This is a genomic window from Pseudidiomarina xizangensis (genome assembly GCF_052541995.1).
This window is the reverse complement of sequence record NZ_JBOBQA010000002.1, coordinates 1-115,343: the sequence shown is the minus strand read 5'-3', so window position 1 is coordinate 115,343 and position 115,343 is coordinate 1. Positions and strand designations below refer to the sequence as shown.

At 48.8% G+C, this 115,343-nt stretch carries 92 protein-coding genes, 1 tRNA gene, 1 other RNA gene and 1 pseudogene (1 of these 95 running past the window's edge); 67 read left to right on the top strand and 28 right to left on the bottom strand.

The genetic code is table 11. The features are described 5' to 3' along the window. The 8 genes in view from secF to ACQ5ES_RS07910 are tightly spaced (at most 50 nt apart) and all read left to right on the top strand, a layout consistent with a single transcriptional unit that may run on beyond the window. On the top strand, positions 1–635 hold the 3' portion of the coding sequence (gene secF, locus ACQ5ES_RS07945) for a protein translocase subunit SecF (RefSeq protein ID WP_445015612.1). The gene continues 313 nt to the left of window position 1, outside the view; 635 of the gene's 948 nt are visible here — the last part of the coding sequence; its start codon lies off the left edge, out of view; the stop codon is at positions 633–635. 36 nt (positions 636–671) lie between these two features. Continuing rightward, entirely contained in the window at positions 672–1,454 is a 783-nt protein-coding gene (yaaA, locus tag ACQ5ES_RS07940) for a peroxide stress protein YaaA (RefSeq protein WP_445015610.1), read from the top strand. Between the two features lie 18 nt (positions 1,455–1,472). Then, positions 1,473–2,342 carry a DUF3014 domain-containing protein gene (locus ACQ5ES_RS07935; RefSeq protein ID WP_445015608.1) on the top strand — a complete coding sequence of 290 codons (870 nt, stop codon included), beginning with the start codon at positions 1,473–1,475 and terminating at the stop codon, positions 2,340–2,342. Then, the gene (locus ACQ5ES_RS07930; RefSeq protein ID WP_445015606.1) at positions 2,335–2,940 is read left to right on the top strand and encodes a lysophospholipid acyltransferase family protein; all 606 of its coding nucleotides are present in this window, start codon (positions 2,335–2,337) and stop codon (positions 2,938–2,940) included. Before ACQ5ES_RS07935 ends, ACQ5ES_RS07930 begins: the two co-directional genes overlap by 8 nt. Before the next feature lie 50 nt (positions 2,941–2,990). Beyond that, positions 2,991–3,455 carry a 6,7-dimethyl-8-ribityllumazine synthase gene (ribH, locus tag ACQ5ES_RS07925; protein WP_445015604.1) on the top strand — a complete coding sequence of 155 codons (465 nt, stop codon included), beginning with the start codon at positions 2,991–2,993 and terminating at the stop codon, positions 3,453–3,455. Between the two features lie 11 nt (positions 3,456–3,466). Next, the gene (nusB, locus tag ACQ5ES_RS07920) at positions 3,467–3,886 is read left to right on the top strand and encodes a transcription antitermination factor NusB (protein ID WP_445015602.1); all 420 of its coding nucleotides are present in this window, start codon (positions 3,467–3,469) and stop codon (positions 3,884–3,886) included. Between the two features lie 10 nt (positions 3,887–3,896). Next, complete coding sequence (thiL, locus tag ACQ5ES_RS07915) at positions 3,897–4,871, top strand: thiamine-phosphate kinase (protein WP_445015600.1); 975 nt, start codon at positions 3,897–3,899, stop codon at positions 4,869–4,871. Continuing rightward, complete coding sequence (locus ACQ5ES_RS07910) at positions 4,855–5,370, top strand: phosphatidylglycerophosphatase A family protein (RefSeq protein WP_445015598.1); 516 nt, start codon at positions 4,855–4,857, stop codon at positions 5,368–5,370. The genes thiL and ACQ5ES_RS07910 overlap by 17 nt, the downstream gene beginning before the upstream one ends. On the opposite strand, the gene dxs is transcribed toward ACQ5ES_RS07910, so the two are convergent. Genes dxs through xseB form a run of 3 tightly spaced genes read right to left on the bottom strand, consistent with a single transcriptional unit; the run spans position 5,332 to position 8,349 of the window. Further along, positions 5,332–7,218, bottom strand: a complete 1,887-nt coding sequence (gene dxs, locus ACQ5ES_RS07905; protein ID WP_445015596.1) for a 1-deoxy-D-xylulose-5-phosphate synthase — start codon at positions 7,216–7,218, stop codon at positions 5,332–5,334. The genes ACQ5ES_RS07910 and dxs overlap by 39 nt on opposite strands. A gap of 4 nt (positions 7,219–7,222) precedes the next feature. Next, positions 7,223–8,110 (bottom strand): (2E,6E)-farnesyl diphosphate synthase, encoded by an 888-nt coding sequence (ispA, locus tag ACQ5ES_RS07900; protein WP_445015594.1) that lies wholly within the window; start codon positions 8,108–8,110, stop codon positions 7,223–7,225. After that, positions 8,107–8,349 carry an exodeoxyribonuclease VII small subunit gene (gene xseB, locus ACQ5ES_RS07895; RefSeq protein ID WP_445015592.1) on the bottom strand — a complete coding sequence of 81 codons (243 nt, stop codon included), beginning with the start codon at positions 8,347–8,349 and terminating at the stop codon, positions 8,107–8,109. Before xseB ends, ispA begins: the two co-directional genes overlap by 4 nt. A 104-nt stretch (positions 8,350–8,453) precedes the next feature. On the opposite strand from xseB, the gene thiI reads away from it, so the two are divergent. Both thiI and ACQ5ES_RS07885 read left to right on the top strand, forming a co-directional pair. After that, entirely contained in the window at positions 8,454–9,953 is a 1,500-nt protein-coding gene (gene thiI, locus ACQ5ES_RS07890; RefSeq protein ID WP_445015590.1) for a tRNA uracil 4-sulfurtransferase ThiI, read from the top strand. A 24-nt stretch (positions 9,954–9,977) separates the two neighbouring features. Beyond that, the gene (locus ACQ5ES_RS07885; protein WP_445015588.1) at positions 9,978–10,352 is read left to right on the top strand and encodes a VanZ family protein; all 375 of its coding nucleotides are present in this window, start codon (positions 9,978–9,980) and stop codon (positions 10,350–10,352) included. A gap of 46 nt (positions 10,353–10,398) precedes the next feature. On the opposite strand, the pseudogene srmB reads toward ACQ5ES_RS07885, so the two are convergent. Beyond that, positions 10,399–11,550, bottom strand: a pseudogene (gene srmB / locus ACQ5ES_RS07880) (ATP-dependent RNA helicase SrmB); the annotation flags it as partial. Between the two features lie 92 nt (positions 11,551–11,642). On the opposite strand from srmB, the gene ACQ5ES_RS07875 reads away from it, so the two are divergent. Further along, positions 11,643–11,822 (top strand): methyltransferase, encoded by a 180-nt coding sequence (locus ACQ5ES_RS07875; protein WP_445015586.1) that lies wholly within the window; start codon positions 11,643–11,645, stop codon positions 11,820–11,822. A 58-nt stretch (positions 11,823–11,880) separates the two neighbouring features. Here the strand turns inward: ACQ5ES_RS07875 and ACQ5ES_RS07870 are convergent, their stop codons facing one another. From ACQ5ES_RS07870 to ACQ5ES_RS07860, 3 genes are read right to left on the bottom strand one after another with little or no spacing between them, the layout of a single operon-like run. Further along, complete coding sequence (locus tag ACQ5ES_RS07870) at positions 11,881–13,557, bottom strand: DUF8614 domain-containing protein (protein WP_445015584.1); 1,677 nt, start codon at positions 13,555–13,557, stop codon at positions 11,881–11,883. Positions 13,558–13,597: 40 nt separating this feature from the next. After that, a complete protein-coding gene (gene rdgC / locus ACQ5ES_RS07865; RefSeq protein WP_445015582.1) occupies positions 13,598–14,506 on the bottom strand; it encodes a recombination-associated protein RdgC in 909 nt (302 codons plus the stop codon). Positions 14,507–14,540: 34 nt separating this feature from the next. Further along, on the bottom strand, positions 14,541–16,367 hold the full coding sequence (locus ACQ5ES_RS07860) for a sensor histidine kinase (protein WP_445015580.1): 1,827 nt from the start codon (positions 16,365–16,367) through the stop codon (positions 14,541–14,543). Positions 16,368–16,461: 94 nt separating this feature from the next. Between ACQ5ES_RS07860 and ACQ5ES_RS07855 the strand changes: the two genes are divergently transcribed. The 11 genes from ACQ5ES_RS07855 (at position 16,462) to ACQ5ES_RS07805 (ending at position 29,251) form a co-directional block, all read left to right on the top strand. Next, positions 16,462–17,931 carry a beta-helix domain-containing protein gene (locus ACQ5ES_RS07855; protein ID WP_445015578.1) on the top strand — a complete coding sequence of 490 codons (1,470 nt, stop codon included), beginning with the start codon at positions 16,462–16,464 and terminating at the stop codon, positions 17,929–17,931. Positions 17,932–18,001: 70 nt separating this feature from the next. Next, the gene (locus tag ACQ5ES_RS07850) at positions 18,002–20,638 is read left to right on the top strand and encodes a TonB-dependent receptor domain-containing protein (RefSeq protein ID WP_445015576.1); all 2,637 of its coding nucleotides are present in this window, start codon (positions 18,002–18,004) and stop codon (positions 20,636–20,638) included. Between the two features lie 166 nt (positions 20,639–20,804). Further along, the gene (locus ACQ5ES_RS07845) at positions 20,805–22,079 is read left to right on the top strand and encodes a mechanosensitive ion channel family protein (protein WP_445015574.1); all 1,275 of its coding nucleotides are present in this window, start codon (positions 20,805–20,807) and stop codon (positions 22,077–22,079) included. Positions 22,080–22,167: 88 nt separating this feature from the next. After that, positions 22,168–22,941, top strand: a complete 774-nt coding sequence (locus ACQ5ES_RS07840) for a DUF3450 domain-containing protein (RefSeq protein WP_445015572.1) — start codon at positions 22,168–22,170, stop codon at positions 22,939–22,941. Between the two features lie 3 nt (positions 22,942–22,944). Continuing rightward, positions 22,945–24,300 carry a MotA/TolQ/ExbB proton channel family protein gene (locus tag ACQ5ES_RS07835; protein WP_445015570.1) on the top strand — a complete coding sequence of 452 codons (1,356 nt, stop codon included), beginning with the start codon at positions 22,945–22,947 and terminating at the stop codon, positions 24,298–24,300. Between the two features lie 2 nt (positions 24,301–24,302). Continuing rightward, positions 24,303–24,833, top strand: coding sequence for a MotA/TolQ/ExbB proton channel family protein (locus tag ACQ5ES_RS07830; RefSeq protein WP_445015568.1), 531 nt, complete (start codon positions 24,303–24,305; stop codon positions 24,831–24,833). An 11-nt stretch (positions 24,834–24,844) separates the two neighbouring features. Further along, a complete protein-coding gene (locus ACQ5ES_RS07825) occupies positions 24,845–25,252 on the top strand; it encodes an ExbD/TolR family protein (RefSeq protein WP_445015566.1) in 408 nt (135 codons plus the stop codon). Positions 25,253–25,257: 5 nt separating this feature from the next. Further along, complete coding sequence (locus tag ACQ5ES_RS07820; protein ID WP_445015564.1) at positions 25,258–25,863, top strand: energy transducer TonB; 606 nt, start codon at positions 25,258–25,260, stop codon at positions 25,861–25,863. Between the two features lie 10 nt (positions 25,864–25,873). Next, positions 25,874–27,136, top strand: a complete 1,263-nt coding sequence (locus tag ACQ5ES_RS07815; RefSeq protein WP_445015562.1) for a tetratricopeptide repeat protein — start codon at positions 25,874–25,876, stop codon at positions 27,134–27,136. A 150-nt stretch (positions 27,137–27,286) separates the two neighbouring features. Further along, complete coding sequence (locus tag ACQ5ES_RS07810; protein ID WP_445015560.1) at positions 27,287–28,234, top strand: porin; 948 nt, start codon at positions 27,287–27,289, stop codon at positions 28,232–28,234. Between the two features lie 84 nt (positions 28,235–28,318). After that, positions 28,319–29,251, top strand: a complete 933-nt coding sequence (locus ACQ5ES_RS07805) for an AEC family transporter (RefSeq protein ID WP_445015558.1) — start codon at positions 28,319–28,321, stop codon at positions 29,249–29,251. On the opposite strand, the gene xseA is transcribed toward ACQ5ES_RS07805, so the two are convergent. Next, positions 29,220–30,560 carry an exodeoxyribonuclease VII large subunit gene (gene xseA / locus ACQ5ES_RS07800; protein ID WP_445015556.1) on the bottom strand — a complete coding sequence of 447 codons (1,341 nt, stop codon included), beginning with the start codon at positions 30,558–30,560 and terminating at the stop codon, positions 29,220–29,222. The two genes, ACQ5ES_RS07805 and xseA, sit on opposite strands and share 32 nt — an antisense overlap. A gap of 97 nt (positions 30,561–30,657) precedes the next feature. Between xseA and guaB the strand changes: the two genes are divergently transcribed. The 5 genes from guaB (at position 30,658) to purL (ending at position 40,756) form a co-directional block, all read left to right on the top strand. Next, positions 30,658–32,127, top strand: coding sequence for an IMP dehydrogenase (guaB, locus tag ACQ5ES_RS07795; RefSeq protein ID WP_445015554.1), 1,470 nt, complete (start codon positions 30,658–30,660; stop codon positions 32,125–32,127). A gap of 6 nt (positions 32,128–32,133) precedes the next feature. Beyond that, positions 32,134–33,708, top strand: a complete 1,575-nt coding sequence (gene guaA / locus ACQ5ES_RS07790; protein ID WP_445015552.1) for a glutamine-hydrolyzing GMP synthase — start codon at positions 32,134–32,136, stop codon at positions 33,706–33,708. A gap of 97 nt (positions 33,709–33,805) precedes the next feature. Next, positions 33,806–35,101: an NAD(P)/FAD-dependent oxidoreductase gene (locus tag ACQ5ES_RS07785; protein WP_445015550.1), complete on the top strand. Its 1,296-nt coding sequence runs from the start codon at positions 33,806–33,808 to the stop codon at positions 35,099–35,101. A gap of 128 nt (positions 35,102–35,229) precedes the next feature. Next, on the top strand, positions 35,230–36,639 hold the full coding sequence (gene mltF, locus ACQ5ES_RS07780; RefSeq protein ID WP_445015548.1) for a membrane-bound lytic murein transglycosylase MltF: 1,410 nt from the start codon (positions 35,230–35,232) through the stop codon (positions 36,637–36,639). Between the two features lie 220 nt (positions 36,640–36,859). Continuing rightward, a complete protein-coding gene (gene purL, locus ACQ5ES_RS07775; protein WP_445015546.1) occupies positions 36,860–40,756 on the top strand; it encodes a phosphoribosylformylglycinamidine synthase in 3,897 nt (1,298 codons plus the stop codon). Between the two features lie 89 nt (positions 40,757–40,845). Here the strand turns inward: purL and ACQ5ES_RS07770 are convergent, their stop codons facing one another. From ACQ5ES_RS07770 to ACQ5ES_RS07760, 3 genes are all read right to left on the bottom strand, one after another. Then, positions 40,846–44,028, bottom strand: coding sequence for a TonB-dependent receptor (locus ACQ5ES_RS07770; protein ID WP_445015544.1), 3,183 nt, complete (start codon positions 44,026–44,028; stop codon positions 40,846–40,848). Positions 44,029–44,159: 131 nt separating this feature from the next. Beyond that, positions 44,160–44,621 carry a tRNA adenosine(34) deaminase TadA gene (gene tadA, locus ACQ5ES_RS07765; protein WP_445015542.1) on the bottom strand — a complete coding sequence of 154 codons (462 nt, stop codon included), beginning with the start codon at positions 44,619–44,621 and terminating at the stop codon, positions 44,160–44,162. Positions 44,622–44,730: 109 nt separating this feature from the next. Beyond that, entirely contained in the window at positions 44,731–47,982 is a 3,252-nt protein-coding gene (locus tag ACQ5ES_RS07760) for a TonB-dependent receptor (RefSeq protein WP_445015540.1), read from the bottom strand. Between the two features lie 276 nt (positions 47,983–48,258). Here ACQ5ES_RS07760 and ACQ5ES_RS07755 point away from each other — a divergent pair, with 276 nt between their 5' ends. The 10 genes from ACQ5ES_RS07755 to ACQ5ES_RS07710 all read left to right on the top strand — a co-directional run bounded on the left by ACQ5ES_RS07755 (position 48,259) and on the right by ACQ5ES_RS07710 (position 59,977). Next, a complete protein-coding gene (locus tag ACQ5ES_RS07755; protein ID WP_445015538.1) occupies positions 48,259–49,395 on the top strand; it encodes an endonuclease/exonuclease/phosphatase family protein in 1,137 nt (378 codons plus the stop codon). Positions 49,396–49,481: 86 nt separating this feature from the next. Beyond that, on the top strand, positions 49,482–50,168 hold the full coding sequence (gene phoB, locus ACQ5ES_RS07750; RefSeq protein WP_445015536.1) for a phosphate regulon transcriptional regulator PhoB: 687 nt from the start codon (positions 49,482–49,484) through the stop codon (positions 50,166–50,168). A 19-nt stretch (positions 50,169–50,187) separates the two neighbouring features. Then, the gene (gene phoR, locus ACQ5ES_RS07745) at positions 50,188–51,498 is read left to right on the top strand and encodes a phosphate regulon sensor histidine kinase PhoR (protein WP_445015534.1); all 1,311 of its coding nucleotides are present in this window, start codon (positions 50,188–50,190) and stop codon (positions 51,496–51,498) included. Positions 51,499–51,622: 124 nt separating this feature from the next. After that, on the top strand, positions 51,623–52,594 hold the full coding sequence (locus ACQ5ES_RS07740; RefSeq protein ID WP_445015532.1) for a PstS family phosphate ABC transporter substrate-binding protein: 972 nt from the start codon (positions 51,623–51,625) through the stop codon (positions 52,592–52,594). A gap of 214 nt (positions 52,595–52,808) precedes the next feature. Then, complete coding sequence (locus ACQ5ES_RS07735) at positions 52,809–55,055, top strand: ABC transporter permease subunit (protein WP_445015530.1); 2,247 nt, start codon at positions 52,809–52,811, stop codon at positions 55,053–55,055. A gap of 14 nt (positions 55,056–55,069) precedes the next feature. Continuing rightward, the gene (pstA, locus tag ACQ5ES_RS07730; protein ID WP_445015528.1) at positions 55,070–56,725 is read left to right on the top strand and encodes a phosphate ABC transporter permease PstA; all 1,656 of its coding nucleotides are present in this window, start codon (positions 55,070–55,072) and stop codon (positions 56,723–56,725) included. Between the two features lie 29 nt (positions 56,726–56,754). Further along, the gene (pstB, locus tag ACQ5ES_RS07725; RefSeq protein ID WP_445015526.1) at positions 56,755–57,573 is read left to right on the top strand and encodes a phosphate ABC transporter ATP-binding protein PstB; all 819 of its coding nucleotides are present in this window, start codon (positions 56,755–56,757) and stop codon (positions 57,571–57,573) included. Positions 57,574–57,585: 12 nt separating this feature from the next. Continuing rightward, positions 57,586–58,314 carry a phosphate signaling complex protein PhoU gene (gene phoU / locus ACQ5ES_RS07720; protein ID WP_445015524.1) on the top strand — a complete coding sequence of 243 codons (729 nt, stop codon included), beginning with the start codon at positions 57,586–57,588 and terminating at the stop codon, positions 58,312–58,314. Positions 58,315–58,593: 279 nt separating this feature from the next. Next, on the top strand, positions 58,594–59,235 hold the full coding sequence (locus ACQ5ES_RS07715; protein ID WP_445015522.1) for a SatD family protein: 642 nt from the start codon (positions 58,594–58,596) through the stop codon (positions 59,233–59,235). Next, the gene (locus ACQ5ES_RS07710) at positions 59,228–59,977 is read left to right on the top strand and encodes a DUF3307 domain-containing protein (protein ID WP_445015520.1); all 750 of its coding nucleotides are present in this window, start codon (positions 59,228–59,230) and stop codon (positions 59,975–59,977) included. Before ACQ5ES_RS07715 ends, ACQ5ES_RS07710 begins: the two co-directional genes overlap by 8 nt. A 24-nt stretch (positions 59,978–60,001) precedes the next feature. On the opposite strand, the gene serA is transcribed toward ACQ5ES_RS07710, so the two are convergent. Genes serA through ACQ5ES_RS07695 form a run of 3 tightly spaced genes read right to left on the bottom strand, consistent with a single transcriptional unit; the run spans position 60,002 to position 62,556 of the window. Further along, positions 60,002–61,243 carry a phosphoglycerate dehydrogenase gene (gene serA / locus ACQ5ES_RS07705; protein WP_445015518.1) on the bottom strand — a complete coding sequence of 414 codons (1,242 nt, stop codon included), beginning with the start codon at positions 61,241–61,243 and terminating at the stop codon, positions 60,002–60,004. A 5-nt stretch (positions 61,244–61,248) separates the two neighbouring features. Further along, the gene (gene rpiA, locus ACQ5ES_RS07700; RefSeq protein WP_445015516.1) at positions 61,249–61,923 is read right to left on the bottom strand and encodes a ribose-5-phosphate isomerase RpiA; all 675 of its coding nucleotides are present in this window, start codon (positions 61,921–61,923) and stop codon (positions 61,249–61,251) included. A 45-nt stretch (positions 61,924–61,968) separates the two neighbouring features. Next, positions 61,969–62,556, bottom strand: coding sequence for a 5-formyltetrahydrofolate cyclo-ligase (locus ACQ5ES_RS07695; protein ID WP_445015514.1), 588 nt, complete (start codon positions 62,554–62,556; stop codon positions 61,969–61,971). A 75-nt stretch (positions 62,557–62,631) separates the two neighbouring features. Here ACQ5ES_RS07695 and ACQ5ES_RS07690 point away from each other — a divergent pair, with 75 nt between their 5' ends. Then, complete coding sequence (locus ACQ5ES_RS07690) at positions 62,632–64,188, top strand: amidohydrolase family protein (RefSeq protein WP_445015512.1); 1,557 nt, start codon at positions 62,632–62,634, stop codon at positions 64,186–64,188. Between the two features lie 21 nt (positions 64,189–64,209). Here ACQ5ES_RS07690 and ssrS read toward each other — a convergent pair. Together ssrS and ACQ5ES_RS07680 are read right to left on the bottom strand one after the other, a co-directional pair. Continuing rightward, positions 64,210–64,392: non-coding RNA, 6S RNA (gene ssrS, locus ACQ5ES_RS07685), on the bottom strand. Positions 64,393–64,412: 20 nt separating this feature from the next. Continuing rightward, complete coding sequence (locus ACQ5ES_RS07680; RefSeq protein ID WP_445015510.1) at positions 64,413–64,721, bottom strand: cell division protein ZapA; 309 nt, start codon at positions 64,719–64,721, stop codon at positions 64,413–64,415. Between the two features lie 131 nt (positions 64,722–64,852). On the opposite strand from ACQ5ES_RS07680, the gene ACQ5ES_RS07675 reads away from it, so the two are divergent. Genes ACQ5ES_RS07675 through ACQ5ES_RS07660 form a run of 4 tightly spaced genes read left to right on the top strand, consistent with a single transcriptional unit; the run spans position 64,853 to position 69,122 of the window. Next, positions 64,853–65,455, top strand: a complete 603-nt coding sequence (locus tag ACQ5ES_RS07675; RefSeq protein ID WP_445015508.1) for a UPF0149 family protein — start codon at positions 64,853–64,855, stop codon at positions 65,453–65,455. 12 nt (positions 65,456–65,467) lie between these two features. Then, positions 65,468–66,784: a Xaa-Pro aminopeptidase gene (gene pepP / locus ACQ5ES_RS07670; RefSeq protein ID WP_445015818.1), complete on the top strand. Its 1,317-nt coding sequence runs from the start codon at positions 65,468–65,470 to the stop codon at positions 66,782–66,784. After that, positions 66,766–67,986 carry a 2-octaprenyl-6-methoxyphenyl hydroxylase gene (ubiH, locus tag ACQ5ES_RS07665; RefSeq protein WP_445015506.1) on the top strand — a complete coding sequence of 407 codons (1,221 nt, stop codon included), beginning with the start codon at positions 66,766–66,768 and terminating at the stop codon, positions 67,984–67,986. Before pepP ends, ubiH begins: the two co-directional genes overlap by 19 nt. Further along, complete coding sequence (locus tag ACQ5ES_RS07660; RefSeq protein ID WP_445015504.1) at positions 67,983–69,122, top strand: FAD-dependent oxidoreductase; 1,140 nt, start codon at positions 67,983–67,985, stop codon at positions 69,120–69,122. The genes ubiH and ACQ5ES_RS07660 overlap by 4 nt, the downstream gene beginning before the upstream one ends. On the opposite strand, the gene ACQ5ES_RS07655 is transcribed toward ACQ5ES_RS07660, so the two are convergent. Beyond that, entirely contained in the window at positions 69,103–69,972 is an 870-nt protein-coding gene (locus tag ACQ5ES_RS07655; protein ID WP_445015502.1) for a LysR family transcriptional regulator, read from the bottom strand. The genes ACQ5ES_RS07660 and ACQ5ES_RS07655 overlap by 20 nt on opposite strands. A 147-nt stretch (positions 69,973–70,119) precedes the next feature. On the opposite strand from ACQ5ES_RS07655, the gene gcvT reads away from it, so the two are divergent. The 8 genes from gcvT (at position 70,120) to ACQ5ES_RS07615 (ending at position 83,958) form a co-directional block, all read left to right on the top strand. Next, entirely contained in the window at positions 70,120–71,199 is a 1,080-nt protein-coding gene (gene gcvT / locus ACQ5ES_RS07650; RefSeq protein ID WP_445015500.1) for a glycine cleavage system aminomethyltransferase GcvT, read from the top strand. A gap of 37 nt (positions 71,200–71,236) precedes the next feature. Further along, positions 71,237–71,626, top strand: coding sequence for a glycine cleavage system protein GcvH (gene gcvH / locus ACQ5ES_RS07645; protein WP_445015498.1), 390 nt, complete (start codon positions 71,237–71,239; stop codon positions 71,624–71,626). A 93-nt stretch (positions 71,627–71,719) separates the two neighbouring features. After that, entirely contained in the window at positions 71,720–74,605 is a 2,886-nt protein-coding gene (gcvP, locus tag ACQ5ES_RS07640) for an aminomethyl-transferring glycine dehydrogenase (protein WP_445015496.1), read from the top strand. Positions 74,606–74,729: 124 nt separating this feature from the next. Next, positions 74,730–76,919, top strand: coding sequence for a bifunctional diguanylate cyclase/phosphodiesterase (locus tag ACQ5ES_RS07635; RefSeq protein ID WP_445015494.1), 2,190 nt, complete (start codon positions 74,730–74,732; stop codon positions 76,917–76,919). Further along, a complete protein-coding gene (locus tag ACQ5ES_RS07630) occupies positions 76,904–78,100 on the top strand; it encodes an NRAMP family divalent metal transporter (RefSeq protein ID WP_445015492.1) in 1,197 nt (398 codons plus the stop codon). Before ACQ5ES_RS07635 ends, ACQ5ES_RS07630 begins: the two co-directional genes overlap by 16 nt. A gap of 109 nt (positions 78,101–78,209) precedes the next feature. Beyond that, positions 78,210–79,751, top strand: a complete 1,542-nt coding sequence (locus ACQ5ES_RS07625; protein WP_445015490.1) for a S10 family peptidase — start codon at positions 78,210–78,212, stop codon at positions 79,749–79,751. 21 nt (positions 79,752–79,772) lie between these two features. Beyond that, the gene (locus tag ACQ5ES_RS07620; RefSeq protein WP_445015489.1) at positions 79,773–82,946 is read left to right on the top strand and encodes an amidohydrolase family protein; all 3,174 of its coding nucleotides are present in this window, start codon (positions 79,773–79,775) and stop codon (positions 82,944–82,946) included. A gap of 76 nt (positions 82,947–83,022) precedes the next feature. Then, a complete protein-coding gene (locus tag ACQ5ES_RS07615) occupies positions 83,023–83,958 on the top strand; it encodes a LysR family transcriptional regulator (RefSeq protein ID WP_445015487.1) in 936 nt (311 codons plus the stop codon). On the opposite strand, the gene nhaD is transcribed toward ACQ5ES_RS07615, so the two are convergent. From nhaD to ACQ5ES_RS07595, 4 genes are all read right to left on the bottom strand, one after another. After that, positions 83,955–85,391, bottom strand: a complete 1,437-nt coding sequence (nhaD, locus tag ACQ5ES_RS07610) for a sodium:proton antiporter NhaD (protein WP_445015485.1) — start codon at positions 85,389–85,391, stop codon at positions 83,955–83,957. The two genes, ACQ5ES_RS07615 and nhaD, sit on opposite strands and share 4 nt — an antisense overlap. A 142-nt stretch (positions 85,392–85,533) precedes the next feature. Next, positions 85,534–86,346, bottom strand: a complete 813-nt coding sequence (locus ACQ5ES_RS07605; protein ID WP_445015483.1) for an SDR family oxidoreductase — start codon at positions 86,344–86,346, stop codon at positions 85,534–85,536. Between the two features lie 22 nt (positions 86,347–86,368). Then, positions 86,369–88,507: a sensor domain-containing diguanylate cyclase gene (locus ACQ5ES_RS07600; RefSeq protein WP_445015481.1), complete on the bottom strand. Its 2,139-nt coding sequence runs from the start codon at positions 88,505–88,507 to the stop codon at positions 86,369–86,371. 102 nt (positions 88,508–88,609) lie between these two features. Next, the gene (locus tag ACQ5ES_RS07595; protein ID WP_445015479.1) at positions 88,610–89,005 is read right to left on the bottom strand and encodes a hypothetical protein; all 396 of its coding nucleotides are present in this window, start codon (positions 89,003–89,005) and stop codon (positions 88,610–88,612) included. Between the two features lie 236 nt (positions 89,006–89,241). Between ACQ5ES_RS07595 and ACQ5ES_RS07590 the strand changes: the two genes are divergently transcribed. The 8 genes from ACQ5ES_RS07590 (at position 89,242) to ACQ5ES_RS07555 (ending at position 98,094) form a co-directional block, all read left to right on the top strand. Further along, positions 89,242–90,000 carry a hypothetical protein gene (locus ACQ5ES_RS07590; RefSeq protein ID WP_445015477.1) on the top strand — a complete coding sequence of 253 codons (759 nt, stop codon included), beginning with the start codon at positions 89,242–89,244 and terminating at the stop codon, positions 89,998–90,000. Positions 90,001–90,222: 222 nt separating this feature from the next. Continuing rightward, the gene (locus ACQ5ES_RS07585) at positions 90,223–90,606 is read left to right on the top strand and encodes a BlaI/MecI/CopY family transcriptional regulator (RefSeq protein ID WP_445015475.1); all 384 of its coding nucleotides are present in this window, start codon (positions 90,223–90,225) and stop codon (positions 90,604–90,606) included. Next, a complete protein-coding gene (locus tag ACQ5ES_RS07580) occupies positions 90,599–91,537 on the top strand; it encodes a M56 family metallopeptidase (protein WP_445015473.1) in 939 nt (312 codons plus the stop codon). Before ACQ5ES_RS07585 ends, ACQ5ES_RS07580 begins: the two co-directional genes overlap by 8 nt. Positions 91,538–91,539: 2 nt before the next feature. Beyond that, positions 91,540–92,784: a TolC family protein gene (locus ACQ5ES_RS07575; protein WP_445015471.1), complete on the top strand. Its 1,245-nt coding sequence runs from the start codon at positions 91,540–91,542 to the stop codon at positions 92,782–92,784. Beyond that, positions 92,781–93,074, top strand: a complete 294-nt coding sequence (locus ACQ5ES_RS07570) for a hypothetical protein (protein WP_445015469.1) — start codon at positions 92,781–92,783, stop codon at positions 93,072–93,074. Before ACQ5ES_RS07575 ends, ACQ5ES_RS07570 begins: the two co-directional genes overlap by 4 nt. 21 nt (positions 93,075–93,095) lie before the next feature. Then, positions 93,096–94,616 carry an efflux RND transporter periplasmic adaptor subunit gene (locus ACQ5ES_RS07565; RefSeq protein ID WP_445015467.1) on the top strand — a complete coding sequence of 507 codons (1,521 nt, stop codon included), beginning with the start codon at positions 93,096–93,098 and terminating at the stop codon, positions 94,614–94,616. 8 nt (positions 94,617–94,624) lie between these two features. Next, complete coding sequence (locus tag ACQ5ES_RS07560) at positions 94,625–97,705, top strand: efflux RND transporter permease subunit (protein ID WP_445015465.1); 3,081 nt, start codon at positions 94,625–94,627, stop codon at positions 97,703–97,705. Positions 97,706–97,929: 224 nt separating this feature from the next. Further along, positions 97,930–98,094 carry a hypothetical protein gene (locus tag ACQ5ES_RS07555; protein ID WP_445015463.1) on the top strand — a complete coding sequence of 55 codons (165 nt, stop codon included), beginning with the start codon at positions 97,930–97,932 and terminating at the stop codon, positions 98,092–98,094. 17 nt (positions 98,095–98,111) lie between these two features. Here the strand turns inward: ACQ5ES_RS07555 and ACQ5ES_RS07550 are convergent. The 4 genes from ACQ5ES_RS07550 to ACQ5ES_RS07535 all read right to left on the bottom strand — a co-directional run bounded on the left by ACQ5ES_RS07550 (position 98,112) and on the right by ACQ5ES_RS07535 (position 102,261). Next, positions 98,112–98,187, bottom strand: a tRNA-Phe gene (locus tag ACQ5ES_RS07550). A gap of 94 nt (positions 98,188–98,281) precedes the next feature. Continuing rightward, on the bottom strand, positions 98,282–100,201 hold the full coding sequence (speA, locus tag ACQ5ES_RS07545; protein WP_445015461.1) for a biosynthetic arginine decarboxylase: 1,920 nt from the start codon (positions 100,199–100,201) through the stop codon (positions 98,282–98,284). Continuing rightward, entirely contained in the window at positions 100,201–101,136 is a 936-nt protein-coding gene (gene speB / locus ACQ5ES_RS07540) for an agmatinase (protein ID WP_445015459.1), read from the bottom strand. The genes speA and speB overlap by 1 nt, the downstream gene beginning before the upstream one ends. Before the next feature lie 90 nt (positions 101,137–101,226). Further along, positions 101,227–102,261, bottom strand: a complete 1,035-nt coding sequence (locus ACQ5ES_RS07535; RefSeq protein WP_445015457.1) for an ATP-dependent 6-phosphofructokinase — start codon at positions 102,259–102,261, stop codon at positions 101,227–101,229. A gap of 84 nt (positions 102,262–102,345) precedes the next feature. Between ACQ5ES_RS07535 and ACQ5ES_RS07530 the strand changes: the two genes are divergently transcribed. Beyond that, entirely contained in the window at positions 102,346–103,401 is a 1,056-nt protein-coding gene (locus ACQ5ES_RS07530) for an Ldh family oxidoreductase (protein ID WP_445015455.1), read from the top strand. On the opposite strand, the gene pdxH is transcribed toward ACQ5ES_RS07530, so the two are convergent. Together pdxH and ACQ5ES_RS07520 are read right to left on the bottom strand one after the other, a co-directional pair. Then, a complete protein-coding gene (gene pdxH / locus ACQ5ES_RS07525; protein ID WP_445015453.1) occupies positions 103,398–104,039 on the bottom strand; it encodes a pyridoxamine 5'-phosphate oxidase in 642 nt (213 codons plus the stop codon). The genes ACQ5ES_RS07530 and pdxH overlap by 4 nt on opposite strands. Before the next feature lie 2 nt (positions 104,040–104,041). Further along, a complete protein-coding gene (locus ACQ5ES_RS07520; RefSeq protein WP_445015451.1) occupies positions 104,042–105,715 on the bottom strand; it encodes an amidohydrolase in 1,674 nt (557 codons plus the stop codon). A gap of 121 nt (positions 105,716–105,836) precedes the next feature. On the opposite strand from ACQ5ES_RS07520, the gene ACQ5ES_RS07515 reads away from it, so the two are divergent. The 4 genes from ACQ5ES_RS07515 (at position 105,837) to glnB (ending at position 109,133) form a co-directional block, all read left to right on the top strand. Beyond that, positions 105,837–106,532 carry a LuxR C-terminal-related transcriptional regulator gene (locus ACQ5ES_RS07515; RefSeq protein ID WP_445015449.1) on the top strand — a complete coding sequence of 232 codons (696 nt, stop codon included), beginning with the start codon at positions 105,837–105,839 and terminating at the stop codon, positions 106,530–106,532. A 1-nt stretch (position 106,533) separates the two neighbouring features. Continuing rightward, the gene (locus ACQ5ES_RS07510; RefSeq protein ID WP_445015447.1) at positions 106,534–107,052 is read left to right on the top strand and encodes a DUF1285 domain-containing protein; all 519 of its coding nucleotides are present in this window, start codon (positions 106,534–106,536) and stop codon (positions 107,050–107,052) included. Between the two features lie 73 nt (positions 107,053–107,125). Continuing rightward, positions 107,126–108,808, top strand: coding sequence for an NAD+ synthase (locus ACQ5ES_RS07505; RefSeq protein WP_445015445.1), 1,683 nt, complete (start codon positions 107,126–107,128; stop codon positions 108,806–108,808). Next, complete coding sequence (gene glnB / locus ACQ5ES_RS07500; RefSeq protein ID WP_445015443.1) at positions 108,795–109,133, top strand: nitrogen regulatory protein P-II; 339 nt, start codon at positions 108,795–108,797, stop codon at positions 109,131–109,133. The genes ACQ5ES_RS07505 and glnB overlap by 14 nt, the downstream gene beginning before the upstream one ends. A gap of 22 nt (positions 109,134–109,155) precedes the next feature. On the opposite strand, the gene ACQ5ES_RS07495 is transcribed toward glnB, so the two are convergent. Continuing rightward, positions 109,156–109,911, bottom strand: coding sequence for an outer membrane protein assembly factor BamD (locus ACQ5ES_RS07495; protein ID WP_445015441.1), 756 nt, complete (start codon positions 109,909–109,911; stop codon positions 109,156–109,158). 130 nt (positions 109,912–110,041) lie between these two features. Between ACQ5ES_RS07495 and rluD the strand changes: the two genes are divergently transcribed. The 4 genes from rluD to pssA all read left to right on the top strand — a co-directional run bounded on the left by rluD (position 110,042) and on the right by pssA (position 115,316). Continuing rightward, entirely contained in the window at positions 110,042–111,010 is a 969-nt protein-coding gene (gene rluD, locus ACQ5ES_RS07490) for a 23S rRNA pseudouridine(1911/1915/1917) synthase RluD (protein ID WP_445015439.1), read from the top strand. Next, a complete protein-coding gene (gene pgeF / locus ACQ5ES_RS07485; protein WP_445015437.1) occupies positions 110,991–111,725 on the top strand; it encodes a peptidoglycan editing factor PgeF in 735 nt (244 codons plus the stop codon). The genes rluD and pgeF overlap by 20 nt, the downstream gene beginning before the upstream one ends. An 80-nt stretch (positions 111,726–111,805) precedes the next feature. Beyond that, positions 111,806–114,379, top strand: a complete 2,574-nt coding sequence (gene clpB, locus ACQ5ES_RS07480; RefSeq protein WP_445015435.1) for an ATP-dependent chaperone ClpB — start codon at positions 111,806–111,808, stop codon at positions 114,377–114,379. A gap of 103 nt (positions 114,380–114,482) precedes the next feature. Beyond that, on the top strand, positions 114,483–115,316 hold the full coding sequence (gene pssA / locus ACQ5ES_RS07475; RefSeq protein ID WP_445015433.1) for a CDP-diacylglycerol--serine O-phosphatidyltransferase: 834 nt from the start codon (positions 114,483–114,485) through the stop codon (positions 115,314–115,316). The last annotated feature ends 27 nt before the right edge of the window (positions 115,317–115,343 follow it).

Below are 115,343 nucleotides of genomic sequence, written 5' to 3'. Positions count from 1 at the left end.
ACAACATTCTGAGTTTGCTGCGATCTGCTACGGACGAAGAAGTCACGATGCGGCGGATTGAGTTTGTCGGTCCCAACGTAGGTGATCAACTGACTCAACAAGGTGGTTTAGCAATGCTTACCGCCCTCATCTGTATTTTGATTTACGTCGCTTTTCGCTTCGAGTGGCGTCTTGCCTTAGGTGCCGTTGGTGCTTTGGCGCACGATGTAATTTTAACCTTAGGCTTATTCTCTGTCCTTGGATTAGAGTTTGACCTGACGGTTCTGGCGGCGTTACTGGCGGTCATTGGTTACTCGATAAACGATACCGTGGTGGTCAGCGATCGAATTCGGGAGAATTTCCGTAAATTCCGCAAAGGCACTTCCGAGGAAATTATCAACGGTGCGTTAACCAATACTATGAGTCGTACGGTAATTACCTCATTGACTACCGTATTGGTTTTGTTTGCGCTATTTTTCCTTGGTGGCGCGTTGATCCATGGTTTCGCTACGGCATTATTGTTTGGTGTATTTATCGGTACCTATTCATCGATTTATATTGCCAGCTCACTTGCGTTAGCCTTAGGTGTAAGTCGTGAAGACTTGATGCCGCCGGAAGTTGAAAAAGAAGGTGAAGATCTTGACCCGATGCCGTAACCGGTTATCCATGGTCATTAGGCAACAGGAGAACGGATGATGTTAGTTGTGCTATCGCCAGCGAAAAACCTGGATTACGAAAGCCCGTTACCGACCGACGAGCACAGCCAACCGCGGTTGCTTGATTATGCTCAGGAGCTGGTCGACCGGTGTCAGTCATTGGCACCGCAGGAGTTAGGTTCGTTGATGAAAATCAGCGATAAACTGGCAGGCTTGAATGCGGCGCGGTTCGCTGACTGGCATCAACCGTTTAATCCCGATAATGCGCGCCCTGCGGTGTTCGCATTTGACGGTGATGTTTACAGTGGTTTGCAGGCGGAAAAAATGTCTGCTGAAACAATTGCCTTCGCACAGGAACATTTACGTATCTTATCGGGTCTATATGGTGTGTTACGGCCACTTGACCTGATGCAACCCTATCGTTTAGAAATGGGGACTAAGCTAGATACTGCGCGCGGTAAGAACCTGTACGAGTTTTGGGGTAATGTAATTACCGATATGCTCAATGAAGATTTGCGTGCCAGTGACAGTGATATTTTAGTGAATCTCGCATCGAATGAGTACTTTTCGAGTGTCGAGCCGAAAAATTTGAATGCGGAAATTGTTACACCTGTGTTCAAGGATGAAAAGAACGGCGAATACAAGGTCATTAGCTTTTGGGCAAAGAAAGCCCGAGGTGCAATGGCACGCTTTATTATGAAGCAAGCGGTAAGCGACGTGGCTGAATTAAAACAGTTTAACGCCAATGGCTATCGTTTTAACGCCGAGCAATCAACTGCGACAGAGTTGGTATTTCAGCGTGCTGAGCGAGACCAGTAACCCAATTTAGGAGCTGATATGATTGATCGCGATCCCAATGACCAACCTCAAACGGGAGGCAAGGGCAAACTCATTGCCGCCTTAGTTATCGTAATTGTGCTTGCTGTGGTGGTAATTTGGTACCTGATGCAGGACCAAAAACCGCGTCAGTCATCGGTTCCATTGCCTGTTGTAGTGGAAGCACCGGTAACCACGACCGAAGAATCGGATGAAACCTTGGTGCCTGAGCCTGCGGAAACTGTGGAATTAGGTGAACAAACGGCCGCCGAGCGAGAGGCGGAACAACCCGTAATAACCGAACCTGAGCCAGAACTACCTAAGTTAACTGAAAGTACGGGTGAGATTCTTGCTAGCCTGGAAGCGCAAGAGCAGGTAGTTGAACCTATTCAAAGCGAACAATTAATACGTGATGCCGTCGTTTTTGTCGACAATATCCGCAATGGTGTTGTGGTTCGTGACGCAGCACTTATCGCTGGTCCTAAAGGTCGCTTTCGGGTACTTGAGCAGGATGACAAAATTTATATCGATCCGCGTTCTTACGACCGTTACAACAGTATGGTCGACTGGTTTGTTAGCCTCGATGTCGAAGTTATGGAAAGCCTGCTTGAGCGCTATCAACCATTGGTAGAAGAAGCGTTGGCAGAAATCGGCTACGCAGAAACTGCACCTGAGACCGTGTTACTTGATGCTATTAATTTGCTAATGGCGACACCTTCAGTTGGTACTGTTATTGAACTTAATGATAACAGTGTGATGTACCGTTATGCCGACCCTGCTCTTGAAGCACTTCCTGATGCTCAGAAGCAAATGCTGCGCTTGGGGCCGGATAACATGCGACGCGTTAAGTTGAAACTCGATGCGTTGCGTACCGCGTTGCAAAATGACTAATGTTAATGCGTTAATCCCTGAGCATCTACGCGCACCTATACCGACCCGCGGCAATCGATTTAGCCGTTGGGTTGGGCGTGCAGGACTGCGTATACTCGGTGGATGGCGCATCGAAGGTGAACTACCCGCGACGCGGCAAGCTATTATTCCTGTCGCTCCGCATACCTCGAACTGGGATTTCTTTGTTGGCTTATGTGTAATGCTGGCACTTGGTCTTAAGCTGTCATTTCTTGGCAAACACACAATTTTTCGTTTCCCCATTAATCGTTTGCTGCGTTGGTTAGGTGGTATACCTATCGATCGCCGAGCCGCTCAAGGTGTGGTCGGGCAAATGGTTAATGAATTTAAGCAACGCCACGAATTGGTATTAGCACTAGCGCCAGAAGGCACACGAAGGAAAGTCAGTGAATGGAGAAAAGGCTTTGTACATATTGCCAGGGCAACACAAGTTCCGGTGGTTCCAGTTGCGTTTGATTTTGCGCGTAAGGTTGTTGATATTTGTCCGCCACTGATGATTAGCGGCGATATCGATAGTGAACTTGTGCGGGTAAAGCAGGCGGTTGCGCACGCAGTAGGTAAAAATCCACAACATGCCTGATAGCAAAATTTGTGCTATTATCGCGCCGATTTCTTTATAAGGATGCAATCATGAACGTAATTGAAGCCGGCATCGCTGCACCAGGCAAAAAATTTGCTTTGGTGGTTTCAAGATTTAACCACTTTGTGGTCGACAGTCTTCTTGATGGGGCAGTGACGACATTGAAACATTACGGCCAGGTCGCCGCAGAAGATATTACTGTGGTAAAAGCACCTGGTGCTTATGAATTACCTTTGGTCGCGCGCCGTTTGGCCGCCACCGGCAACTATGATGCTATTATCGCCATAGGCGCAGTGATTCGTGGTGGTACACCACATTTTGATTTTGTTGCTGGCGAGTGCAATAGCGGTTTAAGCCGCGTTATGCATGAGTTTAATGTACCTGTTGCAAATGGTGTGATCACCACAGATACCATTGAACAAGCTATCGAGCGCAGCGGCACTAAAGCCGGAAATAAAGGTTCGGAAGCAGCTTTAAGTGCGCTTGAAATGGTTAATGTGCTCGAGCAGCTCTAAGAGGAACTACTATGAAACCAGCTGCACGTCGTAAAGCGCGCAAGCTTGCGGTACAAGCCATTTATTCTTGGCAATTAAGTGACAACAGCATGAGCGATATTGAAGCTCAGTTTCTCACTGATAATGACACCAGTAAAATCGATGTTGATTACTTTTTAGCTTTGGTACGTGGTGTTGCGGGTCAAGTCAAATCTCTGGATGATGCATTATTCCCGTTTTTGGACCGGCCATTAGCGGAACTCGATCATGTCGAGCGCGCAGTGCTACGCCTGGCCGTATTCGAACTTCGTGAGCGGCTTGATGTTCCCTACAAAGTCGCGATCAATGAAGCTATCGAATTGGCGAAATCCTTCGGTGCTGACGAGAGCCATCGCTTCGTCAATGGGGTTCTCGATAAAGCTATCGACAGCTTACGTCCTACTCGCAAATAACGATTAACTGATGGCCTTTGGCGAGTTTGATCTCATCGACACCTATTTCACCCATCGTTGGCCTAAGCGCGACGATGTGGTGGTTGGGGTGGGTGATGATGCCGCTATTCTCGCTGTTCCAAGCGATTCCGAATTGGTCATTGCTACAGATACTATGGTTGCGGGCGTGCACTTTGATCACCAAACACCAGCCCGAGCGGTGGGGCACAAAGTGGCGGCGGTTAACCTCAGTGATCTGGCTGCAATGGGGGCTGAACCGGCATGGCTGTCGCTAGCGTTAACCTTACCAGAGCTCGATCACGACTGGCTAACGGGATTCAGTCATGGTCTGCGAGAAATTTGCGCCTATTATGATTGTCAGTTGATTGGCGGTGACACCACCAAGGGACCACTGACTGTGACGGTTACTGCTCATGGATTCGTACCGATTGGTGCCGCGCTGCTGCGTGATGGTGCTAAACCAGGTGATTGGGTTTATGTCAGTGGCAATCTGGGTGATGCAGGTTTGGCATTAGCCGCACAACAAAACCGTGCAGAGATTTCTGCCAGGCATTATCGGCGGGTACTCGAACGACTTCACTTCCCCTCTCCTCGGGTCGCTTTAGGGCAAAGCTTGCGCGAGATTGCCTCTAGTGCGATCGACATTTCTGATGGCTTGTTGGCTGATTTACAGCACATACTGAAGGCCTCTAATGTTGGCGCCCGCATTGACGTTGATGAGCTGCCGTTGAGCATGGCGTTGATCGAGTCGGTTGACGCTGACGGAGCGATCTCCTACGCACTGTGCAGCGGTGATGATTATGAGCTTTGCTTTACCGTACCTGAAAGCCGCCGAGGCGTGTTTGATACAGTCATGGCACGCCATCCGGCTAAACCGACCTGCATCGGCAGAATTACCAACAAAGCTAGCGATTTAAGGCTAGAGCGCAATGAAGAGCTTTGGCAAGGCTTGGTAGAGCGAGACGGTTATGACCACTTCAGTTAGCTCTCAAAAGGCTATACCAAAAGTCAGCGTTAAACGACTGGCACACCCGGTGCATTTTTTTTCGTTAGGCTTTGGTAGTGGTCTTGCACCTAAAGCGCCTGGAACTTTCGGCACACTCGCTGCCGTTCCAATTGTATGGCTGCTACAAGATCTGAACCCTTGGTTCTATTTAGCTACGGCGGTGGTGGTAAGCTTAGTGGGTATCGCGATGTGTCGAGTAACTGCTTCCGCACTGGGCGTACACGATCACCCAGCTATTGTGTTAGATGAAATTGCTGGTTATTTGCTGGCAATGAGTTTTTTACCGGTGACCTGGCTTAATTTGCTTCTCGCGTTTTTGTTGTTCCGGTTTTTTGACATCGTCAAGCCGGGACCTATCGGCTGGTGCGATAGACGTCTGCAGGGTGGCTTAGGTATTATGGCTGACGATATCCTTGCCGGCATCGTCAGCGCGCTGCTTCTACATCTGGGCTATGCGTTGACGAATACGCTGCTCTAAACTCTCGGCGTCTAATCCAAGTTCAACTCGAATTTCTTCCTGACCGCCGTGTTTAATAAATTGATCAGGTAAACCTAACTGTAAGATTGCTGTCGTCAGCCCCGCAGCCTGTAAAAACTCACCGACTGCACTCCCGGCTCCGCCGGCAACAACGTTGTCTTCGACGGTAACCAGCAAATCATGACTATCGGCAAGTTCGCGAACTAATTGCTCGTCAATTGGCTTCACAAATCGCATGTCTGCAATGGTCGCATCGATGTTTTCAGCACAAGGTAAGACGTCGCTTAGCACCGTACCGAAACTCAAGACAGCTACTTTTTTGTCGCTCGCTTTGGTGGCTTGGCGAATGAGGCGGCCCTTACCAATGGTTAGCTCCTGCAGGCTGTCATCAATGCCACAGCCAGTGCCATTGCCTCGAGGGTAACGCACGGCTGCCGGCTGCATCAGCCTATGCCCAGTGTAAAGCATATTACGACACTCGTTTTCATCACTTGGTGCCATCACCACCAAGTTCGGAATACAGCGTAAGTAGCTGAGGTCGAATGCGCCCTGATGGGTCGGTCCATCAGCGCCAACGATACCGGCGCGATCAATTGCAAACAATACCGGCAAGTTTTGTAGCGCGACGTCGTGGATCAACTGATCGTAGCCGCGCTGCAAAAAGGTCGAATAAATGGCAATCACCGGGTGATAACCGCCGATGGCAAGGCCTGCGCCAAAGGTGACAGCATGTTGTTCAGCAATAGCGACATCGAAATACTGATCTGGGAAGCGTTGCGAAAACTCGACCATACCCGAGCCCTCGCGCATCGCCGGCGTTACCGCCATTAATTTTGGATCCTTAGCAGCCATTTCGCACAGCCAGTCACCAAAAATTTTTGAGTAAGATGGTGTAGAAGCTTTCTTGCTTGGCAAGGATGTGGTCGCAGGGTCAAACTTAGGCACGCCGTGATAACCAATAGGGTCTTTTTCTGCGGGCTCGTAACCTTTACCTTTGCGCGTAACAATGTGCAGAAATTGGGGGCCTTTCAGATGACGCATATTTCGTAAGGTCGAAACCAAAAGGTTAACGTCGTGGCCATCGATCGGGCCGATGTAATTAAAACCAAGCTCTTCAAAGATGGTGCCAGGAGCGACCATGCCTTTCATGTGTTCTTCCGCACGACTTGCAAGGTGTTGAATGCCAGGCATGCCTTGTAGTAGCTTTTTGCTACTCTCCCGCAATGAGGTATAGAACCTGCCTGAAAGTACCCGCGCCAAATGATTGTTCAGGGCGCCGACGTTCTCTGAAATCGACATATCGTTGTCGTTTAAAATGACCAACATATCTGGCTTGATGTCGCCGGCGTGATTGAGCGCCTCAAATGCCATACCAGCGGTCATCGCACCGTCACCAATAATCGAGACCACTTTCTTTTCCGTACGCTCACGTTGTGCTGCAATGGCCATACCTAAAGCTGCGCTTATTGAAGTACTGGAATGGCCGACGCTAAGGGTGTCGTACTCACTCTCTGGACGCCATGGGAACGGGTGCAAGCCATCTTTCTGCCGAATGGTATGCAGTTGCTTTTTGCGACCGGTTAAAATCTTATGTGGATAGGCCTGATGGCCAACATCCCAAACCAATTGGTCGTAAGGTGTCGCATAGACGTAGTGCAAGGCTACCGTAAGTTCGACGGTGCCAAGTCCGGACGCAAGATGACCACTGCTGCGACTGACCGAGCTGAGTAAAAACTCGCGCACTTCAGCACATAGCTGTGGTAGTTGGCGTTCATGCAAGGTACGTAAATCCGCCGGATTATCGATACCGTCGAGTAACGGATAAGCGTCGTGAGACGAAGATGTCATGCGATTAATGATCCCGATTTAACAACTGTTCTGCAAAATTTTCTAGTAACTGTGTATTGTAGGGGATTCCGTGGAGGGCTTGAAGCGCTTTCTGGTGTAATTGCGCAAGCTTTACCCGTGCAGCATCCAGACCGAGTAATTGCACATAGGTGCTTTTATTAGTGGCTTGATCTTTACCGTTTGTTTTTCCCAAAGTTTCTGTCGATCCGATCACATCTAAGATGTCATCTTGTACTTGAAACGCCAAGCCTAGCCACGTCGCAAACTGGGTAAAATCAGCATAATATTGTTGTGCCTCGTCGCTACCGGCAAGCACCCCAAGTTGCACTGCTGCGGTGATCAATGCGCCTGTTTTCAACAGGTGAACTTGTTCCAATTCTGGCTCGCTTAACTGCGCATCGGTGGCCGCTAGATCGAGTGCTTGTCCACCGCACATGCCTCTACTACCGCTAGCATGAGCTAATACGCGCAGCATGGCGACGTGGCGCTCAGCTGGTAATTCAGGGGTGTTGCTACTCAGCAATTCAAACGCCAGTGTTTGCAGCGCATCGCCGGCAAGTATCGCCGTCGCTTCGTCAAACGCGCGGTGACATGTGGGTTGACCGCGTCGCAGGTCATCGTTATCCATCGCTGGCAGGTCATCATGTACCAACGAGTAGGCGTGAATACATTCGACGGCCGCGGCGGCATTATCCAGCGCTGACTCTGGTGCATTACAAATGGACCCTACGGTGTAGGTCAGAAAGGGCCGGACCCGTTTGCCACCCAATACCAACGCATGATGCATTGCGGCGTGTAAGTTGCTGGCCGGAGATACACGGGCATCGAGCTGTTGCTCAAGAATGGCATTAATATGCTCTCTTCGCTCGTGTAGCAGGCTGTGCAGTGTCACGAATCGGCCTCGTCGCTCGCATCAGCTGCAAATTCTGTTAGCTCTTCACCATTTTGTTGTTGTAACAGCTGACTTACTTTTTGTTCAGCTTGTTGTAATTTTTGCTGGCTTAAACGTGACAAACGGACGGCTTGTTCAAATTGCTCAAGAGCCTGTTCAAGTGGCAATTCGCCCTGCTCGAGCTTTACCACGATTTGTTCTAATTCCTGAATGGCTTGTTCTAGCGATAAATCACTCATAGCGGCACCTGTTGATATGCGTGGCGCACAAGTTACCCTGATTCCGATGTACCGTCAAATCAGGTATACTAGCGCGTTTTTAAAGTCAAAGAAGTCGTTCATCCATGAAATTTGTTATTCGCTTACATGCCGAGATCACCATAAAGAGCAAAGGTGTTCGAAAACGTTACGGCAAGGTGCTGGTTAGCAACCTAAAAAACATTCTTAAACGCGTCAAAGTTGATGACGCGGCGCCGATAAAAGTGCTCTGGCTTTGGGATCGCATTGAAGTCAATGTCGCAAGTCAAAATCCGTCAGTGGCCGAACAAATCAGTGATGAACTTCAACGCGTTCCTGGCATTGCCTGGTTCAGCCGGTCGCATGAACTACAACTTAACTCCACCAGCGAAGCTGATTTTACTCCGATTTTGCAGCAAGTGCTAAAAACTTGGTCGGCGCATCTTACCGGTCGAAGCTTCGCGGTAAGGGTCAAACGCAAGGGGCAACATGGTTTTCAGTCAATGGATCTCGAACGCTATATCGGCGGCGGTGTCTTGCAAAATGTCCCGGGCACGCGCGTTGAGCTAAGCCGTCCGGATATTGAATTGCGAATTGATATTGATAACGAAACTGTGCGCGTATTTGGCGACAAGCAACAAGGTCTAGGTGGTTTTCCACTGCCGACCCAAGAAACTGTGGTGAGCTTACTGTCTGGTGGCTTTGATTCGAGCGTCGCAAGCTTTCAATTGTTACGCCGGGGTGCGCGCACGCATTTCTGCTTTTTCAATCTTGGCGGCGACCGCCATGAAACCGGTGTACGCCAAACTGCTCATTATCTCTGGCAAACCTACGCCAGTTCGCATCCGCTTAAGTTTATCAGTATCGATTTTGCTCCAGTGGTCGAAGAAATCCTTACGCATGTTGATAATGGTCTGATGGGGGTGGTATTAAAAAGACAGATGTTGCGTACGGCACAAATTGTCGCAAGACGAATTAATGCTAAAGCGCTAGTCACTGGTGAAGCACTTGGGCAGGTATCTAGTCAAACGCTGAGTAACTTAGGTGTTATTGATGAGGCGATTGAGACGCTGGTATTACGACCTCTGATCACCATGGATAAACAAGAAATTATTAATATTGCGGAACGCATTGGTACCGCCGATATTGCTCGAAGCATGCCGGAATATTGTGGCGTTATCTCAATCAAACCAACAGTAAAAGCGCAACGCGATGCAGTGCTTGAAGCAGAAGCTAAACTTGATTCTGACTTACTCCAGCAGGTCGTTCGCGCCGCCAAGGTTGAGGAAGTAAGGCATATTGGTGAAGCCACTGATGCGCAAGTTCAGTCGGTAAGCACAGTGGACGCAGCAAAAGAGGGTGAAGTCATCATCGACATCCGCAGTTTAGACGAGCAAGAAGCTAAACCTTTAAAGCAACTTCCGGATGGTCAGAGGGTGCAAAGCATCCCATTTTTTAAGTTGGCAACAGCCTTTGCTGAATTAGATTCAGAGCAACATTATCTACTTTATTGTGAAAAAGGTGTAATGAGTAAGCTTCAGGCTCTTTACTTACAAGAGCAAGGCTATAACAATGTAGGCGTTTATCAACCTCATCGCGAGGGTTGATGTGGTAACGAACAAGGATCCTCAATGAGTTCGAAAAATTGGGCACGTGTCATCTTTATTGGTTTGCTGATAGTGGTGACCGCAGCGTTTTTGACGCAAATATCAAGTGGAGAACTACCGCGTTTTGAACATCTGGATAAAGTTGTTCATTTTGCCGCGTTCTTTGTCCTCGCCTGGGCTTTCTACCATGCCTTTCCAATTCCTATTTGGGCGGCGTTGTTAGTGCTTACTGGCTATGGTTTGCTGATTGAGTACATTCAGGAAATGTTGCCGTACCGAGATTCAAGTTGGGGTGATTTACTGGCTGACGGTCTTGGCGCCGTGGCCTTTTACTTAATCGCATGGTGGCGCTTCATGCGCCACCGTAAACAACGGGCTAAGACTTCTTCTTCGACTTAGCGTCGGTTTTCTTGCGCTTTTTCTTCTTGGTGCGCTTGCGTGGGTCAGGAAATTTGTATTGCGGTTTCAGTTCCGCATACACGCGACGTTCTATTTTACTGTCCTGATAGCGTTCGATGCGGCCTAATAGATCGGCGTCGTGCGCTTCCACCAGGTTCACCGCAACGCCACTTTTGCCGGCTCGTGCGGTGCGGCCAATACGATGTAAATAGATGTCGGCCTGACGTGGTAAATCATAATTAACCACCAGTTCAACGTCTTCAATATCAAGACCACGTGCGGCGACATCTGTGGCAATAAGCGTGGCGTCGGCAAAAGTCTCCATACGCGCAATAATCTTCTGTCGTTCATCTTGTGGCATATCACCACGTAAGGTTAAGTTTTTAACTTCAGCGCTCCACAGCTTAGCGGATAATTCTTCTACTTTTTCACGGGTACGCACGAAAATCACGCGTCGTCCGGGATAATCTTGCAGCAGTCTTAACAGCAGCTGAAGCTTGTGCTCAGCGGTGTCAGCTTGGTACCAGCGTTGTAATATTTTTCCTTTCTCACGTTTGGGCGGCTGTACCACGACATGTTCTGGTGATTTCTGAATTGCCGCGGAGAAACGCAATACGCCCGGACTTTCTAAGGTCGCCGAGAACAGCAGCGACTGGGTTAAATTCAGCGCTGATTCGGCAATCATTTTTACTGACTCAGTGAATCCCATGTCTAACATGCGATCCGCTTCATCGATAATTAACCATTCAATTTGCTCAAGCTCGCATCGCCCGGCATTGAGTAAGTCAATTAGCCGCCCGGGGGTGGCTACCAGAATATCGTGGGGAGCTTCAAGAAGTTGATGCTGGCTGCCGTAATTGATACCACCGGTAATGAGCACTGAGCGTAAACCTGTGGACTCTTCAAAGGCATCGGCTTGTTCCGCAATCTGCTGCGCCAACTCACGTGTTGGTGCTAAAATAAGCACCCGCGCGCCACCAGCTTGCTGGCGCGGGAAATCAATCAAGTGTTGTAGTGCGGGCAGCAAAAATGCCAAGGTTTTACCCGTACCCGTAGGTGAGTTGACGAGTAAATCCTGCCCCGCTAACGCAAGGGGGATGACAGCTTGTTGCACTTTTGCCGGCTTATTCAGCTCGGCACCAAGCAGTACGTCAATCAGTTCATCATCGAGTTCGAGTTGATCCCAGTCAGGGGTCATGATGTGTTCCTTAGTTCCAAACGATTTGCTTCGTCGGGGTCAGCATGGGCTTTCAATGTCAGCAATTTTATATTAAAGACGATCGATGTGCGATGAAAGTAAGCACATATCGTCTGATTTTTGGTAGTTATGTTGCGTTCCAAGGTGCACAACGGGCGTTAGATTTAGGTACCGACTCGGGGGTGTTGGCAGTAATGCTGGCGCAACGTGAACCGCAGTTGCAGGTAGAAGTGATTGATTTTGATATCGAGGCAGTGCATCAAGCTGCTTAAAACGCAGCGAGCTTACCGGCGAGTTTTACCTCGCCAGTAGGTCGAGACTGACTGATAATCAAAGAGCCAAAACGTCTTTGCCTTGCTTAAAGGTGATATCGACTGGAATATTGGCCGCTGACAAACGATCAAGATCGGCTTGCAGGGTAGTACCAACATTTCCCAGCTCATCAAACAATTGGCCAACTCCCAGATAGTCACCGTCACCCTGTAAGGTTAGGATCTTTTCCGACAGGCTGGTCATGGCGGCACGCATTGCCGCCATATCGACGGCATACAGGCCTTGCTCATTGCGCGTGAAGGCGCCGGCATCAGCAAAGTAGTTAAAGCGAATCATGTTGGCTTTACCGTGGGCGCTTGACGCCCCGAAACGTACCGAACGAAAGATTCCCGCCAAAAATGTAGTGTAGTAGTCTTCCAATTGACCTTCGGTGATCACACCTTTTTCGAGCAGTTGGGTCACCATATAGAGTCCAAGAATGTCAGCTTTACCTTCTTCTAAGGCTGATGCATGTTCTTTTAAAGCCCCGCGCACGGTAGCACTGCCATCAATGGTATTTTTTATACCCAAGCCATGTGCGACTTCATGGAACATGGTATTGGCAAAGAAGGCATCGAAGGTAATGAACCCGCGTTGCTCGGGCACAATAAGCTCATTGGCAATAGGCAGTAAAATTTCATCAAATTTGGCGCGCATTGCATTTTTAAGTTGTAAGCGGCGAGTGCCTTTTTCCAATTGCACCTGTTCATCGTTAGGCAAGTTGATGGCAATGGTCTTACTGCCCGCGTTGGAATGGCCAGCGTAGTAAACCACTTCATAGGCGTTTAGTTGCGCGCCAGAACCTGGCATTTGCGCTTTGTATTCCGCGGCAACCGGTAAACCACGTTGCAGTTCAGGTAAGTACTCTGCATATTTCTCGAGCCGCTCACTCCAGGCTAAATCTTTAATGAGCACGTACGACTCAAACCCAGCGCGATAACCGTAAAGCTGGTCTTCGTAGGTTTCGATGGGGCCCATAACGATATCAATGGCGTTGTCTGTCATTTCCATCCAGGCAAAGTCAGATGCCTGATAGTTGTTACTTTCAAAAGCGTCGGCGCGCAGATTTAGGTAATTTGCGAAACTATCGCTTTGCGCAAGTTGTGCAGCTGCGCGGAGTAATGCCGCAGCGTTGCTAAGTTGTTCAGCATAGGCTTCGTTATAGGGGATAGCATAAAGCTCACCGGCATCATTGCGGCGAACTAACGTATAGAGATCGATCTTACCGGGAAACTCCGCTTGCTCGAATTCTTGCTTAGTCATATCTGCCGGATAAAAGTTTGCACCGGCCGGTTTTGGGCCAACTCCGGTCAGAAATGGCGTGTTGTTGTTGAGCCGATCCCAAGGACCATAATTAATCTCGACAAACTTCCGCACCTTCGGGTCACTAATAGCGTCCAGTAATTGGGTTTTATCGCCGGGGTATGCTTGTCGCCAAAACAGTTTGTCCATAATTTTCGAGGCGTCGATCAGCAAACCGATCATTTTGCGCTGCTCGTTACTAAGCTGGCTGAGATCAGCTGCTAAGTTCACGGGTTGATAGATATCGAGCCGTTGCTCGGCACCCTCGACGAGAGTATGAGCATGTGGTGTTGCAACTTCGCCGTTGGTTGTAGAATTTGTTTGTTGTGGTCCGCAGCCACTCAGAGTGAGTGCTGCCAGCGCGCTTAGCGCGAATGTTTTAGAGAGTTTCATAATGCACCTGTATATGTGGTTCTGACTGAGCTAAACGTTACTAATCTACGCCTATCTGATCACTAAATAAACTAACAAGTTGTGGAAACAATGCGTTGATCTCGCCACCTAACAAGGCAAAGTCAGCGTCAATTTTCTGTTCCGGGGTTGCGTCGACTAATTTATCTTGGTCGTCTAACAGTACGTCGGTTGCTTTGAAGCGTTTAATCGCCATGTCTTGTTCCAGTACCATGGTGATGCGCTCTTGCCATTCAACTGCGAGCTTAGTGACCTGCTTGCCATGGTCCAGATGTGCTGTTATTTGCGGACTGGTCAGTTCGTGATTCTTGCAGCGAATAATACCACCGTCCTCATCGCTGTCACGCAGCTCAGCTTCGTCGCCAAACTCAAATTCGCCGGGCAGGTGACCCTGTTTCAACCACTGGGTAAAATAAAGTTCAGTAGGCTGTTCACTAAACCAGGGTTTTACCGGCAATGATCCAAGGCTGCTACGCATCAAGCCTAAAAAGTCTTCGGCCTGGTTACTGGCGGAAGCATCGACCACGACGATACGATGTTGCATATCGAGCATGCCCCAAGTGAGTTTGAAGCGGGTAAAAGCCTGTGGTAATAGTTGATGAACAAGATCTTCTTTTAATGATTGTTTCTCTTTACCGACCACACGGCGTCCCTGATCGGCTTCAAGCGCTTCGATTTGCTCCTCTAATTGTGCATTAACCACACTTGACGGCAGCACTTTTTCCTCTTTGCGCGCACAGAACAAATAGTGTTGCCCAATTTTATGGAACAACTCCTCACTGCGTGGACCAAACGGAGAGGACCAGCCGAAACTCGCCAACTCACTACGGCCACATGGCTTAAATTGATGCTCCGTAAGCGCTGGCGCTAAATCTTCGGGGAGTTGAAAATCATCAGCTAAGGTATAAATACGCAAATTGCGAAACCACATAACTTCATTCCTTGGTGTTGGCTGTTAAATCTGATTAGCTATCGATAAATTGAATTGGTAATTCAATGTGATAGGAGAGGCCTTCGCCGGGTGCAGATTGCACGGCGATGCTGCCAGTTAAGGTCTGCTCGACCAGATCACGGACGATATGAGTACCAAGCCCACTGCCGCCGCGCTCTCTCCGAGTTGTGAAAAACGGGTCGAACAGGTGTTGCTGTTGGGCTTCGGTCAGCCCTCTTCCGTTATCTTTGTAGTTAATATGCAATACGTCGCCGTGGCGCCGTACAACAAGATGTATTTCACCCTGCTGAATGTCGGTAAACGCATGAATCAACGAGTTTAATACGAGATTAGTAATAATCTGTGCCAGTGCTCCGGCGTTACAGCGGGCGCTAATGTCGTCAGGGCAATCGAGGTGAATTTTATGCTCGGTATTTTTGAAACGTGGGCGTAGTGCTTGTAACACACTTTGGAAATACTGTTTTATATTGATTTCCCGAATCGCGGCCGAGGTTTGGTCAACCGCAACTTGTTTGAAACCATCGAGTAGCTCTGAGGCACGTCCAAGGTTGCTCTCAAGTAAGTTTACCCCTTCGAGACTTGCGCTGAGCAGCTCGCGTAATTGCGCCTCGGTCAATTCTTTGTTTTCTAATGCTTGGTGCATCAAGTCCAGTTTCTCGTGCAACAAACTGGTTGCGGTAATACCTATACCCAGCGGCGTATTGACGTCATGGGTAATACCGGCAACTAAGCGACCTAGCGACGCCAGCTTTTCAGCTTCAATAAGTTGATCTTGCACGCGTTCAAATGCGGTTGCCGACGATTGCAACTGAGTATTGGCCTCGCGTAAATCATCCTCAATCATTTTGCGTTGACGAATTTCGCGTTGGAGTTTTTCTTGGCGCCGTTCCAGCTCGTCTTTGCGTCGTTCGAGATCGGTCAGGACCTGGCTGAGACTCGATGTTTTACGCGCAACTTCCTGTGCTAAAACCGCGTTTTGTTCATCCAGCTGGCGGTTAGCGAGCAGGAGTTGCTGCTGCGTGCGTTTAAGGTCGTCCTGGTAATCCTCGAGATTGTCGAGCAACTGATTATACGCCTGCTCAACCATAGTGAATTCCGCATGCCGATTGTTCTTCATATTAATGCGCGAATGCTCCAGATCATCGAGTCGGAAGTTGCGAATTTGCTGGGTCAACATATTCATCGGTCGGTTCAACATACGATTGAACGCGAGGGTAAATAAGACAATCAAGAAGGTACTCTTAATGATGGCGTTTCCAAAAATAAAATAGAGACTGAATTTTATTCGTTCCAACGCGATGTCGCGGGTAGAAAACAAGGTCACATCACCAACCCGATTCGAATCACCGGCAAATTCAAAAATAATGGATGAGTAGTAGCCAAACAAACCATTACGTTCGGCAATGACAAAATCTTCTATATCTGGGGTTAAATTGAGCGCATTGATGTTCTCTGTCAGCCCGAGTTTAACAATGGTGTCGCTAGATTCATCACGGATCACGATACCGGCAATGGCCGGAATATTGATGAGTCCTTCGGCGATGGCTTCAATTTGTCGATTGTTGTACTCCCACAGCGAACGAGCGAGGGAGTTACTGAAGGTACTTTGTTGGTTTTGTAATTCCTGCACCAGTTGACTTTTGGTGTCGAAATATTCACCCATCACCTGCACACAAGTCACTATCAGTGTAAGTACGAAATACACCGAGAGTACATTGGTTAACAAGGATTTAGAAATACTGGTGGTGCTCGACATTGACTCACTCGCTGTAATAGATGAGCTCAGTTTATCCAAACTACGATGAAGCGCAACCGTAAGACGGAGTAAAGGCGCTGTCATGAAGTGTTCACAATGGCGTCACTTAGCTGTCACAAAGAATCCCTAAAGTGCCATCACGAAAATAAATTTAGCCTTCAATCCAATGGAGAATCTCATGAATCGCACTAAAGCTTTCGCTCTTTCCGCCATTACCGCTTCTTTTATGCTTGCTGGTTGTGGTGGTGATATCAATTTGACCCCAACTTCAATAGATAACTCAACCACTACCAATGGCGGTGGTACTACCGACACCAATAACTGCGCTTCCTATGAAGACGCTGGTGCAACCGTTCGTGGCGAGAAAATTGGCGCGGATTGTGTTTATCCACGTAGCTTCTCGACGCCAGAAAGCCCAATTGTAACTGATATTCGTTTGGTCGAATTACCGGGCGGTGCGCACATTTTCCCTAATGGCCTTTACATCGGTGAGAATGTGCAAGAAACCGCAAGTGCCAACCGCGAAGGTCCTATTTTGACCATCGATGCCGGGGTCACCTTGGCGTTCGAAGATGGCGATTCATTTGTACGCATCTCACGTGGTGCAGACATCATTGCGGAAGGTAATCGTAACGCACCTATTACCTTTACCTCAGTACAAGAAGTAGAAAATGGTGTTAGCAATCCTAACGCGCGCGGTTTATGGGGCGGCGTGGTGATTAATGGCTTTGGTATTTCAAATAAGTGTGATCAGAACGACCTGGCAAACTGCGTATTGCAGGGTGAAGGTGGTGCAGGTTTTTATGGTGGTGATGATAATGCGGATAACTCAGGTATCCTGCGTTACGTGCTGGTCAAATACGCCGGTTATGAAGTTTCTCTTGATAATGAGTTGAACGGTATTACATTCTACGGTGTCGGTTCAGGTACCACCCTTGAGTATATTCAAGTGCACAACAACCTTGACGATGGTATCGAATTCTTCGGCGGTGCGGCGAACGTTAAATACGCAGTATTAACCGGTAACGATGACGATTCGCTTGACTGGGCTGATGGCTGGCAGGGTAACATCCAGTACATTATTACTAAGCATGCTGATGACCGCGCTAACCGAGCTATCGAAGGTGATGGTAATAGCAGTAACAATGCCGCAACGCCGTACTCTAACCCTATCATTGCCAACTTTACTTCTATCGGCTCTTTGACCGCTACCGATGGTTCTGACGAATCTGAAGGCGTGTTGCTTCGTCAAGGTACCCGTGGTGCGTTGTACAACTTCCTGATTACTGATGCGCGCGGCGAATGTTTAGAACTTGACAACGCGGCAACCGTCGCCAACGCAGATGCAGGCACTTTAACCATCGCCAACTCAGCAATTGCTTGTCACGAAAACTTCGCTGACGTACCTACACAAACCTGGTACGAAAACGAAGCTACCAACGTGACCTTAAGTGAGATGGCAACAGTGCTGACCTCTGGTTATGTAACAGCTGCTGATATGACTGATGCATCAGGCGCGCCAGTAACCGTAACTCCAAAAACTGACCTGAGCAGCATCGACCCGTTCTTTGACGATGTTGATTTCATCGGTGCGGTAAGCGAAGACAATGATTGGACAAACGGCTGGACCGTAGGCCTGCGCGACTAATTAAGGAATTGGAGCACAAGGATGTGCAGCTTTTCCCGCTAATTATCAAGTCACGCATACGGAGTTTCCTATGAAAAAGCAGGCTGTATTGACGCAAAGTAAACTGGGCCTCGCGATCGCTCTCGCGTTGTCTGGCTCGATTGCTTACGCGCAGGAATCTGATGCGCAAGCGACGAGCGATAACACCATCGAAGAAGTTGTCACTACCGGAACACGTTTGCAAGGCTCCGCCGCCGCAGTTGTGGAAGAGCGTAAAGCGCAGGCGTTCGTTGCCGACATTCTTGGTGCTGAGCAAATTTCCAGAACCGGCGATAGCGATGCTGCGGCAGCGCTACGGCGTGTTACTGGTTTGACTCTGGTCGATGGTAAATTCATTTATGTTCGGGGTCTTGGTGAACGTTATTCAAGCACTCAGCTCAACGGGGCTTCGGTACCTTCGCCGGACCCGACTCGTAATGTTATTCCGCTGGATATGTTCCCCGCTAGCATTATTGAAAGTATGTCGGTGCAGAAGTCTTATTCACCGGATATGCCAGCCAACTTTGGTGGTGGTAACGTCGATATTCGCACAGTTTCAATTCCCACCGACGAAGTTTTCGATATTTCAGTGGGTACCGGATGGAACACCAATCTATCTGATGATGGTTTGAGCTACAGCGGTGGCGATGACGACTGGATGGGTAAAGATGATGGTACGCGAGCCTTATCAGCTGAGATGCTTTCGGCTTTAGCGCGTTATCAAGAAACCATCAACACCGCGAACATTGCCTCGAGTGACGGTATTTCTACCAGTGAAGCTGCGGCAATCAATCGCCAGCTTGCCACCTCGTTGAATACCCAAAATGAAGTTAATAACAAGTCTTTAAGTCCTGATATTAAAGGTGCCGCGACTTACGGTAATGCTTATGACTTGGGTAGCGATATGACCTTCGGTTTTCTTGCTGGTTTAGATTATGACAATAGCTGGTCAAATCGTGAAGAAACAGAGAAAGTCCTGGGCATAGAAGCTGGTGAAACAACTGTAAACCAAGAGAGTCAAAGTCGCGTTACCACGCAAACTGTTGAACTCAGTGGCATGCTAAATTTCGGTCTTAAGCTGGGTGACTACCATCGTGTGGAAACTTCGACCATATTTTTGCGTAACACTGCAGATCGCGTGGAGCAGGGTGTGGTTGAGACGCCGAACACTATTGATGAAGAGAGTTTAAGTTATCGCGACACCGATATTCGTTATGAGCAACGCGAGTTGTTAACGAATCAGATCCGTGGGTCACATTATTTTCCACAATTTTGGGGATTTGCGTTGGATTGGCAATATGCTGACTCGCGTGCAAGTCGTGACGCACCCGGTGAAGTATTCTATCGTCAAATTAACGATCAGGATTTAGGTGAAGGTATCGGCAATCTGGCTTTTCAGCAAACGCGTACAGCAACAACCTTGCAGTACCAAAAGCTGGAAGATGATGCACAGGATTGGCGTGTCGACGGAGAACTTCCACTGTATCTCGCAGATATGGAAATTTTGTTGAAAGGTGGTGGGCAGCTTTCGAAAAAAGCCCGTTCGTCTTATTCACGTCGATTTGCATTGAGTACTGAACGTGTCGCAAACGAAGAATTAAGCAACGTCGGTTACAACGACTTATTCAGCGACACCAACCTAGCCGATGAGGATTTTGGTTTTGCGCTGTTTGGTGCACCAACAGCAACTGATCCAAACTACTTGGCGGCACAACAGATCGAAGCGGGTTATGGTTTGGCAGACATCACCGTGAACGAGAACTGGCGTGTCAGTGGCGGTTTGCGTTGGGAGCAGTACACGCAAGTTGCCGCGCAGCTTGATCTTAGTAACATGACGATTATCGGAGACGCAGCCGAAGCCGGTCGCATTGAAGATGATGTTTATGGTTCCATCGCAATGACCTATCAGTTGAATGACGAAATGCAGTTGCGCTTCGGTTACGGTAGTACTGTAGTGCGCCCTGACTTACGCGAACTAACGGAAGTTATTTTCGTTGATCCGCTAACCAACTTTAAGGTTCGCGGCAACAGCGACTTGATGACCACAGACATCGACAACTTTGACGTGCGTTGGGAGTGGTACTTACCTGCGGGTGAGAACTACTCAGTGGCAATGTTCTATAAGGATTTAGCTAATCCTATCGAGGCTGTCGAAGCCAAAGGTACGGATTCGGACCGCGTTATCACGTTCTTAAACGGTCAATCGGGTGAAGTTTACGGCTTGGAGTTTGAATTCCTTAAAGACCTGACATCACTTACTAATGGCTTGTTCGTTTCCGGGAACTTAACCTTATCGGATTCAGAGATCAGCATTGCTAATACTGGTAACGTTGAGCTTACCAATAACACCAGACGAATGACTGGCCACTCAAAATACGTGACTAACTTACAGTTGGGTTACGATTCTTTGAATGGTGAGCATAGTGCTTCGTTAATTTATAACGTGGCGGGTGAACGTATAGCCTTTGCTGGAGTTCGAGTGGGGGAAACGGGTATTGATGATGCCTTCGAACAACCTTTCCATAGTCTCGATTTGGTGTACACCTACTACCCGGACTTTAACTCAAATGTGAAGTTAAAGGTTCAGAATATGCTGGGTGACGACGTTGAAATCGAACAAAATGGTCGATTGATTCAAACGCGCAGTGTTGGGACTGGAATTAGTCTTGAATACAGCTACTCTTTTTAACAAAGCTGTTGCTGAGTATAAAACGGGAGCTTCGGCTCCCGTTTTTTGTTATACAATAGGAAAAACAAAAGCGTTGTTGGTTATTCGCGGTTAGCTGTTCGTTTAACAGCAACAGCGAATAGCTAACATCAAAGATCGAACAACGGATAACGAGAAACGACCTTTTATGCAAGATGTGCAAGAAAAACTAGAACAAGCCCAGAGCTGGCTGGTCGAACGACCCGACATGAATTCATTAGTTAAGTTAACGTTGCTACTAGTTGGTGCCTGGATTGCGAATTTTGTGGTCAAAAAAATTCTGCTGCGCGGCTTACTGCGGATCCTAAGTTACACCCCCGCAGGAAAAGACCGACGCGCAATTGAAAGTAATATTGTCGCGCGTCTCGCTAATGTGATTCCTGCGCTGGTGATTTCCTTCGGTATTACTTCGGTGCCGAACCTTTCTGACGAACTGACCATTATTGTTACCAATGTCTGTTACGCCTTCATCGTGATCACCATCGCGCGGGCGATTAGCGGTACTCTAACTATCGTTAATACACTTTATGAACGCCACCCTGAGGCGTACGAGCGGCCGATTAAAGGCTATATCCAAGTCGCCAAAATTGTGATCTACGTCGTTGCGAGCATCTTGATGGTCGCAGTGCTGATCGATAAATCCCCAGTCATACTGCTCTCTGGCTTAGGTGCCATGGCTGCAGTTTTAATGTTGGTATTCCAGGATACTTTGTTGAGTTTGGTGGCGAGTGTACAGATCACTTCGAATGATATTATTCGGGTCGGTGACTGGGTGGAAATGCCTAACCTTAATGCCGATGGCGATGTTATCGATATTGCCCTACACCAGGTGAAAGTACAGAACTGGGATAAGACCATTACTTTTATCCCTACCCGACGTTTTATCTCTGATTCTTTTAAAAACTGGCGCGGTATGCAAGAGGCCGGTGGGCGGCGGATCAAACGTAGCCTGCTACTCGATCAGCAGAGTATTCATTTCCTAACCGATGACGAATTGAAAGCGCTAAAACGTTTTCGCTTATTGAAAAACTACCTGCAAACCAAACAGCAGGAGATTGATGATTGGAATCAGCAGTTGAAAGATGAAGGCAAAGAACCCGTCAACACCCGCCGTGTTACCAACATTGGTACCTTTCGCGCGTACATTTTGCAGTATCTGCAAAACCATTCAAAAGTGCATCAGGAAATGACCATGATGGCACGACAACTTAATCCTACGTCAGACGGCTTGCCGATCGAGGTTTATTGTTTTACCAATACCATTGCGTGGACCGAGTATGAGGGGATTCAATCGGATATTTTTGATCATCTGTTATCTATTTTGCCGGAATTTGGTTTACGTGTATTCCAGCATCCAAGCGGCCTCGATATGCGCGAAATGACACGAAACTTACACGAAAGTGGCACAAAAAATTCATCATGACACAAAACTGACATAAACCAGTCACCAAGCTGTCACACAACTGACGTATCTTGCACATCATCATTCACAACGTGTGCAAGGTGTTTCCATGAAACAATGTTTCGCTCGCACGCTCGTACTCGCCGGTCTTTTGGCGAGTACCAGTGCAGTTGCCCAACAACAAGCGCTTGAGCCGGTGGTTGATGCCGCCAATGAAATCAATCAAGTCGCTCGTTCGTCACAACTTACCGTCGATAAAATAGCCGATACTACGCAAGAACGGCTACAGCAGTTCAAGCAAATTAGCCGCCAAATCGAAGGTTTGGAAGTTTATGTGCAGCAACTGCAACGCCAAATCGACTTCCAGCAGCAAGAAAAATCGGAATTAAACGCGTCCATTGACGAAGTCAGTGTGGTCGAGCGCCAAATCACTCCGCTTATGTTGCGTATGATTGATAGCCTTGACACTTTCGTGAATCTCGACGTTCCCTTCCTACCCAATGAGCGTGAAAATCGCATCATGAGTCTTAACGACCTGATGGACCGCGCGGATGTCGACGTTTCTGAGAAATTCCGTCGGGTTATGGAAGCCTACCAAATCGAAGCGGATTACGGTCGTTCTATCGAAGCCTACAACGGCGAGATGCAAGTGGCGGGACAGCTGCAAGACGTCGAATTTTTGCGCGTGGGACGCACGGTGTTGATTTATAAAACGCGTGATGGTGAAACCATGGGTGTTTGGAATCAAGCGGAACGTGAATGGCAAGCTTTAGATTCTGGTTATCGCAGTAGCGTTCAGGAAGCACTACGCATTGCCCGCAAGCAGCTCGCCCCCGACTTATTGATGTTGCCGGTATTCACTAACTCTACGGCAGGAGAGTAACCCATGTTGAAATTTAAACATTGCATCGCCGCGTTGGCACTCGTGTTTGCGGCACCGGCGATGAGCCAAGAACCCGTCAACCTCGACCAACTTTTGCAACAACTGAAACAAGGCAAATTTGCCCAATCGCAAGCTAACGAAGAACGTGAAGCGCGTTTTCGAGCTGAGGCCGAGCAACAACAGCAAATCTTGCGTGAAGCCATCGCTAAACGTGATCAACTTGAACAAGCCAGTGCTCGTCTTGAGGGTCAGTTTGAAGGCAATGAGCGCGATTTAGCCGCGTTGGAAGATGCACTGACCCAACGCATGGGGTCACTAAAAGAACTCTTCGGGGTGCTGCAGCAGGTTGCGAGCGACACCGCTAGCAACCTACGGAATTCCTATGTATCCGTAGAGTTTCCTGGACGCAGTGATGCGCTGAGTGATTTGGCACAGAAAATGGGCTCCAGTTCCAAGCTCGCAACTATTGACGAAATTGAATCGGTGTGGTTTGCGCTACAGCAGGAAATGACCGAGTCAGGCAAGGTAAGTGAGTTCTCGACTGAAATCACATTGGCCAACGGTGAGAAAGCAACGAAGCCTGTGATTCGGGTGGGTACCTTCAATATGGTCGCTGATGGTAAGTACTTAGAGCTGATTCCAGGCACAGATGCCGTTGCCGAACTGGTCCGTCAGCCCGGCAGTCGCTACCTGAATACCGCTGAAACGCTGGCGCAAAGTAACGAAAACCCAGTACGTTTTGGTCTTGATCCAACCGGCGGTTCGATTCTGGGTTTGTTAGTGCAAGCGCCTGGTTTAAAAGAGCGTATCGACCAAGGTTCAACGGTAGGTTATATCATTCTTGCTTTGGGCGTCATCGGTCTACTCATCGCCTTGGAGCGTTTCGTTAGCTTGACCTTAATGGGCGGTAAAGTAAAACGTCAATTGAAGAACGACAAAGCACAGCAGGATAATCCTTTGGGTCGCGTCATGGCGGTGAAAGATAAGTATCCACAGGCGGATACCGAAACCTTGGAATTAAAGCTTAGTGAAGCGATCTTGCGCGAGGTTCCGAGTATTACCCGCAACCTGACTTTCATTAAAATCATCTCAGTGGTTGCACCTTTGTTAGGTCTACTCGGTACTGTTACCGGTATGATCAATACGTTCCAGGCAATCACTTTGTTTGGCACCGGTGATCCGAAACTGATGGCCGGCGGCATTTCGCAGGCATTGGTAACTACGGTGCTGGGCCTGGTGGTTGCGATTCCAATGACGCTTTTATTCGCCACCCTGAATACGCGTAGCAAAAATCTCGTTCACGTATTGCAAGAGCAGGCGTCGGGCATCATTGCGGAGCGCTCTGAGCGGGGGCACTAATCATGGTGTTCTTTATCGACTTTTACAGTGCGATTCAGGACTTTGTGGAGACTGGTGGTCAGGTGCTCCTGATTATCGGCATCCTGATTTTCATCATGTGGTTGATGATTCTGGAACGCATTTTTTACTACACCCGTAAGCATCAGCAAGAGAAGCGTCGGGTGTTACAGAAGTGGAAGGCTCGGGACGACAAATCATCATGGAATGCCGAGCAAATTCGGCAGGCCATGATTTCACGAGTTTCCATTGCTTTGGGCGGTCAACTGCCGATATTGCAGGCACTGGTTGCGCTGTGTCCATTGCTGGGTTTGATGGGCACAGTGACTGGCATGATTGAAGTCTTCGATGTGATGGCGGTGGCTGGCACGGGTAATGCGCGTTCAATGGCCGCTGGGGTATCAAAAGCAACTATTCCAACCATGGCCGGCATGGTCGGCGCGTTATCTGGAGTATTTGCGACAACCTGGCTGCAACGCACAGCAAAGCGCGAGCGACTCAAGCTTGAAGACCGCATGCTAATGGAACACCACTAGAGGGCATTAAGATGAAACAACATTTTGCTAATTTGATTGACGAAGAAGAAACGCAAATTGATATGACGCCCATGCTTGATGTGGTGTTCATTATGCTTATCTTTTTCATTGTTACGGCCAGCTTCGTGAAAGAGGCCGGGATTGATGTCAACCGCCCAGAAGCCGCAACCGCAGTGCAAAAAGATCGGGCCAATATCTTAGTGGCTATCAGTGATACCGGTGAGATCTGGATCAATAAACGACAAGTCGATGTGCGGGCAGTACAGGCCAACATTGAGCGTTTGTATGCAGAGAATCCGCAAGGCTCACTGGTGATTCAGGCAGATAAAAAATCTACCACTGAGACCCTGATAAAAGTTATGGACGCCGCGCGAGCCGCAGGTGTCTTTGATGTCTCGATCGCCGCGCAGGAAGAGTAAAGCCCATGCGTTTCTTAGCAGCACTTGCCGTTGCCGCCGTAGTGACATTGGGTTTGTTTTACCTGATGCAGTCGTTGATCGCTGGCGGTCAAGGCGCAATGACCGAACCACCTAAGGGCAGTGTGTTGGACTTTGTCCGCGTGAAACCTGAAGAAGTGGTACAAGAAAAAGACCGTAAGCCCGAACGTCCGCCAGAACCAGAAGCGCCACCGCCGGACATGCCAACCCCGCAGATGGATAGCAGTGAACTAGCACCGGAAGGCAGTAGTTATGATTTTTCTGCTACGGCACAAGCGGATACAGGCCTTGGTGGTGGCATGAATTTAGATGCCAGTGACGGTGAATACCTGCCCATAGTGAAGGTGCAGGCCGCTTATCCTCGTCGCGCTCTGCAACGAGGGATCGAAGGCTATGTAGTGGTGGAGTTTACGGTAACCCGGCAAGGCACCGTGCGCGACCCGCGGGTAGTTGAAGCACAGCCAGAACAGATTTTCGATCAGGCCGCTATGGACGCCGTCCTGAAGTTTAAATACAAACCTCGCGTAGTTAATGGTGAAGCTGTCGAAGTAGAAGGCGTGCAAAACCGAATTACGTTCGAGATTGATGGCTAGGAGAATGGCAATGCGTAAACTAATGGTACTTATTGGATGGGTTTTGATCAGCCAGTTTGTGCATGACGCGGTAATCGCTCAAGAAAGTAAGCGGGTACCGGCATTGCGTGAACAGGTTTATAGCCAGTTGGCGCGGGCGCAAGAACTTGCCGATGCCGGCGATGTCGATGCCGGACTGAGGGCATTGAAAAACATCGAGGCCAAGTCGGGAAGTATGAACAGTTACGAACGCGCGATGTTATGGAATTTTTACGGTTACATGCATTACGGCAAAGATCGAGTGGCGGAAGCTGTGCGTTATTTTGACAAAGTCGTACAAGAAGACCCGATCCCTGATGCATTAAAGCAAAATACGCTATTTAGTTTGGCGCAGCTAGCATTAGGTCAAGGTGATTACGCGCAAACACTCGACTACCTGACACGTTGGGAAATAGTGGTGGGTGATGAGCAGGCAACTAAAGCGGATGTTCTACGCGCTCAGGCTCTTTATCAAAAAGGTGATTATCAACAAGCATTAGCACCGATTAAACGGGCAATACAAGCGGCTCAAGCTAATGGTGAGTCAGGCGACGAGAACTGGTACGTACTGCAGCGAGCGATCCATTATGAACTGGAGCAGACCGAAGCGGTGGCGGCTGTGCTTGAGCAAATGATCAAGCATTTCAATAAACCTGACTACTGGATCCAGTTGGCCGGGGTTTATGGCCAACTCGGTAAAGATGAGCAACAGTTAGCAATGCTGGAAGCTGCTTACCAGCAAGGTTTCCTGACCAAAGGCCAGGATTTACAGATGCTGGTACAAAGTTATTTCTTTGGCGGCGTGCCGTATAAAGCGGGTCAGATTATGGAACAAGCGATTCAGCAAGGTAAATTGACCGCTGATTTACGCAACTTAAAACTACTCGCACAAAGTTGGATTGCCGCAAGAGAAACAGATAAAGCTGTCGCGGCTCTGCAACAAGCCGCTGACTTGAGTAACGATGGCGAATTAGACGCACAGCGGGCGCAAGTTTTGTTAAATTCGGAACGCTACAATGAAGCCATCAGTGCAGCCCAGACCGCGCTTGCCAAAGGTAACCTGGAAAAACCAGGCACCATGCACTTAGTCATTGGTATGGCTGAACTTGAGCAAGAGAATTATAATCCTGCGTTACAGGCCTTTGCGAAAGCCAAAGCTTTCGAAGAAGCGCGTAAGGCAGCGTTGCAGTGGGAACGTTTTGCCACCTCAGAAAAAGAGCAGGCAGAGCGGATGAAACAACTGCAATCGTCATAAAAGCGACATCAGATAGAAATAAAAAGTTTATCTAATCGACAAAAAACTGTCATACAGTCATGAAACTGTCATAAAGTTGCAATATGCTATGCGCGCTTGAGTGGTAAATCGACCGCTCGATCCCAAATTCAGCTAGTGCAGGTGACCTTTATGACTTTTAAACATGTGGCTATAATGATGCTTCCGATGGCAGTACTCAGTGCTCCAGTAGTGGCTCAAAACAATAGTGAAGACCCTAAGATAAGCTTTGATTTTTATGGTAAAGCGAATGTTTCGTTGCAAAGCAACGATAACGGCGCTGGCAGTGATACTGAGTTAGAAAGCAATGCGTCACGCATTGGCGTGAAGGGTGGCAGTAAGATCAGCGACGACCTCGAAGTGATCTATCAGCTTGAATGGCAGGTCGACCTTGCGGACTTAGGTGGCGATGATAATTTGAAATCGCGTAACCAATTCGTCGGGTTGCGGGGCAACTTTGGTGAACTTACCGTGGGCCGTCGTGACACGGTATTAAAAACCATTCAAGGCGATATTGACCAGTTCAACGACTACGCTGCCGACGTAAAAGGTTTGTTTGAAGGTGAGAATCGCACCAGCAACACTATCTCTTACTACTCGCCAAGCTTTCATCATTTTCGCGTTGCCGGTAGTTGGGTGTTAAGCGAAGGTGATACTCAGGATGACGGCTATTCATTGGCTTTAACATACGGCGACGAAGGGCTGGACGATACCGGATACTATTTTGGTGCAGCAATGGACCGCGATGTTGACGGCTATGATGTCGAACGGCTGGTCGGCTATACCAAAGTGCAAGACACTATGTTTGGTCTCATGTGGCAACAACAAGAGCGCGTCGATGGTACCGCTGAAGCTGATGGTTTTGTTGCCAGCATTGAACAACCTTGGGGCGACTTTAGTTTCAAGGCGCAATACCAAATCATGGACTTTATCGACGGTGAAGACGATGCATTTTCATTTGGTGTTGATTACAAGCTGGCAAAGGGTACTAAATTATACACTTGGTATACCGGTCGTGACCGTGAAACCATTGAAGCTGAACAGCGTTATATCGCCGTGGGTATTGAGCACAAGTTTTAAGCGGTGCTACTGGACTAAAGTGTGAGTTTTATCCGCAGGCAAAGCTAGGTAAACTATCGCCATCATTTAATTAGTAGAAACTTGATGGCGAACTTTCTCTTTATTGCTGGCTACGTCGTAATTGGCTTATTGCTTCGACGTAGTCGGCAGTTTCCCCAAAATACCGGCCAAATTCTCAACGCTTACGTTATCTATGTGGCGTTACCAGCGGTGGTATTGCAGAAAATCCCGTTGCTGACGTTTGGTAAAGAACTGCTTTACCCGGCCTTAATGCCATGGTTGCTATTGGTTTTAACGGTGCCCCTGGTGCTCGCACTGGCACGCTGGCGTGATTGGTCGCGGGCGACCACCGGCGCGATGTTAATAGTCATTCCGCTGGGCAATACTTCGTTCGTTGGTTTTCCGATGATTGAAGCATTTTTTGGGCCTGAAGGCATTCCTTATGCATTGCTTTATGACCAGCTCGGGTCGTTCTTTATCCTGTCAATTTACGCCACCATCATCGCCGCGATCTACAGTCAGACCGAGGGTGAGCCAGCGCAGCGGCCATCTATCGGCACCATAGTTTGGAAGATTTTGCGGTTTCCCCCTTTCGTGGCACTCATCGCTGCCTTTGTGTTGCGAGACTTCAGTTATCCGCAAGTGCTTAAACAGTTCATTGATTCGCTGGCCATTACCTTGGTGCCGGTGATCATGGTCGCCGTCGGTTTTCAGTTGCGCTTTCGGCTGCCCCAGGAAGACCGCGGGCCACTCGGCTGGGCTCTGGGTATTAAGCTGGGCTTAACGCCGCTGGTGGCATTGTTGATTCTGATGGGCTTCGGGCTGGATCAACTGGCGGTGCAGGTGACTATTATGGAAGCCGCGATGCCTGCCATGATCTCTGCTGGCGCCCTGGCAATTATGGCCGGGCTGGCACCGACGTTGTCGGCCGCTGTGGTCGGCTATGGCGTGCTGCTTTGTTTTGTCACCTTGCCTTTTTGGTATTTTATTCTGCAGCGTCTGCAGACGTTTTTTTAGCGCGAAACTCGCCTTCCGCCACTTTCACGGTAAAACTCTCATCTACAGCTAATTGAGCAGGATGACGAATCAGTTCACCCTGCTCATTGCGCACCACGGCGTAGCCCCGAGCTATGGTTTGCAACGGGCTAACGATCTGCAGATTTTGTAAGGTCGCAGCATGCTTTTGTTGCCATACTTTCAGCGTTTGCCGCATGGCCTGACTGTTACGGGTTTTAAGTTGCTCCAGTTGCTGGCGTAAGGTTGTCATTTGCCGCTGTGGGTGCAGTGCCTGCAAACGTTGCGCGGTGCCCGAGAGGCGCTGTTGGGTTTGCCGCTGAGTGCGCTGCAGTGCAGCTGCGGCACGCGCATAAAGTTCGTCTACCCGCTGGCTATTTTGTTGCAAGCGCCGTTGCGGGTGTTGTTGCTGCAAGCGGTTCTGCCAATGCTGTAAAGTTTGCTGTAAAAAGCTTCGCTGACGTTGCCAATGCTGGCGCAACCGATGATCTAATTGTAATAGCCGTTGTAACACTTCGCGCTGATCACGACTCACCAGCTCTGCCGCTGCGGATGGTGTAGGTGCTCGCACATCAGCAACATAATCAGCAATGGTGAAATCAACTTCGTGACCGACCGCACTAATTAACGGCAGCGGACAACTGTGTAGTGCATGAGCAAGTCGCTCATCGTTAAAGCACCACAGGTCTTCGAGGGAGCCGCCACCGCGGGAAATAATGAGCACATCTACCTCGTTGCGGGCACAGGCCCGTTGTAAGGCAAACAATAAGTCATTGGCAGCACTCTGACCTTGTACTGCACTTGGGTAGATGATGACTTCAACACTGGGATCACGGCGCTTCAATACTGCCAATATGTCGCGTATGGCTGCGCCCGTTGGCGATGTTATAACGCCAACCCGGCGAATTTCGGCAGGCAATGACTGCTTATGCTCTGCGGCAAATAATCCCTCGGCCTGCAATTTGCGCTTCAGTTGCTCGTAGCGCTGCTGTAACAAACCAGCGCCGGCGTCTTCCATGTGCTCAATAATCAACTGGTAGTCGCCACGTGGTTCGTAGACGGTAAGTTTGGCGCGCACCAGCACCTGCATGCCGTGTTGCGGACGCACTTTAGCGCGTTGATTGGCATTGCGGAACATCGCCGCCTTAATTTGCGCACCCTCATCTTTAAGGGTGAAATACCAATGCCCAGAACCTGGCGCAGCAAAGTTTGAAATTTCACCAATCAACCAAATTGAGCCAAAACCACGCTCAAGTACTTGACGCACTTCGGCATTTAATTGGGTAACGGTGAATATTGCTGCTTCGGTCATGTTATAAACCCATCGGAAGTGAAAAAATCAGTTTACTGAAAAGCCCTTTAGGAGTAAAATCTGCCCGCAACATAAACTAAGCTAGTGGGATGTTGCCATGCTACGAATCGCTCAAGAAGCTCTTACCTTCGACGATGTTTTACTCGTCCCCGGTCACTCGACTGTTTTACCTCATACTGCTGACCTGCGCACGCGGCTGACGCGTGGTATCGAACTTAATATTCCAATGGTCTCAGCCGCCATGGACACAGTTACTGAAGCAGCATTGGCGATCGCGCTTGCACAAGAGGGTGGACTTGGCTTTATGCACAAGAACATGACCATCGCTGAACAAGCCGCGCATGTGCGTAAAGTTAAGAAGTACGAAAGCGGTATGGTTTCTGATCCAGTCACGGTAACGCCGGACACCACCCTTGGTGAAATTCGTGCACTGAATGTTGAACACGGCTTCCACGGTTTCCCGGTCGTCGAAGATAGTGGCGAACTGGTGGGTATTATTACCGGTCGTGACGCCCGCGCCGAGAGTGATAACAGTAAACTTGTCGCTAGCATAATGACGCCCAAAGACCAACTCATCACGGTAAAAGAGAGCGCCGAAAGCGCTGAGATTTTGGACCTGATGCACAAGCACCGGATTGAGAAAATTTTGGTGGTTGATGACGCATTTCATTTGCGTGGCATGATTACCCTAAAAGATTTCACCAAAGCAGAAAACAAACCCAACGCCTGTAAAGACGAGCTTGGCCGTCTACGGGTAGGTGCCGCTGTGGGGGTTGGCCCAGGCACAGAAGAGCGCATTGCTGCGTTGGTTGAGGCTGGTATTGACGTGCTTTTGATTGATACCTCGCATGGTCATTCGCAGGGGGTTATCGACCGCGTTGCTTACGTCCGTAAAGAGTACCCGAACCTACAACTTATCGCTGGTAACGTAGCTACCGGTGCCGGTGCGAAAGCGCTTGCCGATGCAGGTGTCGATGCTGTTAAGGTTGGAATCGGTCCTGGTTCAATCTGTACTACGCGCATCGTAACAGGTTGTGGTGTGCCACAAATCACCGCAATTAGTGACGCTGTGGATGCCCTTAAAGGTACCGGAATTCCGGTTATTGCCGATGGCGGTATTCGCTTCTCAGGTGATATCGCTAAAGCTATCGCTGCTGGCGCCGACTGTGTGATGGTTGGCAGTATGCTGGCAGGTACTGAAGAATCGCCAGGTGAGGTTGAACTGTATCAAGGTCGCTACTACAAATCCTATCGCGGTATGGGTAGCCTTGGTGCTATGGATCAGCGCAACGGCTCATCGGATCGTTACTTCCAGGCCTCGAATGAAGCTGAAAAACTGGTACCAGAAGGTATTGAAGGGCGGGTGGCTTACAAAGGCCCAATGGCGACCATTATTCATCAACAGATGGGCGGCTTGCGCTCAGCAATGGGGTTGACCGGTTCAGCAAATATTAAAGAAATGCGTACTAAACCGCAATTTGTCCGCGTGACTTCTGCGGGAATGGGCGAGTCACATGTGCACGATGTGCAGATCACTAAAGAAGCTCCTAACTACCGAATGGGTTAAGACAACATGCAAGATATTCATGCACATCGAATTTTGATTTTAGATTTTGGTTCACAGTACACCCAGCTGATTGCGCGACGGATTCGTGAAATTGGCGTTTACTGTGAATTATGGGCGTGGGATGTTGACGCAGAAGACATCAAAAATTTCAATCCTAATGGCATTATCTTGTCGGGTGGCCCGGAGTCGGTGACTGAAGTGGATTCGCCTCGCGCACCAGATTACGTGTTTGAAGCTGGAGTTCCGGTTTTAGGAATCTGCTACGGTATGCAGACTATGGCGGCGCAACTTGGTGGTAAAGTTCAAGGCTCACTTGAACGTGAGTTCGGTTATGCGCTGGTTGAGCGCATCGCACCTTGTCCATTGTTTCACCATATTGAAGATAGCGTGCACGACAACGGCAATCCGATGTTAGATGTATGGATGAGTCATGGTGATAAAGTTATCGAGTTGCCAGAGGGCTTTGACATCGTCGCGCAAACACCGACCTGTGCGATTGCTTCGATGGCCGACGATAAACGCGATTTCTATGGTCTACAGTTCCACCCTGAAGTAACGCATACACGCCAGGGCATGCGTATGCTGGAACATTTTGTGGTAGAGATTTGTGAATGTGAGACCAATTGGACCGCCGCACACATTATCAATGATGCTGTCGCTCGTATTCGCGAGCAGGTTGGCACCGGCAAGGTGGTATTAGGTTTATCTGGTGGTGTGGACAGCTCAGTGACAGCGATGTTATTGCACCGCGCCATTGGCGATCAGTTGACTTGCGTGTTCGTTGATAACGGCTTGTTACGCTGGAAAGAAGCTGAGCAAGTCATGGAAATGTTCGGTGACCATTATGGTTTGAATATTATCCATGTTGATGCAGAAGATCGCTTTTTAGATGCTTTGGCGGGCGAGCATGATCCTGAAGCCAAGCGTAAAATTATTGGCGGTGTGTTCATTGAAATCTTTGACGAACAAGCGACCAACATAAAAGATGTGTCCTACCTGGCTCAGGGCACCATTTATCCAGATGTGATTGAGTCAGCTGGCTCAAAAACTGGCAAAGCGCACGTTATCAAATCGCACCACAATGTCGGCGGGTTACCAGCTGACATGAAACTTAGTTTGGTTGAGCCACTGCGTGAACTTTTCAAAGATGAGGTTCGCAAGATCGGTTTAGAACTTGGCTTGCCATACGACATGCTGTATCGCCATCCGTTCCCAGGACCTGGCTTAGGTGTTCGGGTATTAGCCGAAGTTAAGAAAGAGTACTGCGAACTGTTACGCCGCGCTGACCATATCTTTATCACCGAATTGCGCAAAGCTGGTTTGTACCATGAAGTGAGCCAGGCATTTGCAGTGTTTCTGCCGGTTCGTTCCGTAGGTGTGATGGGCGATGCTCGTAAATACGACTGGGTTATCGCGATACGAGCAGTCGAAACAATTGATTTTATGACCGCTCGTTGGGCGCATTTACCGTATCAGTTACTTGAAACTGTTTCGAATCGTATCATTAACGAAATTGATGGTATCTCTCGTGTTGTTTACGATATCTCAGGCAAGCCCCCAGCGACCATTGAGTGGGAGTAGGGTAGTCCCGTTCTGCTTAACTGCGGATTAGTTATCGGAAGCCACTGGCGTTACTATCGTCAGTGGCTTTTTTATATCTTCAATGGGTGAGACTCACATGCAAGAGCAGATTGTTATTGTTGGTGGTGGTGCTGGCGGGCTTGAGTTAGCGACCATGCTTGGCCGCAAGCTAGGACGCAGTAAGCAAGCTAAAGTTACGTTAATTGATCGTAACAGTACCCATTTGTGGAAGCCGCTGTTGCATGAGGTCGCCTCGGGTGCGCTCGACTCACGTTTGGCGGAGCTGGATTATAGAGGGCAAAGCGCGCGTGCAGGGTTTCAATTTATGATCGGCACATTAGAGTCGGTAAATAACCATCAGAAAACCATCCAACTGGCCGCAATCCGAGATGCACAGGGTAGGGAGGTTCTAGCAGCACGAAGTCTGTCGTATGATCGCTTAATTCTTGCAATCGGAGGAGTCACCGCCGATTTTGGCACGCCGGGGGTTAAAGAACATAGTTATTTTCTCGACTCATTACGCCAGGCGGATGAATTCCATGAGCATTTACTAAATGAATTTTTGCGCGTCGATCAGTCCATCGAAGACGGCAACGAAACGACATTGTCATTAGCTATAGTTGGTGGTGGAGCGACCGGGGTTGAATTAGCTGCTGAGCTCATACATTCTGTTTCATTGCTGTCGATTTACGGCTTGTCTTACCTTGATCAAAAACACTTTAAAGTTTGCTTAGTCGAAGCGGGTGAACGATTATTGCCCGCTTTACCTGAGCGTTTGTCGACATCGGTTGAGAAAAAACTTAAGTCATTGGGCGTAGAAGTCATTTTGGATAACCCAGTGACTCAGGTGCAAGAAAACACCCTAGTGCTATCTGAAGGCAAACCTGTCCAGGCCAATTTAATTGTGTGGGCGGCTGGGGTTAGGGCGCCAGATGTGACCAAAGGGTGGGGATTAAAGATTCGTAAGAATAATCAGATTGAGGTCAATGACTACCTGCAATCGGTATCCGATACCAGTATCTACGCGATAGGGGACTGCGCCGCGTGCCGCATCGACGATGAACGGTGGGTCCCGCCGCGGGCGCAGTCGGCGCACCAAATGGCGGAATGCTTGTACCGAAACATTGTGCGCGGCTACCGGCAACAGCCAGCAAAGCCTTTTGTCTATAAAGATCGAGGGTCGTTAGTTTCGTTGAGCCGTTTTTCTGCGGTTGGTAATCTTATGCAAAGTAAAAGTTTGTCGATGTCTGTTGAAGGCACGATGGCACGTTGGGCATACGCGAGCTTATATCGGATGCATCAACGCGCTTTGCATGGTTGGTGGAAGATGTTCTTACTATTGATGGTCGATAGACTCAATCATGTGGTAAAGCCGCGACTGAAATTACACTGACGATATACTTCATTCGGCGCTTAAGGCACAATGCGAAACATAAATGGATAACCATAATCGCTGATTTATCGCCATGCGTTCTGCCGGAACTATTGACATTATGACTGCACGTTGGGCACATTGATGTTATGAATTATTGGAAATGGTTGCTGACCCTGCTAGCACTAGTGCTGCTTGTTGGCTGCGCGCCGCAGCCGCAGCCTGACCAGCTTGCTGAAATCCAGCAGCGTGGTGTGTTGCGTGTGGGCACGCTGTTGGGGCCGACGACGTATTACCATGAATTTGAAAGTGAAGGTGGGCTTGAGTATGCGCTTGCCGCTACTTTCGCTGAACAGCTCGATGTTGAGTTGGAAATTGTCTCACGTTACAACGTCAACGACTTATTTGGTCTCATCGATAATGGCAAGGTTGATTTGGTCGCTGCCGGACTCGACCGTACTCCAAGACGCGACCGTAGTTATCGCTTTGGTCCTCCTTATCAGGAAGTTGCTCAACGCTTGGTGTACCGCCAAGGTTCGCGCGACCGACCGCGTGATTGGAGTCAGGTCGATGGTGAGGTCGTGGTGGTCGCTGGCAGTAGTCATCACGATTGGCTGCGTCGAAACGGTCAAAGCTTTCCTGAACTGCGCTGGCGCGCAACTAATGAGCATGATGCGACTGAACTTTTACGCTCAGTTATTGATGGCGAAATAGCCTTTACTATCGCCGATAGCAATATTCTCGATATGCAGCGGCGTTATTTTCCAAATATTAGTGTCGCCTTTACCGTTCGCGATAACCTCGATGTAAGCTGGATGTTGGCTCCTGGACGCGATGCTTCGCTATATGCTGAAGTGATTCGTTTCTTTGGTGAACTGCGCCAATCAGGTGAGCTGGATCGCCTGGTAGATCAGCATTTTGGTCATGTGTCCCAGTTCAACTATGTCGACACCAGTCTGTTTATTGACGCGGTGCAAACCACTTTACCCAAGTACCGGGATTTCTTTGTTGAGCATTCAGGACGGCTGGACTGGCGGCTATTGGCAGCCATCTCGTATCAAGAGAGTCTGTGGAATCCGCGGGCGGTTTCTGCCACCGGCGTGCGTGGTTTGATGATGTTGACGTTACCTACGGCAGCAGCCATGGGAGTTAGCAGCCGTCTTAACCCAGAAGAAAGTATTCGCGGTGGCGCGCGTTATTTTGAACGTATGCTGGATACAATTCCGGCGCGCATCCCTGAGCCGGACCGGACCTGGTTCGCGCTTGCCGCCTACAATATTGGTTATGGCCACCTTGAGGACGCTCGTGTACTTACCGAGCGGCAGGGAGGTGATCCAGATCGTTGGATAGATGTGCGGAAACGACTACCCTTATTGAGACAGAAAAAATATTACCGGCAAACGCGCTTTGGTTTTGCGCGTGGTGATGAACCCGTGCGATATGTAGGAAACATTCGTCGCTATTACGACACTTTGGTTTGGTTGGATGAACGTGGACGCATTCCAGCTCAACCATTAGAAATTTCACTGCCAGTTGGGAGTGGAGACGAGGCAAACTAATGCGCAGCAAGAAACGTCTGGTACCTCATGCGCGACGTCGAGCATGGTTACGCAAGCAGAGTCATCTTAAGAACGAGCGACGTCAAAAGTGGTTTCGTTTATGTGAGAAAGAAGACTGACCGAACGCTGAACGCGGTAGTTTAGCGAGCAAAAAAAGACTATACTACGCGGCTTCAAAAGTCGGTGAAAGCCATCCACTGCCAACCCTGGAGAATGATCTGTGGAGATAGTACGCGGCGCCCCAGCCCTATCTGAGTTTCGAACGGAAAAATTAGTGCAACGGTTACGTCAAGCGGATGTTGCCGTGCAGGACGTGTATGCCGAATACATGCATTTCGTTGATGTTACCGCTCCATTATCAGATGACGAACAACAGATCTTAAAGAAGCTACTGACCTATGGTCCAGCGCTGGCTCAGCATCTTCCTGAAGGCTCGTTACTTGCGGTGGTCCCGCGTGAAGGGACGATTTCACCTTGGTCTTCTAAGGCCACCGATATTGTTCACAACTGCGGGTTAACTAAAGTCCGGCGCGTTGAGCGCGGTATTGTTTACTACCTTGACGGCGATCTCGACCAAGAGCAATTGAACCGTGCCAGTGCCGTGCTGCATGATCGCATGACAGAAATGGTATTGCATGATGTACAGCACGCCGATTGCTTGTTCGCAGCAGCGAAGCCTGAGCCGTTAACGTCAGTCGATATTTTCGCAGGTGGGCGCGAAGCACTGCAACGCGCAAATAGTGAGATGGGACTGGCGCTTGCCGACGACGAAATTGATTATTTATTTAATAGTTTTAATGGTTTAGGTCGTAACCCCAACGATATCGAATTGTATATGTTTGCCCAGGCAAATTCTGAGCATTGCCGGCATAAAATTTTTAATGCGGACTGGACGATTGATGGTAAAGAACAGCTGAAATCACTGTTCAAAATGATCAAGAACACCTATGAAGTTACGCCAGATCACGTTTTGTCCGCTTACAAAGACAATGCTGCAGTAATGGCGGGCTCTGAAGCGGGTCGTTTTTATCCTTATCCTGCTGGCTCGCAAGCCGAGGGTGAGTATAGTTACTTCCACGAGCCAGTGCACATTTTGATGAAAGTTGAAACTCACAACCACCCAACTGCAATTTCGCCGTTTCCGGGCGCTGCTACTGGCTCTGGTGGCGAAATTCGTGACGAAGGAGCCACAGGCCGTGGCGCTAAACCCAAAGCGGGCTTGGTGGGCTTTAGTGTCTCCAACTTACGGATCCCAGACTTTGAACAGCCGTGGGAAGAAGATTTTGGCAAACCTGACCGTATCGTCACCGCGCTGGAGATCATGCTTGAAGGACCACTCGGTGGTGCTGCATTTAACAATGAATTTGGTCGTCCTGCGCTAACCGGCTATTTCCGTACCTATGAAGAGCGTGTGGAAAGTCATAATGGCAGGGAAGTACGTGGTTATCACAAGCCTATTATGATTGCCGGCGGTATGGGTAACATCCGCGAAAATCATGTCGAGAAGGGTGAAATTACGGTAGGCGCTAAGCTCGTTGTCTTGGGTGGGCCAGCAATGAATATCGGGCTTGGTGGCGGAGCTGCGTCATCAATGGCCTCAGGCAGCTCCAGTGAAGATCTGGATTTTGCCTCGGTACAACGGGATAACCCTGAAATGGAACGCCGTTGCCAGGAAGTTATTGATCGTTGCTGGCAACTGGGCGAGAAAAATCCTATCGCGTTTATTCACGATGTTGGTGCTGGAGGTCTTTCCAATGCTATGCCAGAACTCGTCAGCGATGGGGGCCGTGGCGGCAAGTTCGAGTTACGTAAAGTGCCAAACGATGAACCAGGCATGTCACCTTTGGCGATTTGGTGTAATGAGTCACAAGAGCGTTATGTGATGGCTATTGATGCCGAGCGTATGGACGTATTTGAAGACATTTGTCGCCGTGAACGGGCGCCGTTTGCGGTGATTGGCGAAGCGACGGAAGAGGAACACCTTACCTTAACCGATAGCCACTTTAAAAATACCCCAATTGATTTACCGCTTAACGTGTTGCTCGGTAAAGCTCCAAAGATGCACCGCGATGTGCAAAGTCAGCAAGTTTCGGGACAAGCGTTGCAAACCGAAGCAATCGATTTAGCGGAGGCGGCAGAGCGCCTGTTGCGGCTACCGACGATTGCCGAGAAGACCTTCTTAATCACTATTGGTGATCGCAGTGTGACTGGACTTGTTGCCCGCGACCAGATGGTGGGGCCATGGCAAATCCCGGTTGCCGATGTTGCGGTGACAGCTGCGAGCTACGATAGCTATGCCGGTGAAGCCATGGCGATGGGTGAACGCACACCTTTAGCATTGTTGAACTATGGCGCCTCGGCACGAATTGCGGTGGGTGAAGCACTGACAAACATAGCCGCGGCTGATATTGGTGATTTGAAACACATAAAACTGTCTGCGAACTGGATGGCCGCCGCCGGCCACCCAGGTGAAGACGCCGGATTGTACGAAGCCGTAAAAGCGGTGGGTGAAGAGCTTTGTCCGGCGCTTGGTATCACCATTCCGGTGGGTAAAGATTCGATGTCGATGAAGACCCAATGGCAAGATGCTGGTGAAACCAAAGCAGTCACTTCGCCTTTGAGCCTGGTCATTACCGCTTTTGGTCGGGTTCGCGATGTGCGTCGCACGGTGACTCCGCAACTGCGCACGGATAAAGGTGACAGCAAATTAATTTTACTCGATTTAGGTTTGGGTCGGGCGCGCCTTGGTGGCTCTGCTCTTGCGCAGGTGTATCGGCAATTGGGTGATGTTACCCCAGATGTCGATAGCCCAGAGATATTGAAAGGCTTTTTCAACGTGACCCAGCAGTTGGTTCGCGAGAAAAAGTTGCTGGCTTATCATGATCGCTCCGACGGTGGCCTGTTTGTTACGGTCGCTGAAATGGCTTTCGCTGGACATTGCTCAGCAACCATCGCTCTTGATGAAGTGCATGCTGATGATTTAGTTGCGCTTTACAGTGAAGAACTAGGCGCGGTGCTGCAGGTACGCAACGACGATGTTGATAAAGTTGTTGCTGCTTACACTGAAGCGGGTCTCGGGGATGCTGTGAAAGTGATTGGTGAGGTGACTGGTGGTGACCAACTTAGCTTCAACCGTAATGGTATCGAAGTGGTAAGCGGAGCACGCAGTCATTACCGTAAGGTTTGGGCAGAAACGACACATAAAATGCAGCGTTTGCGTGATAATCCTGCGTGCGCCGATGAAGAGTTTGCAGCGAAACAAGCCGCCGATGACAAGGGCTTGTTTGCTGATCTTTCATTTGACACAAGTGAAGATGTTGCGGCGCCGTATATTAATACTGGCCGCGATCCAGTGGTGGCGATTTTGCGTGAACAGGGCGTCAATTCTCATGTTGAGATGGCGGCAGCATTTGATCGCGCTGGATTTGCCGCAATAGACGTTCACATGAGTGATATTTTGTCAGGTCGCATTAGTCTGGATAGATTTAATGGCTTGGTGGCCTGTGGCGGTTTCTCGTACGGCGACGTGCTTGGTGCCGGCGAAGGGTGGGCGAAGTCGGTATTATTCAATAACCGTGCCCGCGACGAATTTGCAGCTTTTTTCGAAAAACAAAAAACCTTTGCACTCGGAATTTGCAATGGCTGTCAGATGCTGTCGAATTTGCGCGAGTTGATTCCAGGCGCAGAGGCATGGCCACACTTTGTGACCAACCGCTCAGAGCGCTTTGAAGCTCGGGTCAGCATGGTCGAAGTGCAGGATAGTCCATCACTGTTTTTCAAGGGTATGCAGGGCTCGAAAATGCCGATCGCGGTCTCGCACGGCGAAGGTCGGGCCGAGTTTAAAGGGAATAATCTCGCAAGGGTGACCGAGCAAGGTCTGGTGGCAATGCGTTACATCACCAATAAAGGCTCAATTGCGACAGATTACCCCGCCAATCCGAATGGCTCGCCCGAGGGAATTACGGGTTTAACTACCCCAGATGGGCGTGTGTCGATAATGATGCCGCATCCAGAGCGAGTGTTCCGTACGGTTGCGAACAGCTGGCATCCTGATGAGTGGGGCGAAGATAGCCCGTGGATGCGGATGTTCCGAAATGCGCGTGTTTATCTTGGCTAAGTGAACTTACTAATTAACGGGAAAAAAACCCTCGCCTAGGCGAGGGTTTTTTTATACTGCTAACAACAGTTGTTAGCGCTAGCTACGACTTAGAAGTCGTAGCTGACACCAATGCGTATGCTCCACAATGATGGGTCACCAACGCGTGACTGTACATTGTCCGGCGAACGGAATGAATTGTACTGATAAGCACCATCACTCGAGCCATCTTCGATGTACTCAACGTTACCGATGTTCACCATGCGTGGGAAGCTACGTTCATAGAGCACGCCCCAGTCATCGTTAATCAGGTTAGTTAAGTTATCGATAACAAAGAATGCACTGGCTTTGTGTCCAGCAACGAAGCCTGGGAATTCTTGCTCAAAGCGGAAGTCCACTTTTTGCCACCAGTCGCTGTTAAACTCGTTACGTGGTGAAATGCCGCCAGCGTACTCTGACAAGCCGGTTTCGTCCAAGTAAGCAAAGAAGGCAGCTGAATCAAAGTCTGGACCCGCAACAAAGTTCGGGTCGTCCGCACCTGTAGGGATGTAGAACAACTGACGTCCGCCAGTAATATCGCCCGAAGGACCTGACATCACGAAACTGTACGGACGACCTTTGTTCGCTTGGCCGAACAGACTGAAGGTAGATTCATAACCATCGAAGAACTCGGTGCGATACTGTGCATTAAACGTGAAACGATGAGGGATCTCATAGTTCGACGTCGCCACCCCAGGATCCTGGAAGTCAGAAACCGCGACGCTAGTGTAGTTCGAGTAAGCGACTGAACTGGTCATCGGGTTTACGTCTTCAGACTTGGTGTAAGCGTACGCCAAGGTCCAGTTTAAGCCCCACTCGTGCTGCTTGGTCAGCGCCAATGAAACACTGGTGCTTTTACCTGCATCACCGTCAACGTTGGTCAGCATAAATGCGTCAACTGGACCGCCTTGAAAGGTGCGTGGAATGCTTGGGTAGATAGGTCGACCATCAGGACCCGTTGCTACTGGGCCGAAGCCTCCAGCCGGAGTACGACGTAAATCACTGATAATGGCCGCATCATTTTTCTTCGAATGCAGTATGTCAGCAATAACCACGTAGCCACTATCAAAGGTGTAAGTTGCACCTAAGGCATACTTCCACTCGTTTGGTAATTCAAACTCTGGGTCCAATACGTTAATTGGACCACCACCATTGGCAGCGGCGACTTCGTCGACCATGTCTTGTGGGATATCATAAAGCGGACGACCTGAACCATTGTGTGGAATGTCAAACAAGGATTCACCAGCGCGGTTGCGCCAGTAGACTTCGTACAACTTGGTACCATTATTGGAGTAGTTGTTCGACAACCAAACGTTCGGATTACCACCAGAGTACAAGCCGATACCACCACGAACTTCCAGGTTATCGTCAACCACCCAGTTCATACCTAAACGCGGCTGCAGTAAACCTTCGCCGTCGACAGTTGCATCGTTACCGAAGCCGTAAGTGTCAGCGAAGTCTTGATTGAAGGCTGGTGCATCGCTAGTGGTATACCAGTCGTAACGCAAACCAAAAGTTAAGGTCAGGTCGTAGTCGATGAAGTAATACTCATCTTGTGCGTAAGCGGTGTTAATTGTGTAGGCAAACTCACCCGCACCGTCAATCGGGTTGTTGGTGCCGGCAGCGTTCTCATAGGTGATTGCGTAAGGTACGCCATTTTCGAAGTCGTCGATCGACCGAAAGATGAACTCGCCTTCAGTTTCCTGCACGAACAAGTTGTAGACATCGTACTTCTCGTTTTCGATACCAAATGACAAGGTATGGTCGTCAAGTAAATAGGTACCAGCGAGTTTAAAGAATGTCGTGTTGTACTTAAGTTTGTTGGAGTGACGTGAATCATCCGCACCAAGATAAACCGTAGGTACGTCGTTGTTGCCTGATGGGCCTACTTCTAACTGAATCTCGCCTACTTCAGTGCCGCCTAAAGGCAGAACTCGGGCGTCGAGTTCAGAGTAACCGACACGGACTTCGGTTGAGAAGTTATAGGTCCAGTCAGAATAGAGCTGCGCGACATAAGAAGTAAACTCGGAGCCGCGTTGGTAGTAGTGATTGGAAAACTCAAGTTCAGTTGCATCGCCATCAGACTGTGCAATTGAGTAGCCGTCGTTGTAGTTGTACGTAAATGCGGCGCGATGTGAGTTGTTGATGTACCAATCTAGCTTAACGAGAAGCTTCTCGTCTTCAACCGGTAAACTGGCTGGGAAGCCACCAGGCTCAAAACCGTATACATCACGAGCAATCGCGGCGATACGCTCAACATCAGCCTGGCTCACGCCTTCGATGATTGTTGCTGCATTAGTACCTTCTGGACCGCGGTCAAAGGTGTCCGCACCTTCAAGTTTTTCGTAAGCTGCAAACCAGAACAGTTTGTCTTCAACAATGGCGCCACCAGCGTTAATACCGTAGCGCTTTTCAGTGAAGTCGCCGATGTTGATAGCGTCGCCTTCAAGGCTGTCGCCTTGCATTGAGTCGTTGGTGTAATCAAAGAAAACACTGCCGAACAACTCGTTCTCACCTGATTTGGTTACTGCGTTAATGTTACAGGCAGTGAAACCGCCGTATTGTACATCAAACGGCGCCAACTCAACTGCAACCTGTTCAATGGCGTCGTACGAGAACGGCATGCGTTCAGTTGGGTAACCGCTGGAATTCAAACCGAAGTTATCATTGGTGCGTACACCGTCAACGGTCAAGCTATTGAAACGTGGGTTAGCCCCAGCACATTGAATACCGCGTGAGAAGCTTTCATCAATGTACACTCGCGGGTCGATGCGTAGCACGTCCTTGATGTCACGGTTGATGCTCGGAGCATCTTGCAAATCGCGTAGACCGAAGGTCGCGCCTGGACTATTTGACCCCGATGTCATGTTTAACACACGACCACTGACTTCAATGCGCTCGACCGCCTGCTGCTCAACGTAAATATTGAGGTTTTCGGTCTCACCAAGGGTCAGGAAAATATCTTCAAGGCGTTCAACATTGCCTTGATTGTCAGTAACAACAAGTGTGTAAGGACCGCCGACCGGCAAACCGCGTGCAGAAAACAAGCCGTTCGCATTGGAGGTTAAGGTACTTGATGTACCAGTACGCTTATCAGTGAGGACAATTGACGCGTTGCTGATGGCTTCGCCAGTTTGTTCGCTGACGATGACACCACGTACGCTCGACGAGGTTTCTTGCGCGGTTGCTGTCGCTGATAAGCCAATAGCTAAGGCTATCGCAGCAGCAATGCGGCTAGGTTTATTTTTCAGCATGGTGTTGCATTCCTGGGTTGTGAGTGGAACATTTGGTCATTATTATGTCGCTCAGCTTAGTCAGCTTGTGTGACAGTTTGATGAAATAGTAGTCAAAAAATAACCAATTCACATCATTTTTTACAACCCAATTACTTTCCTAAATTTTTCCGACGCTTACGGAAAAAATCTTGCAAGATCTCTGCTGATTCGTGCTTAAGAACACCACCAATAACCTCGACTTTGTGGTTCATTGAGGGGTGGTTGAGTACTTCGATTGCGGTTCCGGCGGCGCCGGTTCTGGGATCGTGTGCACCATAAACTAAGGTCTTGATCCGAGCATGGGTGATGAGTCCCGCGCACATGGCGCAGGGTTCAAGGGAAACATAAAGGGTGGCGTCGACCAAACGATAATTGTCGAGTTGTCGCCCCGCTGCGCGAATGGCTTGAGATTCGGCGTGGGCTGAGGGGTCGCTGAGACGAATAACTTCATTAAAACCTTCGCCAATGATTTGGTCGTTGTGAACCACTACGGCACCGACAGGCACTTCTCCGAATTGCTCAGCTTGTTGTGCCAGCTCTAACGCACGGCGCATGTAGTGTTCGTGTTCCATTGGCAGTCTCGTTGGAAAGCAATGGTGCGCATTCTAAAAAAAAGCCCCCGCAAATGCGAGGGCTTTTTGTACATTGCTGTACTTTCTATACAGCTAACCTAACGTCAGACTAGAAACGGTAGCGGATACCGATTTTAGCTTGCCAGGTAGAACGTTCTGGCAGATAACGTGTAGGGGCTTGCGTAACGACATCGAACGCACGGCTATTGTAAGGAACACCGTAGACGTATTGACCGTCATCATTGATATGAGCACTTACCAGCTCACGCACGTTATCGCCGTATGGCAACACGTGTTTCTGACCAGCATCTTTATCAAAGATCGCAATGAGGTTGCGAACGTTGATGTAAAGTTCGCCTTTATGCCCTTCAGCAAAACCTGGTAACTCTTGAGTGAATTTGAAGTCCAGGTTAGTTGTCCATGGAGCACGTTCGGTATTACGTGGTAAGTAGCCGCCTTCGTAACCATTTAAACCGGCGCGTTGCAGATAGTCCATGAATTGCTCATAGCTAAAGTTGTTTTCATAAGATACCGCAGGATCGTTTGGTCCAGTCGGGATGTACGGCAGATACACTGACGAACGACCCAGAGTACCAAACGGCTGGTTACCAAAGCTCACGTCGCCGTAGCTGTCATACACATAACCCCATGGACGACCAGAGTAACGTTCCCAGAACAGACCGAAGGTTGAAGTGTAACCACTGACGAATTCTGTTTTGTACGTTAGGTCCGCCATCAAGCGGTGCTCAACTTGATAAGAAGCCGTACCCGGACGGACGTTCTGACGGTCAATGGCAACTGGGTAGCGATAATTTGAGATAGCAGTACTCGAGCTACCAGCAACAGCTTCTTCGATGTCTTGATTGGTGTAGCTCGCACGCAAACTGAAACCGTTGTCCCATGCTTTACCTAATGTAGTAGTGAAGATTTGGCTCTTACCACCGTCACCATTAGTCAACAATAAGTCGTAACGTTGTACGTTACCGTGATCGCCAACGCTCATTGGTTCATGGTCGTCGAGTGGATCGTCAACTACGTAGATAATACGACCGCCATCGATAGTGCGACGCACGTTTCCTTGTTGATCAAGCAAAGGTACACGAGTTAAGTCTTTCCACTGCACATCGTCTTTACGACGCGTGTAGATGTATTCGACGCTAGCGAACCAATCATCGCCTAATGCTGGAATGCTGAAGCTGTTGAAATCAACACCTAAGCTACCACGCCAATCCGACGGCAAGTCAAAGTCAGGGTCGGTGGCATTTACGTAACCATCAGCAATCAAGCCGTCTTTAACAGCTTGAGGTACTTGGGTCGGGTCAACGTCGTCGAAGAACACAGACCATGGCACGTCAGACAAGAACCGATCAAACTGTGAGAAGGTGGTACCGTTGTTGGTGTAAGAGTTCGATATCCAAACATTTGGACGGCCACCGGCGTAACGACCGAAGCCACCACGCACACGAACGTCGTCGGTGACTTGGTATTTAAAACCAACCCGCGGTAAGAACAAATCTTTGCCGTCGAGGTTCTCAGTGTTGGCAAAACCATAACGCGCGGCAAAGTTTTCGTTATAGATGGGTTTGTCTTCAGCGTGCATACGCTCATAGCGCAAACCAAACATTAACTCTAAGTCCCAAGTCGGCTGCCAGGTATCCTGGATATACAGCGCTTGCGTGCCTTGCGTAAAGTTTGCTGCGGCATCATTGATGTCGCCGGTTAAGCTGCCTGCATAATAAAACGAACCGGCTTCGCGGTTTTCAAAGTCTTCGATACTGTCGAATTCCCATGAACCCAACGCGTTTTGCACGAACAGGTTGTAAATATCAGTTTCAGAGAATGCATAACCGAAGCCGATAGCATGCTCACCGAACAGGTATTCACCGTTAGCTTGGAATTCCAAAGTGGAGTTCTCGCCTTCATTGGCATGACGTGAGTAGTCAGGACCAAATTCAATCGCGTTACGACCACCAACTTCCACGGTTACCATCCCCATGGTACGGCCAGCCAGTGGATCCTGGATAGCGGTAACGTCTTTGTACGACAATTTAATGTCACTGGAGAAGTTTGAGTTCCAGTTTGAATAGACCTGCATCGCATAAGCGTCAAGGATCTGTTCGTTGTTGTACCAGCTTGAGGACAGTGTCAAGGTACCGTCGCCGCCGTATTGGTTACGGATGGAGTTACCATCGGTACGCTGATAGGTGAAGGCTGCACGATGTTCGTTACTGATGTTCCAGTCAAGTTTGACCAACAACTTGTTGTCTTCTTCTTCAGCAGGGATGTCCCAGCCGCCAAGTTGTGCATCGGTTAAGCCGTAAACGTCACGAGCGATGGCTAATACTTGGTTAAGTTCTTCAGTGGTGATGTTGGCAATATTCGCTGCATCTGAACCGATAGGGCCACGGTAAGGTGCGCTGGTCTCGTCTTGAGTTTCGTAGTTTACGTAGAAGAACAGCTTGTCTTTAATGATTGGGCCGCCAAGACTAATACCAAAAGTTTTTTCTTCGTAGTCAACGTTTGGTGGCAGCGCATCTTCATCATATTTAGATGCTTCGGCATCACCAGCAAGGCTATCGCTGGTGTATTGATAGAAAACCGAGCCGCTAAGTTGGTTGGTACCAGATTTGGTTACCGCATTAACTTTTGCACCTGTGAAATTGGTATCTTTTGCATTAAAAGGCACAACATCTACAGTGATCTGTTCAATGGCGTCGATTGAAATTGGTGAACCTTGGGTCGGATAACCGTTTCTATTCAGACCAAAGTCATCGTTTTGCGCGATACCGTCAACAGTGATTGAGTTGTAACGCGGGTTGTTACCGGCAACCACAAGCTGATCACCGTCGCCCAACTGAGTGGCCAGCGGGTTCAAACGAACAATTTCTTTCAAGTCACGGCTATAAGTTGGCAGTGACTGAATTTGTTCTTCACCGAACGAGCTACTAGAGCCATTATTCAGCTGCGCATAGTTAATGGCTTGGCCAGTTACGCTGATGCGTTCAACATCATTCGCTTCAAGCTGGGCATTTAAACGAAACGTGTCACCAAGTTTCAAGAATACTTCTGAATACTGTGCATCTTGGTAAATGTCTGAGTCTAAGGTGATGCGGTAAGGACCGCCAACACGAAGACCACTCGCAATAAAGGTACCAGAGTCATCGGTGGTGACTTCAGTAGTAGAACCTGAAGGCATGTGCTCAATAACAACTTTAGTACTGGCAGCGCCATTACCTTGTGGACCTAGGATTTCACCTCGTAATGATGCCGAGGTGTCTTGTGCTACTGCAGCTGCTGAGGCCAAGCCTAAGGCAACTGCGATCGCACTTGCGGTGCGGGAAAATCGCAGAGATGTAGTCATCTTTCTAAATTTCCTGGGTTGTGGTTTAAAGAAGTATTTGAAAGGCAATACTGCTTGATGGTGTGCCTTATAATTAATTCTACGCTTTTATAACACTTTTATGTGTCAAAATTGTGACAGCATTTTAATCAAAACAGATTAGAATTGCACCGCTTTTTTGGAACTAATAAGCTAAGATTTTGTCGTAGCGCACTCGCCAAAAGGATCATGATATTGATGAAGCCAGTCATACTCATAGTTGTAGCCCTATTTGTAAGTTTCTTAACTGGATGTGATATGCCGCAAAAAAAACCACAAGCACCTGCCAGCCTCCGTATTGCGACGTTTAATGTCAGCATGGATGCGTCGAATTATAGTGTTGCAGAACAATGGCATGAGGCTGGCGCGCACGCATTGCCGAGAGCATTGCATGAAGAGCATCCGCAAGTTAAAGCGATTGCTGAGATTATTCAGCACATACGTCCTGATATTTTAATTTTAAATGAATTTGACTACCTGCCGAACGCTGATGTGCTAACTAAATTTCAACAGAACTATTTAGAGGTTAGCCAGAACGGCGAGGCTCCGATTGAATATCCTTACAGCTACATAGCGCCGGTAAACACTGGCCGCGCAAGTCCATTTGATCTGAATCGCGATGGTAAAAAGTCCGGCGTCGGTGATGATGCCTGGGGTTATGGCAACTACCTTGGGCAATACGGTATGGCGGTAGTCTCGCGTTATCCGTTAAACATAACAGCGAGTCGAACTTTTCAATATTTTCGCTGGAGCGATTTGCCGGGGGCGTTGCAACCACTGGTACCGAATTCATACGAGCCCTGGTACAGCCCGGCAGCTTGGGCGGAGATGCCGCTGAGCTCCAAGTCACACTGGGATATCATCGCTGAGGTAAATGGTTATGATTTACATTTATTGGTGAGTCATCCGACGCCACCTGTGTTTGATGGTGAGGAGAATCGCAACGGCCGTCGCAATTTCGACGAGATTCGCTTCTGGAAGGAATACATTGGCCGTGCTTCGACCGATTTTATCTACGATGATCAAGGCCGTCGCGGCGGTCTCGGTGATGACAAGCGATTTGTTATCGTCGGTGACCTCAATGCCTCGAAAGAAAGTGCAGACAACATCCCCGGTGCAATCGAACAGTTGCTTGAACATCCGTTGGTGCAGGGTGAGTTTGTACCAACGAGTGACGGCGGAGCAGCACATACGCCAGATAATTCGTTAGCTGCAGAGCACACGGCAAGCTGGCGTAAGCGGGCCGATTACGTATTGCCATCGACCTACGGGATTAAGATTATTGATGGTGGCGTATTCTGGCCCACGGCAAGCGAAAGCAAAGCGGAGTTGGTAAGTGAACGACAGCGCTCATCTGATCATCGATTGGTGTGGCTTGACATACAATTGCAGTAATTTTCACAAAAATGTCGTAGATTCATAAAAGTGTCACAGAGAACAGTAATAATCGACGCAGCTTGAATACGACTAGGTGAAACAAGATGTCCAGAAAAATACTGATCGTTGAAGATGAAGCACCCATCCGTGAAATGTTGAGCTTTGTCATGGAACAGCACGGCTATCAAGCGGTAGAAGCAGGCGACTATCAGCTTGCTTTAGAAAAAATTGTCGAACCCTTTCCAGACATGATCCTGCTTGATTGGATGTTACCAGGCGGTTCTGGCATTCAATTGGCGAAAAAACTGAAAAGTGATGATTTCACTCGCGGTATCCCAATCATCATGCTTACTGCCCGCGGTGAAGAAGAAGATAAAATTCGAGGTTTAGAGGTCGGCGCTGACGATTACATTACCAAGCCTTTCTCGCCCAAAGAACTGATGGCGCGAATGCGTGCCGTGTTTCGCCGCGTGGCGCCCACTGCATTGGACGAGCCATTAGAGATTGAAGGTTTAAAACTTGATCCAATTTCCCATCGGATCAGTGCCTACAATGACCGCTTAGAAATGGGGCCGACTGAATTTAAATTACTGCATTTCTTTATGACACACCCAGAACGCGTGTATAGTCGGGAACAATTATTAGATCACGTGTGGGGAACCAACGTTTATGTCGAAGACCGCACTGTTGATGTGCATATTCGCCGTTTACGCAAAGCTATCGAAATGCATGGCCATGACCGTTTGGTGCAGACCGTGCGCGGCGTTGGTTATCGCTTCTCTAGTCGCTAGACGAAGAGGTTAGCGGAGCATGGATAAAAAGTACTCGGTTATCTTTATCCTGCGCGGTTTTCTGTGGTACATCGTACCGTTGGCCGGATTGGGGTGGGTGGTCGGCTACTTATGGCAAACCTTGACCTTTGGGTTGTTAAGCCTGCTTGTCTGGCATTACTACTTTCAATACAAACTGGTCGATTGGCTCTGGAATCGCCGGGCACTACTTCCACCAAGTGTTCCCGGTAGCTGGAGTTATATTTACGATGGTATCTATCGAACTCAACGCCGTAGTCAGCAGCGCCGTCGCGCTCTAGCACGGATTTTAAGGCGTTTCCGCGAGGCTTCTGAAGCTATTCCTGATGCAGCCATCGTGTTTCGCCGCGACGGTGGCCTGATTTGGTGTAATAAGCTGGGGCAGTTTTACTTCGGCTTGAAATGGCCTGGCGACACGGGTATCCGGCTTTCCAGCTTGATCCGTCACCCAGAGTTTATTAGCTATCTACAAAAAGGTGACTTCAGCGATGAAGTTTATCTACCATCGCCAGTGCGCGAAGATATCGAACTAGAAATTCGCATCATGCCGTACAGCGACGATCAATTTCTACTGATGGCGCGAGACGTAACGCAGTTGCGGCAGCTTGAAAAAATGCGCAAAGACTTCGTTGCAAACGTGTCTCATGAATTGAAGACACCATTGACGGTGATTCAAGGTTATCTGGAAATGTTCGATGACGACCCGGCAGCAATGCCACCAGCTCTGTTACAAAAAGCCGCAAAAGAGATGACAGGGCAAAGCACCAGAATGCGTAACCTGGTTGATCAACTTTTGTCGTTATCACGAATTGATTCTGCACGTGGAGACATATTTGAACGGGTGGTCAATGTTCCGGATGTATTAAAGCGCTTGCAATACGAAGCCGAGCAACTGAACGCGAATAAACAGCATGAGCTGGTTTTTGAAGTTGCAGAGCAGTCAATGTATGGTCATGAAGATGAGCTTCGTAGCGTGTTTTCAAATCTCGTCACTAACGCCATTCATTATACCCAGCCAGCAGGTAAAATAATTGTGCGCTGGCGTCCTGTAGGTGAACAAATGGAGTTTAGCGTTAGCGACAATGGTCCAGGCATACCAGCTGAACACATGCCCCGGGTAACAGAACGCTTTTATCGGATCGATAAAGATAGGAACAGTAGTAAAGGCGGTTCAGGTTTGGGGCTTGCGATTGTTAAACAAGCAGTCGAACATCACCATTGTAAGTTAACTATCGACTCAGTGGTGGGTCGTGGTTCGACCTTCAGTGTTCGAATTCCTCAAGAGTTGGTCGTTGCTAAACACGCTTCATGACAGAAATTTGGCAGAAATATGACACTAATTTGGGGATTGTCATTAAAATGTCACATTGACAGCTTAAACTCCCCAGTGTCATTTGAACAAAAGCTGCACCGCAGCATTGACGATTGGAGTCATTATGAAAGTTAAATCAGTTCTTCTTGCTTTAGGCTTAGCTGGCGTTGTTGCAACTTCTGCACACGCTCAAAAACCGACAGACAACCTTCCTGAATACCAAAAAGTAAGTGGCCTCTCCGGCAACTTATCGTCAGTGGGATCAGATACTTTGGCCAACATGATGACCTTCTGGGCCGAAGAATTTAAGCGTCTTTATCCAAATGTTAATATGCAAATACAAGCTGCTGGTTCATCAACCGCGCCGCCAGCATTAACTGAAGGCACTTCAAACTTTGGCCCAATGAGCCGTGGTATGAAGTCAAAAGAAATCGAGTCTTTCGAAAAGCGTCATGGCTACAAGCCAACGCCAGTGCGTGTTGCTATTGATGCTTTGGCAGTGTTTGTACACAAAGATAATCCGATCAAGGGCATGACTATCGCTGAAGTTGATGCGGTATTTAGCTCAACCCGCTTGTGTGGTGCTACTAGTCAGGTACAGCGTTGGGGTGACCTTGGTCTTGAAGGTAGCTGGGCAGGACGCGACTTACAGCTTTATGGTCGTAACTCGGTATCTGGTACTTATGGCTACTTTAAAGAAATCGCTTTATGTGACGGCGATTTCCGCGCTAATGTGAACGAGCAGCCTGGTTCTGCCTCAGTGGTACAGTCGGTATCAACGTCATTAAATGCCATTGGCTACTCTGGTATCGGCTACATGACTTCTGGTGTAAAAACCGTGCCATTAGCAGTAGTTGAAGGCGAAGAATACGTAGATGCAACAACTGAAAACGCATTAGCTGGTAAGTACCCACTAGCGCGCTTCCTCTACGTTTACGTGAATAAGCATCCGAATAAGCCGTTAGATCCTGCGACAGCAGAATTCTTGAAAATGGTTTTATCAAAGACTGGTCAAGAAATCGTCGATAAAGACGGTTATATTCCGCTACCCAAAGTTGTGGTAGAGCAAGAACTCGAAAAGCTCGACTTAAAGTAAGTGCAAAACCTGAAGAACCCGGCCCTCGCCGGGTTTTTCGCTATTCGCTATTGGTTTAAAACAACAAGTCTTTCATCGAACAGGGAACAGCGAAAAACGCTCTTGTTTTTTGTAAAATGTCACTTTTATGACGGTACTGTAACAATACTGTCATAGTTCTCAGCTATACTTCCGAAAATTCGAATTTAAACTTGCGAAACCACTCGAGGTAATAATGGCGGCAACAAAACCCGCATTGGGAGCCAGCAATTATCGACTCTTTAAAGACCGAGCTGCACGCTGGGGCGTTAGCCTAGGCGGCGTCATGGTATTGGTCGCGTTATTGCTGATTTTCTTTTATCTATTGTATGTAATAGAACCTATTTTCCGTGGTGTTGAAATCAACCATGAGCGCAGTTTTGAAAGCCCTGCTGGTGTTGAAATCGTTGCCATGGGCGTTGAAGAGCAGTCGGAAATTGGCTACCAGTTTAGCGCTGACGGTGAGTTGGTGTTTTTTGCATTACAGGCCAAACAGGGTACGGATTGGCAGCCCGGAAAGGTCTTATTACGCAAACAGATTACGGCATCAAACCCCACTGCATTTGCGCAAACACAACCGCAGAATAATCGATATGCGTTTGCGGTTGAGGGCGGGGCTGTGCGTTTGGTACAGCCTAAGTTTACGAGTGACTTCCGTAACGGTGAACTCTTTATAAAACCGAAAGTCGGTGAAGTTAACGAAGGAGAGTTGATTCAGGTTGACCCTGAAGGTGTAAATTTAACTAAACTCGCTTATGAATATGACGGTGAATCGATGCTGTTTGCCGCGCAGACTGCTGATGGCCGGGTGATCGTGAACTCAATGAACGCCAAAAAAAGCTTTCTGTCGGGTGTGGTTGAGCTGGAATCAAAGTTTTCCGAATTACCGATAACAGGTGAAATTAGTCAACTTTTAGTTACGCCGGATATGCGCCAAGTACTTGTTCGTCAGAACAATCGTTTCTGGGTGTACGATGTTTCACGTACTGGCGTGATAAAAGAGCGTCAGTTGATTAACATCGATAGCCGCCGGTTTGGTGAAGTGACCAGCATGCAACTATTGGCCGGTGCCAGCTCGGTATTATTCGGCCACGCCAATGGCAAAGTGAGCCAATGGTTCGAAGTTTCTGGTGACGATGGTCGACGTTATCAATTTATTCGTGATTTTCAGGCCGCGGAAACCGCCATTACAGATATTATTGTCGAGTATTACCGACGCACCTTTTATACCATCTCTGAAGCTGGACAGCTCGGCGTATTCCATACTACCTCTGAAGCCGAGTTGTATCGTGGGCAAGCGAACGATGTGGCTGCCGAACAGCTGGTCATAGACCCGCGCGCGAATACCTTGATGTTACTCGGTGAAAGCGCGCAGTTACATGTATTCGAACTCGTGAACGAGCACCCAGAGGTCACCTGGAGTGGCTTATGGCAGGAGGTCTGGTACGAAGGCTACCCTGAGCCCGATTATGTCTGGCAGTCAACCTCTGGGTCTGATGACTTCGAGCCTAAATTTAGCTTGGTACCGATCTCTTTCGGTACTATAAAAGCAGCAGCTTACGCCATGCTGTTCGCGGTACCTATTGGCTTGGCCGCAGCAGTCTATACCGCTTACTTTATGTCAGCTCCTGTGCGTAAAGTGGTGAAACCGACGGTAGAAATAATGGAAGCCCTACCAACGGTTATTCTGGGTTTCTTAGCCGGACTATGGTTAGCTCCCATCGTGGAAAACTATCTGCCGGGTATCATTGCAGTTATTCTGTTGGTTCCCTTGGCGATAATTATCTTTGCATTTTTGACGACGCAATTGCCGCAGCGCTTACGCAATTTTTTTACCGATGGCCGCGCTGCTCTAATCCTACTTCCGTTGGTGCTATTGGTAGGATGGTTTTCATTTGAGATGTCGCCGGTAATAGAAAACTGGCTGTTTGAGGGCAATGTTCGTCGTTACCTGACCAACGAGCTAGGTATTACTTTTGATCAACGAAACTCTTTGGTGGTGGGTATCGCCATGGGCTTCGCGGTGATACCTACGATATTCTCGATTGCCGAAGATGCCGTATTCAGTGTGCCTAAGCACCTTTCCAATGGGTCCTTGGCGTTAGGTGCTACCACCTGGCAAACCTTAACCAAAGTTGTCCTGTTAACTGCGAGTCCCGGTATTTTCTCTGCCGTAATGATGGGGCTTGGGCGTGCTGTAGGTGAAACCATGATTGTATTGATGGCCACCGGGAACACGCCGATTATGGATTGGAATATTTTTGAGGGGATGCGCACCTTATCGGCGAATATTGCCGTTGAAATGCCCGAGTCAGAAGTAGGTAGTTCACACTACCGGATTCTGTTCCTGGCGGCGTTTGTGCTTTTTGTTTTCACTTTCGCGTTTAACACCGTGGCGGAGCTTGTGCGCCAACGGTTACGCGATAAATACAGCTCGATGTAAGCGAGAGGATTTCCATGAAGCAATGGTTTAACTCAGGAAAACCGTGGATTTGGCTAACAGCAGGTTCCGTTAGCATCAGTTTAATCGCTGTTCTCGGGCTGTTGATATTGATTGGCTGGCGCGGCCTGTCATTTTTCTGGCCTGCGCAAATTCACGAAATGGATGTGCGCGCCAATGACGGTTCTATTTCGACCATTATTGGTGAAGTCTACGAGACAGAAACGATTCCAATTGAGCGGTTACAGGAATCAGGGGTGGCCCTCGAAAATTTCAATGAGCCAACACTCGATCGCTGGTTACTTAAGATTGGTAACCGTGAATATGTACCTTTGGACTTTTCCTGGGTGCTGAAACCGCAGATTGTTCGTGATGAAACACCACCTGGTCTGGCAGTATTTGAACGTACTAAAGACGGTAATTTTTACGGTTATGTCGTTGATGTTTTAGAGGATGGCGTTTCCGTAGCCAACGAAGAAAATATTCGGGAAGTACTCCAGCAGCGTATCGATCGCGCAGTGGAGCTGAACGGCCAGGCCAGTGATCTGCAAGACAGCGAGATTGGTGCAATAAATTATCAACTTAATCAGTTGCGTCTGGAACGTCGTAGCCTGGAGTTGGCCGGCAACCTAACTGCCGCTGAAGAGGCTCGTATTGCTGCTGAAGAAGAGCAGCTGAGAGCAGACTACGAAGTGTTGGAAGAGCAGCTCTTCGCATTGCGTGGAAAGGCACAACGTGATCAAGTGCAGGTGCGCGATATGCGCGGTGAAACAGTAACCCTGCCGATGTATCGGATGTTAGCTGTGCATTTCCCCAATGATATGGGATTTTTTGGCAAGCTCGGCCACTTTTTCGTGCAAATCGGCAAGTTCGTGAGTCAGGATCCGCGTGAAGCGAACACCGAAGGTGGCGTGTTCCCGGCAATTTTCGGTACCGTATTCATGGTCTTGTTGATGTCGATTATTGTCACCCCATTTGGTGTTATTGCGGCGATTTACCTGCACGAATATGCCGGCAAAAATGCTATTACACGATTGATTCGTATCGCGGTTATCAATCTGGCAGGGGTGCCGTCGATTGTTTATGGTGTCTTTGGTCTTGGTTTCTTTGTTTACATGGTCGGTGGGTCGTTAGACCAAATCTTCTATCCAGCAGCACTGCCAAGTCCAACGTTTGGTACACCGGGTGTGATGTGGGCGGCGATTACCCTCGCGATTCTGACGCTGCCTGTGGTTATTGTCTCAACCGAGGAAGGCTTGTCCCGCATTCCAAGTACGCTTCGTGAAGGCAGTTTGGCGTTAGGCGCAACCAAAGCGGAAACCTTATGGCGAATCATTATTCCGATGGCGTCACCGGCAATCATGACCGGCTTGATTCTGGCGGTTGCACGTGCGGCAGGTGAAGTGGCACCCTTGATGTTGGTGGGTGTTGTTAAGTCGGCACCGATGTTACCAGTTGATGGGAACTTCCCGTACTTCCATTTGGACCGCAAATTTATGCACTTGGGTTTCCACATTTATGATGTCGGCTTCCAAAGTCCAAATGTCGAAGCAGCGCGGCCGTTGGTCTACGCAACCTCATTTTTACTGGTGACCATCATTGTCGGTCTCAACCTGACTGCAATTGGCGTACGTAACCATTTACGTGAAAAATATCGCTCACTTGAGCATTAATTAACGAAGCAGAAGCGAAAGGTCTTACTATGATTTCGGTAACTCCGACAGATAATCAGGCAGAACGTCTCGATTTGGAAAATTTATCAGCGGAACAAACCGCTATGGAAATTCGCAATTTAAATCTGCACTACGGCGATGCTCAAGCGCTGTATGATATTTCCATGGCGATTCCCAAAAATCGGGTCACCGCGTTTATCGGTCCATCAGGTTGTGGTAAATCCACCTTGTTGCGCTGTATTAACCGCATGAATGACTTGGTTGAGATTTGCCGGATAAACGGCGAGATTCGGCTACATGAAAAGAACATCTACGACAAAGATGTCGATGCAGCAGCATTGCGGCGTAAGGTCGGTATGGTGTTTCAGCGACCGAACCCATTCCCTAAGTCGATTTATGAGAACGTGGTTTATGGCATGCGTCTGCAAGGCGTTAATGATCGTCGCACTCTGGATGAGGTGGTGGAGCGTTCGTTGAAAGGAGCCGCGCTCTGGGAAGAAGTTAAAGATCGTTTGAACGCAAGCGCGTTTAGCTTATCTGGTGGTCAGCAGCAACGTTTAGTTATTGCTCGTGCGATCGCGATTGAGCCAGAGGTGTTGTTGTTGGATGAGCCAACATCGGCACTTGACCCAATTTCGACTCTTACCATTGAAGAGCTCATTACTGAGCTGAAAGAAAAATATACCGTGGTGATTGTTACGCATAACATGCAACAAGCTGCGCGGGTTTCTGATGAAACGGCATTTATGTATATGGGTAAACTGATTGAGTATGCGGACACCAATTCGCTGTTTACCACGCCGACTCAGAAACAAACTGAAGACTATATTACTGGCCGTTACGGCTAACAGGAGTCAGGCATGGACAAGTTTAATATGAGCCGGCATATCTCCGGTAAATTTAATGACGAGCTCGACGCAGTTCGCACCCAGGTCATGAATATGGGCGGCCTGGTTGAGCAACAGTTGCGAGATGCTTTAATTGCGATTGAAAAATCTGATCAAGAATTGGCGCAACAGGTTCTGCAACGTGACCATAAAATCAACGCGCTGGAAGTACAGATTGATGAAGCTTGCGTGCAAATTATCGCCAAGCGGCAACCCGCTGCAAGTGACTTACGGCTGGTTATTGCGATTTTTAAAACCATCGCAGACTTAGAACGTATCGGTGATGAAGCTGAACGCATCGCTCGTGTTGCTTTGGAGAGCTTCAACAACGACCAACAAGAGTTTTTGGTGAGCCTGGAAAACCTAGGACAACAAGTGTTGGCTATGTTGCGCGGTGTCTTGGATGCGTTTGCCCGCATGGATCTTGATAGTGCCTATGAAGTGCATCAAATGGATGAGCAGGCTGACCGTCAGTACGAAGGCCTTACCCGCCAGTTGATGACCTACATGATGGAAGATCCGCGCGGCATTCCTAAAGTAATGAACGTACTCTGGTCGGCGCGTTCACTCGAGCGTATCGGCGACCGTTGCCAAAACATCGCCGAGTACATCATCTTCTTTGTTAAAGGCAAAGACGTACGTCATGTTTCGCCAGAATCGATGGCACGCACCGTGGGCCGCTCAGCGCCAGACACTGAATAACTTTGATTTTTGACGGAAAAGCCGACCTCTGGGGGACACTTCTGGGTCGGCTTTTTTTGTTGTGATAATCAATACTTCCGGAGCCACTGATTTGGCCCGCGTTATTAAAGTTTAAGCTGTGTTGAACGCTGCGGGTTGTCCACTTGCCAATGAGTGAGGTAGGTCAGCAGGATGGTTCAAATGTAACTGATTTTAGTTGCATTTGAAAATGTAACCAAAATCGGCTACATTGTTAAATGTAACTATAATTGGTTACGTCCAAAGGGGTTGGGTAGTTATATGAAAAAGCGATTTATAGCTGTAATTACCGGTGACATCGTTAATTCAACAAATTTGAGTTCTGCTCAGTACGATGAGCTACTGACGCAGCTTAAAAAAGAGCTAAATAGATTAGAAGCAAGCAACAAGGCCACTTGCGACATCTACCGAGGCGACTCATTTCAAATCACTTTTTTTTGTCCCTGGGCAGCGTTAAAGTCAGCTCTATTGATTCGTCTTAAATTAAAATCCAATACTTATAAAGTCGATGCACGTCAGAGTATTGCTATTGGCAGCGTGAAAGCTATAAGAGATGATGTGAAGACCTCCACGGGGGAAGTATTTGTATTGTCAGGCCAGCACCTTGACGAAATGAAATCACAGCGCTTGGTATTTAGCTCAGAGAATAAACTATTGGACCGGCATATTCCTATCGTTGTGAAGTTGCTCGATACGCATCTTAGCTCATTGACGTCTACGCAGTCTGAAGCACTTTACTCTTATTTAATGGATGACTCACAAACGCACGCACAATTAGCAAATAAGCTGAGTAAAAGTCGAGCCAATACGACGAAACTCCTTAACAACAGTGAATACCTTCTTGTTAATGAGTCAATTCACTATTTTGAGACTGTGGTTCGCGAGGAGCTCAACGATGACTGATGATGTTGTGATACTGGTGGTGCTAATTTTGGCTCATGTTATCGGTGACTTCTACCTGCAAACCGGTCGCAGTATAAGACATAAATCCGCTAAAGAGGCAAAGTTAGCAATACTGGCGAATCTTAGACATGGGGCTTCTCATGCCTTATTGGCTTTTACCGTACTTGGCATTACGTTGAGCTTTGAGTTAGCTCTGTTAGGGACGAGTTTAGTCATTGGAACTTCTCATTTCGTGATTGATTTTATTAAATCACGTTTATCTGCGTGCAAAGGTTCGTTATTTTGTTTTGCCGTCGATCAACTTTTACACTTAGTTATTCTGGTTAGTGTTTGGGCATACCTTTTCGATTACTTTGCCTTGATAAATCTCGCTACACTGAGAGAAGCCATCACATTAGAGGTTTTGGGAATCGCACTCGCTTATCTGGTTATTTTAAAGCCGACCTCCATTCTGATTCAGTTCGTGCTCAAGCCTTGGCGCATAGCAGACAGTGCTGATAGCAGCGAGCAGGACTCCGATGATCACTTGGATAAAGCAGGCTCTTTAATTGGTATTTTAGAGAGATTTATTATTTTAACCCTGATTTTAATGAATCAGTTTACTGCTATTGGCTTCGTCATTGCGGCAAAGTCGATTCTACGATTTAAAGAAGAGAGCAGACACGAATATGTGTTGCTCGGCACAATCACCAGCCTCGCCATTGTTTTGATGATAGGTTTAATTGCTCTATCGCTATTGTAGTGAGGGACGCGCGTCCAGTATTCGCTAGTACAAAACGCGTGCGCGGATAGTCCCTTCAATGGCTCGCATAGAGTCGAGCAGGGTGTCGGCAATATCACTCTCGGCCGGCGTGTCGATGTCGATGACCACATAACCAAGGTCGGCATCGGTCTGCAAGTACTGTCCGGAGACGTTGATACTTTGCTCGGCCAGAAGTTGGTTGATGCGGGTCAGCATGCCCGGGCGGTTCTCGTGAATGTGCAATAAGCGCCGTGCGCCATGATGCGTCGGTAACGAAACCTCAGGGAAGTTAACGGCGGAAAGTGTTGAGCCATTATCCGAGTAGTGGGCCAACTTACCGGCCACTTCAACACCAATGTTTTCTTGTGCTTCCTGGGTCGAACCGCCGACATGCGGGGTCAGAATACAGTTATCGAGATGACGTAACGGCGACTCAAAGACTTCGTTGTTACTGCCCGGCTCAACGGGGAACACATCGATGGCAGCACCGGCCAGTTGGCCAGTTCGCAACGCCTCAGCCAGCGCGTCAATGACCACCACAGTGCCGCGCGAAGCGTTGATCAGCAGCGCGCCTTTCTTCATTTTTGCCAGTTGTGGCGCATCAATCATCCACTGAGTTTGTGCCGTTTCAGGTACGTGCAGGGTGACCACATCAGCTTGCTGCAGCAGTTCATCAAGGGAACCTACCGCATGAGCATTACCCAGCGGTAACTTGCTCTCGATGTCGTAAAAACGCACCTGCATACCTAATTGTTCGGCCAAAATACTTAATTGACTACCAATGTGGCCGTAACCGACGATGCCGAGTACTTTGCCGCGCGCTTCATAACTGCCGGCCGCAGATTTGTCCCAACCACCACGATGGGCCGCAGCGTTCTTCTCAGGCACGCGGCGTAACAGCATGATGATTTCCGCAAGTACTAACTCGGCAACGCTGCGGGTATTGGAAAAGGGTGCGTTGAACACCACCACGCCGTGGCGGCGGGCAGCTTGCAGATCGACCTGATTGGTGCCAATACAAAAACAACCGACGCCGATGAGCTTTTCTGCTGCGGCAAACACCCGTTCACTGAGTTCGGTACGCGAGCGGATGCCAACAAAGTGAGCGTCACTTATTTTGCCGCATAACTCATCTTCAGTTAGCGCTGTTTTGATGTACTGAATGTTGTGGTAACCGCGCTGCTTGAGTATGTTAACGGCGCTTTCATGCACCCCTTCAAGCAGTAAAAATTTGATTCTGTCTTTGGCCAGGGAAACTTGGGTCATGCGCTTCACTTCACGGTTTCAATGCCATCGGCACTGGCAACGATGGTAACATCTGCGCCGCGTTGGGCGAACAGGCCATTGGTGACCACGCCGACGATATTATTTAACTGTTGCTCAAGGTGAATCGGGTCGAGAATATCGAAGTTATGCACGTCGAGTATCCAGTTGCCGTTGTCGGTGACAACACCTTCGCGCCAGACCGGATCACCGCCAAGCCTGACGATTTGCCGTCCGACATAAGACCGTGCCATGGGGATAACTTCCACCGGCACCGGGAAATTACCCAGCCGGCCGACTTGTTTCGACTTATCAACAATACAAACAAAGGTTTGCGCTACCGCGGCAATGATCTTTTCGCGGGTCAGTGCTGCACCACCGCCTTTGACCATGCGCATGTGGCTGTCGATTTCATCAGCACCATCGATATACAACGGCAACTCGTTCACTGAGTTGAGATCAACTACGCGGATACCGTGTGATTTCAGCCGTTCAGTTGAAGCGTCAGAGCTGGAAACTGCTGCTTCAATGTCATGTTTCATTTCGGCAAGTAAATCGATGAAAAAGTTTACCGTTGAACCGGTACCCACCCCGATCACTGAGCCGGGCTTGAAGTGCTCTTTAACGTAGTCGAATGCTGCTTGTGCCGCTTGCTGTTTGAGTTGATCTTGAGAGGTTGCCATGCCTGCGTCCTGAATCAGTGGGCTATGGTTTTTGAGTATACAGTTTTAGTTACGAAAGTCCCATAGTTTCGCCGGTGTGATGACCCGTGGTAGTGGCACATCCCAGGCGGCATGAGGTAGCCGTTCGACCTGTTGGCAATCATAGGCTAAGCCAATGGGTTGCAAGTGCGGTAACTGGCCTGCATACCAGGCAGCGAGCGTCCGATCATAAAAACCACCGCCCATACCCAGACGATTACCCTGCCGATCGAAACCGACCAAAGGCACGAGCAGTACTTGCAGTTGCGCGAGGGGCAGAATGTCGGCACAGGCCAAGGCCGGTTCTGGAATGCCATAACTGTTAGTATGCCAAATGGTTGTCTCACGAATGCGCAGAAAGAGCAGATGATTGGGTGTGACTGGATGCAATACAGGCAGTGCTAATTGGTGCCCCTGTGTTTGCAAAGCGGCATTTAGTTGCGCGGTCGGTAACTCGGCCCGCACACTATGATAACTGCCAAGGTTGCAGGCTTGCGTGAGTTCAGGTAACTGCTGCAGGTGGGCCAGCACTTGCACAGCAGCATCTTCGCGTTGCTGTGCCGTGAGGGCTTGACGCTGCGCGAGCAGTGATTTTCGCAATTGCTGTCGGTTCATGTGGCTGCTATTCTGACCTAACGTTATAACGCATATTTTTGTATGTTTTTTCAATTCAATAAGGCGCTTTATATCATGATTAAACGGCTACTGACTATGGTCATGCTCAGCATGGCGTTGAGCACCCAAGTATTTGCGGCTCCGCCCAAGGCTCCACCGCGTGGTGATCAAGGGGAAGGACCTTATCAACGTCTGATTTTACGTGGCGTGACGGTCATTAATGGCGAAGGCGCACCGCCGCAAGGGCCGGTGGATATCGTGATTGAGAACGATCGTATTGCTAACATCGTCAGTGTCGGTAACCCTGGTGTTCCGATTTTACCTGACAACCGTCCACAACTGCGCGAAGGCGATAAAGAAATGGATTTAACCGGGCACTATGTACTGCCGGGTTTTATTGATATGCATGGTCACATCGGTGGCTCAGCTGAAGGCATTCCGGCTGAGTACGTATTTAAGCTATGGCTGGCACACGGCATCACCACCGTGCGTGAGCCTGGCAGCTTTAATGGTTTGGACTGGACGTTGTGGCACCAGGAACAAGCGGCTGAAAATAAAATTGTTTCCCCACGAATTATTCCCTATTTAGGTTTTGGCATGAATGCCGATGAACCGATATTCAATGCGGAGCAGGCACGTGGGTGGGTGCGCGCAACAAAGCGCGAAGGCGCAGCTGGCATTAAATTTTTTGGCGCGCGCCCCGAAATCATTGCCGCAGCTTTAGATGAAGCCGACAAGCAGGGCTTAGGCACCATGATGCACCATGCTCAGCTCAATGTAGTGCGGACCAACGTCGTTGATTCAGCCCGCATGGGTCTCGATAGTATGGAACATTGGTACGGTTTGCCCGAAGCTATGTTTACTGAGCAGGTAATTCAGGATTACCCTGCTGACTACAATTACAACAACGAACAAGATCGTTTTGCCGAAGCGGGGCGGTTGTGGCAACAAGCTGCTGAGCCAGGCAGTGATAAATGGAATGAAGTGCGTGATGAGCTAATCGCGTTAGATTTCACGATCAATCCGACTTTAACAATTTACGAAGCCAGCCGCGACTTAATGCGCGAGCGACAAGCCATTTGGCACGATGATTACACCTTGCCGCAACTGTGGGATTTCTTTGAACCAAGTCGTTATGCCCATGGATCGTATTGGTTCGACTGGACCACGGACGAAGAAGTGGCCTGGCGCAAAAATTATCAGAAGTGGATGGCGTTCCTGAATGATTTTAAAAACCACGGTGGGCGCATTACCACAGGCTCTGACGCCGGCTACATCTACAAGATTTATGGCTTTGGTTTAATTCGCGAGTTTGAACTGCTGCGTGAAGCTGGATTCAATGCCTTGGAAGTGATTCAGGCAGCAACGTTAAATGGCGCTGAAGCTTTAGGTTTAGAACATGAAATTGGCAGTGTGGTACCGGGTAAAAAAGCTGATTTAGTGATTGTCGCGGAAAACCCATTAGCCAACTTCAAAGTACTTTATGGTACAGGTCACTTTAAACTCGACGAGAATAACCAGCCGATGCGGACCGAAGGCGTTCGTTATACCATTAAAGACGGTATTGTTTACGATGCGCAGCAACTGTTAGACGATGTCAGTAAAATTGTCGAAAAGGCCAAACAAGAGTAATCATCGTCATAAAAAAAGGGGTGACCACCCAGAATGCCGCTGCGTGCCTTGGCCCTTGAACCCACTGGTTCAAGGCGGGGCGCAAATACGCGACCGCAGGCTTCTCGATACAGGTCGAGCTTGCACAATAGCCGGTCAGTGAGCCCCTTTACTGATGACATCGGCTCAGGGACATTAGCGTGCTGGCGAACATTCCAGGCGATCATAACTGTTGACTGTTGAACTTACTTACGCCCTGGACGTTGTTCCGTAGCTACCTGCTCCAGGGTTTCTTGTAGTAACTTAATTTTTTCTTCCAGTTCTTGGATACGTTGCCGTTGCGAGAGTTCAAGTTGCGCACTCTCGTGACACAAGTTTAATGCGGCCATCACCGCGATTTGTTCCGGATGACTTAACCGTGTCACTTGTTTGATGTGCTCAAGCTTTTGATTCAATTGATCTGCCGCTTGCTGCAATGCAACCTCTTGTCCTTCTGGACAATTCACTTTGTAGTGACGTTCCATCAAATTGATGTCCATGGTGCGTTGACTCATGACCAAGGTTCCTTGCTGGTTGATATCGCATATGCGCACATTATGCCATGCCTTGAGGGGCTTTGTCAGCTAGCCTCTACCGATGCACAGTGGTAGGATGCAGGTTATCAAAAAGCAAGAGATAGACCTGCATGACTGATTCAACTTCTGATCAACCGGCGGAACTGGAGACGAGTTCTCAAGCCTACGACCGCCTGACTGAATTCTTCGAACGCCATGGCCTGTTGTCCAGCGCCGCTGAAATCCACGGGCTACTGACCGGCATGGTGGCTGGCGGTGCCAGCGTCGATGGCGACGAGTGGTTACTGTTATTGAGCGATCTCATTAATGAAGGGCAATCTTTCCCGCCAGAAGTACGCGAGCAGGTGAGCCTGATGGCTGCTGATTTATGCGCCAGTCTGCGCGACCCTGACTTGGGCTTCCAGCTATTATTGCCAGGTGATCACGAGCCGTTACATGAGCGCTTACAAGGGCTCACCGCGTGGGTGCAATCCTTTTTAGTGGGCTTCGGAGTTAATCAAACCAATCTGGCTGGGCTGTCGGCCGACCTGCGTGAGGCTATTGACGACATGGTCGAGATCGCGAAACTGGATATTGCCATAGATGACGACGAAGAAGCTGAGCGTGCGTACTTTGAAATCATGGAATATTTACGGATCTCGTCAATGCTTTGCTTTAACGAACTGGGTCAGCATGGTGGCGGTGGCTGCAAAACCAACAAGACGTTGCACTAACTAATGACTGTGATGCTTACCAAAGATGAATTTGCACAACGCCGGGCGCGCTTGTTAAAACGCCTGGCCGATCAACCGCACTCAGCGGTGGCGATTATTCCGGGCGCGCAACTGGCAACCCGTAGTAGAGATACCGAATTCCCCTTTCGCCAAGATAGTGACTTTTTGTATTTAACCGGTTTTAACGAACCCGATGCAGTGTTGGTGTTGGCGCCAGAAAGTGAGATGCCGGTGCAATTGTATTGTCAGCCATCGGATCCCCATGAGGAAGTGTGGCATGGCCGTCGACTTGGCGTGGCGCTAGCCGTAGCCGAATTAGGGGTTGATGTGGCGCATGCGATTGATGATCTGGATGACCACCTGCTGCCGCTGCTTGATGGCGTACATACGGTGATGATCGATCACAGCAAAGCAGAGTGGTTGGCGCACGTGCAAGATTTGAGTGATAGCCTTCGACAAAGCAGGAAAAAAGGCCAGCAAGCGCCGCGAGCTTATGTTGATATCGCGCCTTGGTTGCATGAATGGCGGTTACAGAAGTCAGCGGCTGAGCTCGAGGTGATGCGAGAGGCTGCGCGTATCACGGTCGGTGCCCATAAACGCGCCATGCGTTTTGCCGCTCCTGGTCGTTACGAGTATCAGGTTGCTGCCGAGCTGCATCATGAATTTGCCGTTAACGGTGCGAGCGCGCCCGCCTATGGCACCATTTGTGGTGGCGGCGAGAATGCTTGTATTTTGCATTACACGGAAAACCACTCGCAGTTGTGCGATGGCGATTTGTTACTGATTGATGCTGGTGCAGAGTTCCAGGGTTATGCCGCTGATATAACACGGACTTTTCCAGTAAATGGTAAGTTCAGTGAAACCCAACGGCAACTTTATGAAGTTGTTTTACGCGCACAGGAAGCTGCATTTGCAACCCTCAAACCTGGCAGTCATTTACAGCGTGCGCATAAAGCTGCCGCGAAAGAGATCACCAAAGGCCTGATTGAGCTAGGGATTTTGCAGGGCGATGTTAATGAGCATGTTGATCAGGCCAGTCATCGCCGATTTTTCATTCATGGCTTAGGTCATTGGCTTGGTCTGGATGTCCACGATGTCGGGGACTATCAACAGGACGACAAGCGTACCCTGTTTAAACCCGGCATGGTGCTTACCGTAGAACCCGGTATCTATATTCCAGCAGACGCCAAAGATGTTGAAGCAAAATGGCGCGGCATAGGTATTCGTATCGAAGACGACGTGATTATTACCGAAGCGGGTTACGAGAATATGACCGCAGCTGTGCCCAAAACTGTAGCAGAGATTGAAGCGTGGATGCAGACAAACTAACTTCGATTATTATTGCCGGTGGTGGGCTGGTGGGCTCACTTACCGCGCTATTGCTGGCGCGGCGGCGGCCCGATCTGAGCATCGTTATTGTTGAGCCTAATGCAGCAGGGCCGGTCCCCGATAAACGTACCATTGCACTGGCAGCAGCAACGGTAGAGTTGTTGCAGCAGCAAGGAATTTGGTCGTCCTTGGCGGCAGCAAGTGAAGCGATCAAGCACATTCATGTGAGTGACCGCGGTTATCTGGGCGTGACCCGTTTACACGCGGAAGATGAAGGCGTCGCAGCACTTGGCCAGGTGGTGCCCGCCGCAACTTTAAATCGTGCACTTTACCAGCAACTGGGCGAGTTACCGAATGTTACCTGGCGTGCTGGCACGCGCGTTGTTGCTATCGAACAACAGATTGCAAGCGCTGCGGTCACCTTAGCTTCGATGGCGGAAACGGCAGCGGAAACCGAACAACTGAACTGTCAGTTGTTGATTGGGGCCGACGGCCAACGCTCGTTTGTCCGCGAAGCACTGGGTATCGGCATGCAGGTCACTGACTATAAGCAAGTCGGCATTATCGCGACCTTGCAGCTGGCAGAGCCACTCGCGGGCTGGGCCTACGAACGCTTTACCGACACCGGGCCGTTAGCGCTATTACCGCTGCCGAACCAGCAAGCTTCATTGGTATGGTCGGTGGCGGAAAGCGATGCCTCTGCTACCTTGGCCTTAACCGACGAACAATTTTTGTCCGCGCTACAAGCCGCCTTTGGTTACCGGGCCGGGCGTTTTGTCGGCATCGGCGAACGGTTGCAATTCCCGTTGCAACTGCATCTTGCCGAGCGCAGTTTTGCCCATCGCGCGGTCATTATTGGCAATGCATCACACACGCTGCATCCTATCGCCGGACAAGGTTTTAACCTTGGTGTCCGCGATGCCATCTCACTTAGCGATCAGCTGGCGCGGGCGGACGATCCAGGTGCTTATGCGACGCTGGCGGATTATTGGCAACAGCGCAAAGACGACTACCAACAGATCATCGGACTGACGGATCTGCTGGTGCGTGGTTTTTCCAATCACCACTGGCCAATGACTCAACTACGCAACCTGGCATTGCTGGGACTTGATGCTGTGCCGCCGCTGCGCAATCGTTTTGCGCGACAAACCATGGGGCTGACTTATTTGGCTAAGCCCTTGGCTAACGGAGAACGCACATGAGTCAGCATTTTATTGTTGTCGGCGGCGGTATGATCGGTTTAGCCAGCGCGCTGGGATTACGCCAGCAAGGCCACCGTGTGACTTTACTCGAGCGAGGCGCAGTACCGAGCTACGGCGATGAAACCGAACTACGGGTTAGTGCGATCGCCCATCATAGTCGCGCGTTGTTAAGTGAGTTAGGTGTCTGGCAGAAATTACCTGTTGCGCGGCTCGGGCCCTACACCGCCATGGAAGTCTGGGATCACGATAGTTTCGGCCGCATCGCTTTTGCCGCCAACGAAGTGAACCAGACGGATCTGGGCGCGATTATCGAAAACCGCGTGCTGGAAACCCACCTCTGGCAAGCCGCCGCAGACGGGGGGGTAGAATTGCTCGCTCAAACCGCAGTGCAAAGCCATAAAGTCAACGCCGATGAAGTTTGGGTCGAAGCCGGCGGCCAACGCATCCGGGGTGATTATTTGCTGGCGGCGGATGGAGTTAAATCCCCGCTGCGGCAAGCTGCAGGCTTACCCCTGACCTTTTGGGATTATCAACAGCAAGGCTGTGTGGCGGTAATTCGCTGCAGCCAACCCCATAACGGCTGCGCACGGCAGGTATTTTTATCTTCTGGCCCAGTGGCCTGGTTGCCTTTAGCTGACCCCCACCAGGTTTCGCTGGTTTGGTCAGCTGACATGGATTATGCGCAACAGTTGCAACAACTGGACGACAGTGAGTTTATCAAACAACTGCAGGCAGTGAGTGATCAGTGTTTAGGCCAGTTCGAGCTGGCTTCGGCCCGGGCTTATTTCCCACTGCGCATGCAGTACGCGCAGCGGTGGCTGCAACAACGGTTAATACTTATCGGTGATGCGGCACACAGTATTCATCCACTAGCCGGGCAGGGCGCAAATTTAGGCTTTGGCGATGTGCATGACTTGTTAGCAGTGACCGCAAACGAGTTTGGTAGAGCTGACCTGCGGCATTGGGAGCGCCAACGTAAAGTCGCTACGGTACAGATGATTGCCACTATGGAAAGTTTTAAGCGCGGCTTTGGCAATGCATGGCCGCTAGCGAAGCTGCTGCGCGGCGTCGGCTTGCGGTTGGCCGATCGGGTAGCACCGTTAAAACGCGCGCTGATTAAATCCGCTCTAGGATAAATTGCCCGAGTTGCTGTGCCGCGGAGTTTTCTGCGGCACGGGTAGATAACATCACACCCACATCACCTAAATCTGGTAACACCACGTTATCAGCAACGCGTTGCAGACGCTCCAAATGCGCCGGCACAGTACTCTGTGCTAAAACAGTAATGCCCAAACCACTCTCAATCGCCGCTGTTAAGCCACTAAAGTCGGTGTTGGTGTAAGTGATACGCGAAGCGATACCAGCCTGACGCAACGCGCGTAATGCGCGGCGGCGATAGATGCAGCCGTCGGGAGCGAGTACCAGCGGTAACGGCGAGGGCAGCAAGTGGCTGTCCTGATTGCCGACCCAAACCAAAGGTTCTTGTCGTAACTCCAACCACTGCACCGGATTGACCAGCTGCGCAGCATCTTTCCCGCCGTGCTCCGTAAGCGCAATAATCACATCAAAATCATCGGCTTTACCAATCAGTTGTTTACTCAGCGCAGAGGTGACTTCAAGGGCGACGTTGGGGTATCCCTGAGCGAACTGACCCAGCACTTGGGGTAGTAATTTACTGGCAAACTCACTGGTGATACCTAAACGCACCCGGCCGCTTAGTTCGGGTTCGGTTAAGCGTGCAATAATTTGGTCATTGAGATTCAACATCGCGCGCGCGGCGTCCATCAATTCTGCGCCTGCTGGAGTCAGTTGAATGCGACCACCGGTGCGAGCATAGAGCCGCACACCTAGCATGTCTTCAAGTCGTTGTAGCTGCAAACTGATAGCCGGTTGTGAACGGCCGAGTTGTTGCCCTGCCGCGGTAAAGCTTTGCAATTCGTAGACGCTAATAAAGGCGCGTAAGCTATCTAAGGGTAACTGCTGCATGAATTCACCTGAATTATTAACAAATACAATAGTAATTTAAATGGTATAAGCAACAGTTATAATAGCATAAGGAATATTAATTTGTTGCGAGCGCCGATGAGTTTTATAATTGCGCCACTTTAAGCAAAACAACAGGACGACGACGCCATGGCAAATCGTACCCCTTTATATGACGCGCACGTAGAAGCTGGCGCTAAGCTAGTCGATTTTCACGGCTGGGAAATGCCGCTGAGTTATGGTTCGCAAATTGAAGAACATAATGCGGTGCGCCAGGATTCAGGCGTGTTCGATGTGTCCCACATGACCATCGTTGATGTGCTTGGCCGCGAAGCTAAAGCATTCTTGCGCTATATGTTGGCGAACGATGTGGCGAAACTATCGCTGCCAGGTAAAGCTCAGTACAACAGTATGTTGAATGAGAATGGCGGCGTCATCGACGATCTTATCGTTTACTATTTTACCGATGAATCGTATCGCTTAGTGGTTAACTCAGCGACGCGGGAGCGTGATCTAGGTTGGATCGGAAGTGTGGCGAAAGATTTTGATGTGAAAATTGCTGAGCAACCGCAGTTCGCGATGATCGCATTACAAGGCCCGAAAGCTGCAGAAAAACTTAAATTGGTATTGGGCGAAGACGCTTTTAGTAAAATTGATGGTATGAAGCCATTTATGTCCGCGCAAGTGGGTGACTTGTTCATAGCGACAACTGGTTATACCGGTGAAGCTGGCTATGAAATCGTGTTGCCAAGTCATGTTGCCGAGCAAGTATGGGATGACTTATTGAATGTGGGTGTGCAACCCTGTGGCCTGGGCGCGCGTGATACCTTGCGGTTAGAAGCTGGTATGAACCTGTATGGTCAGGATATGGATGAGAATACCACACCATTGGAAGCCAACATGGGCTGGAGCGTGGCGTTTGCGCCGGAAGACCGTAATTTTATTGGTCGTAATGCGCTGGAAAAACAAAAAGCCGAAGGCCATAACAAACTTGTAGGTCTGGTAATGCGTGAAAAAGGCGTGCTGCGCAACGGCCAAAAAGTCGTGGTTGACGGCGGCGAGGGTGTGATTACCTCGGGCAGCTTTTCACCTACCCTTGGCTTTTCAATTGCCATGGCGCGTGTGCCTTCATCAGTTGGTGAAACCGCAGAAGTGGAAATGCGCAAAAAATTCGTTACAGTTAGCGTGGTAAAACCCAGCTTCGTCCGCAACGGCAAAAGCCTTGTTTAAGCACGTTAAACAGAACAATTAACCCGAGGATCAGAACATGAGCTCAATCCCAAAAGAATTAAAGTATGCAGCAACTCACGAATGGGTTCGCAACGACGGCGACGGTATGTTCACTGTCGGTATCAGTGACCATGCGCAAGACCTGTTAGGCGACATGGTATTTGTCGAATTGCCAGAGGTTGGCGCCACCGTTGCCGCAGGCGATGACGTTGCGGTAGCTGAATCAGTAAAGGCTGCATCAGACATCTATGCACCTATCGCCGGTGAAATCACCGCAGTTAACGAAGACCTCGAAGATGCCCCAGAAACAGTCAACAGTGATCCTTATGGTGATGGTTGGTTGTTTAAGATTAAGGCTGAAGACCCAAGTGAAGTTGAAAGTTTGCTTGATGCAGAAGGTTATCAAGCGGTTATCGACGAAGACTAATTAGGCAATGGAATGCACAAACCCCGGTTCACGTCACCGGGGTTTTGTGTTTCCTAACCCCCTGTACCACCCGAATAAAGGGACAAGAAGTAAATGACCACAGCAACGCTTAAGCAGTTAGAGAATCATGGTGAATTTATTGGTCGCCATATTGGACCAAGCACCGACGAGCAGGCCGAGATGTTGGCAGAGCTCGGCGCCGATTCACTCGAAGCACTTACCAAGGACACGGTACCCAGCACAATTTTGCGTGACCCGTTCTTACAAGTTGGTGAACCCCTTTCTGAACGCGAAGCGCTAGCGAAGTTGAAGACCATCGCCAATAAGAACCAGGTACTGACTTCTTACATCGGTATGGGCTATTACGACACCTTGGTGCCGAATGTCATTTTACGAAATGTTCTGGAAAATCCGGGCTGGTACACTGCTTACACGCCTTATCAACCCGAGATCGCACAAGGTCGCTTGGAAGCTATTTTAAACTTTCAACAGATGACCATGGACCTTACTGGCCTCGAGCTTGCCAGTGCGTCGTTACTCGATGAAGCGACTGCCGCGGCGGAAGCCATGGCAATGGCGAAGCGGGTCAGCAAAAGCAAGTCGAATACCTTTTTTGTCGCCGACAACGTCTACCCACAAACCATCGACGTGGTGAAAACGCGGGCTGAGATGTTTGGGTTTGAGATTGTTGTGGCTCCAGCTCGTGAAGCAACTGAGCATGAGGTGTTTGGTGCCTTGTTGCAGTACCCCGACCGTTTGGGTCAGCTGCACAACATCGAACAACTGATCGCCGATATACAAGCACAAAAGGGTATCGTCGCAGTAGCTGCCGATATCATGAGCCTGGTAATGTTGAAGTCACCGGGCGAAATGGGTGCCGACATTGTGTTTGGTTCAGCGCAACGGTTTGGCGTGCCGATGGGGTACGGCGGTCCACACGCGGCGTTCTTCGCTACCCGTGACAAATTCAAACGTTCACTGCCAGGGCGCATCATCGGCGTTTCTAAAGATAGCCGTGGTAACTTAGCCTTGCGCATGGCGATGCAAACCCGTGAGCAACACATCCGCCGCGAGAAAGCTAATTCCAATATTTGTACCGCCCAGGTTTTACTGGCAAACATGGCGTCATTTTATGCGGTGTACCACGGCCCTCAAGGGCTGCGTATGATCGCTGAACGTATTCATCGTTTAACCGATATCATTGCTTTAGGTTTGCAGGATAAAGGTGTCGAAGTGGTCAATTCACAGTGGTTTGACACCCTGACCTTTAAACTCGAAGGTAACGGACAAAGCATCGTTGAGCGCGCGGTAGAGCATGGCTTTAACCTACGCGTCGACGGTAATAACCAATACGGTGTGAGCCTCGATGAAGCTAAGACTCCAGCCGACATTGAAACCTTATTTAGTGCTTTGTTTGGCGATGAACACGGGCTTGAGATAGACACTCTTGATGCGCGCGCCAGTGCTGGCGACAGTAACTCTATTCCTGCTGATTTGCGCCGCGAGAGTGAGATTCTTCGCCACGAGGTGTTCAATACGCATCATTCTGAAACAGAAATGCTGCGTTACATCAAAAAGCTGGAAAATAAAGATCTAAGCCTGAATCACAGTATGATTTCGCTCGGTTCATGCACCATGAAGCTGAACGCGACGGCAGAAATGATCCCGGTAACCTGGCCAGAGTTTGGCCAGCTGCATCCGTTTTGTCCGGAGAATCAAGCCGCCGGTTATCATGAGTTACTGCAAACTTTATCGACCTGGTTGGTTGATATCACTGGTTACGACACGATGTCGATGCAGCCGAACTCAGGTGCGCAAGGTGAGTACGCAGGCTTGCTGGCTATCCACAAATACCATGCCAGCCGCGGTGAATCACATCGTGATATCTGCTTGATCCCAAGTTCAGCTCACGGTACCAACCCAGCTACGGCGCAAATGACGGGCATGAAAGTTGTGGTGGTCGATTGCGACAAAAATGGCAATGTCGACATGAACGACCTTAAAACGAAAGCGGCAGAAGCCGGCGATCATCTGTCGTGCATTATGGTCACTTACCCATCAACGCATGGTGTCTATGAAGAAGGTATCCGTACCATTTGTGACGTGGTGCACGAACACGGTGGCCAGGTTTATCTCGATGGCGCCAACATGAATGCGCAAGTCGGTGTCACGTCACCAGGTTATATCGGTGCCGATGTGTCGCACCTGAATTTGCATAAAACCTTCTGTATTCCGCACGGTGGCGGTGGTCCTGGTATGGGGCCTATCGGTGTGAAAAAACACCTGGCACCGTTCTTACCGAATCACAGTGTGGTGCCGATTCACGGTACCAATCTGGATAATGGCGCGGTGTCAGCGGCGCCGTTCGGTAGTGCCAGCATTTTACCGATTTCGTGGATGTACATCGTGATGATGGGCTCACGCGGTCTGCGCGAAGCAACTGAAGTGGCAATTTTGAACGCCAACTACATTGCCAAGAAACTTAGTGGCCATTACCCAATTTTGTACAAAGGCCGTAACGATCGCGTTGCGCATGAGTGCATCATTGACCTACGTTCATTGAAAGACAACTGTGATGTGACCGAAATGGACATCGCTAAGCGCTTGCAGGACTATGGCTTCCACTCGCCAACCATGAGCTTCCCAGTGGCAGGTACGCTGATGGTTGAACCAACAGAGTCAGAGTCGAAGTTTGAGCTCGATCGGTTTATCGAAGCGATGATTTGTATCCGTGACGAAGCGCGAAAAGTTGAACAAGGTGAGTGGCCGCAAGACAATAACCCACTGCATCATGCACCGCACACCCTGGCAGATATCACTGATAGCGAATGGAATCGACCCTATGACCGCGTGACGGCTGTTTATCCGGTGCCAGCAGTGGCAGCCAACAAGTTCTGGCCAAGCGTGAATCGAATTGATGACGTTTATGGCGATCGCAACTTGATGTGCAGCTGCCCGGCGGTGGATAGTTATCGGTAGGCGTCTGCTGAAATTCTAAAGACGAATCAAAAGGGACTCATTGGAGTCCCTTTTTTATTGACCTTTCTTGGATCCGTTCTATGATGAATAATTATAAAAAAATAAAACGTTAATTCAATCGGTTGTGGGAGATACCACCATTCATCGGGTCAATTTAGACAACGCATTTCATTTGTTGGCGGAAAATCTGCGCGAGCGAAGTGAGCTGGAATTCATTGAAAATCTTACCCAGCTACTGAGCGAGTTGCTTGGCGCTGATCATGTCATGGTATCGGAAATCTTCGAAGCGGATGTTAACCGCGCACATGTGGTGTCGTTTTATTCTCGTGGCAGTCACCGTCAAGTCAACAGCTATGACCTTCATGGCTCCCCTTGTGAGACCGTAATTTCTTCCGGTTTTTGCGTGTACAGCGAAGCTGTGTGCAAAACTTTCCCCGATGATGAACTACTTCAACAGTTGAGCGCTGAGAGTTACATTGGCGTACCCATGCTCGCCGTGGACGGTCATAAACTGGGCATTCTGGCAGTTTTAAATGATGCGCCCACCGACTATTCGAACGAGGTGTTTGAACTGTTACAAGTAGCTGCATCACAAGCGGCAGCGGAGATGGCGCAAGTACGTATTACCAACCGTCTAAAAGAAAGTGAGCGGCGTCTGCAGACCTTGATGGATAGCTTACCTGGCATGGCTTACCGCTGTAAAAACGATAAGTTCTGGACCATGGAGATGGTAAGTCGTGGCGCCCGCAAGCTCACCGGTTACGATGTTACTGAGTTGCAGAATAACGCGACTATTCCCTACATCGATATTATTCATCCTGAAGATAAAATGAAGGTCGCAGCTGCGGTAAAGCTGGCGGTCGAGAACGACGATTATTTTAAAATAAACTACCGAATTATTCGTGCCGACGGAGTATTAAGGTGGGTGTGGGAACAGGGCAAAGGGGTGCGTTCAAAATCAGGAGAGATGGCACACCTGGAAGGCTTTATTCTTGATGTTACCGAGCAATATCTGCAGCAGGAGCGAATCACCGAAATCGCATTTACCGATGAACTCACCGGACTACCCAATCGCCCCGGGTTACTTGATTTCTTGGAGCGCGAGTACGAGCGCGAGCAGGGGCCCGACTACTTACTGGTACTGGTTGACATTTGCGGCTTTAGAAACATCAACGAACGCTTTAGTCTACATGCTGGAGATAGGTTGTTAAGTATTGTAGCTGCGCGCCTACAAGAGGGGATTCGGAAGCTCGACGATACGGTGTTGCTGGCCCGACTTACTGGCGACGAGTTTGTTGTGGTCAGTACAGAGCAACGCGCAGGGATAGATGAGTTTTTACAGCTGGCAGATGCGCTAACCCAGCTTTTTATTGATCCAGTTAGCTTGGGCGAACATCAACTGACGCTGCAGGTTAAACTGAGCGGTGCCTGGTCGAGTGCCGCAATCTCTGGTGCTGAGTTATTGCAACAAGCCAGCATCGCGATGTACGAGGCGAAGCAAAATGGACTCAGGTATTGCACCTTTGACACCGATCTCGAGCGCAAAGTAAGTTCTGAGCGCCGCCGTACAGAGCGGTTTCTTATGGCGCTGGAGAACCATGAACTTAGTATTTATTTACAACCGCAAATTGAGCTTAGGTCAGGGCGTTGTGTCGGCGCTGAAGTTTTATGTCGTTGGTTCGATAATGAACTTGGGACGGTACCACCAGATATTTTTATCGATATCGCCAGAAAACAAGGGGTATTGGCTGAACTTGGCTATCAAGTGTTTGAAAAAACCTGTGGCTTAATTAACGAGTGGCGGCATCGTTATCAATCGGTTCCGCCGATCGCCGTCAATGTCGGTGCACAGCAATTCGCTTCTGAGGATGTAGTTGAAGATTTTGTTCGTATTTGTGGTCAATTACCTCCGCAAGCGGTCACGTTAGAAATTACTGAAAGTGACTTGATGATCGACCCGAAACAGGCGCTTGTTGTTACCAAACGATTACGTGAAATGGGCTTCCGATTGGCGATAGACGACTTTGGTACGGGGTATTCATCACTGGCATATTTACAACAGTTTGATGTTGATATCTTGAAAATTGATATGTCGTTTGTGCAGGCCATGACTCTTGACGAACAGAGCAAAACATTAGTTAATACCATTCTGGTAATGGCAAAAACTTTGGGCCTGGCGACTATCGCGGAAGGTATCGAAACAGCAGAACAAGCGATGATGTTAAAGCAACTAGGTTGCGAGTTAGGTCAAGGGTTTTACTATGCCCGCCCTATGTCACCAGAAGAATTTGAGAAACAATGGCTCCAGCATTAAAAACTCTTGGTCCCGGAATTATCCTTGCGGCAGCGGCCGTGGGCGCCTCACACCTAGTCGCTTCGACCCAAGCGGGTGCGCTGTTTGGCTGGCAGCTATGGTGGTTAGTGGTGTTAGTCAATGTTCTTAAATATCCGTTTTTCCGGTTTGGCGTTTCCTACACCTTAAGTCGCAATGAAAGTTTAGTAAGTGGTTACTATCGTAAGCATAAGCTTTACCTATGGGGCTTCACCTTATTTAATGTTGTCGCTGCAGTGGTTAATACTGCGGGAGTGTTATTACTGACAGCAAGCTTATTACAGCTGTTTTTGCCGGGACTGAGCCTTACGCTTTTGTGTTGGATAATTTTGTTTGCCTGTCTCATCGTATTACTTGGCGGTCAATATCGCAGTCTTGATCTGATTTCTAAGTGGATCATGGTCAGCTTGTCGCTTGCAACCATCGTTGCTGTGGTGATTGCCTGGCAAAACAATGTTCCGCCGCCTGCCGATTTTGTTCCGCCGTCACCGTGGCAATTGTCAGCACTGGCATTTTTAGTGGCCATGATGGGGTGGATGCCGGTTCCTATCGAACTTTCTGCGATCAATTCGTTATGGCTACGCAGTAAGCAAAAACTCACAACCTTGACGCTCCGTGACGGTTTATTTGATTTTAATTTAGGGTATTGGTCGACCGTAATTCTCGCGCTATTATTTTTGGCACTTGGTGCCTTAGTGCAATATGGAGCAGCGCAACCCATTGCTATGGCGGGGATGAAATTCGCCGAGCAATTCGTGGCTATGTACAGTGCAACAATTGGCGACTGGTCTGAGTATTTCGTTGGCGGTATCGCATTCTTGTGTATGTTTGGCACGACCTTGGCAGTACTCGATGGCTATGCCCGTACCTTACGAGAAAGCTACAGAATTATCACCAAGCGCAGGAGCAGCCTGCGGTTGTGGATTATCGGCCAAGCCATCGCGGGCATGTTAGTGATTCTTTACTTTCAAAGCGCGCTCGGGCCGATGCTAAGTTTCGCAATGACGCTGGCATTTCTTACTACACCGTTCTTCGCCTGGTTAAATTATACCCTGGTACGCAGACAGAAAATGGCGCTCGGGCTGCATATTTGGGCATGGTTTGGACTCACCTATTTATGCGGTTTTACCTTGCTGTATTTATACTGGTTAGTATTCGCTTAGGCTGACTGCGAGTCGTCCGCAAATCCGTGGCGTTGACCTCACAGAGCTTGAGCTTTGCGCTTACATCACCTTAAATGGAGACACTCTAAAAACAACGAGGTTGATGCTAATGAATGTTTTTACCAAAGCTATCAGTGCCAGTTGGGTAACTGCTGCACTGTTGTTAAGTCCACTAAGCTTTGCTGATGAGCACGATGCGCCGGTAGCAAAAATTGCTGCAGATGACGTGGTCGTGACCAATCACCGCACCTCAGTCAATGGCAATCGTTTTGAATATACAGCGACCACCGGTACGCAACCGGTATTTAATGATGAAGGTGAAGCCACAGCAGCGCTTTTCTTCACTTATTACGAACGCCAAGATGTTAAAAACCGTGAAGAACGACCGTTACTGATTTCATTTAACGGCGGTCCAGGCTCAGCATCGGTATGGATGCATATTGCCTATACCGGACCAAAGTCACTGCGCGTTGATGACGAAGGCTTCCCCATTATGCCTTACGGCGTAAAAGATAACCCACATTCAGTTTTAGACGTGGCTGACATCGTTTTTGTTAACCCGGTCAATACTGCCTATTCCCGCGTTTTACCTAACGCAGAAGGTGAAATGCCGTCGAAAGACGAACAGCAAAAAATGTTCTTTGGCGTGAATGCAGACGTTAAATATTTGGCCGACTGGGTAAACACCTTCGTGACTCGTCACGAGCGCTGGCGTTCGCCGAAATACCTTATCGGTGAGAGCTACGGCACCACCCGGGTTTCAGGCTTAGCCCTGGAACTCCAGAATCGCCAGTGGATGTACTTAAACGGTGTTATTTTAGTGTCACCTACTGAGATTGGTATCGAGCGTCAAGGTCCAGTCGAGGCGGCCAACCGTCTGCCATACTTCGCAGCAACGGCTTGGTACCATAATGCTCTAAGTGAAGAGCTGCAGAGTAAAGATTTAACCGAATTACTGAATGAAGTCGAATCTTACACCCTGAATACTTATCTGCCGGCTTTGGCTAAGGGTGCAACCCTTACTGCAGGTGAGCGTGATCAAATCGCGGCACAAGTGGCGCAATTATCCGGTTTAAGTAAGCAAACCGTATTGCGTGCAAATCTCGATATTAACCCACGCTTTTTCTGGAAAGAACTGTTGCGTGACCGCGGTCAAACAGTTGGACGTTTGGATTCGCGTTATTTAGGTCTCGACCGTGATGATGTCGGTGATAGCCCTGATTACAACGCTGAGCTGACCTCGTGGTTACACTCATTCACGCCAGCGATTAACTACTACTTGCGTGAAGAACTTAACTACGTAACTGACGTTAAGTACAACATGTTTGGTCCGGTTCGCCCATGGGATCGCAGCAATAACAATACCGGTGAGAATTTGCGCCAGGCAATGGCACAGAACCCATACCTCAATGTGTTGGTGCAGTCAGGTTACTACGATGGTGCAACCAATTATTTCGATGCGAAATACACAACCTGGCACCTTGATCCTAGTGGTCGAATGGCTGACCGTATCGATTTTAAAGGCTATCGCAGTGGCCACATGATGTACTTACGCGCTGAAGATTTAGAATCAGCAAATAATGACGTCCGCGAATTTATCAATGCCACTATTCCTGCTGATGGCGAAGCTGCTAAGTACGAATCACAGTAAGCACAAAATAAAGGTCTGATTATGAAAAACTTAACTACGCTGGCCCTTGCGGTCAGCGTTGCACTGGCACTACCTGGCCAAGCTTTGGCTGAAGAGACTTGGGATGTGCAAGCTCCACAAGGTGAATTCAAAGACGTTCAAATAAAGGTTAATGAAGGCACCTGGATGAATGTTGATTTAAGCCCCGATGGCAAGTGGATCGCGTTTGATTTACTTGGAGACATTTACCGTATGCCTGTAAAAGGTGGTGATGCAGAGCTGATTGCTGGCGGTATTGCCTGGCAGATGCAGCCGGTTTTTTCGCCTGATGGTAAGCACATTGCCTACACCTCAGATGCCGATGGCGGTGACAACATTTGGGTGATGGACGCAGATGGTGGTAACGCACGAGCGGTCACTGATGAAACCTTCCGCTTGTTAAACAGCCCGGCGTGGAGTCCAGACGGCCAATTCCTGGTTGCGCGCAAGCACTACACCGCCCGCCGTTCACTCGGTGCTGGCGAAGTCTGGATGTATCACGTCAATGGCGGTAGCGGCGTACAATTGACAGAGCGCCCGAATGATCAGAAAGATCTTGGTGAACCTGCATTCTCACCTGATGGTCGCTATATCTATTTCTCACAAGACGATACGCCAGGGAAAACCTTCCACTACAGCAAAGACTCGATGGAAGGAATCTATACCATTAAGCGACTAGATCGCGAAACTGGCGATATCGACGTTTTATTAGGTGGACCTGGTGGCGCAATTCGGCCAACCCCGTCTCCTGACGGTAAGCATTTGGCTTACATTAAGCGCGAAGATTTTAGTAGCGTCCTGTATCTGTATAACCTCGAAACTGGTGCAGAAAAGCGTCTGTACACGCAGCTTGATCGCGACATGCAGGAAACCTGGGCAATTCATGGCGTTTACCCGACCATGGATTGGACCGCTGATAGTGAACAATTGGTATTCTGGGCTGACGGCAAAATCATGAAGCTCGACGTCGATTCACGCCAGGCGCGAGTGATTCCGTTTAGTGTTGAGACCACCAAGAAAGTACAAACAGCACTGCATTTCAAACAAAACCTTGGCGAAGACCAGTTTAAAGTGAAAATGCTGCGCAATGTTCAGGTCGCGCCTAGCGGTGAACAGGTTGTTTACGAAGCTATCGGGAAGCTATTTGCACGTACATTGCCAAACGGTGAACCGAAACGTCTAACTGACCGGATTGGCGCCTGGGAACTTTACCCAAGTTATTCGCGCGATGGTGAGCAGCTGGTCTACGTTACCTGGGATGATCAAGAGCAAGGACAGCTGATTGTGCGTAACTTACGCACGGGTAATGAGCGCGTGTTGCCAACGGGCAAAGGTAAATTTATCGAGCCGGTATTTAGTCCTGATGGCAAATCAGTAGTTTACCGCAAAGTTAGTGGCGGCTACTTAACACCAGACACCTATGGCCTGAATCCAGGTGTGTATCACCTAGCGTTAACAGATGGCGCGGAGCCTCGTCTGCTTAGCGAAACTGGTTATCAACCGCAATTTGGTGCCCGCAATGACCGCGTGTATTTGATGAATTCGGCTGATTCACAGCAGTTGCTTTCCGTTGACTTAACCACCAAAGAGCAGCGTACGCTTTATACTTCCGAGCATGCTACTGAGTACCGGGTCTCGCCAGATGGTCAACATTTGGCCTTTGCCGAACGCTTTAAAGTGTTTGTCACACCACTGGTTGAACGTGGCTCACCGATCACTATTAGCCCGACGGACAAACAATTCCCGGTAGAGCAGCTTTCTGTACGTGCGGGGGAGAATATTTCCTGGACTGCAGACGGTCGTAACCTCTATTGGTCACTAGGGCCAGAGCTGTACCATGCCTCGGTCGCAGGATTGTTTGCGATTAGTAGTGACGACACGAGTTTCGAGCAAGTCAGTAATGGCGTCGACATCAGTTTTGAAGCTGACAGTGCGATTCATGATGAGACCGTAGCCTTTGTCGGTGGACAAGTCATTACCATGAACGGTGATCAGGTTATCGCTGACGGCGCCGTCGTGGTCCGTGGTAATAAGATTATCGCGGTCGGCAGTGCTGACGAGGTGGCGATACCAAGTGATGCTGTGGTGGTCGATACTAGCGGCAAAACCGTAATGCCTGGGTTGTTTGATGGGCATGCCCACGGTGCTCAGGGCGAATATGAAATTATTCCAGAGCAAAACTGGGGAGCCTATGCAAACCTGGCGTTTGGTGTGACTGCAATTCACGATCCATCCAACGATACCAGCGAGATTTTCACCGCTAGTGAAATGCAAAAAGCGGGTCTTATTGCAGCGCCACGTACGTTTTCGACGGGTACCATTCTTTACGGTGCTAATGGACCGGGTTACACGTCGCACATCGATAGTCTGGAGGATGCTAAGTTCCACCTTGAGCGTCTGAAGAAAGTCGGTGCCTTCTCGGTAAAAAGCTACAATCAACCGCGACGTAATCAGCGTCAACAGGTGATTCAAGCTGGTCGCGAGTTGGAGATGATGGTGGTACCTGAAGGCGGGTCATTGTTACAGCACAACCTATCAATGGTTGCTGATGGTCATACGACGATTGAGCACTCGATTCCAGTTGCTGACATTTACGATGATATTGAGCAGTTCTGGCAGCAAACCGATGTTTATTACACACCAACCTTGGGCGTTGCTTACGGCGGTATTTGGGGTGAGAACTACTGGTATGCGAAAACTGAGGTTTGGAAACATCCAAAACTTTCTAAATTCGTACCGCAGGACAACCTGGTAGGCAAGGCTATGCGCCGTGAGAAAGCTCCTGACAACCATTACAATCACATTAACAATGCGGAAGTAGCTAAGCGCTTGACTGATGCGGGCGTTAAGGTTGTGTCCGGTGCGCACGGGCAGCGTGAAGGTCTGGCTCAGCATTGGGAGATTTGGATGATGGCACAAGGCGGAATGACCCCGCTAGAAGCCTTGGCAACTTCGACCATTAATCCTGCTATGGAATTTGGCATGGACCATCTGCTTGGTTCACTCGAGGAAGGCAAACTTGCCGACATTATCGTTATCGATGGTAATCCTTTGGAAAATATCCGGGTCACCGATCGTGTCACGCACACGATGGTCAATGGTCGTTTGTACGATGCAACGACAATGAACCAGCTGGTGCCTCAGGCCGAACCACGAGCGCCCTTTTTCTGGGAATAGAGTAAAGCTCTGATGTAACTGGAGCAGAACCTCGTTATAATCCCGCTATATTCGTATAGCGGGATTTATTTTTTCTATGAATAACATAAAAGATATCGATCTGAATTTATTGGTGTATTTGGATGTGCTGTTGCGCGAGCGCAACGTTACTAAAGCGGCGGCGCAGCTGAATATTACGCAGCCCGCTATGAGCAACGGCTTGAAACGACTTCGCAGCTTACTCAATGATCCCATCTTAGTGCGTACCAGCGAAGGTATGATTCCGACCGAAACCGCGAAACGCATGCAAGAACCGGTGCGGCAAATTCTCTATTCGGTAGAAGAAATGGTGCAGCCGGCACGTGAGTTCGAGCCGGCATCAACGGATCGGGTCTTTCGGATCATGGCCTCTGACTACGCCGCGTCGACCTTGATGCCTAAGCTGCTGGCTAGCTTAAAAGCGCTAGCTCCGATGGTGACATTGGATATCATGACGCCTAGCGATATTAGCTTTCATGACGTTGAAAATGGCAAAGTTGATATCGCAATTAATCGTTTTGAAAAACTGCCGCAATCGTTTCATCAAAAAGCATTATGGGAAGACGATTTTTCCTGTTTAATGCGCACCGACCATTCACTACTGGAAGATTATTCCCTTGAGAACTACCTAAAAGCCGAGCATGTTTGGGTGAGTAAAACAGGTTTTGGGGTGGGCGTTGGTATGGATCCCCATGACGCCCAAAAATTGGGCTGGGTCGATGAAGCTCTAGCGAATCTTGGGCACAAACGCGATATTCGTGTGTTTACCCGTAATTACCATGTGGCGATGCATCTGGCGCGGCAAGGGCTGATCGCGACGCTGCCAACACGGGCTGCCCAGCTGTATCAGGATGCCGAGGAGCTGACGATGCGTAAGCCACCTTTTGCCATTCCTGATCTTGATTTAACCATGATTTGGAGTCCGCTATTGCAGCATGACGCGGGGCACCGCTGGTTCCGCCAGCTGGTGGCGGAAACCGCGGAAAATCCTTAACCAAAAATGGTAAATAACTGGTCGTTTAACCATAAGTGGGCATAGATGCTGGCAATGAAGCCTACGGCGATGGCCGGCGTCCACTTGAGATGGCTGGCGAAGGTGTAATAGCCGCGTGCCTGCCCCATAAGTGCCACCCCCGCCGCTGAACCTATCGACAACAAGCTACCGCCGGTGCCTGCCGTCAGGGTAATTAATAACCATTGCCCGTGTGACATATCTGGCTGCATTGAGAGTACTGCAAACATCACCGGGATGTTATCAATGATGGCTGACATGACACCTAGCGCGACGTTGGCGTAGGTCGGCGACCATTGGGTATACAAGGTGTCCGAAAGTAAGTGTAAATAGCCGAGGAAGCCCAACCCACCGACACACATGACGATACCGTAGAAGAACAACAAGGTATCCCATTCTGCCCGCTGAACCCGACTAAAGACATCGAACGGCACGACACTACCTAAACGTTTCAGGCGCTCGATATCGCCCGCGCGTTCGGCCATGGAACGTTTTCGAGCCAGGGAGCCGGGTAGAGTCATGCGCAGGTAGTAGCCAAAGAATTGCAAATAGCCTAGGCCCATCATCATGCCCAGTACAGGCGGTAAATGCAGGAACATATGGCAAGACACTGCCGTTGCAATCGTCAGCAAGAATAGTGCAGTAATACGCAGCGCACCGCGTTTCAATTCGACTTCTTCGTAGACGGCTTGTGGCTTTTTGTTCTCTATAAAGAAGTTCATGATTAATGCAGGGAGCAGGTAATTCAACACCGATGGAATAAACAGCACGAAAAACTCATGGAACTCGACGATACCAGCTTGCCAAACCATTAACGTTGTAATGTCACCAAAGGGGCTAAATGCGCCACCAGCATTTGCTGCGACAACAATGCTGACACACGACATACCGATGAACTTTTTATCGCCGTCGGCAACTTTCATAACAACTGCGCACATCAATAATGCGGTGGTGAGGTTGTCGGCAATCGGCGAGATGAAAAACGCAAGAAAACCTGAGAGCCAAAACAGCTGACGGTAGGTGAATCCTTTTTTTACCATCCAGGAACGTAAAGCGTCGAACAGTCGGCGTTCTTCTAACGCGTTGATGTAGGTCATCGCCACCAACAAGAACAACATGAGCTCGGCAAATTCGAGTAAATTGTGCCGAAACGCATCTTCGGCAACGCCGGGGAAGCCTTGGTCGACATAGACCCAGCCGATCATCATCCAAATCAATCCGGCAGCAACCAGTACGGGCTTGGATTTACGCATGTGTAGCCGTTCTTCACCCATCACCAGTATGTAGGCAGCAGTGAAGATGACCAGTGCGATGATGCCGACGGTTGAGGTTGTTAAGTCTAACGGACCTGAAGCAGCTATAGCTGCTGGGCTAACAAAAGTTAAAGCGAGAGCAATAAGAAGTAGCTTCCACATGTGTCAATTTCCTTGCGCACAAAGGTTCTTAGGGCAGATTTCGCGCGCATACTACCACAAAATCTGTGCTCCGCACTTGAGTAAACAGGAAATTGACAAAGGAATAAAGAGATACCTAATAAATGGTAGATCTATATTGCAACTACGACTCTGATTTTTCGTGTTTTTTAACGGTTTTATGGAGCATTCTTCGGTACAAACTGCGCGGCAAGAAGCGCTTCAAATACCAAGCAAAACGCCCTTGTCGGTGGGGTAATGTATAGCTTTGTTTACGTTCGATGGCGCGCATGATGGTCTTGGCGATATCATTTGCATTGAGCTTGCTGGATGCCATGAGCTTATCAAGCTTGGCCTCCATACCATCGATGTTTGATCGCATGCCTTTACCAAGATTTGTTTTAAAGAATGACGGACATACTACACCAACCTGAATATTGTCGGCAGCAAGTTCATTCTGCAAGGTTTCTGACAAGCTTACGACCGCAGCTTTGGTTGCGTTATAAGCACTCATGTTGGGGACATCGAGTAAACCTGCCATAGACGCAACGTTGATGATGTGACCACCACCTTGTTGCTGCAATAGCGGTACAAATACCTTACAGCCCCGCACAACGCCCAACAAATTAATATCGATGATCCATTGCCAGTCACTGATACTGGTGTCAGTAATCTTGCCTACTTGCGCGACACCGGCGTTATTCACCACAATATCGACCCCTTGCCAACGTTCTGTCAGTGTTCGTGCAACCTGTTCAAGATCGCTGATACGTGTGACATCACAAGACATAAACAAAGCGTCTGCTTGTAAACGTTGCAGACTGCCAATAACAGCTTGGCCGCGTTCCTCATCACGATCAACAATACAGACTCGCCAACCCGCTTTTGCAGCTAGCTGAGCTAAAGCAAACCCAAGTCCGCTGGCGCCGCCAGTGATGACGATACGTTGGTGATCCATATAATTGTACTCTTCTTATATTTTATAAGGTTTCGATAGAGATACGGTTACGTCCGGAATCTTTACTTTCATAGAGTAATTTATCGGCGTGCGCAACGAGACGACGAAAGCTGCCGCCGGAGAAATCATGCCGGACTTCGACGATACCCATACTCATACTGAGAGGAATAACCTGGTCATTAACCTGGCAATAGGTTGCTAAGGCATTCTGAAATGTTTGGGTAAGCTTACGTAAATCGTCGACCGCGCTGACAAACACCGCAAACTCTTCGCCGCCATAACGTCCAACCAGACCACCATTATGTTCAAAGTGCTCTTTCAGCAGAACCCCGACGCTACGAATACATTCGTCGCCAACAGGATGCCCCATAGTGTCGTTAATGCGTTTAAAGTGGTCGATATCCATTAAGATTAAGGCCACATGTTTACGGGTGGCCATAGCTTCGTGATAGTGCTGTTCCGCGAGATCGTCAAAGGTGCGTCGGTTTAATAACTCGGTTAAACCATCCTCGCGAGCTAATTTTTGCAGCTTTTGGTTCACCGTCTCAAGGTCTGCTGTTTTCTCCCGAACTTGGTTCTGCAACTGGCGATTGAAGTCCACCATAAGCTTACGCGCAGAGATAAGGTTGTCGGCAATAGTTCGCACTTCACGACTCATCTCCGATTGTTCAATTGTTAACTGCATGCCCGTATCTTGGTTAAGTTGCTCTGCTAAGCTTTCCAGCGGACGAGTAATTTCACGCGCGAAACGGCGCGTAACAAGCGCAAAAAGTGCCGCAATTAAAATCAGGAAGATGACCAGGATAATCAGATTTTCTGTGAATAACTCAGTGAGTTCATCAGGGCTAGAAAAAACATAAATATTCCAGCCATAACTATTCAGTCGCTGTGTGTACAGTAAATCACGTCCTGCAACTCGGGTCAGAGGCAAATCTTGAGTGTACAAGTTGAGTAAATTTCGTGGTCTAAAATTAGCTAAGGTAACCAAATTGAGCTCTTCTGAAGCAAAAATCACCTGATTGTCATTATCTGTTACCACCACGGATTGATAACGTGGGTCTATATCCGTACGGCGAACCAAGCGTGTTAACTCGGGAACATCAAGAGAGCCTTCGACAATGCCGATAAATTCGCCGTTATTTAGTAAAGGTTCGCTAATAGCGATAATTGGCTGCGTCCCGAAACCACGTCCTCGAAACGCACTGGACACAAACCCGACTAAGGTTTCTTTTGGGGCGCGGAAATAGTTGCGGTCTTCGATATCAGGCACGGTCGAGTTTTGCGATAAAACCTTGCCAAAATGTTGCCCGGGTACGCCATGTAAAATTCGACCGGCGGCATCTGCGCGTAACATTGAAACAAAACCCAGGTAGTTGCGCTGGGTCAGTTCCATGAGTTCAAGCTGTTCGTCGTAACTGGTAATGGTTTGCATGCCATCGCGCAGATTCCGGACAGCGACCACATAGTCACTGACAAAGTCGTCCGTAACTTCCCGCAAACTATTCGCGTTGGCGCCGATATCGGAGACGATTTGTTGTTCTACTTGCTGTGCTGATCGCACGGTGTAGAGAAAAGAAAACGACAATGAACTAACGATAATACATAAGAAACTTAGATAAAAAATTCTGCCCGTTAGTGAGTCGGAGACGGGACGCATTGGAATGAGTCGCCAGCTTCTTGGCACCAATTGGAAAAGTAAAATAGCTAAAGCTGTGTAGAGCAAGCCATTGAAGACTAGCTTTGCCATAACCAGAACAAGGAAGTTTGTTGGAATATCGACAATGGTTGGTAAGTATAGATAAGAGACTGGAATACCAAATAGCAGCCAGTAAATAAGGTCCGCTAATAAAATCGGAACGTTGCGCCTGAAGAGGAAAAATATAGCGATAACCTCGGCGACTAACGTGACGAAGAAAAAGATATTTTCGGTATATAAAAATACTGCTACGGATGCCAATACGGCGGCAACTAGTGCCGCGAAAAGACCCCGGGTAAACAGCGCAAGGAATACGAACATTTGACCCAGTAGGATAGTAACCGAGCCATAAATCTCAAACGCAAAAAAATAGTTCATGATGGCCGCTACAGCACCGTAGCCAAGGCCCCATGAAAAATTAGTAAGATGATGATTTATGCTGATATTGGGCATGAAATTAGCCACTCGAATGATTCTTGCGCAAAGTCAGTCTCGAGATTAGCACAAATTAGCAACATGGGTACCTACTAATTTTTATGAAATTCTCCGCACCGTTGGTAGATTAAATCATCGGTTAGAGTTGCAATCTTTCTCAGATTTTTTGCAGTTTACGTCTCGACGTTTTTCTTTCGCGCGTAATTGTTCTGCCTTGCCATCGTTCGATTTCTGTGGTCCCTGAGCGTTGCCATCACCGGCCTTTACAGAGATGTCGATATCGGGGATAGGATCGCCAGCTACTGCTTTAGCGGCGTCACCGTAACCATCACCGTCCGCATCGGTGGGTGGCGCAGCGTTGCTTTGTTTGCTCTTGTCACGTTCAAGTTTTTCTACCGCGATTTCGATATCCGCTGCAGATTGAGTTGATGCATCCTGTGCTTTTTTGGGTGGTTCGGCGAATGCGGCGAGGGGTACAAAGCTCGCTGCTATCATCATTGAAATAAGTAACTGTATGAAATGTTTCACTGGTGTTCTCCTAAAGCAACATGCTCTTTAATAGTTGTAGCTCTATTATTGATAAACAACAACTGAAACATCCAATTTTGGTTAACAACTGATCACAAAATAATCACTTGCGAGTCCGTATGATGCAATAGAGGCCTTTTACAGTATGAATTTTCGACTATAGTCATTCGTCAAGGCAAGAAGCCTTAGCGGTAAGGAAAGGATAATCTAAGCCTGTTTTTTCAGGAGGAAAAACAATGCAGAAAATTAATTTAATCACAACTTTAGCTTTTAGTTTTGCTCTGTTAGCCAGTCCAACAGCCTTCGCCGATGACCACGAAGAGGAAAGTTTTTATCTTTCCATTTCAGAGCTCTCAGTTAAGTTAGGTCATACTAAAGCGTTTAAGGACGGTGTGAAAGCGGTAAAAAAATGCTATCAGGACGCAAAAGGTAAGGAACCTTGGTCAATTTGGAATCGTGTTCAAGGTGCAGGCAATGTGTTTGTCGTCACCAGCACCTATGAAAACTGGCAAGGTTTTTTTGCTGATGATGAGAGCGATAAAACGTGCCGATCTGTGGTTCGTGATCACGTTATTCCGCACATCGATTCGACTTATCATAAAATAGCAAGCTTCAAATCCGACTGGAGCAACATCGAAAGCCCCTCAGGTAATTTTGTTGCTGTTTACAACTTCAAAGTTACTAACTATGAATTATTTAACGTTACGGTAGGAGCTATTGAAGATGGACTCAAGGACGATGGCGGGCCGGGTGCGGCGTGGTATTCCGTTATAGGTGGTCGCGATCAGGCGGACTACTTTGTGGTCGAATACTTTGCTGACGCTGCAGCATTAGATGCCGATGATCCAAGTGTTTGGAAGCGTCTTGAAGCCGCTGTTGGAAAAGCCGAAGCCGATAAACTGCGTAAAGACTTCAGGCAGTCGGTCGGTGAATGGTGGAGCTACATGTATGCTCGGTACGACGATTTAAGCTATACACCGAGTACCTCGAAGTAACCTCCAGGTTGCGAGGCCGGGAAAGTCGGCCTCGCAGACCTTCCAGGAAATATAAGGCGCTAGTTGCCTTGCAACTTAGGGTGTCACTAGAATTTTAAGGGGCATTTCTCAGCCTATCCTTCGCTCAAGATTCACACAGTCAGTCTGGCAAGCCCATAAAACCGATTGACAGTCGGTTTTTGTGACTTTAAGCTGCGTGCATATTTGATAAACCTTTGGTTAATGATGAAGCTTGGTGAATTAGAGACTTTTGTTCTCAAACTAATTTGGGAATTTGGAAAAGGGTCGGTAAAAGACGTTTATCAACGGGTAAAACCGAAACGGGCCGTAACCCGGAATACGGTTCAGTCAACGCTGGAACGACTGTATCGCAAGGGTTTATTGACCCGTCAAAAACAGGCACATGCTTACATTTATGACAGTCGGCTTACCAAAGAGCAGCTAACTGCGCAGTTGCTAGGACAGCTGATGTCAGATTTTGACAGTGATCCTTCGATGACTATTGCTGCTTTTGTTGAGCAGCATGATGTTGTTAGTGACGCCAAAATGCAGCAACTAAGACAGTGGCTCGAGACGATAAAAAAGCAGGAATCTGGTAATGCTTGAATTATTGGTTTCTGTCGCAACATTGATGGCATTGGTGGTTTTTACGAGTGTTGTTACTGTGGAAGTCGCCATTCATCTCTGGCTTCGTTATCGACCCAAGAAGCAACTTTCTGGTGCTGCGCTACTGTCGGTAACGTTTTTACCTTTGTGGTCGGCGTTGCTTGTTTTTCTGGCCTTAGGCTTTTCTTTTACCGGCAAGGCTTTTGGTTTAATAAAAGATCATTGTCTGGAGCATGGACTCGGGCACTTACACCTCTGTTTTGAGCACCTCTCAGCTCAGCAAAGCAATTCTCTAACACTCGCATTACTATCCATAATGTTGGGTGTTGCAGGGCTTAAAGTTTTACGAGTTTTTCAGAGCTTGGATAGACACTTACAACTAAATCGTCAGTTGAGCGGTATTCAGTCTAGTTTCATTAACTGGGTAGATACTCCGAATGAAATGGCATTTGTGAGTGGTATTCTGAAACCTCGGATCTACCTTTCACGTCGTTTAGTTGAACGTTTAGACTCAAAAACCTTACGTATGATCGTTGCTCACGAGATACAGCATGTGCGTAATCGTGATGTGCCGAAGATGTGGGGTATTGAGCTGATTTTAGCCTTATACCGTCAACCAACCCGCCGCTTTCTCCGCGCAGCTTGGGTTCAGCGCCGCGAACAACGCATTGATCACCAATTAGCACAGCGATTTGGACGTGCAGCCGTGGCAGAATCTTTGTTGGCGATGGTGCGCGTCGCCCCCCGTGACTCAGTGCTCAATAGTAACGGTGGAAAAATTGAACAGCGCTTGCATTCGTTGCTGGTAAATAAAACGAACGCCTTGACTAAATTACCTTATGGTTCTGTTTTCGCACTAATAGCAATTTTGGGACTACTCATTGCGTTTCAGCATCATGCGCTCGAAACGTTTATTGGATGGATTAATTAATAATGTATAAAAATATCGTCGTAAGCCTCGTATTAATAAGTATCCCAGTGTTTCCAGCAAGTGCTCAGAACGACGTTTCGGATGCGTTTGCAGGTACTACGGAACAACAAGTTGTGGACGCTTTTGTTCGCCAACAGCGGGTTGAGCAATGGCTTACAAAGCAGCAAGAAGCCATTGAAGCGGATCGTGCTGGCGCTGCGTTACTTGCGAACCCCGAACTTGCGTTCAGTTACGAGCCAATGACTTATGATGACGGTAGTGAAGAGAACGAAACTGCCGTCTGGCTAACTCAGCGATTTGAAGCTTGGGGGGCCCGAGGTTATCGGCAGCAGGCCGCGGATCGAAAAGCAGAGCTTGAATCCTTCCGTTTAAAAATAAAAGTTCGCGATCAGGTAGCTGCGTTACGCTCGGACTTTTATCGTTTAGTGCTACTGCAGGCTTTATATCACAAGCAGCAACGCTGGGTGGACGAGCTGAGTCGTTTGGTTAATTTAAGTCAGCAACAATTGTCAGCTGAGGAACAATCACAGCTTGATCATTTTCGTTTGCAACAGGAGCTATCGGCTACTCAGTTAAAGTTATCTCAGGTTGAGCAAAAAGTGCTGGCTAAAAGTGCTGAACTTGAACAGTTAACGGGTCTTATTATTAGTGATGTTAATGCTCCCTTATTACCCAAACAAGCAAATATTGAAACACTGAATTCGTTAACACCACCGACATACGCACCTGAACTTGAGTTGTTGGCTGCATACACAGACAACTTAGCAGCTGAAAAACTGGCAGCTGAAGCCAAAGCGCTACCTGAATTTTCTGTAGGCGTTGGTCTACGCCAAATTGATGATGCGCAGGGAAGCTATTCAGAAGCAGCCGTTCAGCTTGGCATCGAGCTTCCTCTATTTCAACGAGGTCAATATAAGTCAGCGCGTTATGCCCAACTCACGTCTGTGGTGTCCATTGAAAAGGAGCGCGTGCGAAGAGAGCTTTTACAGCAGTTTGGAACTCTAAAGTCGCAGTTAAAAGCCACCATTAGAGCGCTGAACAACGCGCGATTGTCGAATACCGATGAAATGCTTCAAGCGGCCACCGAAGCTTATTGGCTAGGTGAGATTTCCGTAACTGAATTGATCGATATACAACGCACACATATTGAATTATCAGCGCAGCAACTGGAACAACAGTTTGCTGCTCGTAATTACTGGATAACCCTTCAAGTCTTATTACAACAACCTCAGGAGAATTTACTATGAAACCATTTTGGCAATTATTAGCGACTTTAACGTTAATCACTTCCGTTGCAGCGTGCTCAGGTGGTGAGCAAGATCATGGGCATAATGATGACGGCAGTCATATGATCGAAGAGACCGAAGCGACCGAAGAGGGGCATGAGCACGGTGAGGATACTCACTTGCACGACGAGCAACAACCTGAAACCGAAGTCTATTACGGCGATGAAGAACAACATGATGAAGAATCGCACGCCGCGAAAGAAGAAGATTCGCACACCCATGACGATGGTGAAGAACACAGTCATCATTAAGTTTTAAGCTAGGACATGAACATGCGACTTACTCAAGTTTTAATCAGTACCTTTATTGTTTTAATAGTATCCGGCTGTGGTCAGACAGAGGAAGCGTCGCATGGTCCTGTCCATGATGATTTGGCTGCTTTGGTTTATACCGATTACACGAAGGAGACCGAATTGTTTGTTGAGTTTCCGGTACTACAAGTCGGAGAAAGCTCACGATTTTTGGCTCACTTGACTTACCTGAGCGATTTTACGCCGATTGAAGAGGGCGTGGTTGACGTAGAGCTACGCCAGAATGATCAACTTAAAGCGCGTTTCCGTGTCAATTCAGCAACTCGGGCAGGGCTATTCACACCAGTGATAAACCCCAGAGCCCCCGGTCGTTATCAGCTGGTGCTAAGTATTAAAAATGACCGAGTTAATAGCCGTCATGACCTGGGTACGATAGAGGTCTTTGCTGCAAGCGAGCAGGCAAAAGTCGACCAGGCGGAAGTTCCCGGCGACATTACTTATTTAAAAGAACAACAATGGCAGCAACCGTTTGCGACTCAACCCGCAACAGAAAAAGCATTACGACTTTCTGTTCCGGCGTTTGCGACGGCAAAAGCGCCCGCGGATCAGCAAGCCACCATTCGCGCGCCACAGTCTGGCTATTTTTTCCCTGAGCCATCGGTAATGTCAGGCAGTACCGTGGAACGCGGGCAAAAGCTGGGTTTATTGGTGCCCCGAGCAGAATCCGACCAGGATCTAATTACGTTGCAGCTTGAACTGGCTGATTATAAAGCGCAATTGGCGCTCAGCGCACAAGAAGTTGAACGCTTAACTCGACTGGTTAATAACGGTGCGATCCCCAAATCACGTTTGCAAAAAGCACAATCAGATAAAACGCACCTGGCAAATCAGGTCGAAGCAACACAAGCGCGCATCGGGCAACGGCAAATGGGCAAAAGTGGCGGTGGTATCGCGCTAGTAAGTCCTATCGACGGGAAAATTCTGATGAGTAACGGCGTTAGTGGCATGTACCTTGATCAGCGAGAAGTGGTGTACGAAATAGCGGCACAGTCGGGGCGTTGGCTTGAGCTTTCTGTACCCGAGCGATTCAGTGACTCGGTGAATGCAATATCCGGCTCCTGGTTAGATAGTCAAAATGGCATGGTTCGGCTTGATTCAGATAATGCTCAGGTGATTTCTCGTCGTCTCAGTATCGATGAAAAAACGCGGACGTTCAGTGTCACATTGGGGTTTGACCCCAAGGTCTGGAACCCAATGATCGGTTCAACTTACGCAGCACATGCGTTACTGGAAGCAAAACAAAATGCGACCGCTATCCCTATTTCAGCTGTGATACGCCAGGAAGGAAAGGATGTGGTGTTTATTCACAGCGGCGGTGAAACCTTCGAGCGCCGTGAAGTGACACTGGGTATTCGTGACGGTAGTTGGATAGAGGTCACAGATGGCGTTCAAGTCGGTGAACGGGTGGTTACCAAAGGTGCTTACGATGTTCGTCTGGCAGCATTAGGTGGCGAAGAAATCGGTCACGGTCACGCACATTAAGGATTGTTATGATTGAACGTATTATCCATTGGTCGCTGCATAACCGACTGATTATTATCGCGATGGCATTGGTGCTGGTAGTTTGGGGAGGGTATTCAACCGTTAAAGCGCCGGTTGACGTATTCCCGGACCTAACCGCCCCCTCGGTTACTGTAGTGACAGAGGCACATGGTATGCCGCCAGAAGATGTCGAAAAATTGATTACGTTTCCGATTGAATCGGCGATGAATGGCGCGTCTGGTGTGCGGCGGGTCAGGTCAAATAGTGGTATCGGGATCAGCGTGGTTACGGTTGAGTTTGACTGGGAGACCGATGTCTATCTGGCTCGACAAATGGTATCTGAGCGCCTGCAAACCTTGCAAAATGAATTGCCGCAGGACGTCGGTGCGCCACAAATGGCACCAGTTTCATCCATTATGGGTGAGATTATGTTTTTGGCACTTACCTCGGATAAACACTCCGAAATCGAATTAAAGACCACCGCGGATTATACAATTCGTCGCCGTATCTTAGCGGTGCCGGGCGTTGCCGAAGTGATTTCAACAGGGGGCCAGGTTAAGCAATACCAAGTGATTGTTAAGCCCGAGGCTCTGATTGCTCATGATCTCTCGCTCACTAAGGTGACCGAGGCATTACGTGAGTCGAACATGACATCGTCGGCCGGATTCGTCGCACAAAACGAACAAGAGTTCCTGATCCAAGGGCTTGGTCGCATCAATTCAAAGGATGACATTGAACAGACTGTGATCAGTTATGATGGAACATCGCCGATTTTGGTTCGCGATATCGCAAATGTCGAAATAGGTGCGGCGTTGCGGCGCGGTACCGCAGCGTTTAACGGAGAGTCGGCGGTTGTGTTAGGTATCCAGAAACAGCCGAATACCAACACCTTGGTGCTTACAGAAGAGCTCAATCGTGTCATTGATGATATCAATAAAGGTTTACCGACGGGAATGACGCTGCAAACGGATACGTTTCGTCAGTCTGACTTTATTTCAACGTCAATTGGAAACTTAAATAACGCACTTCGTGATGGCGCTATTTTAGTCGTTGCGATTATGTTCATCTTTTTATTCAGCGCACGAGCGACGGGCATAGCGTTAGTTGCTATTCCTTTATCGTTACTGGTTGCGGTACTGACGATCCGGTATTTCGGCGGCTCACTGAATACTATGACACTTGGCGGCATGACAATTGCGTTAGGAGCCTTGGTTGATGATGCAATTATTGTGGTTGAGAATGTTGTAAAGCGCTTGCGTGAAAACATGGCATTGCCTGAATCAAAGAGAGGTTCAAGACTCAGCGTCATCGGCAAAGCAACCAGGGAAATTCAAAGTTCCATTGTTTTTGCAACCTTAATCATTGTCCTGGTGTTTTTACCTTTATTCTTTCTGACAGGGGTTGAAGGACGGCTGCTACAACCATTAGGGGTTGCTTATATTGTATCGATATTAGCTTCATTGGTGGTTGCGATAACGGTCACTCCAGTTCTAAGTTACTACGGACTAAGTGCAAGCAAAAGCATAATGGCGTCGCATGACACTCGCTTCATTACTGCATTGAAACGAAGTTACCGACCGTTTTTGAATGGGTCTTTAGCACATCCCAAAGCATTATTATCCGGTGCGGCGGTGGTATTTGTGATTGCCCTTATCGGTGCCTTTCAGTTTGGTCGTGGCTTTTTACCGGAATTCAACGAAGGAAGCCTCACGGTTAGTGCGGTAACAGTGCCGGGAACCTCACTGGCTAAATCGGATGCGATTGGTGAGCGCGTCGAAAGGTTATTACTGAGCGCGCCAGAAGTTGTGGCCACGACCCGCCGTACCGGCCGAGCTGAACGGGACCCGCACGCACAACAGGTGTTTGCGTCAGAAATTGACGTCAAATTGCAGATGCAAGATCGTTCGAAAGAGGAGTTCTTGGATAGTTTACGAGATAAATTCTTCTTTTTAAGCGGAACTAACGTGATTATTGGGCAGCCAATTTCACACCGAATTGACCATATGTTATCGGGCACCCGAGCCAACATTGCGATAAAACTGTTTGGCAGTGAACTCTATAAGCTTCGGGAAATAGGCGGCCAGATCGAAGGCCTGGTAAAAGACGTGCCGGGTGCTGTGGATGTCTCTATGGATCAGCAGGCCGAAATTCCGTTTGTCACATTCGACTTTAACCGCGCTAATTTGGCTCAGTATGGTCTGACAATAAAGCAGGCATCACATGCTCTCGAAACGGCGTTCGCAGGAACTACTGTTAATCGTATTCTTGAGAATGAGGCATCATTCGAAATGGTCGTTCGCTACCCTTACTCCTATAGAAAGGATATCGATGCACTGAGAGATACGTTAATTAAGCTGCAAAGTGGTGCTGTTATTCCATTCTCTGAAATTGCAGCAATAGAAAAAACTCGTGGACCTAATACCATCACCCGAGAAAATGTGCAGCGTAATATTGTTGTTATGGCGAACGTCAGTGGGCGTGATCTCATTGGCGTGGTTGAAGACATTAAAACCCAACTGGGTAAAAGCCTCGAACTTCCGACCGGCTATTATGTTGAGTATGGTGGTCAATTTGAAAGTGCTGAAAGCGCGAATACCCGACTTTTATTACTGGGCTCAGCGGTCATAGTTGGTATCTACTTATTGCTATTAACTGCCTTTAATTCAGCGAAAGACGCGTTTCTGGTGATGCTTAACTTACCTCTGGCGCTGATTGGCGGAATCGCCGGGATCTATTTTGCTGGTGGTGTCATTAATATCGCCGTTATCATCGGTTTTATTACTTTATTTGGCATCGCAACCCGAAACGGCGTTATTCTCGTTGATTATTTTAAGCAACTCACTGAGCAAGGCGTTTCGTTACGTGAAGCGATAATACAGGCATCGGAAGAAAGATTAGTACCAATCCTGATGACTGCATTAGCTACCGCGTTGGCACTGGTTCCTTTGTCACTAGGACTCGGTGAGCCTGGCAGTGAAATCCAGGCGCCAATGGCAATTGTCATTCTTTGGGGACTCATATCGTCAACAATTCTGAATATGATGATCGTACCTGCGGGGTACTGGCTGATGCGTAAAGACAATAAGTAGAAGAGCTGTAAGGCCTGATTTTTCTGGATAGCGTTTGGCCGCGACGTTTAAACACCATCTTGGCAAATTATACCTTGGTGAAATGAACAGAGAGATTGCTGATGGGATTAAACAGCAAAAGGCAAAGGCAGCCTCGTGCAGTACCGCAAATCGTTATCTGGCGTTAATCAGAGCGATTTGGAACGGGGTTAGCCTGGATTTATTCTGATGAGCCAAAGTCAGGTATGGCTATAAGGGTTCCGTTCAATAACGATGCGTTTTCAGTGTTGCAAGAAGTGCAGGGCGAGAACACTCACTACTACTTTGTTTATCAAGGTAAGCCAGTGGCGCGCAATGTGGACGGCGCGACTGGCACAAACGCGGAAAGTAAAAAGCCCCGCTATTGCTAGCGAGGCCTTTAGAATAATGGTGCCCAGAGGCGGAATCGAACCACCGACACGAGGATTTTCAATCCTCTGCTCTACCGACTGAGCTATCTGGGCAACGGGGCGTATTAAACGAGTTTTTGCGGTCAGAGTCAACCGCTTTTTAGCGATTTTCGACCGTTTGCTCAGGAAATACGCAGTTTGCTGGTTTTTAGGCCTTTAAGTAGGTACTGCCAGCCAGGCACTTCTCGTAATAGTCAGTCCAGCGCACGCCTTCACGTGGAGCGATGTGGCCTTGACGAACCTCACGGTCAATGCATTTTTTCACGGTTTTAGCCATGAAATCGGTGTTGTACTGCATGGTTTCGAGCACTTTCTCCGCTGCGGTACCTGGAACCACTTCTTCGATATAAAAATCACCGGGTTCGTCGTCGTGACAGTAGATGTGTACCTCGGTTAAACGACCAAACAGGTTATGCATATCGCCCATCACATCTTGATAAGCACCGGTCAGAAACATTCCTACATAATAGTCTTCACCCTTGCGTAAGGTGTGCATTGGAATGTTGTCGCTAATCTCAGTACCTTCGATGTATTTGGAAAGTTTGCCGTCACTGTCGCAGGTGATATCGACAATTGAGCAACGTACTTCTGGTTTTTCATTTAGCCGACTGACAGGAACTATGGGAAGCACTTGTCCAATGGCCCAGGTGTCTGCAGCCGACTGAAAGATTGAGAAGTTACACAAGTACTGGCTGGCGAGCGTGTCTTCAAGTTCTTCGAGCTCCTGAAAGACAAAGCCTTCACGGTCAAGAGAACTATGAATTTCGACCAGAATACGCCAGTACATGGTATCGAGCTTGGCCATTTCGTTCAGCGATAAAATACCTAACTTAAATGCTTCGTAGGCGCTCTGCTTGTATGACGCTGCATCGTTGTAGCGCTCTTGCGGGTGCATTTCGGTAGCACCGTTGACAAGCTCTCGCATGTTGCTGACCAAAATGTGTTCAGCGTCACTGCTGCTGATGTCAAACTGGGCACCGGTATTTTTAATTTCACCGACAATATTAGTTACCACGCAGCTATGGTGCGCAGTGATAGCTCGGCCGCTCTCACTTACCAGATTAGGATGTGGAACCTGTTCTAAATCACAGATCTGCTTCACGCCGTAAACGACATCAGCGACATATTCCTCAGTGGAGTAGTTTCGTGATGAGTCTGTGGTCGAGCTGGTGCCATCATAATCGATGCCAAGCCCACCACCGATATCTAGATATTCAAGTGGTACGCCTTCCTGGATGAGCTTAGCGTAGAGGCGGGCGCCTTCAGAAACAGCTTCTTTTACTTTACGAATGTCGGACATTTGGCTGCCGATATGAAAGTGCAGTAGCTTGGCGCAATCCAGCATGTTTTCTTTTTTCAGCAGTTCGATGATGTTCAATATTTCGGTAATACTTAGTCCGAATTTTGCCCGATCGCCACTAGAACCCGCCCATTTGCCGGCGCTACGGACCATCATTTTGCTACGCAGACCAATCAGCGGTTCTACACCTAGCTTCTTTGCCAGTGGAATGAGCATTTCCAGTTCGCTGAATTTCTCAATGACGATGATCATTTTGCGGCGTAGCTGGCGGCCCAGTAATGCCAGGGTCAGGTAGTCTTCATCTTTATAGCCGTTGAGCACGGTGAGAGCTTCGGGATTCTCATTGTAGGCAAGCACGGCCATTAACTCAGGCTTGGAACCTGCTTCAAGGCCATAGTTATAAGGTTCGCCAGCGTCGATGATTTCCTCGACCACTTCGCGCATCTGATTAACCTTGATCGGGAATACACCGCTGTATTTCGCCTTGTAGTTGGCTTCTTTAATAGTTTTAACAAAGGTCTCGTTCAGGATCTCGACTTGTGAGCGCAAAATATCGTGGAAACGAATAACCGCGGGCAACTGAATGCCTTCTGCGCGGATTTCCTCTAACACGTCGTTCATGTCGATGGTCACATCGGGTAGGCGATGGTTTGGTGCTATCTGAATATTGCCGCTTTCACCAATCGAGAAATAGCCTGCGCCCCAACGTCTGACACCGTAGAGTTCTTCAGCATCGTCGATGGTCCAGTTGCTGTTTCCGTCAGCCATTAGCGGGCTCCTTTTTCATTTAAAATAATCAGTAGTTCGCGCACGATTTTGGCGGCAAAAACGTCAGAGTTTCCAGTCGGGTCGATTTCTGGTGAAAGTTCGACCACGTCGGCACCGACTAAATTTTTCTGGCGCAAGATCTTCATCAAGCTCACATAAGAGTGGAAGTCTTCACCACCAGGTTCAGGGGTACCGGTGCCGGGTAAAAATGATGGATCGAAATAATCTAAGTCCAGCGTTAAATAAATTGGACGATCTGCGGGCAGGGCGGCAACACTTTCAAGAAAGTCTTTGCGCGATGTCCGCACGGTCTTGTGTTCTTTCATGAACTGATACTCTTCGCGAGTACCCGAACGAATACCGTATTGAATAAGTTCATGGCCTGGGCCGAAATGATCCAATGAACGGCGGATAATTGACGCATGGGAATAGTGATATCCCAGGAAACCGTCACGCAAATCGGCGTGCGCATCAAGATGCAATAACACCAGTTCAGGGTATTGCGCCAAATACTTACGAATAGGTGCGTAAGAGATAGAGTGCTCGCCGCCTAAGGTCAGCACCCGAACGTTCTGCGCCGCAAGGTCAATTTCGCCAAACAGAGCGTCAAACTGATCGGTCGCGTGTTGCCACTGATATTCGACATCGTCACCGTGGCCGAGCGATAAGTTACCAAGATCATAAAAACTATGATCAAAAAGATCAGCATCTAAATAAGGTGAATACGATTCGATGTCTTCCGAAACGGCCCGCAAAGCATCAGGTCCATTACGGGTACCTTTGCGAAAACAAGCGGTGCCGTCAAAACCGAAGCCGATCATGTGTGTGGCATTCGCATGGATCTGATTGTCTACTTTCGCGCCGTAAAATTCGCGCACGGGAGTTAAGGTATCAATAGTTATAGCGGTTACCGTATCAGTTGATTGTTGGCTCAAAGTCAAACACCTCCGTCGTTGCAACAGGGCAGCAAGGCAGTATAAAAAAGGGGCCTATTATCTGTGGAAAAGCCCCGAAAAGCTATACCTTTACTGCGTATTCGTACGAGGATTCTTCTTTACTGGATTAAAGATTTCATGCTGAATGCGGAGTAAGTTCGCAGCCAGCGGATTTTTCTTTTCCCAGGTCTCACGTAATGGCACCTCAACACATTCGTTCGCACGCATACCAGCCATCACCCGGTGCTGCCCTTGGAGGATTAACTCGACCGCATGTACCCCAAGCTCAGAGGCAAGAATGCGGTCGGCAGGGGCGGGAGCACCACCACGCTGAATATGGCCTAATAAACAGGGACGACAAGGTAAGTCGTACTCAGCATCCAGCTGTTCAGCGAGCGCTACCGCGCCACCTGGCCACTGATGTTCACTTAAGACCATGACATAGCTGCCTTCACCACGAATTTCCTGTACCCGGTGAATATGCTTAACTAACGCGCTTACCGTCAGGGGTTTGTCTTTTTGCAGTTCCGGCAAAATCATTCGCTCAGCACCGGCAGCCATGGCGCTACCTAAACCTATAAAGCCAGCGTGGCGGCCCATCACTTCAACAATAAAGACGCGGTCCATGGCATCTGCGGTGTCGCGGATTTTGTCTAAAGCATCCATGGCAATGGTCACAGCGGTGGCATAGCCAATGGTCGCATCGGTGCCATACAAGTCATTGTCGATCGTGCCGGGCACACCAATAATTTGGCCGTGCCACTGCTTAGCTAAATGGTCGGCACCGCGAAACGAACCGTCACCGCCAATGACGATTAACGCATCAACTGCCAATGCATCAAGGTTTGTTGCGGCTTCGAGCGCAGCGCTATCTTCTTTAAAACGATGACAGCGTGCGCTTTTGATAATGGTTCCAGAGTACTGCAATACGTGTTGCACATCTTCGGGCTTCATCCCTATGTACTCATTATCAAGTAAACCTTGGTAACCGTGTCGAAACGCGATAACTTCGATACCGTAATGATCGGCTGCAAGTACCACTGCACGTAGCGCAGCATTCATTCCGGGTGCATCACCACCACTGGTAAGCACCGCAATCTTTTTGATTTTTTTGCTGACAGACACGGGCTGCCTACTCCTCTGCATTGCCTGTTGTTAAGTATTTGGTAAGCTTATCGAACTACAGCCGAATAACAAGTGAAGGGCCTCATGAACAACGAAAAAAAACGATCTGCCACGGCACTTACAGCTTGGTCCACAAAATGTTTAGTTCGTCAGGGCGCGACAGAAGATGTCGCACAAGCTATGGCCGAGCATTTGGTGGCAGGCGATTTGTTGGGCTTTCGAACCCATGGTCTGTTGCGCCTACGCTATAACTTGCAGGCTCTTGCTGACGGTACGACGAAAGCTGCAGGTCATCCGCGTGTGATCCAGAGCAGGGCTGCAATTGAGCTTTGGGATGCTGATTTATTGTCAGGGCTTTATGTGTTGCCGCAGGCCGTGGCAAAGGCAATCGCAATGGCGCGTGATTACGGAACGGGTACCTTGGTTGTTCGCCGAACTCAGCATGTAGCGGCATTAGCTGTCTATTTAGAGCAGGCGACCAGCGCCGGGATGCTGATTCAGATGATGTGTAGTACCCCAGCACAGCAAGTTGTCGCGCCCTTTGGTGCTAAGTCAGCGTGCTTCTCGCCAAATCCATTTGCCATTGGGGTGCCGACACGCGGTCAACCGGTGTTACTTGATATGAGTTTATCGATGACGGCGGCTGGCAAAGTTCGTACAGCGTTAGCAGAAGAACGAGATTTGCCCTATCCAGCATTAATTACACCCGACGGCGACTACAGTTGCGATCCGAAGACGTTTGTAGCCAACCCTCCCAGTGTTTTAGCAAGTTTGGGGGGCGAACAGTTAGGCTATAAAGGTACTGGGCTAAATCTTTTCAGTGAGTTTTGGACCCTGGCGCTGAGTGGTTATGGTCGTGCTGAGGCCGCGCCCGCTGACAGTGATGCGAATACGGTTTGGTTGCAGGTTGTTGATCCTACAGCAGTTTTGTCGCAAGGGACTTTTGAATTGCAGGCAGAGCAATTAGTGGCTGCGGTAAAAAGCGCCACGCCTATTCATCCAGAGCACCCGGTGAGGGTGCCTGGTGAGGGAGCATTAGCAACCCGGAAACGGCAAAGCGAGGAGGGAATTAGTTACAGCGCAGCCACCTGGCGGCAACTCGAGTGGTGCGCTGATTATTGTAATGAACCACTACCTTAGGGTTGCAGGCGTTCGATGAACCAAGTGCCAGCGGTGTTTTTATGATAGCCAAAACGGTCGTGTAAACGGTATTTACCGCCTTGCCAAAACTCGAAATAATCAGGCTTGATGCGGTAGCCACCCCAATTTTCAGGCATGGGAACTTCTTCGCCCTCGTAGCGTTCTGTGAGGTCATGGTAGACACCCTCAAGTTCCGAACGCGAGCCGATAACCTGGCTTTGTTGGGACGCTAAGGCGCCGATCTGACTACTACGGGGACGACTATGAAAATAGGCCTCGCTGGCAGCGCGGTCTATTTTCTCAATGCGGCCTTCTATGCGCACCTGCTGCTCTAGCGGCAACCAGGCGAAATGCATGGAGACCAGCGGGTTAGCTGCAATGTCTTGGCCTTTTTGGCTGTCGTAATTGGTATAAAAAATGAAGCCACTGGTATCAAAATCTTTTAGCAAAACGACGCGTTGGTGAGGTTGTCCAGTGGCGCTAACGGTTGCGAGCGTAAATGCCGTCGGATCAGGCAATGCCGTTGCTTCTTTGGCGGCGGCAAACCAAGACTCGAATTGTTTAAAAGGGTCTGTCTCGAGAATCGAGCGGGTCAGCTGTGCGCGCTCGTAATCTCGACGTTCATCGTGCAACTTCATGATTACTCCTGAGTAAATACTACTTTGCCGGCGACATAGGTTGCCAGCACATCGGCGCGCCATAGTTTATCGCTAGTGACGGCGAACGGGTCTTGATCCAGCACAATAAAGTCAGCCCATTTACCTGGCTCAAGGCTACCTAATTGTTGCTCCTGACCGGACGCATAAGCGGCGTCCAAGGTGAATGCCCGTAACGCTTGTTCAAGCGTCATCGCTTCATGCGCGTACCAGCCACCTTGTGGTTGGTTGTCGCGATCTTGACGTGTGACCGCAGCATGAACACCGAAAAATGGATTTGAAAGCTCAACTGGAAAATCGGAACCAGCAGCGACAATGGTACCTTGCTCGAGGAAGGTTTGCCATGCGTAAGCACCTTGCATACGTTCTTTGCCGAGTCTATCTTCCGCCATATTCTTGTCAGAGGTTGCATGGGTTGGTTGCATCGAGGCAATAATGTTTAATTCTTTAAAGCGCGGAATATCGACTGGATGCACAACCTGTGAGTGCTCAATGCGGTGGCGTAAGTTGCGGCCGCCGATGGTTGCGTAAGCGTGCGCGAAGTTGTCGAGCGCAATGCGGTTAGCACGATCACCTATAGCATGAATATTGATCTGAAAACCGTGCGGGATAATAAGGTCAAAGAGTTGCTCAATATCGTTGGGTTGTGTCACTAACAAGCCACGGGTATTAGGTGCATCGCTGTACGGCTCGATAAGCGCTGCGCCTCGACTACCAAGAGCTCCGTCAGTATAAATTTTAACGCTCGCTACGGTTAGGCTGTCATCAGCAGTGGTAATAGGACCGGCGGCGAGCAGCTCAGGTAGACTAGGCTCGGAAGCGCTTAGCATAGCGTATACGCGGACCGGCATTTTGCCCTCTTCAGCAAGCTGCTGATAAACCGCTAAATTGGTGGCATCGACACCAGCGTCATGAACTCCAGTGATACCCTCAGAAACCAAATGATCGAATGCGGCGATCAGGGCACGACGGTAGTAGTCGGCATTTTTCGCTGGCATCTTACTCTCGACTAATGCCATAGCGTTATCAACCAGTACACCGGTCGGTTTGCCGTTAGCATCACGAATGATTTCACCACCTTCAGGACTTACCGTGTCGGCGGTGATGCCCGCAAGTTCAAGCGCTCTACTGTTGGCCCAGCCGGCATGACCGTCAACACGGGCTAACCAGACCGGACGATCAGCTATAAACTCGTCGAGACTTTTTGCTGTTGGGAACTGACGATTTTGCCAGTTCTCTTGGTTCCAACCGCGACCAATAACCCAGGGACCCGTCTCGGTTTCGGCAAATTTTTGCACTCGTGTTACTGCGTCTTGTTCGCTAGCTGCGGTGCGCAAATCGACCTGCATGAGATTTTCACCTAAACCTAGCATATGGCCATGGGCGTCAATGATTCCAGGTACAACAGTTTTGCCGTGCAAGTTCACTTTACTCTCAGCGGTCTGCTGTAACTGTTTAGGCATGGTCCTTAGCGGGCCAACAGCGGCAATTTTCCCGTCAACCACTAACATGGCATCGAACTGCTTAAGTATTGCGGCGTTGCCGGGTTCACCGACAAGCGTATAGCCGTTGAAATTATGATACAGAATGGATTGCGCATTACTCGTGAATGAAATCAAGAGTAAAGCTAAAGGTAACAACGAAGACACAAATCGCATGGCGTTCTCTCTGGTTGATTGGTCACGCTAAACGTAACGTTTATAACAAATTAAAATTTACTTACAAATCGGTAACAGTTTTGTTTTAATGAATTCAGCAACTGTGTACACTACATAACCAATGGTTGTAACGAAAGTTATATTGTTTCGAACTTCGGTTTCGAACTTCGGTTTTAAACTTAGGGCTCTCATGAAGATTCTTATCATTGATTCACAATTTTTTACTCGCGCTGGCCTCATTCATCTTTGCACCAGTTATACCTCGGACGTATCAATTTTTGAGGCAGCAACGTTCGAGCTAGCCAAAGACTATTTGCAGCACAGCAACCAGTATAATTTAATTTTCCTAGATGTGGACTTACCAGACGCAGAAATCCGACCGTCCCTCGCATTAATTAAAAGATATGCGCCAAGCGCACATGTGATTCTTTACTGTTGGTCGCGACCGATGTCCGAAATCCGTCAAGCATTAGCTTCCGGCGTACGGAGTTACTTGCCGAAAGATTCTAGTTCCGAAGACGCCAAATTAGCTATACGTGCGCTACTGAAAAACGATCGTTATTTGCCTGATGAGTCGCGACTTAGTGAGTATGCCCCGCGCAACTCGCAGGCAGAAAGTTTTCTCTCCCCGCGACAGCTGGAAATCATGCAATTACTCGCCCAAGGGTTATCGAATAAAGAGATTGCCACGATTTTAGGCATCACCGAAGGGACGATTCGGGTTCATTTATCTGCTATCTTTAAAGCAATTAAAGTTTCTAATCGTACCGAAGCCACGCTTTGGTACTTGTTACGTCAAAAACGCCTAGTGAGCTGATATGCAACTACAGCAGCTTCTAAAATCATTAGAACTGCGCAACCATGCACCCACTGAAAATTGGGATCCACCTTATTGTGGTGAGATTCCTATTCACATTGACAGTAACGGTGAATGGTTTTACCAAAATTCGCGCATAAAACGTCAGCAATTGGTGAAGTTGTTCGCCTCGGTGTTGGTGTTAGAGGGTCGTGATTACTTCCTTATTACGCCTGCCGAAAAAGTTAAAATCAGCGTCGCCGATGCACCTTTTATCGTCACGGAGTGGCAAGCCATAACTACGGTCGAACCACAGATCATTCAGGTCACCACTAACATTGGTAGCCAGTACCCACTTTCCGAGGAATATCCATTGCAAATTGAAAATGCGATTCCTTATGTGCGGCTCGATCACGGCCTCAAGGCAAAAGTTCACCGTAATGTTTACTACCAGTGGGTAGAGTTAGCAAAGGTTGATCCAGAATCCACTGACGTGGTGTTACAAAGTGGTTCAAGTCACTTTGTATTAGGCCAAATTTAAGTGATGAATTTGCTCGCTGGGTAAGCCTGCTATATTATGCGCGCTTAGTTTAGCGCAGAGGTGAAGACGCCCGATGAAACCTATCACGGTTGCCATAGCACAATTAGACTTTACGGTTGGAGCTATTACCCAGAATACCGCCACAATTCTTGCTTGTCTGGACGAGCAAAGTGACGCAGATATTGTCATTTTCCCTGAACTGGCGATAACTGGCTACCCACCTGAAGATTTGCTATTCCGTGCCGATTTCGAAGTGTTAGTTGATAGCGCATTGGATAAAATTGCAACTGCGGCGGTTGAACAAGTCGCTGTAGTCGGGCATCCGCAACGGGTAGGCAATGAGTTATTTAATAGCGTCTCGGTAGTACACCGAGGCAAATGTTTGGCTCGTTACCACAAACAACGGTTACCGCAATACGGCGTTTTCGATGAGCAACGCTATTTTATTCCTGACCATGAACCTTGCGTGTTTAGTTGGCAAGGGCATCGGATTGGGTTACTCATCTGCGAGGACCTATGGCACCCAGAGCCACTGCAAAGAACTGTAGGTCAGGGCGCTGATTGGGTGATATCAATAAATGCATCTCCGTTTGAAGTTGATAAGCACCTGCAACGCATGCACGTATTGCAACAACGGGTTCATGAGAGTGGTTGCCCAATTGTATATGTGAACAACTGTGGTGGTCAGGATGAACTGGTATTCGATGGTCACTCGTTGGTACTTGATAGCGACGGTGAGTTGGTTGCAGAATTTCCTCATTGCCAACCGTGTTGCGCAAGTGTGCACTTTTCAGCAACAGGTATTACGGCCCGAAGTGAAAAAATAAAGCCGCACATTGAAAAGCTAGACCAAGTAGAGTTTCGTCGTCTTGAAGAAGTGCGAAAAGCCTTGGTGTTATCCATTCGCGATTACGTCGGAAAAAATGGCTTCAAAGGTGTAACCTTAGGCCTATCGGGCGGGATCGACTCTGGACTGACTTTGGCGCTAGCCGTGGAGGCTTTGGGTGCGGAGCACGTTGATGCGGTGATGATGCCCTTTTGCTACACTTCAAAAATGAGCTTGGAAGATGCTGAGCAGCAAGCGCACGCCTTAGGTGTTAAATACGATGTCATTGCCATTGAGCCTATCTACGAGAGTTTCTTACAGCAGTTGGCGCCGCAGCTGGCCGGGCACGAGGCTGATGTCACTGAAGAAAATCTTCAGGCACGAAGCCGCGGGGTGATCCTCATGGCGCTGTCCAATAAAACACGTTCTTTGGTGTTGACCACTGGTAACAAAAGCGAGCTGGCGGTCGGGTATTGTACGCTCTATGGAGATATGTGTGGTGGCTTTGCGCCGCTAAAAGATGTTCCCAAAATGATGGTTTTTGCACTAGCTCGGCATATGAATGCTACGGCGAATACTGAAGTGATACCGCCGCGCGTTATCGAGCGCCCCCCATCTGCGGAGCTGGCACCAGGGCAAACGGATCAAGACAGCCTGCCAGAGTATGATATTTTAGATAAGATTATCAGCTTGTACGTTGAGCAGGACTGGGCACCGTCAGATATTATTACGGCCGGGTTCACACGCGCGGATGTATTGCGTGTTGTGCGGTTGGTTGATATTAATGAATACAAACGCAGACAAGGTGCTGTAGGGCCGAAAATCACTTCGCGCAATTTCGGCAAAGATCGGCGTTACCCCATCACTAATCATTTTCGCTATGAACTAGAGCGACAACTAACGGCAGAGGCAAGTCATGAAAAAAATTGAAGCTATCATCAAGCCATTTAAGCTCGACGATGTGCGTGAAGCATTATCTGAAGTGGGTATTGCCGGTATGACTGTGTCTGAGGTCAAAGGCTTTGGTCGTCAAAAAGGGCACACTGAGCTTTATCGTGGTGCTGAATATATGGTCGACTTTTTACCCAAGGTAAAACTTGACATTGTGGTCGCGGATGATCAAGTCGAAGCGTGTTTAGATGCGATCATGGAAACTGCGCAAACCGGCAAAATTGGCGATGGTAAGATTTTTGTCAGTAATGTGGAGCGGGTGATTCGTATTCGTACGGGTGAGGAAAACGAAGACGCCGTTTAATTAAGGCGTCTTCGGTAGCTTTTTACAGGTAATCACTGCCGGGGAAATTGACTGCTAGGGTTGCACGAGCATTGTCGCGCAATTCTGCCAAGCCGAGCTTGTCATAGCTTTGCATCATAATAGCCAGTGCATGTTCCGTTTCTGCAACGTCGGGATAGTTTTCCAATACATACTTGCCGCGATTGGCTGCCGCTAACCAAGCTTGGCGTTTTATGTAGTAGCGCGCGACGGCGATTTCATAACTCGCTAAACGGCTTTTAATAGCGATCATGCGCTGCTTAGCATCGGCCGCATACTTAGACTCTGGAAATTGGCGTAACAGCCGGGTGAAGTCATTAAATGCTTCTTCAGCTTTACTCGGGTCACGATCAGAACGATCAATACCCACTAAGTCTTGCATGACGTTTGCATCGGCGCGATGATTCACCAAACCGCGCATATACAAAACATAATCAAGATTAGGATGATTGGGGTTTAACTGCGTAAAGCGGTCAATTTCAGCCAGCGCTTTGTCGATATTACCTAGTTTGTAATACACATAAATACGATCCATCTGAACCTGGTGTGCATAGGGGCCAAATGGATACCGCGTTGCGTGCTGCTGAAGGATTTCCTGAGCAGTACTAAAGTTACCCGAAACAATATTGGTCTGGGCGCGTTGATAAAGGGCGTCAGCATCGTTTAAAGCTCTGGAACCCAGAGCGTCATCATCTGGTGAGCTTGAGCATGCTGCGAGCATGACGGATAAAGCTAAAAGCAGGCTAATACGCAGTTTCATAAGTTGCTGTTCTAATCTCTGTTAATTTAATTTTTGGTGCATAGCGTCCCAAACAGGTACACTAATCACTTCGAAGTTGCTTGCATTCTATCGCAGCCTTGGCTGCTTTCACAGGTCCATTATTTATTTTATGAGTGAACACATTCAATTAACTGGAACGGTCCCAGCCTCTTGCAACGGCAAACGCTTGGACCAAGCACTCGCTGAGTTGTTCCCCGACTATTCACGTTCGAGATTAAAAACTTGGATTACTGATGGCTGTGTGCGTATTGACGGAGAGTCAACCAATAAGCCCCGCGAAAAAGTTGTTACCGGCATGGGTGTTGAAGTTAACGCTGAGCTGGTTGAAGAAAAGCGCTTCGCGGCGCAGCCCATGCCACTGGATATCGTTTACGAAGATGATGATATTTTAGTCATCAATAAGCCAGCAGGTTTGGTGGTTCATCCGGGCGCGGGTAATACAGATGGCACATTGTTGAATGCCCTGTTGCATCATTTCCCTGCGATCGATCAAGTGCCGCGTGCAGGAATTATTCACCGTCTTGATAAAGACACTACGGGGTTGATGGTGGTGGCGAAGACAATTCCTGCCCAAACCCACCTTGTTGCAGCGATGCAAGAACGTGAAATTACTCGTGAATATGAAGCTGTGTGCAATGGTCCTATGACCGCCGGTGGTCATGTTGACGAACCTATTGGTCGGCACCCTACCAAACGCACCCACATGGCAGTGGTTGCCATGGGGAAACCCGCAGTCACGCATTATCGTGTGGTAGAACGGTTTCGTAATCATACCCACTTGAGATTACGACTGGAAACCGGGCGGACACATCAAATTCGGGTGCACATGGCGCATCTTCGTCATCCGTTGGTGGGAGATTTAACTTATGGTGGTCGTCCGCGTCCGCCACAAGACGCTAGCCCAGAATTGCTTGATTACCTGCGAGGCTTTCGTCGCCAGGCGCTTCACGCCGCGCGATTATCGCTGCATCACCCTGTCACTGGTGAGTGGTTAAGTTGGGACGCGCCGACTCCAGCTGATTTTTTAAAGCTAGTGAACTTGCTCCGAGCAGATCGTAATGGCCACCCAACCGAGTGATGCGGGTAGCACTAATTTTGCCTTAGAACCAGCTTGGGCTTTACCCGATGGGGTAAAAGCCCGGGTCACCACGGTGGCAGAGCCCGGTAATCTGGCAGCCCATGTTGCTGACGACCCTGCCAATGTAATTCGTCATCGGCGCCAATTACAGCGGGCGTTAAATTTACCTTCAGTGCCTAAGTGGTTGGCGCAATACCATAGTTCGGTTGCGGTTGCTGCTGAGCGATGTGAATCAGGTTGTCGGGCAGATGCTATTTGGGGGACACAGCCGAAAAGTGTCTGTGCTGTGTTAACCGCTGACTGCTTACCCATAGTATTGTGTAGCGATGATGGACAAGTTATTGCCGCGATTCACGCCGGTTGGCGCGGATTGGCTGATGGCATCATTAGCAACACGTTGAGTCAATTACCACAGCGTGCCGAATGCTTTCGTGCCTACATTGGCCCAGCAATTAGCCAACCTTACTTTGAAGTAGGTAGTGACGTGCGTGAGGCGTTTAGCTCACATGGACTAGTTGATTCTGTTTCATTTGCGCCCCATATTGCTGATAAATGGCTAGCCAATTTGCCACTACTAGCTGGGCGCCTATTACATTCCGCTGGAGTTCGAGAAGTAACGCAAAGCGGCTTGTGTACCTACAGCGATGAACGCTTTTATTCTTATCGTCGCGATCCCAAATGTGGCCGTCTTGCTACATTAATTTGGAAGATCTAATCTTCCCCCTCTTGAAATTGTTCAATTTATACCCACATAAACAATCAGGATTTAGTGTTTGTTTATGAGGTAATAAAGTCATGCGATTCGACAAACTAACCAATAAGTTTCAACTAGCGATTGCAGATGCACAATCACTGGCCCTCGGCCGTGATCATCAGTTCATTGAGCCGATTCATATTATGCAAGCTTTACTTAATCAGGATGGTGGCACGTTACGACCATTGCTGACTTACCTGCAAATTGATGGTAATCAACTGCGGGCGGCATTGAGTGAAGCATTAGCAAACCTTCCCCGAGTCGAGGGAACGGGTGGCGAAGTGCAAATTTCAGCAGCGACTGGAACCTTACTTAATCTGTGCGACAAGTTCGCCCAAAAACGTAAGGATCAGTACATTTCGTCAGAGCTGTTCGTTCTCGCTGCAACAGAGGACAAAGGTAAGCTGGGGGATATCCTGAAACGCTTGGGTATCACTCGCGATAAGGTCGAAAGTGCAATTAAGAAAGTACGTGGTGGCGATAATGTCGATGATCAAAATGCGGAAGATCAACGTCAAGCGTTAGACAAGTACACCATCGATTTAACCGAACGTGCGGAGCAGGGTAAGCTCGATCCCGTCATTGGTCGTGATGATGAAATCCGTCGCACCATACAGGTCTTGCAGCGTCGAACCAAAAATAACCCAGTGCTTATTGGTGAGCCCGGTGTTGGTAAGACGGCAATTCTTGAAGGCCTGGCACAGCGCATTGTTAATGGCGAAGTTCCAGAAGGGATAAAGAACAAACGCGTGCTTTCGCTCGATCTTGGTGCATTGCTGGCAGGTGCCAAATACCGTGGCGAATTTGAAGAACGGTTGAAAGCTGTGCTCAACGAACTTGGTAAAGAAGAAGGGCAAGTCATTCTCTTTATTGATGAGCTTCACACGATGGTGGGAGCAGGTAAAGCGGATGGCGCGATGGATGCGGGTAACATGCTCAAACCAGCGTTGGCGCGCGGTGAACTTCATTGCGTCGGTGCGACCACCCTGAACGAATACCGTCAATATATTGAAAAAGATGCGGCGCTTGAACGTCGCTTCCAGAAAGTGTTGGTTGAGGAACCTTCGGTTGAAGATACCATCGCTATTTTGCGCGGTTTGAAAGAGCGTTATGAAGTTCATCACTCGGTACAAATTACGGACCCTGCGATTGTGGCCGCGGCAATGTTGTCCCATCGTTATATAAGCGATCGACAGTTGCCTGATAAAGCAATTGATTTGATTGATGAAGCAGCTTCGAGCATACGTATCCAAATCGACTCTAAGCCCGAAGAGTTGGATCGTCTTGAACGACGCATTATTCAGTTACAGTTGGAACAGAAAGCGCTGCAAAAAGAAGATGATGATGCAAGTAAGAAACGTTTGGAAACATTAGAGTCTGAACTTGAGGATCAGCAACGCAAGTATGCTGAATTGGAAGAGATCTGGCTGTCAGAGAAGACGGCAGTGCAGGGTGCGCAAAACATTAAGGCACAGTTGGAACAGGCAAAAACTGATTTAGAAATTGCCCGCCGAGCCAGTGATTTGAACCGTATGTCTGAACTTCAATACGGCAAGATCCCAGAACTTGAACGGCAACTGGAAACTGCTATTGAGGCGGAAGATCAGACGATGACTTTGCTAAAGAACAAAGTCACCGAAGAACAGATTGCTGACGTGCTTTCGCGCTGGACCGGTATTCCCGTGAGTAAAATGCTGGAAGGCGAGCGGGAAAAGTTATTGAAGATGGAAGATAACTTACATCAGCGTGTCGTCGGGCAAGATGAGGCTGTCACGTCTGTTGCCAATGCGATTCGGCGCTCACGGGCAGGGTTAGCGGATCCGCAACGGCCGATCGGTTCGTTCTTGTTTCTTGGCCCGACGGGCGTAGGTAAGACAGAATTATGTAAATCACTCGCCAACTTTTTGTTCGACACCGAGGATGCCATGGTACGTATCGATATGTCGGAGTTTATGGAGAAGCATTCGGTAGCACGACTTGTTGGCGCACCTCCCGGCTATGTCGGTTATGAAGAAGGTGGGTATCTGACAGAAGCAGTGCGGCGTCGCCCTTATTCGGTGATTCTGTTGGATGAAGTCGAAAAGGCTCACCCAGATGTATTTAATATACTTCTTCAAGTATTGGATGATGGCCGTTTAACTGACGGTCAGGGGCGCACTGTCGATTTTCGTAATACGGTCATTATCATGACGTCCAACTTGGGATCCGACGTGATTCAGGAAAAAGCTCATCAGCAGAATTACGCTGAAATGAAAGCCGATGTGATGGAAATTTTACAACATCACTTCCGGCCAGAATTTTTGAATCGTGTCGATGAGACTGTGGTGTTCCACCCGTTGGCGAAGTCAGAAATACGAGCGATTGCAGAAATTCAGTTGCAGCGCTTGTATCAGCGTCTTGCGGATCGTGATTATCAAGTTGAACTGACCGATGCTGCATTGGACCACCTTGCCGCCGCAGGCTTTGATCCCGTGTTCGGTGCGCGGCCATTGAAGCGCGCTATTCAGCAAGAGATCGAGAATCCATTGGCACAACAGTTATTGGCTGGCAAGCTGATTCCTGGTAGCGCAATTAAAGTTGATTATCAGGATGGGGCCATCACGATCAAGCAGTAATATCATCGGTGCGAGCGGCCTTAACAGTGTCTATCACTATTTATTGCAGCTCGCATGCTATGCTATCCTGCATGGTCTCGATTATAAAAACTAGGATATTCCTATGCCAAACGATTCATCGACTAAGAACCGCGGAATTTTTCTACTGCCAAACCTGTTGACGACAGCAGGATTATTTTCAGGGTTCTTCGCCATTGTCGCGTCCATGAACAATCAATTTGAATCAGCAGCGATAGCAATCTTCATTGCTATGGTTTTTGACGGATTAGATGGACGTGTGGCACGGATGACCAATACGGAAAGCGACTTCGGTGCTGAATACGATAGTATGGCCGACATTGTTTCGTTTGGTATGGCGCCGGCGTTGGTGATGTACAACTGGGCGTTATCTGATCTTGGTAAGTTTGGTTGGCTGGCGGCATTTATATTTGTCGCTGGTGGCGCGCTACGTCTCGCGCGATTTAACACTAATCTAGGTTCATCAGATAAGCGTTTCTTTCAAGGGCTCGCTATTCCAAGTGCGGCAGCTGTTGTGAGTGGTTTAGTATGGGTCGGTAGTAAATATGAAGTTGAGCCGAATTCTATCAGCTACTTAGCCGCGGTCTTGACCATATGTGCCGGTTTGTTAATGGTAAGTAATTTCCGCTATCACTCGTTTAAAGATGTCGATTGGCGTGGCCGAGTACCATTTGTTGTTATCTTGGCAGTGGTGCTGGCGTTCGTTGTCGTTGCTACTGAGCCGTCATTAGTATTATTTAGCATCTTCTTTTTGTATGCCCTGTCCGGCCCGATTCTTACGATTCGTTCGGTGAGTCGGCTGGAACTGAAACATGTGGTTGGTGATACTGACGACGATTGTGACGACGAGCCAGAGAAAAATACCGAAGAACGAACGAAAAAACAGCAAAACGACGAAGAAACAAGCAAGTCTGACTAAAAACTAAGCAAACGATTCTATTTTCGT

Excerpts from the sequence above, each read along its gene's own strand:
- yaaA (WP_445015610.1), top strand. The coding sequence starts at position 672 with ATGATGTTAGTTGTGCTATCGCCAGCGAAAAACCTGGATTACGAAAGC.
- ACQ5ES_RS07935 (WP_445015608.1), top strand. The coding sequence starts at position 1,473 with ATGATTGATCGCGATCCCAATGACCAACCTCAAACGGGAGGCAAGGGC.
- ACQ5ES_RS07930 (WP_445015606.1), top strand. The coding sequence starts at position 2,335 with ATGACTAATGTTAATGCGTTAATCCCTGAGCATCTACGCGCACCTATA.
- ribH (WP_445015604.1), top strand. The coding sequence starts at position 2,991 with ATGAACGTAATTGAAGCCGGCATCGCTGCACCAGGCAAAAAATTTGCT.
- nusB (WP_445015602.1), top strand. The coding sequence starts at position 3,467 with ATGAAACCAGCTGCACGTCGTAAAGCGCGCAAGCTTGCGGTACAAGCC.
- thiL (WP_445015600.1), top strand. The coding sequence starts at position 3,897 with ATGGCCTTTGGCGAGTTTGATCTCATCGACACCTATTTCACCCATCGT.
- ACQ5ES_RS07910 (WP_445015598.1), top strand. The coding sequence starts at position 4,855 with ATGACCACTTCAGTTAGCTCTCAAAAGGCTATACCAAAAGTCAGCGTT.
- dxs (WP_445015596.1), bottom strand. The coding sequence starts at position 7,218 with ATGACATCTTCGTCTCACGACGCTTATCCGTTACTCGACGGTATCGAT.
- xseB (WP_445015592.1), bottom strand. The coding sequence starts at position 8,349 with ATGAGTGATTTATCGCTAGAACAAGCCATTCAGGAATTAGAACAAATC.
- thiI (WP_445015590.1), top strand. The coding sequence starts at position 8,454 with ATGAAATTTGTTATTCGCTTACATGCCGAGATCACCATAAAGAGCAAA.
- ACQ5ES_RS07885 (WP_445015588.1), top strand. The coding sequence starts at position 9,978 with ATGAGTTCGAAAAATTGGGCACGTGTCATCTTTATTGGTTTGCTGATA.
- ACQ5ES_RS07875 (WP_445015586.1), top strand. The coding sequence starts at position 11,643 with ATGAAAGTAAGCACATATCGTCTGATTTTTGGTAGTTATGTTGCGTTC.
- ACQ5ES_RS07870 (WP_445015584.1), bottom strand. The coding sequence starts at position 13,557 with ATGAAACTCTCTAAAACATTCGCGCTAAGCGCGCTGGCAGCACTCACT.
- rdgC (WP_445015582.1), bottom strand. The coding sequence starts at position 14,506 with ATGTGGTTTCGCAATTTGCGTATTTATACCTTAGCTGATGATTTTCAA.
- ACQ5ES_RS07860 (WP_445015580.1), bottom strand. The coding sequence starts at position 16,367 with ATGACAGCGCCTTTACTCCGTCTTACGGTTGCGCTTCATCGTAGTTTG.
- ACQ5ES_RS07855 (WP_445015578.1), top strand. The coding sequence starts at position 16,462 with ATGAATCGCACTAAAGCTTTCGCTCTTTCCGCCATTACCGCTTCTTTT.
- ACQ5ES_RS07850 (WP_445015576.1), top strand. The coding sequence starts at position 18,002 with ATGAAAAAGCAGGCTGTATTGACGCAAAGTAAACTGGGCCTCGCGATC.
- ACQ5ES_RS07845 (WP_445015574.1), top strand. The coding sequence starts at position 20,805 with ATGCAAGATGTGCAAGAAAAACTAGAACAAGCCCAGAGCTGGCTGGTC.
- ACQ5ES_RS07840 (WP_445015572.1), top strand. The coding sequence starts at position 22,168 with ATGAAACAATGTTTCGCTCGCACGCTCGTACTCGCCGGTCTTTTGGCG.
- ACQ5ES_RS07835 (WP_445015570.1), top strand. The coding sequence starts at position 22,945 with ATGTTGAAATTTAAACATTGCATCGCCGCGTTGGCACTCGTGTTTGCG.
- ACQ5ES_RS07830 (WP_445015568.1), top strand. The coding sequence starts at position 24,303 with ATGGTGTTCTTTATCGACTTTTACAGTGCGATTCAGGACTTTGTGGAG.
- ACQ5ES_RS07825 (WP_445015566.1), top strand. The coding sequence starts at position 24,845 with ATGAAACAACATTTTGCTAATTTGATTGACGAAGAAGAAACGCAAATT.
- ACQ5ES_RS07820 (WP_445015564.1), top strand. The coding sequence starts at position 25,258 with ATGCGTTTCTTAGCAGCACTTGCCGTTGCCGCCGTAGTGACATTGGGT.
- ACQ5ES_RS07815 (WP_445015562.1), top strand. The coding sequence starts at position 25,874 with ATGCGTAAACTAATGGTACTTATTGGATGGGTTTTGATCAGCCAGTTT.
- ACQ5ES_RS07810 (WP_445015560.1), top strand. The coding sequence starts at position 27,287 with ATGACTTTTAAACATGTGGCTATAATGATGCTTCCGATGGCAGTACTC.
- ACQ5ES_RS07805 (WP_445015558.1), top strand. The coding sequence starts at position 28,319 with ATGGCGAACTTTCTCTTTATTGCTGGCTACGTCGTAATTGGCTTATTG.
- xseA (WP_445015556.1), bottom strand. The coding sequence starts at position 30,560 with ATGACCGAAGCAGCAATATTCACCGTTACCCAATTAAATGCCGAAGTG.
- guaB (WP_445015554.1), top strand. The coding sequence starts at position 30,658 with ATGCTACGAATCGCTCAAGAAGCTCTTACCTTCGACGATGTTTTACTC.
- guaA (WP_445015552.1), top strand. The coding sequence starts at position 32,134 with ATGCAAGATATTCATGCACATCGAATTTTGATTTTAGATTTTGGTTCA.
- ACQ5ES_RS07785 (WP_445015550.1), top strand. The coding sequence starts at position 33,806 with ATGCAAGAGCAGATTGTTATTGTTGGTGGTGGTGCTGGCGGGCTTGAG.
- mltF (WP_445015548.1), top strand. The coding sequence starts at position 35,230 with ATGAATTATTGGAAATGGTTGCTGACCCTGCTAGCACTAGTGCTGCTT.
- ACQ5ES_RS07770 (WP_445015544.1), bottom strand. The coding sequence starts at position 44,028 with ATGCTGAAAAATAAACCTAGCCGCATTGCTGCTGCGATAGCCTTAGCT.
- tadA (WP_445015542.1), bottom strand. The coding sequence starts at position 44,621 with ATGGAACACGAACACTACATGCGCCGTGCGTTAGAGCTGGCACAACAA.
- ACQ5ES_RS07760 (WP_445015540.1), bottom strand. The coding sequence starts at position 47,982 with ATGACTACATCTCTGCGATTTTCCCGCACCGCAAGTGCGATCGCAGTT.
- ACQ5ES_RS07755 (WP_445015538.1), top strand. The coding sequence starts at position 48,259 with ATGCCGCAAAAAAAACCACAAGCACCTGCCAGCCTCCGTATTGCGACG.
- phoB (WP_445015536.1), top strand. The coding sequence starts at position 49,482 with ATGTCCAGAAAAATACTGATCGTTGAAGATGAAGCACCCATCCGTGAA.
- phoR (WP_445015534.1), top strand. The coding sequence starts at position 50,188 with ATGGATAAAAAGTACTCGGTTATCTTTATCCTGCGCGGTTTTCTGTGG.
- ACQ5ES_RS07740 (WP_445015532.1), top strand. The coding sequence starts at position 51,623 with ATGAAAGTTAAATCAGTTCTTCTTGCTTTAGGCTTAGCTGGCGTTGTT.
- ACQ5ES_RS07735 (WP_445015530.1), top strand. The coding sequence starts at position 52,809 with ATGGCGGCAACAAAACCCGCATTGGGAGCCAGCAATTATCGACTCTTT.
- pstA (WP_445015528.1), top strand. The coding sequence starts at position 55,070 with ATGAAGCAATGGTTTAACTCAGGAAAACCGTGGATTTGGCTAACAGCA.
- pstB (WP_445015526.1), top strand. The coding sequence starts at position 56,755 with ATGATTTCGGTAACTCCGACAGATAATCAGGCAGAACGTCTCGATTTG.
- phoU (WP_445015524.1), top strand. The coding sequence starts at position 57,586 with ATGGACAAGTTTAATATGAGCCGGCATATCTCCGGTAAATTTAATGAC.
- ACQ5ES_RS07715 (WP_445015522.1), top strand. The coding sequence starts at position 58,594 with ATGAAAAAGCGATTTATAGCTGTAATTACCGGTGACATCGTTAATTCA.
- ACQ5ES_RS07710 (WP_445015520.1), top strand. The coding sequence starts at position 59,228 with ATGACTGATGATGTTGTGATACTGGTGGTGCTAATTTTGGCTCATGTT.
- serA (WP_445015518.1), bottom strand. The coding sequence starts at position 61,243 with ATGACCCAAGTTTCCCTGGCCAAAGACAGAATCAAATTTTTACTGCTT.
- rpiA (WP_445015516.1), bottom strand. The coding sequence starts at position 61,923 with ATGGCAACCTCTCAAGATCAACTCAAACAGCAAGCGGCACAAGCAGCA.
- ACQ5ES_RS07695 (WP_445015514.1), bottom strand. The coding sequence starts at position 62,556 with ATGAACCGACAGCAATTGCGAAAATCACTGCTCGCGCAGCGTCAAGCC.
- ACQ5ES_RS07690 (WP_445015512.1), top strand. The coding sequence starts at position 62,632 with ATGATTAAACGGCTACTGACTATGGTCATGCTCAGCATGGCGTTGAGC.
- ACQ5ES_RS07680 (WP_445015510.1), bottom strand. The coding sequence starts at position 64,721 with ATGAGTCAACGCACCATGGACATCAATTTGATGGAACGTCACTACAAA.
- ACQ5ES_RS07675 (WP_445015508.1), top strand. The coding sequence starts at position 64,853 with ATGACTGATTCAACTTCTGATCAACCGGCGGAACTGGAGACGAGTTCT.
- pepP (WP_445015818.1), top strand. The coding sequence starts at position 65,468 with ATGCTTACCAAAGATGAATTTGCACAACGCCGGGCGCGCTTGTTAAAA.
- ACQ5ES_RS07660 (WP_445015504.1), top strand. The coding sequence starts at position 67,983 with ATGAGTCAGCATTTTATTGTTGTCGGCGGCGGTATGATCGGTTTAGCC.
- ACQ5ES_RS07655 (WP_445015502.1), bottom strand. The coding sequence starts at position 69,972 with ATGCAGCAGTTACCCTTAGATAGCTTACGCGCCTTTATTAGCGTCTAC.
- gcvT (WP_445015500.1), top strand. The coding sequence starts at position 70,120 with ATGGCAAATCGTACCCCTTTATATGACGCGCACGTAGAAGCTGGCGCT.
- gcvH (WP_445015498.1), top strand. The coding sequence starts at position 71,237 with ATGAGCTCAATCCCAAAAGAATTAAAGTATGCAGCAACTCACGAATGG.
- gcvP (WP_445015496.1), top strand. The coding sequence starts at position 71,720 with ATGACCACAGCAACGCTTAAGCAGTTAGAGAATCATGGTGAATTTATT.
- ACQ5ES_RS07630 (WP_445015492.1), top strand. The coding sequence starts at position 76,904 with ATGGCTCCAGCATTAAAAACTCTTGGTCCCGGAATTATCCTTGCGGCA.
- ACQ5ES_RS07625 (WP_445015490.1), top strand. The coding sequence starts at position 78,210 with ATGAATGTTTTTACCAAAGCTATCAGTGCCAGTTGGGTAACTGCTGCA.
- ACQ5ES_RS07620 (WP_445015489.1), top strand. The coding sequence starts at position 79,773 with ATGAAAAACTTAACTACGCTGGCCCTTGCGGTCAGCGTTGCACTGGCA.
- ACQ5ES_RS07615 (WP_445015487.1), top strand. The coding sequence starts at position 83,023 with ATGAATAACATAAAAGATATCGATCTGAATTTATTGGTGTATTTGGAT.
- nhaD (WP_445015485.1), bottom strand. The coding sequence starts at position 85,391 with ATGTGGAAGCTACTTCTTATTGCTCTCGCTTTAACTTTTGTTAGCCCA.
- ACQ5ES_RS07605 (WP_445015483.1), bottom strand. The coding sequence starts at position 86,346 with ATGGATCACCAACGTATCGTCATCACTGGCGGCGCCAGCGGACTTGGG.
- ACQ5ES_RS07590 (WP_445015477.1), top strand. The coding sequence starts at position 89,242 with ATGCAGAAAATTAATTTAATCACAACTTTAGCTTTTAGTTTTGCTCTG.
- ACQ5ES_RS07585 (WP_445015475.1), top strand. The coding sequence starts at position 90,223 with ATGATGAAGCTTGGTGAATTAGAGACTTTTGTTCTCAAACTAATTTGG.
- ACQ5ES_RS07580 (WP_445015473.1), top strand. The coding sequence starts at position 90,599 with ATGCTTGAATTATTGGTTTCTGTCGCAACATTGATGGCATTGGTGGTT.
- ACQ5ES_RS07575 (WP_445015471.1), top strand. The coding sequence starts at position 91,540 with ATGTATAAAAATATCGTCGTAAGCCTCGTATTAATAAGTATCCCAGTG.
- ACQ5ES_RS07570 (WP_445015469.1), top strand. The coding sequence starts at position 92,781 with ATGAAACCATTTTGGCAATTATTAGCGACTTTAACGTTAATCACTTCC.
- ACQ5ES_RS07565 (WP_445015467.1), top strand. The coding sequence starts at position 93,096 with ATGCGACTTACTCAAGTTTTAATCAGTACCTTTATTGTTTTAATAGTA.
- ACQ5ES_RS07560 (WP_445015465.1), top strand. The coding sequence starts at position 94,625 with ATGATTGAACGTATTATCCATTGGTCGCTGCATAACCGACTGATTATT.
- ACQ5ES_RS07555 (WP_445015463.1), top strand. The coding sequence starts at position 97,930 with ATGGCTATAAGGGTTCCGTTCAATAACGATGCGTTTTCAGTGTTGCAA.
- speA (WP_445015461.1), bottom strand. The coding sequence starts at position 100,201 with ATGGCTGACGGAAACAGCAACTGGACCATCGACGATGCTGAAGAACTC.
- ACQ5ES_RS07530 (WP_445015455.1), top strand. The coding sequence starts at position 102,346 with ATGAACAACGAAAAAAAACGATCTGCCACGGCACTTACAGCTTGGTCC.
- pdxH (WP_445015453.1), bottom strand. The coding sequence starts at position 104,039 with ATGAAGTTGCACGATGAACGTCGAGATTACGAGCGCGCACAGCTGACC.
- ACQ5ES_RS07520 (WP_445015451.1), bottom strand. The coding sequence starts at position 105,715 with ATGCGATTTGTGTCTTCGTTGTTACCTTTAGCTTTACTCTTGATTTCA.
- ACQ5ES_RS07515 (WP_445015449.1), top strand. The coding sequence starts at position 105,837 with ATGGTTGTAACGAAAGTTATATTGTTTCGAACTTCGGTTTCGAACTTC.
- ACQ5ES_RS07510 (WP_445015447.1), top strand. The coding sequence starts at position 106,534 with ATGCAACTACAGCAGCTTCTAAAATCATTAGAACTGCGCAACCATGCA.
- ACQ5ES_RS07505 (WP_445015445.1), top strand. The coding sequence starts at position 107,126 with ATGAAACCTATCACGGTTGCCATAGCACAATTAGACTTTACGGTTGGA.
- glnB (WP_445015443.1), top strand. The coding sequence starts at position 108,795 with ATGAAAAAAATTGAAGCTATCATCAAGCCATTTAAGCTCGACGATGTG.
- ACQ5ES_RS07495 (WP_445015441.1), bottom strand. The coding sequence starts at position 109,911 with ATGAAACTGCGTATTAGCCTGCTTTTAGCTTTATCCGTCATGCTCGCA.
- rluD (WP_445015439.1), top strand. The coding sequence starts at position 110,042 with ATGAGTGAACACATTCAATTAACTGGAACGGTCCCAGCCTCTTGCAAC.
- pgeF (WP_445015437.1), top strand. The coding sequence starts at position 110,991 with ATGGCCACCCAACCGAGTGATGCGGGTAGCACTAATTTTGCCTTAGAA.
- clpB (WP_445015435.1), top strand. The coding sequence starts at position 111,806 with ATGCGATTCGACAAACTAACCAATAAGTTTCAACTAGCGATTGCAGAT.
- pssA (WP_445015433.1), top strand. The coding sequence starts at position 114,483 with ATGCCAAACGATTCATCGACTAAGAACCGCGGAATTTTTCTACTGCCA.